A 112,899-nucleotide genomic window follows, 5' to 3' on the forward strand; every position below is an offset into this window, starting at 1 on the left:
ATCTTCGCCAGGGCCGCGCTCGTCGGCGCCGGGGCGCTCGCACTGCTCGGCCCGCTCACCGCGGGGACCGCCTCCGCGTCCGCCGCCGGCGAGCAGGGCGGCGCCCGCATCATGGCCGCGCCGTACGCGGTCGTGCCCTACGAGACCGTCAACGTCCGCTACGGGCCGGGCACTTCCTACGGAATCCTCGCCACCGTTCCGGCGGGCCAGCCGCTCGGCGCCTACTGCTGGACCCGCGGCGAGCGCATCACCGACAACGGCTACTCCAACGACGTCTGGGTGAAGCTCCTCGAGGGCTACGTCAGCGCCGTGTACCTCAAGGGCAACGAGTACGGCGACCTGCCCGCCTCGGCGCGCTGCTGACCCGGACCATGACCACACCCGACCACACCATCGTCCTACGGGGGACAGACACATGAAGCGAATGATCAGCCGTACCGCCATGGGCCTCGCCGTGGCCGCGCTCGCCGTCGGCGGCCTCGCCACCACCGCCCAGGCGGCCCCGGCCGCCGCTGCCAACAACGGCGACCCGACCCTGACGGACGTCTACGTCTGGGCCACCGACGTCAACCTGCGCCAGCAGCCGACGTCCGAGTCCCCTCGTCTCGCGGTCCGTTCGCAGTGGTGGGCGGACGCCGTGTGCCAGACGCAGGGCCAGACCGTGCGCGACCCGGCCGTCGGCACCAACAACTGGTGGACGGCGGTCCAGGAGTTCGCAGGCAGTGACATCGCCTGGGTGAACAACCTGTACATCCGGGGCGGCCAGAAGATCGCCGGAGTCCCGGACTGCTGACGCGGCATGCGCCACAGGGGGCGGACCGGAGCACCGGCCGCCCCCTGTGGCGTGTGTGCGGCTCAGTACCAGCCGGTCACGGTCAGGTCGTGGCCGTCGCACGTGAGCAGGGCGCGTGAGACGCGGCCGTTGAGGTTGTTGCCCATCTGCGTGTAGGCGTACGTGATGCCGGAGTCGACGGTCTCGGAGACCCAGCCGTCGACCCGTCCCACGCCGCTGTCGGAACGCTGGAGTACGGCGGCGCAGCCGGGCCGGGAGTTCTCGATCCGGGCGAAGGAGCCGCACTTGTCGGAGTAGAAGTACTTCAGGGCCATGCCTTCGGCGTACTTGGTGGCCCCGATCTGCCGGAACGTGCCCGAGCAGTAGTTCGTGGTGGGGTACTGCCCCTCGTTCCCGTAGGCCCCGTAGTTGCCGCCCGAGTGCGGCGCGGCGTGGGCGGCGGTCGGGAGGAGCGCCATCACCGCGGCGGCGCCCCCGGCGGCCAGCAGTGTCCTGAGCGATCGGCGGCTCATGAGCCCCCTCTTTCATGTGTGTCGGCGGATGTTCTGGTCGTGCGCGGGCGGGCCGGCGATCCGGCCGGCGCATCGCTCACTGGGGTGACCGTACGGACGGTCACCAGGCCGGCGACACCTGACATTTATCAGGGTCGAACCCCCCGGTCGTCCCGTTTCAGAAAGGGCAACCATGCGTATGCTCCTGCGCGGCGCCGCCGCGCTCGCGACGCTCGTCACGGTCGCGTCGCTCACGGGCGGCGCGGCTGCGGTCCCCAGGCCGGGGACGTCCGCCCCGGTGGCACAGGCCGCCCGGATTCCGGACGGCGTCACCGCCGGGGTCGCGGTCTTCGACCGCCGGACGGGCACGTTCACCGAACAGGTCGACGAGAGCGCGCGTTTCCGTTCCGCCTCGGTCGTCAAACTGCTGCTTGCCCTGGACTTCCTGTGGGACCGTGGCCCCGCATACACGATCCCCGAGGCCGACCGGGCGCTGCTCGAGCCGATGCTGCGCAGCAGCGACGCCGATGCCGCGAACCACTACTGGGGTGAAGCAGGGCTGGTCCGGGGAGTACGCGAAGGGGGCGTGCGGCACCTCGGCAACGGCGGCCGAGGCGGAAACGGCAGCCGCTCCCGCCACCAGGGCCGCCGCTCCCGTGACCAGGGCCGCCGCGGCCGGCGTGGACCTCACCCGCCCGGCACTGCACACCACCGGCACGGTGGGCGCCGACGACCGCACGCCCGATCGTGGCCGTGCTGACGCTGCATCCGGTCGGCACGTCGTACGGGAAGGCGTACACCGACCTCGGCCGGCTGACCCGCTCGCTGAACGTGCCATGCGGGGTGCGGCCCGCGGGGACGTGGTTCGGCACCTGGGGCGAGTTCGTGAACGTCCGCAGGGGCCCGGCCACGAACGACGCCCCGGGTCACGCAACTCCCGGCCGGGGTCGAGGTGCTGGTGGGCTGCCAAGTCCGGGGCCGGGCTCGGGAGTTCAGCGCTCGTACTCGGCGAGGTAGCCCAGCACCTTGTCCACGTGCGGGCGTACCCGTGCGGGGACGCCGCCCTCCTCGATGACCGTGCGGTCGCTGGTGCGGTAGCCGGCCGCGACCAGCGCGGGCAGGTCCTTCTTCGGCAGTCCCGCCTGTTTGAAGCGCTGGTCGAGCCAGCACACGTACAGGCTCATGGTGGCGATCGCGTCCGGCGGCGACATGTGGTCCTTGTCGCCGTCCCCGTCGCCGTCCACCGCCCAGGCCCGGAACACCGACGGCGTCCACATGGCGATGCCGTACTCCTCGCTCTCCGGGCGGGCGGCGTTCACGTCGAAGCCGCTCTCGGCCTTGAGCAGCGCGGCGAGCAGGGCGGGGGTGATCTCCTCGTCGGTGCAGCGGTGGGCGGCGCGGGCGATGACGGGGCGCAGCGCCTCGGGTACGTCGGAGTCCTCCGGGATCTCACCGGGCACCGGGCGGTGCGCGCCGGTGACGGCGGCGGGGGCGCCGCCGTCGCGGTCGTCGTCCTGGGTGTCGCCGGCTCCGCCGAGGAGTGCCGTCCCGGCGACTGCGGCGGCGGTCAGGACGACGAGCCCGGCCGCCACGGCCGGCATCAGGCGTCGCGGGCGGCGGGGCGGAGGGCCGGTGAGGTCCTCGACGCGGGCGGCGACGTCACGGGCCGTGTGCGGGAGCCGGGTGGTGTGGTCGGGCGCCAGGCAGTCGGCGATCAGCCGCCGCAGGCCGTCGCCGAGGCCCGCGTCGAGCCGCAGGGGTGCGGTGCCGCGCGCGTAGGCCTGGGCGGCGAGGGAACGGGCCCGGGCCGTGGCGCCGGGGAAGGGGTGGAGCCCGCCGGTGAGCACCTGGTGGGCGAGGACGCCGAAGGCCCAGATGTCGGCGGTGGGCCGGACGACGGCGCCCTGGGTGCCGGTGCGCTGGGACCACCACTCGGGCGGCAGGTGGTCGAGGGTGCCGAGCGGCGGCAGATGGGCGTGGGTGCCGTCGAGTTCGGCGGCCAGCCCGAAGTCCGCCAGCCATACCTGTCCGGCCGGGCCCAGCAGGACGTTGGCCGGCTTGAGGTCGCCGTGCACCCAGCCGGCGTCGTGCATATGGGCGAGTCCGGCGGCGACTCCGCGCAGGACACGGTCGGCGCCGTCGATCGGCCGGCCGGTGGCGGCGGCGTCCAGGACGTCCTTCAGGCTGGCCTCGGCCCGGTCCATGACCAGTGCGAACGCACCGTCCAGGGTGGGCAGTTCCGGTGCCTCGACGGTGCACACGGCGTGGGTGCGCACGAGGTGGGGGTGGTCGGCCTCGGCGCTGAACCGGACCTCCCGCTCGACGAGTTCACCGAGCGCGGCGCGCTGCCCGGGCCCCAGGGCGCCGGTCGGGAGCACCTTCACGGCCGCGGGCGTGCCGTCGGCGACGGTACGGGCCTCGTACACGGTCCCCCAGCCGCCGGAGCCGATGACCGCGCCCACCTCCCAGCCGTCGATCCGGAACCCTTCCGGGAGGCGGGGCGGCCCGGGTATCTCCAGGTCGTCCGCCATGTCGTCCGGGACGTCGGGTCTCGTCATGCGCCTGCCTCCTGCGGCGTGAGGCGCCCGGCACCGCGGGACGGCAGCAGGCCGAGGTGTTCTTCGCGCACCAGGCCGAAGCGCAGGGCGACCGAGGCGAGCCGGGAGCGCTTGGCTCCGGTGCGGCCGCCGTCGCCTCCGGTCGCGGTCTCCTCGCCGACGTCCAGGCGCAGTTTGGCGAAGGCCAGGTAGTCGATGTGGTAGTTGACCGCGGAGCGGGTCAGGTCCCGGCAGGCCTCCAGCGGCCGCAGCCGCTCCACGATCTGCCCGACCCCGGGCAGCGCCGAATCGGAGGGGTCGCGCAGCCGGGGTTCGCACAGGGCCACCAGCACGAGGAAGTACTTCGACGTCGGGTCCAGGGCGAAGGGATGGACGGTCTGTTCCCCGCCGCCCGGCGCGGACTGCTCACCGAGGTAGGCGTGCTGGGGCGCGAACACCTTGAAGGTCGCGGTGCCGGACAGGGCGGGGAGCACGACGCGCGAGAACTCGAACGGCACGGGCGCGCCGAGCCGCCCCGGGGCGACGGTCAGGTACTCGCCGGCTCCCTCCAGGTTCTCCACCACGTACGACACGCTGCGGCTGAAGTTGGACAGCCGCCAGTAGTCCCCGGCCGCCTCCAACTGCCCGGCCCGGCGCGAGATCCCGGGATCGGTCAGCACGATGCGCAGTTCCGCGCCGCCGGGCGTGCCGCGGCCGAAGTCGGCGATGTCCCCGGGCCCCAGATGGATCAGGTCGGGCCGGCCCGTCTCGTCCGCGCCCCACTGCGCGGGCCCGGCCAACTGCACGATGATGGTTTCCACGCGGACTCCCCCGCTGCTGACGCCCCCGATTTGGTCGCCAGGATTGTACGGGCGGATTCCGCTTGCGCGGAGGCGGCAGGGCCCGCGTCAGCCGGCTGTTCCCGGCCGCCGTGCGACGAACACGAACTCCCGGCCCGGCCGGTCGGGCGCGTCGCGCACGTCCTCCACCGCGAAGCCCTGCGCGACGAGTTCCGCCTCGACCTCTTCCCGGTCGCGGAAACGCAGTGTCGAGTCCGACGTCAGCACCTGCCCGTCCGCGGCGAACACATAGGTCCACCGGAACGTCACCAGCGGCCCGCTCACGTCGAGCAGGTCGACCCAGGACTCGACGGCGCCGACGCCCGGGACGTCCGACACGGTGTGCGTGGCCTCGCGGTTCCACTCCTCCCAGGCGCGGCGGGCCGGGACCCGGGTCTCGAACACGAAACGGCCGCCGGGCCGCAGTGCCGCACGGGCCCCTCGCAGGGTCCTCTGCCAGTCCTCTGGATCGACGACCGCCTGTGCGGCGTTGCCCGTCATCGTCGCGAGGTCGGCGGCCAGGGGCGGGAGGGTCGTCGCGTCGCCGTGGATCCACCGCACCCGCTCGCCGCCCGGCTTGCCGCGGGCCACGTCCAGGGACGCTCCGGCGGGATCGACGCCGACGACGTCGACGCCGCGTTGCGCCAGCAGCAGCGCGAACACGCCCGTGCCGCAGCCGACGTCGAGCACCCGGCGCGCCCCGAACTCCTCCGCCATGCGCAGGTACGGTTCGAGATCGGCACGGTCGGGGTCGAGCGGGTCGTAGACCGCGGCGAGCCGCGGATGCCGGAAGCACTCGTCTGCCATGCGTCCGATGCTACGAACGACTCAGCCCAGGCAGATGACGAGCACGCACAGCTCCTTGTTGTTGGGGTCGGAGCCGGAGTCCGCGGGAGGCGTCGCGGCCGGAGTGGGGCTCGCCGTGGACGGGGTCGTCTCGGGGGACGCGGCCTGCTGCGAGTCCTTGCCGGTACCGGCTGCGGGCGGGGTCGTCTGCTGCTCGGTCACCGTCGACGTGGACTTGCCGGCGCCGCCGGTGACGGTGTCGACCGTGTCCGGGACCGTGGTCCTCGGCTGCGTCGTCTTCGGCAGCTCCCGGGGCGCTGCGGCCGCGTCCGTCCGCGGGTCCGCCGGCGTACTGCGGGGAGTGGCGGCCCGGGGCTGCTCGCGCTGCGAGGTGCGGCCGGCGTGCGGCGGAGTGGTGGGCGTGGCCGAGGACCGTGCGGTGTCGCTCAGGGTCGACGTCGGTTCGGTGTACGCCGGCGCCTGACCGTCGGCGCCGCCCATGGTCGTGTCCTCCGGCGCCGTGGCCGACTGCACGCCGTGCGTCGAGTCGCCCTTCATGGCGGCGACGGTGAGGCCGCCTCCGACGAGCGCGACGGCGGTCGCCACCACGGCCCGGCGCTGGTTCTTCTTCCAGCGGGCCATCTGACGACGCCGTGCCGCGCGCCCCTGCTGCGGGGCCTGGTAGCCGTCGGCTCCGGTGGTGGTCTGCGGGGCGTCATGTCCGTGGGACAAATCCGTGTCAGGGGTCTCGTGGCCGTCGGACGCGTTGGTGCCAGGGCTCTCGTGGCGGCCGCCGGACGATCCGGTGTACGCGAGGGGAAGCTCCCGCGTACCGGCGCGGTTCGTGTCCCACACGCTGCCGTCGTCCCACACGTTCCCGTCGAGCGATGCGCCGGAGGCGGCCGGATACTCCCATGCGGCCGGGCCGGTACGGCCGTCGGCGGCGGGGTCGATGTCCGGGGCGTAGGCGCCGCACCCCGGGCAGACCAAGGCGCCGTTGAGGTGCCTACGGCACGAGGAGCAGTAGTCCATGTGGTCTTCCCGATCTTGCTGTGTCGACGGCTCGCGGGCCGCGGCCTGGTCACGTTCGCACGTGGGATCGAGTCGTAACGCTAACGAGACTTTGGAAGGGGGATGTGCAGCACGTGTGACACCCCTGAGCAGATCCTCTGGAACTCGCGTGTGCCGTACGTGACACATGAGTAAACGCGGCGGGCACTGGGCATGCTCGCGCGCCCGCCGAGACAGGGCCTCGCCCTCAACTCACCGAATTTTCCTGCGAACTGACGCACAACCCTTTGGATGTCCGACGGGTCACATCATGCAGGAGCAACCACCTCGAAGAGTTGCAAGGGGGAAATATGCGATTCACCCGTTCCGTCCTGGCCGCGTCGGCCTTGGCGGCGCTGACCGTGGGGACCACGACCGCCCTGGCGTCACCCGCCTCCGCCGCGCCCAACACCACTCCGCAGAAGGTCTGCGGAAGCGCCTACAAGACCGTGAACTCGGCGGCCGTCGGCTCCCTGGGCACGGTCTACCTGACGTACAACTCCGCCAACGGAAAGAACTGCGTCACGACCATCCGCAACAACCCGGGCACCGCCGTCGACATGTCCGCCTGGATCTCCGTGCCCGACACCGACGAGTACGACGAGGACGCCGGGCGCTTCACGTCCTTCGCCGGACCGACCTACGTCTACGGCAAGGGCCACTGCGTCGACTGGGGCGGCAGCATCAACAACGTGTACGTGCAGGTGTTCGGCTCCAACTGCGGCGCTCTGAAGGAACACCGGGTCACGTTCACCCGCTGACCGGACCACCGTGAAACACCCCCCAGCCGGGCCATCACGCTCCCGCCGCCGTCGCGCGGGAGCCGTGGTGGCCCGGTGCCGCTTCACGGGGTCAGGGCCGAGCGGTCGTGGCCGTTCACGCCTCGCCGCGTACCTTCAGCACCGCCTTGTTGAGCACCCACAGCCCGATGCCGATGGCCACCAGCACGCCCGCCCGGATGTAGACGTCCACGGGCCGGTCGGACAACGGGCTGGCCAGGATCAGGGCGGTGACCGCACCGAGCACCGGCAGGGCGGTCGGCGTACGGAAGTGCTCGTGCTCGACGCGGTCCCGGCGCAGGACGAGGACGGCGATGTTGACGACGGCGAAGACGCACAGCAGCAGGAAGGCCGTGGTGTCGCCGAGGCCCTCGATCTCCCCGGTGGAGACCAGGCCGATGGCGAGGAGCGAGACGAAGACGATGCCGACGACGGGGGTGCGACGCCGGGGCAGCACCCGGCCCAGGGCACGCGGCAGGATGCGCTCGTTCGCCATGCCGTAGCAGAGGCGGGACGCCATCATGATGTTGATCAGTGCCGAGTTGGTGACCGCGAACAGCGCGATCAGGGCGAAGAGTTTGGGCGGGAAGTCGAGGCCGCCGGCCTTGACGACTTCGAGCAGCGGGCCGCTGGAGTCCTCCAGCACGCGGTAGTCGACGAGCAGCGAGGAGACCAGGGCGACCAGGACGTAGATGGTGCCGGTGACGGCGACGCCGGTGAAGATGGCGCGCGGGAAGGTCCGTACGGGATCCTTGGTCTCCTCGGCCATGTTGACGGAGTCCTCGAAGCCCACGAAGGCGAAGAAGCCGAGGGCCGTCGCCCCCAGGACGCTGGTCAGCAGTGCGTAACCGGTGCCCTCCGCCTGGAACTCACCGAGCCGGGAGGGTTCGCCGTCACCGGTCAGGACGGCCCAGGCGCCGATCGTGAGGACGACGAGCAGGCCGGTCAGTTCGACCACGGTGAGGACCACGTTGGTCTTCACGGATTCCGACACGCCCCGCAGGTTCAGCGCCGCCAGGGCGAGGATGAACAGGATCGCGATGAGCGTGGGCGGGAAGAAGTCCGTGAACTCGGACAGGTAGTCGCCGCTGAAGGCGCGGGCGGCCGCGCTCGCCGAGGACAGGCCCGAGCACATGACCATGAAGGCGACGATGAACGTCAGGAACGGGACCTGGAACGCCTTTTGGGTGTAGAGCGCGGCTCCGGCCGCCTTCGGGTACTTGCCGACGAGTTCGACGTACGAGGCGGCTGTCAGGATGGCGACGACGAATCCGATGACGAACGGCAGCCACAGCGCCCCGCCGACCTTGCCGGCGACCTGACCGGTGGTGGCGTAGATGCCGGTGCCGAGGATGTCACCGATCACGAACAGGATCAGCAGTCTGGGGCCGATGGCACGCCGCAGCGGGGTGTCGTCCCCGCTCTCCGGCGCGGCGGCTGCATCCCTTTCGGTTGCGGACACGAAAGCTCCCTGAGGCGTTCGACACGGACCGGAACACCGTCTCCCTGCCCGGAACACCGGGAGTGATGCCTCGGTGACCGGGCGGGGGTGCCGGGCCGGCCCCGCGATGAGTTCCGGCGGGGCCCGGAGTCTGTTCCGGTGAGCGTCGGACGACGTCGTACGACGCTGCCCGGCACCGGACACCACGGAGGACACCATGACGAACACACCCGACGACCCGACCACCGCGCTGCCCGGCTGCCCGCCCCTCGTCGACCCGGCCACCTGGCGAGCCGCCCGTGACGAGCTCCTGGTCCGCGAGAAGGCCCACACCCGCGAGGGCGACGCGATCGCCGCGGCCCGACGCCGGCTGCCCATGGTGGAGTTCGACGGGACGGTCGAGGTCGTCGGACCCGACGGCCCGGTCCCGTTCCTGGACCTGTTCCAGGGCCGCGACGAGCTCGTGGTCTACAAGCACATGTGGTACGACGGCGCGCCGCACCAGGGGCAGTGCGAGGGCTGCACCACCACGGCCTGGCATCTGAAGGACGCCGTCTACCTCAACGCCCGCGGAGTCTCGTTCGCCATCGTGACCTCGGGCCGTTGGGACGAGGTGGCCTCCTACGTCGCGTTCATGGGCTACACCCAGCCCTGGTACTCGGTGCGCGACGTGGACGCGCCGGTCGGCGAAGACATGGGGTACCTCACCTGCTTCCTGCGCGACGGCGACCGCACCTTCCTCACCTACTCCACGACGGGCCGTGGCAACGAGCGGGTCAACGGGTCCATGGGCCTGCTCGACATGACGCCCTACGGCCGCGGCGAGGCCTGGGAGGACACGCCCGAGGGCCGGCCGAAGGGGCGCGAGGCGTGCTGGTCCTGGCGCTCGGACGCGGACGGGAACGCCACCTGGGGCCCGACCAGCCGCCCCGTGCCGCAGTGGACCCGCCCCGGCGCGACGCCCGTGGAGACCCTCGGCCGGCAGGGCCACCACCACTGACGACTCACCCCGGGCCGCCCCGGGCCCGGTCGCGGAAGGCTGCCGGGGTCTCCCCGGCCCGCTGCCGGAAGAAGCGGGCGAAGGCCGTGGGGCCGGGGAAGCCGACGCGTTCGCCGACGGCGTTGGTGGGCAGGTCGGTGTGGACCAGCAGGCGCTTGGCCTCCAGCAGCACCCGGTCGTCGATCAGGCGCTTGGCGCCGGACCCGGTCACAGCCCGGGTCGCGCGCGTGAGGGTGCGCACGCTGTAGCCCAGCTGCCGGGCGTACTCCTCCACCCGGTGGCTGCGGGTGAAGTCACGCTCCACGGCCTGCCGGAAGCGCCGGTACGCCTCGCTGCCCGCCTCGTCGCCGTCCTGGGCGCCTCGCAGGTGGGCCAGGCGCAGCACGAGGACGGCGAGCAGATGCCGGACCACCTCGATGTGGACGTCCAGGGGCAGTTCGGCGAGACGGCGGTGCTCGCTCTCCAGCAGCTCCAGGACGCGCCGGAGGGCCTGCCGCTGCTCCTCGTCCCGGGGCACGAGCGGCTGCCGCGGGGCCGGCTGGTCGACACGGGCGACCTCGACCGTGGGGCTGCCGAGGAAGCCGGACGGGAAGAGCACGACGGTGCCCCGCGCTTCGGCGAGTTCGGTGCCGAACTGAAGGATCTGGCCGGGCCGTGCCCAGAGCCAGTCGCCACCGGACAACGTGTGGCCGGTGAAGTCCAGCGAGCACCGCAACGTACCGGAGCGCACCGTGATCAGGTGATGGAAGGCGGGGCGCAGGGGGGCGAAGGCGTCCACTCCATGTCCGTGCGCCCGGGCGAGCAGCCCGGCGAAGTCCAGCACCTCGACTCCCGGCGGGGCTCCGACGGAGGGCCGGAACGGGAGGTCGGTGACGTCGTCGTGTCCGTTTCTGTCCATGGTGTGTCGCCAGGATAGGGGCTTGAGCGTCGCATACGCACCTAGCGTGGAGTGGTCGGAGGTGAGCGGTGACCGAAAAATGACAGCTGCGCTGTGGTCACCGTCGTCGAATCGGTGCGAGGGAGCTGACCGCTGTGCGACTGATCGTGGGAATGACGGGCGCGACGGGTGCCGCCTTCGGCGTCCGGCTGCTGGAGAACCTGCGCGAGCTGCCCGGAGTGGAGACCCACCTGGTGCTCTCCCGCTGGGCGCGCACCACCATCGAGCTGGAGACCGGGCTCTCCGTCGCCGAGGTGAGCGCACTGGCCGACGTCACGCACCCGCCCGAGGACCAGGGCGCGACCATCTCCTCGGGGTCCTTCACGACCGACGGCATGGTGATCGTCCCCTGCTCGATGAAGACACTGGCCGGGATCCGGGCCGGTTACGCCGAGGGGCTGGTGGGCCGCGCCGCCGACGTGGTCCTCAAGGAACGCCGGAAGCTGGTCCTCGTCCCGCGGGAGACCCCGCTGAGCGAGATCCATCTGGAGAACATGCTCGCCCTGGCCCGGCTCGGCGTGCAGATGGTGCCGCCGATGCCCGCCTTCTACAACCACCCGGCCTCCGTCGACGACATCGTCGACCACATCACCGCCCGCGTCCTCGACCAGTTCGAGCTGCCCGCGCCCGCCGCCAGGCGCTGGGAGGGCATGCGCGCCGCCCGCTCCCTCAGGACCGCGGTCTGAACACCGCCCCTCCTCACCCCCTCCCGCGCCTCCGCAACCCCCACACCGCCGTAGACAAGGACATCTTCGCCATGGCCCATGACGACCTGCGTTCCTTCCTGGAGACCCTCGACAAGGAGGGACAGCTGCTGCACATCGCCGAGGAGGTGAACCCCGAGCCGGACATCGCCGCCGCCGCCAACGCCGCCCCTCGCCTGGGCGACGCGGCCCCGGCCCTGTACTTCGACAACGTGAGGGGCTTCACCGACGCCCGGATCGCGATGAACGTGCACGGCTCCTGGGCCAACCACGCGCTCGCCCTCGACCTGCCCAAGGAGACCGGCACCAAGGAGCAGGTCGAGGAGTTCATCCGCCGCTGGGCTGAGTTCCCCGTCGCCCCCGAACGGCGGGACGACCCGCCGTGGGCCCGGAACACCCAGGAGGGCGACGACGTCGACATCTTCCAGGTGCTCCCGCTGATCCGGCTCAACGACGGCGACGGCGGCTTCTACATCGACAAGGCCGCGGTCGTCTCCAAGGACCCCGAGGACCCGGAGCACTCCGGCAAGCAGAACGTCGGCATCTACCGCATCCAGGTCAAGGGCAAGCGCAAGCTCGCTCTGCAGCCGGTCCCCATGCACGACATCGCCCAGCATCTGCGCAAGGCCGAGGAGACCGGCGAGGACCTGCCCGTCGCCATCACCATCGGCAACGACCCCGTGATCTCCATCGTGGCGTCGACTCCGATGAAGTACGACGAGAACGAGTACGAGCTGGCCGGTGCGCTGCGCGGCGCCCCGGCGCCGATCGCCGAGGCCCCGCTGACCGGGCTGCCCGTGCCGTGGGGGTCGGAGGTCGTCATCGAGGGCGTGATCGAGGGCCGCAAGCGGGAGGTCGAAGGCCCCTTCGGCGAGTTCACCGGCCACTACTCCGGCGGCCGCAACATGACCGTCATCCGCATCGACCGGATCTCCTACCGCACGAACCCGATCTTCGAGCACCTCTACCTCGGCATGCCGTGGACCGAGGTCGACTACCTGATCGCCGCGAGCACCTGCGTGCCGCTGTACGAGCAGCTCAAGAAGGACTTCCCCGAGGTCCAGGCCGTCAACGCCATGTACACCCACGGGATGGTCGTCATCGTCTCGACGAAGAAGCGCTACGGCGGCTTCGCCAAGGCCGTCGGCACGCGCGTGCTCACCACCGCGCACGGCCTCGGCTATGCCGCCACCGTCATCGTGGTCGACGAAGATGTCGACCCCTTCAACCTTCCGCAGGTGATGTGGGCGCTGTCCACGAAGATGAACCCGTCCGGCGACCTGATCACCGTCCCCAACCTGCCCGTGCTGGAGCTGGCCCCGCAGGCGCAGTCCCCGGGCATCGTCGACAAGCTCGTCATCGACGCCACCACCCCCGTCGAGCCCGACCGCCGCGGCAACTACAGCACCCAGGTCCACGACCTGCCCGAGGCCGCCGAGTGGCTCACCCGGCTGCAGCGGCTCTCCGCCCACCGCTGACCACCGCCTGACCAACCCCCGGAAAGGACACCGGCCATGGTCGACCCGACCGCCACCGTCTGCCCCCGCTGCGCCCACCAGAGCGTCGACCTGGTCTTCAGCTCGCCCGTCCCGGGCGTCTGGGACGTGTTGCAGTGCCCGCAGTGCCTGTACATGTGGCGCACGAGCGAGCCCGACCGCCGCACCCGGCGCGACGCGTACCCCGAGCCGTTCCGGATGACCGCGGAGGACATCCGCAACGCTCCCGAGGTACCCGCCGTCCCACCGCTGAGGACGGCCTGAGCTCAGTTGGTGCGGTCGGACCAGCCCCGCGGGAGGTCTCCGGGGGCCGTGGAGATGACCGTGTCGTCGTCGGGGCCGACGTACTCGAAGAGCGTGATCTTGGCGAATTCCGGGACGACGTAGATCGGATAGGTCGGGCCTTCGTCGCGGTACTTGCGCATCTCGTCGAGGTGGTCGTTCTGGTAGACGACGGTGCGTTCGCCGTGTTCCTCCACCCAGTGCGGGAAGAAGATCACGCCGTGCAGGCGGCGCTTGCCGGGCATGACGTTGACGGAGACCGACGTACCGGTGGGCTCGTTCCAGGAGATCTTGTAGTGGTCGTCGTCCAGTTGGACGAGGTCGACCCGCTGATCCTTGACCCAGCGGCCGCCCACCATGCCGGAGTGGATCCGGTAGTCGATGGTGGTCGGGTTCTTCACGTACATCTCGTACTGCCAGCCGTTGGCATAGGTGTAGATGAAGCGGTGACCGACGATCCCGGAGAGCTCCTGCGCTGGGACAGGGTTCTCGACGGTGGTCACGTGTGCTCCGTTGCCGGCCATGGTGGTACCTCCTTGCTGCCGCGCGTGCCGATGCGGCGAACCGTACGAGTAGCCCCGTTCGCATAGGCTCAACATCGTTGCGGCGCGGAGGATTCGGGGAAGGCGGAGACATGAGGCGTGACGAGCTGATCCGGCCGGTGCCGGAGCTGTTACGGCGGCACGCCGAGGCGGCCGGGCAACGGGTCGCCTACTCAGACTCCTCGCGCAGCGTCACCTACGCCGAGCTGGAGCGGCGCACGCGCTCGCTGGCCGCGCACCTCACCCGGTCAGGGCTGCGGCGCGGCGACCGGGTCGCGATCTGTCTCGGCAACTGCGTGGAGATGGTCGAGAGTTGTCTCGCCGTCCTGCGGGCCGGGTTGGTCGGCGTCCCGCTCAACCCGCGGTCCTCCGACGTCGAGTTGGCCCATTTCCTCCAGGACAGCGGCGCCGCCTTCGTCATCACCGACGCCGCACACCTCGCACAACTGCGGCGCCTGGGACCGCCGTACGACGGCTTGCGCGCCCTGGTCACCGGGAGCGGACCGGTCCCGGACGGCGCCCGGTCGTTCCGGGACGCGGCCGAGAGCGGCGGGGACGCGGAGAGCCACGGAGGGTCAGAGATCGACACTCTCGGCCTCGACGATCCGGCCTGGATGCTCTACACCTCCGGCACCACGCACCGGCCCAAGGGCGTGCTCTCCACGCAGCGGGCCGCGCTGTGGTCCGTGGCCGCCTGCTACGCCCCGATCTTCGGTCTCTCGCCCGACGACCGGCTGCTCTGGCCGCTTCCACTGTTCCACAGCTTCAGCCACTCGCTGGCGATCCTGGGCGTGACGGCCGTGGGCGCGAGCGCCCGGATCGCCGGGGACCTGCTGCCGCCGGGCGGTCTGCGGCAGGAACTGCTCACCGCGCACGCCGGGCTCGGCGGGCCCTTCACCCTGCTGGCCGGTGTCCCCGCGACGTACCACCGGCTGCTCGACTCGGGCGGCGAGGCCCCGTCGGCGCTGCGGATGTGCCTCGTGGCCGGCGCCCCGAGTGGTCCTGCCCTGCGCGCGGCCGTGGAGGAGACCCTCGGGGCGCCGCTGCTGGACGCGTACGGCAGTACCGAGACCTGCGGCATGATCGCGGTGAACCGTCCCGAGGGGCCGAGGGTCGACGGTTCCTGCGGGCCGCCGGTTCCGGGCACGGACGTGCGCGTCGTCGATCCGCTCAGCGGCGAGGACGTCCCGGACGGGTCCGAGGGCGAGGTCTGGGTGCGGGGGCCGGGACTGATGAGCGGGTACCACGAGCAGCCCGAGGCGACGGCCGCCGCGCTGCGGGACGGCTGGTACCGCACGGGCGACCTCGGCCGCCGCGTCGAGCACGGCCATCTCCGGCTCACCGGCCGGGTCAGCGAGCTGATCATCCGCGGCGGCGAGAACATCCACCCGACGGAGATCGAGCAGGCGCTGTCGCAGTGCCCCGGCGTGTCCGAGGCCGTGGTCGTGGGAGTGCCGCACGAGGTGCTCGGCGAGGTGCCGGTCGCCTTCGTCGTACCGGGTCCGGACGGGTTCGACGCACGGCAGGTGCTCGCCGAGTGCCGGACCCGGCTGTCCGACTACAAGGTGCCGGCCGAGATCCGCCAGATCACCGCCGTCCCGCGTACCGCGTCCGGCAAGATCGCCCGGCACGAGCTGGTCGCCCCCGCTCCGGCCGCCCCGGCCGCGGCCGGCACCGCCCCCGCCGCCCTGCGTGAGCGGCTTGCACCCCTCTCGCGCGAGGACCGGGAGCGCGCGTTACGCGAAACGGTGCTCACCGAAACGGCCGAGGTCTGCCGGCGCGCACCGGGCGATCTGCCCGACGCGGACAGCCCCTTCACCGATCTGGGCATGACCTCCGTCGGCGTCGTCGAGCTGGTGGACCGGCTCGGCGCGCTGACCGGTCTGAGCCTGCCGTCGACACTGGTCTTCGACCACCCGACACCGGCCGAGGTGGCCCGGCACCTGGGCGAGGCGCTCTTCGAGGGCGGGCCGGTGGGGCACCCGCAGGCGTACGACGGACCGGGCCGGTCTCCCGAGGACGACGATCCCGTCGTGATCGTCGCCATGGGCTGTCGGTATCCCGGTGACGTCAACTCCCCCGAGGACCTGTGGGAGTTGGTGTCACAGGGGCGCGACGCCATCTCGGAGTTCCCGGCCGACCGCGGCTGGGACCTGGACGCCCTGTACGACCCCGATCCCGACCGGTTCGGCACGTCGTACACGCGACACGGCGGGTTCCTGCACCGGGCCGCGGAGTTCGACGCCGGACTGTTCGGGATCTCGCCGCGCGAGGCGCTCGCGATGGATCCGCAGCAGCGGCTGCTCCTGGAGACGTCCTGGGAGGTGTGGGAGCGGGCCGGGATCGACCCGGCGTCGGTGCGCGAGAGCGACACCGGTGTGTTCGTGGGCGTGATGTACGGCGACTACTCCGCCCGCTTCACGCGACCCCACGAGCTGGAGGCGCACCTGGGGCTGGGCTCGGCGGGCAGTGTGGCCTCCGGGCGGATCTCGTACGTGTACGGTCTGCGCGGTCCCACGATCACGGTCGACACCGCCTGCTCGTCCTCACTGGTGGCGCTGCACTGGGCGGCGCGTGCGCTGCGCTCGGGCGAGTGCTCGCTGGCGCTGGCCGGCGGGGTCACGGTGATGGCGACGCCCAAGCCGTTCCTCGCCTTCAGCCGGCAGCGCGGGCTGTCGCCGGACGGGCGCTGCAAGTCGTTCTCGGCGGCGGCCGACGGTACGGCCTGGGGCGAGGGCGTGGGACTCGTCCTGCTGGAGCGGTTGTCCGATGCGCGACGCAACGGCCATCCGGTCCTGGCCGTGCTCCGCGGCTCCGCCGTGAACTCCGACGGCGCGTCCAACGGGCTCGCCGCGCCCCACGGCCCGGCCCAGCGGCGGCTGATCACACGGGCGCTGACCGACGCGGGGCTGCGCGCCGGTGACGTGGACGCGGTGGAGGCCCACGGTACGGGCACCCGGCTGGGCGACCCCATCGAGGCGCAGGCCCTGCTGGCCACGTACGGACAGGGCCGCGAGCGGCCACTGTGGCTCGGGTCGGTGAAGTCCAACCTCGGGCACACGCAGGCGGCGGCCGGAGTCGCCGGCGTCATCAAGATGGTGCAGGCCATGCGGCACGGCGAACTGCCCCGGACCCTGCACGCCGACTCGCCCACACCGCACGTCGACTGGTCCGCCGGCCGCGTGGAACTGCTGACCGGGCCCCGGCCCTGGCCGGCCTCGGACCGGCCCCGGCGTGCGGGGGTCTCGGCCTTCGGGATCGGCGGGACCAACGCGCATGTGATTCTGGAAGAGGCGCCGGAGAAGCAGACGGCTGCCTCCCGGGAGACGGCCGCGACGTCGCCCGACCCCGGGCTGCTCTCCGCCGCCGTTCCGTGGCTGCTCTCCGCCGCCGACGAGACCGCCCTCCGCGCCCAGGCCCGACGGCTGGCGGCCGAGGCGGCTGACCGGCCGGGCCTGTCGCCCACCGACATCGCCCACTCGCTGGCGGTGTCGCGCTCCGCCCTCCCCCACCGCGCGTTCGTGCCGGCCGGTGACCGGGCCCGGATGCTGGACGCGCTGAACGCGCTCGCGCAGGGCCGGGACGCCCCGGGAGTCGTCCGAGGGCTGGCCGACCCGGAGATCCGTACCGCGTTCCTGTTCACCGGACAAGGCGCCCAGCGCCCTCGGATGGGCGCCGAACTGCGCGCCGTCTTCCCCGTCTTCGCCGACGCCTTCGACGAGGTCTGCCGGTACCTGGACGACCGTCTCCCCCAGCCGCTGAGCGCGGTGCTGTCCGCCGAGCCGGGCTCGCCGGAAGCGGCGCTGGTGGACCGTACGGACTTCACCCAGGCCGGACTGTTCGCCTTCGAGGTGGCGCTGTTCCGGTTGCTCGAGTCGTGGGGCGTTCGGGCCGACCGGCTTGTGGGCCACTCCGTCGGTGAGCTGACGGCCGCGCATGTCGCCGGCGTGCTCGATCTGCCCGATGCGGCAGAGCTCGTCGCCGCTCGCGGCCGGCTGATGCAGGCATTGCCCCACGGCGGCGGTGCGATGGTGGCGCTGGACGGGACCGAGGAGGAAGTCGGCACAGCGCTCGCGGAGTCAGGGGCGCGGGTGACAGTCGCGTCCGTCAACGGGCCCCGCTCGGTGGTGATCTCCGGGGAACGGGACGCGGTGCTCGCGGTCGCGGCCGGTTTCGAGGCCCGCGGCCGCAGGGCGGTACGGCTGCGGGTGAGTCACGCCTTCCACTCGCCCCTGGTGGAGCCGATGATCGACGAATTCCTGAGCGTGGCCCGGGCGCTGACCTTCCGACCGCCGCGCATTCCGATCGTCTCCACCGTGACGGGCCGGCTCGCCGAGCCCGCGGAACTGTGCTCGCCCGAGTACTGGGCGCGGCACGCCCGGCTGCCCGTGCGCTTCGCCGACGCCGTGCGCCTGCTCGCGGACGACGGCGTCTCTGCCTACCTGGAACTCGGTCCCGGGCCCGTACTCACCGCGGCGGCCACCGACTGTCTGACCGACGCGCCCACGAACGGCTCCGTCCTCGCCGTGGCCACCCGAGACGGTGCGTACGAACCGGAGACGCTCCTGTCGGCCCTGGCGCGGCTGCATGTGGCCGGGGCCGCTGTCGACTGGGCGGCGGTGTACGCGGGTACCGGCGCGCGCCGCGTGGATCTGCCGACGTACCCCTTCCAGCGGCAGCGTTACTGGCTGGACGCGCCGCGCCCGGCGGCGGCCGACGCCGGGGCCCTGCTGGGCCCGGCGTTCCCGGTGCCGGACACCGAGCGGACGGTGCTGACCGGACTGCTGTCCCTCGCGACTCACCCGTGGCTCGCGGACCATGTCGTCGCCGGGAGCGTCGTCGTGCCGGCGACGGTGTTCGTGGAGATGGCCCTGCGGGCGGGTGAGGAGGTGGGCTGCGGGGCTGTCGACGAGCTCGTATTGCTGTCGCCGCTCGCCCTGTCCGGTTCCGTGGGGGTGCGGGTCCAGGTCGTGGTGGGTGCGCGGGACGACGACTCGGGCCGGCGGCCGGTCGACGTCTACTCCCGGCCGGAAGAGCCGGAAGAGCCGGAGGCGTCCGCCGAGGGCGTCCCGTGGACCCGGAACGTCTCCGGGCAGCTGGGCCGGGTCCGTGCTCCGCAGGACGAGCCGACGCAGTGGCCGCCCCAAGACGCCGAGGCGGTGGACCTCACCGGCGCGTACGCCGCACTCGCCGACGCCGGGCTCGCCTACGGGCCTGCCTTCCAGGGGGTCGGCGCGGTCTGGCGGCGCGGCGACGACGTCTTCGCGGAGGTCCGGCTGCCCGCGTCGCACGCCTCGGAAGCGGGGCGCTTCGGACTCCACCCGGCGCTGTTCGACGCCGCGTTGCACGCGCCGCTGCTGGCCGCGTCCGCGGACACGAGCACGGTCCGGGTGCCGTTCGCGTGGAGCGGGGTCGGCCTGCACGCCTCGGGAGCCACGGAGTTGCGGGTCAGGGCGACGTCGATGGGCCCGGACACGGTTTCGCTGACCGTGGCCGACCCGTCCGGCCGGCTCGTGGCACGCGTGGACTCACTGACCACCAGGGAACTCCCGGCCGACCAGGCCGGGAGTTCGCTGTCCGACATGATGGACGGCCTTGCAGGCAGGGCTCTGCTGCGCCCTGAATGGGCCGTCCTCGACCTCTCCCCCGGCGGCTCCGGCGACGCCGATCAGCACGCGTGGGCCGTGCGCGGGCCCGACGAGCTGCACCTCGCCGAGTTCCTGCCCGGCGGAGCGGCTCCCGAAGTCGTCGCCGTCACGGCCATCGCCCGCGCGACCGGCTCAGATCCGCTGTCGGCCACGCACGAGTTGACCGGCCGAGTACTCAAGGCGCTCCAGGACTGGCAGGACGACCCGGGCACGGCGGGCGCCCGGCTGGTCGTGGTCACGCGGGACGCCACCGGGCCGGTGCCGGACCTGGCGGGTGCGACGGTGTGGGGACTGGTCCGCGCGGCGCAGTCGGAGCTGCCCGGTCGCGTCGTCCTGGTGGATGTCGACGGTCGGCCCGAGTCCCTGCGGATGCTGCCGTCGGCCGTCGCCGGCGGCGAGCCACAACTCCGGGTGCGGGACGGTCAGGTGACGGTTCCGCGACTGGTCCCGGCCGACGTCGCCTCGGGCGCGGAGGCCGCTGCCTTCGACACGCACGGCACGGTACTGATCACCGGAGGCACCGGCGCGCTGGGCGCGGAGCTGGCACGTCATCTGGTCGCCGAACACGGCGTACGGCATCTGCTGCTGACCGGACGCCGTGGGCCGCAGACACCCGGAGCAGCCGAACTGCGCGAGAGCCTGGCGGAACGGGGAGCTCGGGTCGATATCGTCGCCTGTGACGCGGCCGACCGCGCCGCGCTGGCCGAAGTGGTCAAGCGCTGCGACCCGCCGCTGACCGCTGTGGTGCACGCCGCCGGGGTGCTCGACGACGGCGTACTGGACTCGCTGACCCCCGAGCGGATGGCGGCCGTGCTGCGGCCGAAGGCCGACGCGGCCTGGAATCTGCACGAACTGACGCGGGACATGGGCCTTTCGGCGTTCGTGGTGTTCTCCTCCGTCTCCGGTCTGCTGGGCCGGGCGGGCCAGGGCAATTACGCGGCCGCGAACTCGTTCCTCGATGCCCTCGCCCACCGCCGCGCCGCCGAGGGACGTCCGGCGGTCTCGCTGGCGTGGGGCCCGTGGGAGCACAGCGGCGGCATGGCGGCGGGGCAGCGCCCACACGCACGTGAGGTGCTGATGCCGCTGTCCACCCAGCAGGGCCTGGCCCTGTTCGACGCCGCGCTGCGCTCGACGGAGCCGGTCCTGGCGCCGATCCTGCTGGACCGGGCGGCGCTCCGGTCCGGCGGGATCGAAGCGGGGCACCTGCCGGCGCCGTTGCGCGGACTCGTCCGGCAGAACCGGCCGCCCGCCGCGGCGACGGCCTCGGGCTCCCCCGGGTCGCCCGGACAGATGCTGGAGCCGGGAGCCTGGCGGAAGCGGCTGGCCCCGATACCTCCCGGCGAACGGGAGCCGGCGCTCGTGGAGTTGCTGCGGGACGACGTGGCCGCGGTGCTCGGCTACCCGCACGCCGACGCCCTCCCGGCCGGCAAGTCCCTCGCCGACCTGGGGTTCGACTCCCTCACCGCCGTGCAGATCCGCAACCGGCTGAGCATGGCGCTGAAGCTCCGGCTGTCGGCCGCGGTGGTGTTCGAACACCGCACGGCCGAGGAACTGGCACGCCACCTGCTCGGCCTGCTGGACGGCGAACCGGCCGCCGCAGCCGCCCCCGGAACCGCGGAAGCCGCCGACGCCGCAGGGGCCAAGGGGCCCGAGCGGCCCGCGTACACCCTCTCCTCGCTGTTCCGGACGGTCAGTGCCGCCGGACAACCGGTGGCGGCGATGCACCTGCTCGTCACCGCTTCCTGGGCGCTGCCCGCCTTCACGGCCGCCCAGGGCCGCGAGCACGCGCTGCCCCCGATCCGCCGCTCCCCCGGCCGCTCCGGTTCCGGAAGGCCGACGGTCGTCTACTTCCCGGCCTACCATCCGTCGCTCGCGTCGGACGGCGGGGACTTCCCCCGCTTCCACCGCTCTTTCCAGGGCGAGCTGGAGGTCCTGGAGTTCCCGCACCCCGGAATCGGCGCCGGTGCCGCAGTACCGCAAAACCGCGGCGCGCTGGCGCGTACGCAGGCCGAGAGCGTGCTGCGGCACGTCGGGGACGGGCCCTTCGTGGTCGTAGGACGGTCGGCGGGCGGGAACGTGGCGCACCTGGTGGCCCACGAGTTGGAGAACATGGGCCGGGCACCGGCCGGCCTGGTGCTGCTGGACACCTACCACATCACGCCGGACAACAGTGGCAAGGACTGGCTGCTGTCCCTGGCCGCCCCACCACCGCGGGACAGTCCGCGGCAGAACACCGGACAGCCCTTCTTCACCGGGGACGACGACAGCGCCCTGGCGGCGATCGGTGCCTACAACCGGATCTTCCTCGGCTGGGACCCCGAGCCGGTGGCCACGCCCACGCTCCTCGTACGCGCGCTGCGGCCCACGCCCGCCATGGCGGCCGCCGCCGACGCGGACGACTGGCGGACGACCTGGCCTGCGGCGCACGACGTCGTGGACGTCCCCGGCGACCATCTGACGATGATGCAGGAACACGCGGAGACGACCGCGACGGCGATCCGCACCTGGCTCGACGCACGAACGACCAAGGGGAGCCAGTGAGTTCGGCCAAGTCCACGCAGGACTTCGACGTCATCGTGGTCGGCGGCGGCCCGGCCGGGGCCACCGTCTCGACGGCCGTCGCCCTGCGCGGCCATCGCGTCCTCCTCCTCGAGAAGGAGACCTTCCCCCGGTACCAGATCGGCGAGTCCCTGCTGCCCTCCACCGTGCACGGCGTGTGCCGGATCCTCGGCGTCGAGGACGAGATGGCGCGTGCGGGCTTCAAGCCGAAGCGCGGCGGCACGTTCCGCTGGGGTCGCAACCGGGACCCCTGGCAGTTCTCCTTCGCCCTGTCGCCCCGGCTGGCCGACCCGACCTCGTTCGCCTACCAGGTCGAGCGGTCCCGGTTCGACGCGATCCTCCTGGACAACGCCCGCCGGGTCGGCGTCGACGTACGGGAGGGCTGCCGCGTGACCGGCGTGCTCGCCGGCGAAGGCGCGCAGGAGCGGGTCCGCGGGGTGCGCTGGACCGCGCCCGGCGGCGAGGTCCGCGAGGCCGACGCCCGGTACGTCGTGGACGCCTCCGGCAACGGCAGCAGGATCCACCCGCACGTCGGCGGGAAGCGGATCCACTCCGACTTCTTCCGCAACATCGCGGTGTTCGGCTACTTCGCCGGCGGCGCGCGGCTCCCGGCACCGAACGACGGCAACATCTTCTGCGCCGCCTTCGACGAGGGCTGGCTCTGGTACATCCCGCTCCGGGACGACCTGACCAGCGTCGGAGCCGTGGTCGCCCGCGAGAGCGCCGAGGCGATCCAGCGCGACCCGGCGGCCGCCTGGCGCCGCCTGATCGACGCCTGCCCGGAGGTACGCGGCTTCCTCGACGGCGTCCCGCAGGCCACACAGAGGCCCTACGACCAGGTCCGCGTCCGCAAGGACTGGTCGTACTGGAAGTCGCAGCTGTGGCGGCCCGGCATGGCACTGGTCGGGGACGCGGCGTGCTTCGTCGACCCGGTGCTGTCCAGCGGGGTCCACCTCGCGACCTACGGGGGGCTGCTCGCCGCCCGGTCCATCAACGGCTGCCTCGACGGGAACCCGGACGAGAACCGCCTGTTCGCCGAGTTCGAGGCCCGCTACCGGCACGAGTACGGCCTGTTCCACGAGTTCCTGGTCTCCTTCTACGACCTGCACCAGGACGAGCGGTCGTACTTCTGGAAGGCACGCAAGGTCACCAACGTCGGCACGACGGAACTCGAGGCGTTCGTCGAGCTGGTGGGCGGCCTGGCGTCCGGCGACGCGTCGCTCACCGGGGCCGGGCCGGCGGGCGAACGGCTGACCGCGGCCGCCGACGACTTCGAGCGAGCCGTGCGCCGCCTCCCCGACGCCGACGACCTGCGCAATCCCCTCTACGAGTCCGAGACCTTCCGGCAGGTGTTCCAGGAGGGGACCGTCCTCCAGGAGCGCGGCCTGTTCGGCGGCCCGTTGGAGCCCGAGGCACCGCTGCGCCCCGGCGGACTGGTGGCGTCGGAGGACGGTCTGACCTGGGTCGAAGCTGACGCGTAGGCTCCGCCGAACGAGCGACTTAGGCATATTTTTCCCGGTCTTGTTCCACCTATGAGCAGGGAACGCCGAATCAGCTCGACCAGCAGGAGAGCGCGCCCATGACCGGGACAGCCGACCCCCAGCAGAACTCGTCGCATGCCCTGCCCGACTGCGCGGCCGAGCCGATCGCCGGCATCGTGGCCGAATTCGTGGACAAGCGCATGGGGCAGCGGATCGCCCAGGGGCAGGAACCGGTGCTGCGCCCGGTCTTCGTCAAGTACCACGGCACCGCCCGGGGGGTGCTCACGGTCGCCCCTGACCTGCCGCCGGACCTGTGCATCGGCTTCCTCGGGGCCGCCCGGGACCAGCCGGGCGGTCTGACCGCCTGGGTCCGTTTCTCCAGCGACACCCTGCCGGACCGTCCGGACTTCCGCCGGACCCTCGGGATGGGCATCAAGCTGTTCGGCGTTCCCGGCCCGAAGCTGCTTCAGGACGAGGGCCGGGCGGACACCCAGGATCTCGTGCTCCAGAACCACGACGTGTTCTTCGTCGACACCGCCCGGGACATGTGCGAGTTCCAGCAGGACCCGATCGCGTACCAGAACGCGCACCCGGTGACCCGCGCCATTCTGCAGGCCATGCGCAAGCCCGAGGAGAGCGCGCTGACGGCCAGGTACTGGGGCGTGCTGCCGTACGCGTTCGGGCCCGACCGCCATGTGAAGTACGTGCTCGTCCCGGTCTCCTGCCCGCCCGGTGATCCGCAGGCGGTGCCCCCGGACGAGGACCCCTCCTTCTTCCGGGGCGACCTGCGGCACCGGCTGGCCGCGGGTGAGGCGGCCTTCGACCTGATGGTGCAGTTCCGCACGGACCCGGACCGGATGCCCCTGGACCGTGCCACCGTACGCTGGGAGGAATCGCTGAGCCCCCCGGTGCGCGTGGCGAGACTGACGCTGCATCAGCAGGACGTCCGGGCGCGCGGGCAGGACGCCTACGGCGAGAACCTGGCCTACAACCCCTGGCACTGCCTGGCCGAGCACCAGCCGGTCGGCAGCATCGCGGAGGCCCGCAAGGTCGTGTACCGGGCGTCGGCCGCACGGCGCCGCGACGCGAACGGCGTTCCGGTCGCGGAACCCGGTCCCGCACGGCCGCCGTCCGGCGAGCCCCACGGGCGTGACACCCGGATCGTGCGGGCCGCGATCCATCCCGCCATCGGTGTCGCACGGGTCGGGGACAGCGCGGAGGAGTTCTTCCTCGCGCCGGAGGTGGACGATCCTCCCCCACTGCCCGCCGGGTCGTACAAGGACGCGACCGGCGCCCTGAAGCGGCAGGCGGCACGCTTCCGTGTCTATGGCTACAACGCCGCCGGGGAGCCGGTCGCCGAGCTGACCGCGGACAACGCGGACATCCGGTGGACCGTGCACGTGGCCAACAAGAAGGCCGCCTGGTACCAGTTCCAGCTGGCCCTGGACATCCCCGAGGCGGCCGCCGCGCCCGCCAGTACGCCCCGCAATCCCAAGGTGCCCGCCGAGGAGCGTGGCCGGCTGGTCATCGACCCGGGTCCGCGCTCGATCCGCGGCCGGGACCGCGCGGGCCGGCCCGAGTACCGGTTCGACACGGGCTGCTTCCTCGGGAAGCCCGTTCACCTGGGTGAGGTGCGCACGGACGGCGCCGGCCGGCTGGTGTTCCTCGGCGGGCACGGCGTCTCGGCCTCGGTGGACCACGCTCAGGCCACGCACTTCGCCAACAACGACGGCTGGCACGACGACGTCTCCGACGGCCCGGTGACCGCGCGCGTGCGCGTCGACGGCCGCTCCGTGCCCGTCGAACCGGCCTGGGTGGTGGTGGCACCACCGAACTTCGCGCCGGAGCTGAAGTCCGTGCGCACGATGTACGACCTGATGCGCGACGTCTTCGTCTCCTGCGGAACTCTGCCGCCCCCGGAGAACGTTTCGTTCACCCGTGACGTCCTGCCGATCCTGCGGCGCCTGTGCGATCTGCAGTGGGTCAATCGCGGCATCGCCGCGCTGTTCGGGCACGGCGGCCGTGAGCATTTCCTGGCGCCGGGGCGGCTCGCCCGGCTGGCGGACCCCGGGCCCCGCAACGCGGAGCTGCGCCAGCAGGTCTGGGCCACGATGCGGGACCTCGACCGTGACGGGCTCTCGCCCGTGCCGTGGCCGCCGCTCTACGGCGACTCGATGAGCGTGCGGCCGGTCTCCGCACGGCAGCACCTGACGCTGTCGTCGTTGCAGTACCGGTCTCTGGCCCGGTGGGCCGCCGGGGACTTCGACTCCGACTATGACACTTCGGCGGTACCGCCCGCCGGCCTCGACGAGGTGCCACTGGCAGACCGGCCGGGCATGCTCGACCGCGCGGCCCTGTCGTTCTGTCTGGCCGACGCGTTCCACCCGGGGTGCGAGATGTCCTGGCCGATGCGACACAGCACGCTGTACTCGGCCCCCTTCCGGGTGCGGCACCGCGATCCCGGCATCCCCGAATCCGACTTCGGCCAGGTGCTGACTCCGCAGACGGCCCTCGGCGTCGACGGCCCGCTGTACGCGCAGGGCCCGGGCGACCTGACGCGGTGGATGGCGGTGCCCTGGCAGACCGACACCGCCCGCTGCCGCTCCGGTTACTACCTCGGGTACGGCCCGCGCTACGACCCCTACCTGCCCACCTTCTGGCCCGCGCGCGTGCCCAACCACGTCCTGACGGAGCAGGACTACGAGACGGCGGTCGACCCCGGCAGCCCGGCCGAGGAGCGGCGGGCCGCCTTCGAGCGCCGGGCCGTGTGGGACAGGTGGCTGCCCCCGGACCGCATCGAGCAGATGAACGCCATGGTCAAGGACTTCGGCAAACTGGGCCTCGTGGAACGGCGCACGGGGGCCGCCGACGACCCCGAGCTGCCCGCGACGATGTTCGTGGAGTCCGCGGTGGGCTTCCGTCCCGAGCAGCCTCCGCCCGCTCTGCGGAACCTGCGGTGCCTGCACGTGCCGGAGGCGGCGGACCCGGCACTGAACGGCGGCGCCCTGGCCGCGGCCCTCGCCCGGACGGACGTCCCCCACGAGCAGGTGATGGCAGGCTACTTCGAGAAGGTCGCGCGCTTCCCGGACGATCGGTGACCTACGAGGTGATCGTGGCCGGAGGCGGTCCTGCGGGTGCCGTCGCGGCCCTGGTACTGGCGCGGGCCGGGCGCCGTGTCCTGCTCGTCGACAAGAGCACGTGCGGTCCCGGGTCAGCCCCGTTCCGGATCGGGGAGACCCTGCCGCCCGCAGCCAGGCCGCTGCTGCACGATCTGGGCTTGTGGCCCGAGTTCGCGGCGGCCCCTCATCTGCGGTGCGTGGGGACCTACGCCTCCTGGGGCTCGGAGACGCTCCATGGCCACAGCCACCTCCACGACCCGCACGGACACGGCTGGCACCTCGACCGGACCCGGTTCGACGCGTTTCTGCGCAGGTCCGCGGAAGCCGCAGGTGCCGAGGTGCGCCGGGCCGAGGCCGTACCGCATCGCACGCACGCGGGCGACCGGCGCGTACTGATCCGCGCAGGGGGCCGGCTCGGCGAGGAGCGCTGCGAGTGGCTCGTGGACGCCACCGGCCGTCGCGCCGTGATCGGCCGCCGGCGGGGCCGGCGCCGCAAGCAGGACCGGCTCGTCGCCGCGTACGCCCTGTTCGGACGTCGACTGCCCGGTCATCGCAGCGAGGACACCGAGCTCCGCACGCTCGTCGAGGCGGTCCCCGGAGGCTGGTGGTACACGGCCAGGGTGCCGGCCGGACGACTGGTCGCACACCTCACCGACACCGACCTGACCGACTCCGCCCTGCGCACCGCCGAGGGATTCCTCGACGCGATCGGGGACACCCGCCACGTCCGCACCCGCCTCGACGGCTACCACCCGGCCTGTGCCCCGGTGCCACGCTGGACCGCGGCGTACGGGCTGCGCCTGGACCCGGCTGCGGGTCCCGGATGGATCGCCGCCGGAGACGCCGCCCTCGCCTTCGACCCGCTCTCCTCCCAGGGCATCCTCAACGCCCTGCACACCGGAGCCCGCGCCGGCCTGACCGTCGACCGGTGCCTGTCGGGGCGGCCTGCCGCCCTCGCGGACTACTCCCGGTTCCTGGAGCGGATCACGGACGCCTACGAGCGGCATCACGCCGAGACCTACGGCCAGGAACGGCGCTGGCCGGGGCACACGTTCTGGCAACGTCGGCAACACGCACACTGACGGCCCCCAGGGGTACGTCTGCAGTGGTGTCACCTGCCGGTGGCGGCCAGGGCGGCGGTGTACTGCTCGTCGGTGACGGGCTCCAGCCAGCTCGTGCCGTCGCCGCTCCCGTCGCCGACGACCATGGCGATGTGGGCCATGAGGGTGGTGTCCGTGGCGCCGTGCCAGTGCTCCTCGCCGGGCGGGCACTTGACGGTCTCGCCGGCGGTGATCCGCACCACGTCGCCGTCGCGGGTGCCGACCAGGCCGACGCCGTCGGTGACGTACAGGACCTGGCCCTTGGCGTGGGAGTGCCAGTTCGTCCGGGCACCGGGGGTGAAGCGCACCAGCGCGGACGCCAGGCGGGCCGGATCGGCGGGCGCCTCGATCATGTTCAGGTAGACCTCGCCCGTGAAGCGCTCGGCCGGGGCTGTGACGGTGGGGGTTTCCGTGATGTGTTCCACGACTGTTTTCCTTGCTCCGAAGAGGTGGCGGGGTGCGGGCGGGCCGGGCGGCTCGGGCGTCAGGAGGCGCGCTCGTCGGTGATCTTCTTCAGCTGGGTGACGGCGGTCATGGCGTTGGGCCAGCCGGCGTAGAAGGCCAGGTGCGTGATCGCCTCGGACAGCTCTTCCACCGTGAGCCCGTTCTCCAGCGCGACACCCAGGTGGTAGGGCAACTGCTCGCTGCGGTACAGCGCGGCCAGCACGCTCACCGTCACCAGGCTCCGGTCCCGCGGGGACAGCTCGGCGCGTTCCCACACGTCGCCGAAGAGCACGTCGTCGGTGACCTCGACGAGCTTCGGCGCGATCCGGGCCAGCTCCTGAGGTGCGGACTGCTTCGGCATCTCATGACTCCCTGTGATGACTTCGCGTACGTTCCGGTGGATCCACGGGATCCGCCGTCTTCGAGGAAACCGCAGGTCAGCTGGGTGGGGAAGGCACGGTCGTTCCAGGTACTGACAGGACCCCCCTCATCCGGGCCGGCCGTCCTAGCCTGGAACGCGTGAGTACCGAGAGCGACATCCGCGGGTTCCTCGCCTCCCGGCGCGCGAAGATCACCCCGCAGCAGGCCGGTCTGCCCGCCTACGGAGGCAACCGGCGCGTGCCGGGGCTGCGGCGTGAGGAGGTCGCGCTGCTCGCCGGGGTCAGCGTCGACTACTACGTCCGTCTGGAACGCGGTCACCTCGCCGGGGCGTCCGAGGAGGTCCTCGACGCCGTCGCGAACGCCCTGCGGCTGGATGACGCCGAGCGCGCCCACCTGTACGACCTGGCCCGCGCCGTCGCCAGACGTCCCGCCCGCCGCACGAACCGCGCCCGCGGCCCGCTGCCGGACAGTGTGCTGCGTGTCCTGGACTCCATGACGGACTCCCCGGCCTTCATCCGCAACGGCCGCCTGGACATCCTCGCCGTCAACCGTCTGGGGCGCGCGCTGTACGCGCCCCTGTTCGCCGATCACGGGGTTCAGACGGTCAACATCGCCCGCTTCCAGTTCCTGAACCCCGCGGGCAGGGACTTCTTCCCCGACTGGGAGGCGTCCCTGAACACCACGGTGTCCCTGCTGCGCACGGAGGCCGGACGGGCTCCCGGCGACACCGACCTGACCGGGCTGATCGGTGAACTCGTCACCCGCAGCGAGGAGTTCCGCACCGCCTGGGCCAAGCACAATGTGCGCCTGCACCACACCGGCCGCAAGGCCTTCCGTCATCCGGCCATCGGCGAGATCACCCTCGACTTCGACGCGATGGAGCTGCCCTCGCAGCCGGGCCTGACCCTGACCGCCTACTCCGCCGAGCCTGCCACCGAGGCCCACGACGCGCTGCAACTGCTGGCCGCGTGGGCGTCCACCGAGGACGCGTCCGCCGCCGCCGACCGCGGCTGAACAGCGTCCTCGGCCGCAGTCCTTCGTTCACCGTCTTTCGCGGCCCCTACGTCAACGAAGAACTCGTGGGTGAGGCGCTCGCGCCGGTGCGCGACCGGGTCGTCATCGCCACCAGGTTCAGCTGGCGCATCGAGGACGGCACACCGGTCGGACTCGGCAGCCGGCCCGAACAGATCGAGCGGGTCGCCGACGCCTCGAGGGCGACATCCGCGCCGGCATCCCGCGGTTCGAGCAGGACAACCTCGCCGCCGACCGGGCTCTGGTCGACCACGTCGCCACGCTCGCGCGGGCCAGGAACGCCACGTCCGGGCAGGTCGCCCTGTCCTGGCTCCTCGCCCGGCGGCCCTGGATCGCTCCGATCCCCGGCGACCGCTACAACGACCAGCACATGCGCCTCGTCGGCAAGTGAAGTCCCGGCGGCGGCCTACCGTCTGGACTTTCGTGATGTAGGTTTCCCGGCGTCGGACGGCAACGGAATCGTCGCGCGGGAGGCGCCCACCCATGAACACGCCGCCATGGCCCCCTGGAGCGGAGCGGACTGACGGATCAGCCGTCCGGATCGGCGCTCTCGTTCCGCTGACCCGGCCCGGCTGGGTCGAGGCCGGCCGGCACCTGCTCGCCGGGCTCGAGCTGGCCGTGGGTGAGGTCAATGACGCGGGCGGGATCGCCGGAAGGCCCCTCGAACTGGTGGTCCGGGACACCGCGGCCGATCCGCAGAGGGCCGCGGCGGCCGTGGACGAGTTGGCCGGCCTGGGCGTGGCCGCGCTGGCCGGGGAGTATCACAGCGTCGTCGCCCGCGCCGCTGCCGCCAGGGCGGACGCGCTCGGGCTGCCGTTCCTCTGCTCGTCAGCGGTTCTCGACGCGCTCACCGAACAGCCGACGCAATGGGTCGCGCGTCTCTCCCCGCCGCAGTCCCGCGGCTGGCAGTTCTACGCGGACTTCCTCCTCGCTGCGGGCCACAGCCGCATCGCCGTAGCCACCCAGCCGAGTGTCTACTGGGCGTCCGGAACCCGCATTCTGCGGGACTACCTCACTCCGCGCGGCGGCACCGTCATCGAGCTCGACATGAGCACGCTCACCCCCACGGCCGTCTGCGACGAGCTCGTCGGTCATCGCGCGACGGCCCTCCTCCTGCTGGTCGGCCACCCCGAGCCGGCCGTGCCGATCGTCCAGTCCGTCCGCCGCGACCAGCGCCTCGCCGAGGTGACGATCGGTGCCCCGGCCGGGCAGCCGGAGTTCGCGGAATGGGCGACGTTGCTGGGCGACGACGGCGCCGCGGTCCCGTTCCTGCGCTACCGGCCCGAGCGCCTCGGGCCGGTCGGCACACGAGTCGAGACGACCCTCCGCGAACGCCTGGCCGCAGCGCCCTCCTTCGTGGCCTTCGAGGGCTACGACACGATCGCCGTCCTCGCCGACCTGCTGCGTACGCACGGCACGGACCGGGCACGCACGGCCGCGTCCTGGCCACGCGTGAACGTGGCAGGCACCCGCGGTCAGATCCGGTTCTCGCGCGTACCAGGCATCGATGTGTGGCAATGGGCCGTGCCACCGATCCAAGTCGTGGACCGAGACCCGGCGAATCCCGATCGCTTCCGGATCCGCCACGCCGGTTGAGCCTCCGCGCGCCTGTGCAACACCACTCGCGCCTCGGGGCAGAGGCTTGGCAGCGGGTACGAGGCCGCCTACGCAGGAGTCATGGATGGTTGGGTCGTTTTCATCATCGTCGTCGGTGTCCTCTGGTCGATCTGTGAGTACGCTCGGCCCCTCCCTCCCGACGCGTGCCTCAACTGCCGAGGCAGGGGGAGGACGCTGACTCGGGAGTACTCCGTGATGAAGGGCGGTTACAGGTCGGAATGGGTGTGGTGCCGTAGCTGTCGGGGCTCGGGGAGGACGCGGTAGCGTCGACGCCGTGCAGCCCTCACCCACCACGCTCAGCCTCTGGCGTCACCAGCTCGGTGAAGTGCCCGCGTCGGTCTGGCGACGAACCGAACTGGAGGTGCTGATTCTGGCGGACAACGGGCTCACCGATCTGCCCTCCGAGATCGGGCTACTGCGCCGGCTCACGACCCTGGACCTCGGCCACAACAAGCTCACCTCGGTTCCAGACGCTCTCGGCGACCTGACCGAACTCAGCGGCTGCCTCTATCTGCACGACAACCGCCTGTCCCAACTGCCTGACACTCTGGGGAACCTGACACGGCTGCGCTATCTCAATGTCGGGGAGAACCCTCTCACCGCCTTGCCCGAAACCATCGACCGCATGGCGGAGCTGGTCGAACTCCGGGCCCAGCACAGCCTGTTGACTACATTGCCCGCCGGTATCGGGTCCCTGCGCAAGCTGCGCGAACTCTGGCTCCGGGGGAACAAGCTGACCAGTCTGCCGGCCTCGGTCGCCGAACTGGGCGAGCTACGGCACCTGGACCTGCGGGAGAACGCGCTCGACGAGGTGCCGGAGCCCCTGACGTGCCTGCCCCGGCTCCGTCAGCTCGACCTGCGCGGCAACCGCATCGTCCGGCTGCCGGACCGGGTCGCCCGGATGCCCGCGCTGGAGAAGCTGGATCTGCGCTGGAACCCCTGCACGCCCTCCCCGGCTTTGCTCGCCGAGCTGGAGCGGCGCGGCTGCGTGGTCCTGTTGTGAATCGCCTCAGGCTTCGTCCGCCCTGGTCAGGGCTTCAGTGATCATGCGGGTGGCGAAGTCGCAGTCGTCGGTGAGTCGGTTGATGTGCTCCGCGAGCAGGAAGGCAGTGGCTTCCAGGGGGTTCATCTCGTCCATGGTCCAGTCTCCGTACTGCTTGCGCCACAGGCTGGGGCTCAGGCCGGTCCCTGCCGCGACGAGCAGGCCGGCCATGGTGGGGATGGCTTCGGGACGGACGCTCCTGGGCATCATGCGCATCGTGGCCACGAGGTTGGGCACCACGCACTCGATGACGTCCTTGCCGTGCTCCTCGTAGGCCATCCGCAGCCACTGCATGAACATGTAGATCAGCGTGCACGCGCCGTCCAGGATGTCGTCGACCCCGCGCGGGCCCAAGGAGGCGGCGAACTGGTCGGTCAGCGCCTGTTGCTCGGCGTCGGTCTGGGACCTGCCGTCGTGGATGGCCTTGAGCCGAGAGTCGATCATCATGAGTGCCGCGCCCACGTCTCCGGCGGGAGCGTGTTCGGGGCCGCAGGGCGATGACACAGTTTCCTCCTCGGTTGACCGAGAGCAGCGCGGCGTGTTCGTACAGTAGCCCGCCGAGGGTGGAGGGGTCCGGCGAAACCCGGTGACGGGCCGCCGGTGTCGGTGTCAGGAGTCGCGTGGGGCCACCAGTCCGGATTCGTAGGCGAGGACCACGAGTTGGGCCCGGTCCCGGGCGTGGAGCTTGGTCATGGCCCGGTTGATGTGGGTCTTCGCGGTGAGCGGGCTGATCACCAGACGGTCGGCGATCTCGTCGTTGGACAGGCCCCGCGCGACCAGGGCGACGGCTTCGCGTTCGCGGCCGGTCAGCTCCTCCAGCGCCGTGCCGGCGTGGGTGGGGAGCGGCTGGGTGACGTACCGGTTGATCAGCTTGCGGGTGATCGAGGGGGCGAGCAGGGCGTCGCCGCGTGCCGCGACGCGTACGGCGTGCAGGAAGTCCTCCGGCACGATGTCCTTGACCAGGAATCCGGCAGCGCCGGCGCGTAGCGCGTCGAACACGTACTCGTCGAGGCCGTAGTTGGTCAGGATGACGACGTGCACCCCGGCCAGGGACGGGTCCGCGGCGATGCGCCGGGTCGCCTCGATGCCGTCGACGACGGGCATCTGGATGTCGATGAGCGCGACATCGGGCAGGTGCTCTCCGGCGAGTTCCAGGCCCTCGGCGCCGTCGGCGGCCTCCGCCACCACCTCGATGTCGTCCTCCAGGTCGAGGAGTGCGCGGAATCCGCTGCGGATGAGCGGCTGGTCGTCGACGAGCAGGACTCGGATCATGACGCCCCGTCCAGGGGGAGTTCGGCCTGGACGGTGAAGCCGCCCTCGCCGCGCGGCTCCGCCCGCAGCCGGCCACCGAGGGCCGTGACGCGCTCGCGCATGCCCTGCAGCCCGACGCCGGGCCTCGGTGCGACGGCCGGTGTGGCCTTGCCGTCGTCGTCGATGCGCAGGGCGAGGGCGTCCGGGCGGCAGTCGATGCGGACCGAGGCCGTGCCGGCGTCGGCGTGCCGGGCGATGTTGGTCAGCGACTCCTGAACGATCCGGTAGACGGTCCGGCCCACCGCGGCCGGCACGTCGTGCCGCCGCCCCTCGATCGTCAGGGTCGCCTTCAGGCCGGTTCTGCCGGCTCGTTCCACCAGTTCGGGTACGTCGTCGAGGCCGCGCGGCGGGGCCGTGTCGTCGTCGCGCAGCGCTTCCAGTGTCACGCGCAGTTCCCGGGCCGCCTCGCGTCCGGCCTCCTGGATCGCCAGCAGCGCCTCCGACACCTCTTCGCCTCGTCTGCGGGCCACGTGGACGGCCACGTCGGCCTGCACCTTGATGACCGAGATCTGATGGGTCAGCGAATCGTGCAGTTCCCGCGCGATGCGCAGCCGTTCCTCGTCGGCGCGGCGCCGGGCGGTCTCCTCCCGGGTGCGCTCGGCCTCGTCCGCCCGCCGCTCGGCCTGCCGCAGCGCCTCCCCGGCGGCCCCGGCCGCGATCAGCCAGGCGATTTCGAGGGCGCCCCGGGCCCGCGCGAACGCCTCGCCCGTGTCGTGGAGGCCGGAGGCGAGAGCCGCGAGCGGGAGAGCGGCCAGCACGGTCAGGCTCGCCGCGACGGTGGCGACCCGGTGTCCCGCCCGTACGGCGGCGTACACCGCGAACAGGTAGGCGACGAGGGGGACATCGAAGCCGGTCGCCTGATACGCCACCGCGCACAGCCCGGTGACGGCCAGGACGGCGACCGGAGCCCGGCGGCGCGCGGCCAGGGCCAGCCCGCCGGCCGACAGGAGCGCGTACCCGAGCAGGTCCCGGTCCGTCGCGGAGGGTTGCCCGGACACTCCCGTGACCAGCAGCGCCGCCGCCACACCCACGGCGATGACCCAGTCTCCGACAAGGGCCCGGACGCCGGCCTCACCTGCACTCATGCGCGCACCCTAACCGGCTGCCGCACCCGGCGAGTCCGCTTCGTGGACGAGTGGCTTGCTACCGCGGACGCAGTACCTGTGTGCCTTCTGCGGCTTCCGCGGTAGGCCGGTGGGGCGTCGGCGGTAGTGCGAAGTGTCCGCGCCCGCCGGACGACCGGGGCTCGGGCCGGCGGACATGCTCGAACGACATCCAGTCACGGGAAGAGAAGGAGCATCTCGATGTCCGCTCGCCACCTGTTCGCCGCCGGTGTCCACGACTTCGGTCTCGGGCGCCTCGGAGCCACCACGGGCGCGCTGCTGGGGCTGGCCGGCCTCGTCCTCGCCGGGCTGGCCCTGGCCCGCCCGGCCGGCCGTCTCGGCTCCGTCAACCCATCTCTCGTGGCCAGGGCGGCCATGGTCGCGGGACTGATCGGCATGGCCCTCGGCGGGCTGGTCGCGGCCACCGCCGACGGTGGTCTCGGCACCGGCAACGGGCTGGGCGGGTCCTATGTGGCGATGCTGGTGGGGCTGATCGCCACGGCCCTCGGCCGGCTGGTCCTGACCCGCTCGCGCCGCACCGGCTGACCGGAGCGGATGCGAGCACACCGCGCTTCAGGACTGCAGCCCGGTCAGGGAGAGGAACTCGGCGCGTGAGCGGGCGTCGTGGCGGAGTGTGCCGAGGAGGGTGGAGGTGAGCGTGCTGGAGCCCGTGGCCTGGACGCCGCGCAGGGTCATGCAGCTGTGCTCGGCTTCGATCACGACGCCGACGCCCTTGGGTTCGAGATGGGCCTGGAGCCAGTCGGCGACCTGCTTGGTCAGGCGTTCCTGGACCTGGGGCCGGCAGGCGAAGTGCTCGACCACGCGGGCCAGTTTGGACAGGCCGAGGATGCGATGGCCGGGGAGATAGCCGACGTGGGCGGTGCCGGTGAAGGGCAGCAGATGGTGCTCGCACACCGAGCGCACCGGGATGCTGCGGGCCAGCACGAGTTCGTCGTAGCCCTCGTCGTTGGGGAAGGTCGTCAGGTCGAAGGGGCGGGGGCTGAACAGTTCGGCGTAGGCGCGGGCCATGCGGCCGGGGGTGCCGCGCAGGCTTTCGGTGCCGGTGTCGATGCCGAGCGCGGCGAGGAAGTCTGCGGCGGCGCGTTCGGCTTCGGCCAGGTCTATGCCGTCGGTGTCGTGCACGACGCGCAGCGGGCCGGCGGTGGATGGCGGTGTCTGCGGGCGGGGGATGCTCGCGGAGGGGGCGGGCAGGTCGGCGGTGCGCGACGGGTGGGCGTTGATCGATCCGGCGAGATCCATGACGTACCTCTCGGGTGAGGGGAAAAGGGGATGGCGGGCGGCGAGTGGTGGGTCAGGGACTCGCGGTCGCGGGCGGGGAGGAAGCCGGCTCCAGACGGACACAGCAGTGGCCGGGGCTGGGCGCCAGGCATGCGTGGCGGCTGCTGTCCTGGAGCCCTTCGAGGACGCCCCGGAGCAGGTGGAGGTTCATGCCGCACACCGTCTGGGTGTGTTCGCGGGCGAGCGCGTGGAAGGGGCAGTTGCCCAGGACGATGGCGTCGCCGTCGTGGCGGGGCTCGAACCCGTACCGCTCCAGAAGCTCGAACACGTCCGGGCCGCCCTGCCCGGCGAGCCGGGCGCCGAGGTGGTGGGCCTTTCGGTGCAGGACGGCGCGGACCGGTTCGCCCGTGGCCTCGGATTCCTCCAGGGCCTGGGCGAGGAGCCGTCCGGCCAGCTCGTAGTTCCGCTCGGGCAGGCTGACGGTGACCTGCTTGGCGGAGCGCTTGTAGAGCTTGGCCGGCCGGCCCGCTCCCGGGCCGGTGCGGCCGCTGCGCCGTTCGTAGACGACATCGAGGAGTGCTTCGCCGGCCAGGCGGTCGAGGTGGAAGGCGGCGGTCTGGCGCGCCAGGCCGAGGGCGGCGGCGGCTTCGTCGCGGCTGACGGGTCCCGGCTGGCGCACGACGTGGTCGTACAGCCGCCGGCGGGTCGGCTCGTCCAGGGCGGCGACGGCGGATACGTCGGGGTGGGGTGCTTCTTTCGGGTGGTCCACGAACACCAGTGTAAAACCCACAGGCATTGACTAAAGAAACCGCCCGCGCTTCTATTGGTGATGAGAGTTGTCGATAGAAGGAACGGTGCGTCATGACGTCCACAACCCACCCCTCCCCGTCCGTCGCGTCCCGGCGGACCGCACTCGGCGACCCCGGCTACCAGGCGTTCGTCATCCTGCGCGTCGGGTTCACGGTGGCGCCGATCCTGTTCGGGCTGGACAAGTTCGCCAACCTGCTCGTGGACTGGCCCACCTACCTCGCGCCGTGGATCAACGACATCGTCCCTGGCAGCGCCCAGGCAGCCATGTACGCCGTGGGTGTCATCGAGATCGTCGCCGGTCTCGCCGTCGCTCTCGCCCCGCGCTTCGGGGGCTGGCTGGTGGCCGGCTGGCTGGCCGGCATCATCGTCAACCTGCTGACCATCCCGGGGTACTACGACGTCGCGCTGCGCGACTTCGGTCTCCTGCTCGGCGCGGTCGCCCTCGCCCGGCTCGCCCAGCGCTACCACGGCGAGCGGCAGCCGCACTGACACGGCGCCGCGGATGGACGAGGGAAGGCGGGTGAGCGGCAAGCGGCTCACCCGCCTCACCGCATCTCCGGTCCCCCGGCCGGGTCAGGTGCGGCGGGACGGCTGTCGGGGCGGGCGGCGACGGTGGAGCCGGACCGCGACGGGGGCGGCGGTGAGGACGGAGGAGTACGTACCCACCACGAGGCCGATGAGCAGGGCCAGGGCGAAGTCGGTGAGGGAAGACCCGCCGAGCACGGCGAGGGCCGTGAGGATGAACGCGGCGCCCATGCCCGTGTTCACGGTCCGGGGCAAGGTCTGCACGATGGCCTGGTCGGTGATGCCGGGCAGCGAGGTCCCGGGAGTCCTGCGGGCGAGTTCCCTGACGCGGTCGAAGAGGACCACGGAGTCGTTGACCGAGTACCCGATGACGGTGAGCAGGGCCGCCAGGAACACGCCGTCGACGGGCTTGCCGAGCCAGGCGAAGACGCCGACGAGGATCACCACGTCGTGGGCGAGGGCGACGACCGCCGCCGTGCCGAACACCCACCGGAAGCGTGCCGCGAGGTAGACGAACTGGGCGCCCAGAGCCACGGCGAGCGCGATCAGGGCACCCTGGCGCAGCTCCTCGCCCAGGCTGGGGCCGACCAGTTCGTCGCGGACCTTGTCCGCCCGGCCCGCGAGGTCGCGCACGGCACCGGTGACCTCGGTCTCCTCGGCGTTGGTCAGCGGATCGGTGCGCACGGTCAGGCCCGTTTCGCCGGACGACTGGACGACGGCCCGGGGGAACCCGGCGTCGGCGAGGGCGGTGCGGACCCGGTCGGGGTCGACGGGGCCGGTGGTGGCGTACTCGATCAGGCGGCCGCCGGTGAACTCCACACCGAGGTCGATGCCGCGCACCGCGATGCCCGAGCCGGCCAGGACCAGAGCGGCGGCCGACACGGCCAGCCAGCGGTGGGGCCGGCGCATCAGCCGGGGGTTGCGGCGGGTGAGACGGTCGCGGACCGCGCCGGTGGTGGCGACGCCGGTGAGCCGGGGGCGGCGGCGCACCCGGGGACGGCTCACGGCCATCTCGGCGAGCGCGCGGGTGATCACCAGGGCGCTGAACATGGAGGCGAGCACACCGATGCCCAGGGTGACGCCGAAGCCCCGCACCGGTCCGGAGGCGAGGAAGAACAGCAGTGCGGCCGCGATCAGCGTGGTGATGTTGGAGTCGGCGATCGCGCTGAAGGCGTTGCGGAACCCGGCCGACAGTGCCGAGCGCGTACTGGGCCGGCGGCGGGCCGCGTACTCCTCGCGTGCCCGTTCGAAGACCAGCACGTTGGCGTCCACGGCCATGCCGATCGCCAGGACGAAACCGGCCAGACCCGGCAGGGTGAGGGTGGCGCCGAGCACGGCCAGGGCGGCGTAGGAGACGAGGCCATAGCAGACCAGGCCGACAGCGGCCAGCACGCCCATCAGCCGGTAGACGCCGATGATGAAAAGTGAGGTCAGCGCGGTGCCGATGACCGCCGCCCAGGCGCTCGCGGTGATGGCCTGCGCCCCGAGGGTCGGGCCGACGGTGCGCTGCTCGACGGTCTCGACGGGCACGGGCAGGGCACCGCCGTTGACGAGCAGGGAGAGTTCGCGGGCCTCCTCCGGGCCGAAGGAGCCCGTGATCTGTGTGGCACCGTCGCGGATGCCGGTGCGGCAGGCGACGGACGGGTCGACCTGCGGCGAGGAGATGACCTTGTCGTCGAGGACGATGGCCACCCGCCGCGCCGGGTCGCCCGCCGGGTGGCAGGCGGCCTCGCCGGTCAGCCGGGCCCAGCCGGCGCGGCCGTCACCCTCGAAGTCGACCGTGACGTGCCACCCGGCTCCGCCCTGCTGGTCGAAACGGGCGGCGGCCTCCTTGACGTCCTCGCCGGTCAGGGCCGCGGCCCCGAGGCGCAGCGGCGTACCGGCCTCGTCGGGCAGGACGTGTTCCCGGGGCCGCTTCGGCAGCGGCCGGGAGGCCTCGTCGGTGCGGTCGGCAGTGCCGAGCACCGGGTGGAAGGTGAGCTGCGCGGTACGGCCGAGGACGTCGGCCGCCCGCTTCGGGTCCTGCACACCGGGCAGTTCGACGATGATCCGGTTCTCGCCGGAGCGGACGAGGGTGGGTTCGGCGACGCCGAGCCCGTCGATGCGGCCGCGCAGCACCTCCAGGGTGCGGTCGGTGGCCTCAGGGCCGGCGTCGGTGGTTGGCGTGGAGCGGGTCTGCAGCACGAGCTGCGTCCCGCCGCGCAGGTCCAGTCCGAGGCGGACCGGCACGGTGACGGCGATGTACAGGGAGAGGGCGATCACGGCGAGGGCGAGCAGCGCCCTCACGCGCACGGAACGGTTCAAGGGGGCCTCCGGCAGGCGCGCCACAGCCACGCGGGCGTGGCGGGCCCGGGGTAGCTGTCGAGGAGCGGGAAAGTGGGTGTCAGATGCCGGAGGTCGCAGGGGGCGCCCGCCCGCGGTCACCGGGCGCGTGAAGGGCCGAGGAGGGGGTGTGCACGGCCGGTTCAGGGAGCCGTGCGGCACTGTCGGCGGGGGTGACGTCAGTGCCGGGGGCGCGGGCGGCGAGGTGCCCGCGCGGGGCGGGAAGCTCGCCGTACGGCTCCTGGCGGGGTGCCGCCCGGACGGCGCGGACGGTGCCGCATCCGTCGTCGGCACGCGGACCGCCCGCCCACACCGTGCCGCACGCGTCGCCGACGCACGGATCGTTGACGCAGACGGTGCCGCATCCGTCATCGGCACACGGACCGCCCGCCCACACCGTGCCGCACACGTCGCCGACGCACGGACCGTGCGGCCCGTCCCGGCCGGCCGCTGCCACCGTGCCGACCACGGGCTCGCCCGAGGTGCCGGGCGGCGGGCCGGCGATGCCGAGCGCGGCCAGCAGGACCAGGACGACGGCCGCCAGGATCGCGATGCGGGGCCGGGCGCTGCCGGTGCCGGGGGCGGTGCGCGCCGTGCGGTGCATGCACCGTCCCCCTTTCCAGAACGTGGTGCGCGGCTCGGGCCGCGGTTCAGGCTTCGATCAGGCCGGCGCGGATGGCGTACCGCGTCAGTTCCAGGCGGTCGCGCAGGCCGAGTTTCTGGAGCAGGTTGGCGCGGTGCCGCTGGACGGTCTTGATGCTGATGAACAGCAGGTCGGCGATCTCCTTGGACGAGTGCCCCTCGGCCACCAGCTTGAGGACCTCTTCCTCGCGGGGGGTGAGGATCTGGTCGGGCGTCTCCTCACCGTGGCGGGCCCGGTCGAGGTAGTTGCGGATCAGGGCGGTGACCGCGCCCGGATACAGGAAGGGCTCGTCGCGCATCGCGGCCCGGCAGGCGGCGACCAGGTCCCGGTCGGCGACGGACTTCAGGACGTACCCGTTCGCGCCGGCCTTCAGGGCCTGGAAGAAGTACTGCTCGTTGTCGTGCATCGTCAGCATCATGATCCGCAGGCCCGGCTTGAGGGCGGCCAGTTCACGGGCGGCCTGGAGGCCGGTCAGACGCGGCATGGCGATGTCCAGCACGGCCAGGTCGACCTCGCAGGTGCGGGCCATCTCGATGGCCTCGGCGCCGTCCCCGGCCTCGGCGACCACTTCGAGGTCCGGTTCCCGGTCGAGGATGAGCCGCACCCCCCGGCGCACCAGCGCATGGTCGTCGGCGAGCAGGATGCGGATCGTGCTCGCTCCCGTCGTGGTGGTCGTGGTCGCTTCGGACATGGTCAGGGCTGCTTCCTGGATACGGGAGCGGTGAGCTGGACCCGGGTGCCGGTGTCGGGTGCCGGGGTGATCTCGAGACTGCCGCCGATGAGCAGGGCCCGCTCGCGCATGCCGCGGATGCCGGCGCCTTCTCGGGGGGCCTCGATGCCGCAGCCGTCGTCGGTGACGGCCAGCACGACGTGGTCGTCGGTGTGGCGCAGGGCGACGCTGACCTGTGTGGCGTCCGCGTGCCGGGCGACGTTGGTCATCGACTCCTGGGCGACGCGGTAAAGGACCAGTTCCGTCTCCGGCCCCAGGGCCGGCAGATCGGCATCGAAACGGCGGGTGACCTGCAACCCGGTGTGGGTGGCGAAGTCCTCGGTGAGCGAGATCAGCGCGCTGACCAGGCCCAGGTCGTCCAGCACTCCGGGCCGCAGCCGGCGGGCCAGGCGGCGCACCTCGTCCAGGCTTTCCCGGGTGATCTCCTGCACGTCGTGCAACTGCTCGCGCAGCGGCTGCGGTGCCTCGTCCGAGGCGCGCTTGAGCTCCAGCAGGATCGCGGTCATGCTCTGGCCGACCTCGTCGTGGAGTTCCTGCGCGATACGGCGCCGTTCGGCCTCCTGGGCCAGCAGGGCCCGGGCACTGCTGGTGGCCCTTTCGTGCTCCAGCCGCTCCAGCATCGCGTTGAACGTACGGATCACCTCGGTGATCTCGCCGCCGCCGGAAGCGGGCAGGCGCTGGCCGGGACGCAGCAGGTCCACGGTGGTCATCAGCTTCGTGAGCCGGCCCAGTGGGGCCAGGCCGAGCCGGAGCAGCGCGGCGTTGGCGACCAGCATGACGACCAGACCCCCCACGAGGATGATCGCCTCGGTGAGCAGAACGGGCACGGAGACGGTCACCGGGGCCAACAGCAGCAGAGCCGTGGCCGTGCCCAGCACCACGGCGTTGAGGGCGAAGATCCGCCAGAACAAGGACACCGGCCCTCCGCCTCTCTTCACCTGAATGAGCCTCCGGCCAGCCTGCCCGGTCCCGAGTACCCCGTCGATGGGGTCCGGCCCCCATTTCCCCCGGCCCGCACCATGCATGGCGCCGCCGTATGGATCCCCCGCCCCGGCGTAAATGGGCCCCGCGCCCGATAGGTATCCGCCGGCGGCCCGGCCAGGGTGGGAGACACCCGAACCACCCAGGCATGTCGCCCATGCCGCCGAGAAAAGGACCGGCCATGTCGCTCGATGTCACCCGGGCAGAGCCCCACCTCCACGACGCCCGTCAGCGCCTGGAACACGCCCGCACCTCGCGGCTGGCGCAGTTGCAGGCCCTCGACGAGACCGGGCCCAGCGCGGACGACGACCACCTGCTGGCCGTCCAGAAGACCGCGATGGAGCAGGTCCTCAAAGAGATCGAGGACGCTTTCGCCCGCATCGAGGACGGCACTTACGGAACCTGCCTGGGCTGCGCCAAACCCGTCCCCGCGGAACGTCTGGAGATCCTCCCCTACACGCGCTACTGCGTCACCTGCCGGCGCCGCGCCGCCTGACGGCCTGACCGCCTGACCGCCTCACCGACGCCCGTTTCCGACCTCCTACGCCCTGCCTCAAAAGGGGTGACGTGGTGACCCACCAAACCATCGGCGAGAACACGACCCACCTGTCGGCCGACGACCTCGCCGCGCTGCGCGAGAACCTGCACGAGCAGCGCTTGTTCCGCCAAGAGCAACTGCGTCAGCTCGCCGGACCCGCCACGTCCCGCGCCGAGGACCGGCTCCAGCGGCAGGCCGCCGCGCAGGTGGAGGTCCGCATCAAGCTCGCCGCGTCCGCCCGTATGGTCCTCGCCGACGTCGAAGCGGCCCTCACCCGCATGCAGGAGGGCTCTTACGGCACCTGCCACCTGTGCCGGCGCCCCATCGACCGGCAGCGGCTGATGATCGTGCCGCAGGCCCGCTACTGCGCCCGCTGCCAGCAGGTCAAGGAGGCCATCCCATGACGGGCGCACACCACCTGCCCGACACCGTCGCCCGGCACCGCCCCTGGCCGCTGTGCCGGCACTGCTGCGGCATCGCCCTGGACATGGGCAGCGCCCGCACCCGGGCCTGGACCGCCGGCAGCGGCGTGGTCGTCGACGTGCCCACCGTGCCCTTCCCCGGCACCGGCGCGGCGTACCCCGTCCAACGCGGCGCCATCATGGACACCCTGGGCTGTGCCCGCATGCTGCAGCGCCCGCTCGGCCGGCGCTGACGCTGCGGTCAGAGGCTGAAGACCCGACGCGCGTTGCCGCACAGGAACAGCTCGGTGGTTTCCTCGTCCAAGTCGAGAGCGTCGAGGTGTTCCAGCGCCTGCCCGGGGGTGATCATGGGGTAGTTCGTACCGAACAGCACATTCCTGCGGCCCCGGCCGCGCAGGTAGTCGACCATCTCGCGGGGGTACCGGCGGGCGGTGTAGGCGCTGGTGTCGATGTAGACGTTGGCGTGCTTGTCGGCCACCGCGATCATCTCGGTGGTCCACGGGTAGCCGATGTGCCCGCACACGATGTTCAGTTCGGGGAAGTCGAGTGCGACCTGGTCGATGTAGGGGATGGGACGGCCGGTCTCGGACGGCCGGAGGGGGCCGGTGTGGCCGACCTGGGTGCAGAACGGGATGCCGAGGTCCACACAGGCGGCGTACAGCGGGTAGTACAACCGGTCGGTGGGCGGTAGCTGCCACAGCCAGGGCACGATCCGCAGGGCCACGAAGCCGAGTTCCTCCACAGCGCGGCGCAGTTCCCGCACGGCCTGGACCGGCCGCGTAAGATCCGCGCCTGCCACCCCGCGCAGCCGTCCGTCGGACTGGGCGACGAACTCGGCCACCTCGTCGTTGCTGATCAACGGCCCCTGAGGCCCGTACCAAGCCGCCGACAGCCCGATCTCGACATCGGCCGCCGCCATCGCGGCCACCGTGGTCTCCACCGGCAACGGCTCCTTGAGCAATCCCTGCCCCGTCCACCGGCGCAACGGCTCGAACATCTCGTGATTGGAGTGGCGAAGCGTGGGGTGCTGCATCCACACATCGATGACCGGCACAGGCTCTCCCTGTCTCTCCCGGCCCCGCCGACCGCACTGGACCGTAAGCGGCTAAGCAATCGCTTACCGCGACCCTAGGCGCTACAACACCCTTCACGCATCACGGGTGCGGAAGATTCGGTTGAGATGGTGCTCCAGGACCGCTGTGGCGGACTCCGGAGTGCGCTGGCCGACGAGGATGCCGGTGCCGAGGCCCGCGGACATGGCGAGCAGGCCGGCCGCCTCCAACCGCGCGTCCACACCGGGCTCGAGGAGCGCTGACTCCTGCGCCTGCCGGAGGAGTTCGGCCAGGGCGTCTTCGGCGGCATCAGGGTTCTTGATGAAGGGCTGGGCCGCGAGCGCCCGGTCGTTCACGGACAGAACCGCGTATGACGTGTAGAGGTGGTGGAAGGTGCGGCTTTCGTCATCCGTCGGCAGCGCCGCCATCAGCAGCGCCTCGACCATCGCGCGCGGACCAGGACTGTCCCCGGCGGCCTGCACCCGGGCGGAGACCCGCTCCCCGAACCTCTCCGCCAGATGCTCGAGCCCGAAGAGCAGCAACTTCTCCTTGGTCTGGAAGTAGTACTGCACCAGCCGCAGCGACACGCCGGCCTCCGCTGCCACATCGCGCATTCCGACGGCATGCAGCCCACGTCGTCCGGCGACCCGGACGAGCGCCTCGGCGATCTCGGTGCGCCGTTCTGCGTGGTCCACGCGCTTGGGCATCGGCCGGTTCTCCGCTCGTCGTTCGTGCAGTGCCCCCCGGGCCACTGTGGCCCCCTGGGGAGCTTTTGATGATACGACCGTACCAAGTTCATGGTACGGTCGTATCACAAAACAGCGAAGAGCCGGAGGTGGCCATGCCCGAGACCGCTGCCCGCACCCAGGCCGATGTCGGCCGCTACGTGAGCGACGCCTGGCGGGAGCGCTACTTCGCGGCCTGCGACGCGGTGTACGCACTGGGAGCGGCCGCGCTGGCGGAGGAGGACGTCGAGACGTCCTTCGCCACGACGCGCGTCTACCGCTACGGCCCCGCGAGCGAGGCGGCCCGATCCCGCACCCCCGTCGTCCTGGTGCACGGGGCGGGCTCCTGCTCCGCCATGTGGTATTCGAACACCCCAGCCCTCAGCGCGGACCGCCCGGTGTACGCGATCGACACCCCGGGGGATCCCGGCCGCAGCGTGCAGCGCGAGCCGATCCACCACCCCGAACACGCCGCGCAGTGGCTGGACGAGACACTCGACGGACTCGGCCTCGACCGCGTACACCTCGTGGGCACCTCCTACGGCGGATGGCTCGCCCTGAACCAAGCGCACCGCAGGCCCGGTCGCCTCGCCTCGGTGACGCTGCTCGACCCCGGCGGCCTGGAGAAGGTGGGGCTGCGCTTCTTCGTCTGGATCTTCGCCGGTTTCTTCGCGACCTTCGCGCCCAAGGCGTTCCGCCCGCGGCTGGCGGCCTGGATGGAGCAGCCGGTCCTCGTCATGCCGGAGCTGCGCACGATGATCAGGACGGCCGTACGCGCCTACCGCATACGCCGCCCGGCGCCGCTCCCCCTCTCCGAGGAGGAGCTGTCCACCATCCGGACCCCGCTCTACCTGGCGCTCGGCAAGCGAAGCCTCCTCGTGCACCCGCAGCGGCAGGCGGAGCGCGTCCCGCGCCTCATCCGCGGCGCCCGAGCCGAGATCATCTCCAACACGGGCCACGGGCCGCAGATCGACCACGCGGAGGAGATCAACCGCAGGATGCTGACATTCATGGCCTCCGTCGACTGACCACGCCATCCGCTCTGCCCCGGCGCCGCCGACCTCGTCTCTGTCCCTGCCCCTGAGGGGACGGCTCCACGGTGCAGTGGTCAACTGAAGACGAGCCCGACGTCCTTGTCCAAGCAGAACCTCATGACGGCGACCGGCTGGCGGACGTCATCGATGCGCGTGGTGCCAGCGCGGTGGAGACGCTGCTCCACGGGCGGTCTCCGCCGGGCCGGGCGTTTTCGCCGGTCACGCCGGGGGACTCGCCGTGTGTGGTCGCGTATGGAGCGGAGCAGCGGGTACGCGTTCCCGCGCTTCGGGCCGGCTGGCTGAGGCAGACGTTCGTCCACTGGGCCTACCCGCCGGACGCGGTCCAGGCGCTGCTGCCCGAGGAACTGGTGGCGGACGAGTACGAGGGGGCGGCCTGGGTGGGGCTCACGCCCTTCGTGATGGCGGATGTGCGTCCTCCCGCGGTGCCCGCCCTGGTGCCCGGGCTCCCGACGTTCGCGGAGACCAACCTGCGGACCTTCGTTCGGCGCCGGGACGGGACGGACGGGCTGTGGTTCCTGTCCATCGAGGTGGCCTGCCCGCTGATGTCGGCGGCCCGGGCCGTCGGCGCGCCGTACCACCCGGGCACGCTGAGCGTTTCCCTCGCCGGGGACGCCGTTTCGTACGCCGGGTCCAGGTGGGTCGGCGAGGCCTCCTACCGCCTGGTGGTCCGGCCCGGCGACCCGATCACGCCCACGGAGCGGGACGTGTGGCTGACCTCGCGCTGGCGGGCGTACACCCGTCGGTTCGGCATGCTCTGGGAGACGCCGGTCGAACACGAGCCCTGGCCGCTGGCGGACGCCGCCGTCGACGTGCTCGAGGAGACGCTGACCGCTGCGGCAGGCCTGCCCGCGCCCACCGCCGAGCCCCTGGTGCACTTCTCGGCAGGGGTTGGGCACGTGCGGCTGGGGATGTCGAGGCCGCGTGTCCCGATGCCGGGCCGGTCCGGGGAGTAGCACCGTGAGCCGCACGCGCAGCACCCGCGGAAGGCGCTCGCAGCTGCGCTTCGACGGCTGGATCGCGGGCGTGGGCACCTCCTCCGGGACGCGCGTCGTGCTGGGGCACTGGCAGCGGTCGCCGTTCGGGCCGTTCAGCGACGTGATGATCGAGCGGGCGGACGGGGAACGGCTGCTGCTCGCCCCCTCGCGCCGGACGGCGGACTTCGTCGGTGGCATCTACAGCTTCGACGAGGTGCGTGTCGTGCCGGTCGACGTGAGTGTCGAGGACGACACCTGGACGGTCACCGCGGGGCCGCTCGAACTGCGCTTCACTGTCGGCCGGCGACGGCCGGCGGGCTTCCTCCTGCGGTCCGTACCCGGCGCAGTCGCCGCCCGCCCGGCCTGGGCCGCCCTGACGAACGGGCCGGCCCACCTGCTGCCGACCCACGTGCGAACCCGCGGCCGTGCCGGCGCGCGACACCGCGAGTGGTACGGCGTACGGGACATGCGGCCGGTCGGCGCGGTGTCCGCGGTCTTCGAGGGCCGCGACCTCGGAGTCATGGCACCGGTCGAACCACCCGTGCGCTTCGGGTTCGGTTCGGTGCCCCGGAAACCCTCCCTCACGCGGGTCACGGCGACGGTGGAGCCGGACCGGAGTGCACCTAGTGCCAGTCGCTGATCCGGACGTCGTCGGGTGCCGGCCTGCCTTGTCCGGTCTCCACGAAGTCCTTGAGGCTCATCAGGAAGGTCGCCCACTTCGTGCTGCAGTGGTGCATGAATTCGACCGGCTCACGCCAGCCCTCGTGCTTGAACAGGACGATCGTGTACTCGTCGCGCCGGCTGAGGCTCCAGTCGATCTCGGTCCCGATCCACTCCGCCGGGCCGTCCGTGACGCGCCACCGCACCCGGCCGGCGGGGTCGAGCTCCAGGATCTCCATGTCGAAACCGCCGACGTCGCCGAAGCGGAACGCCAGCCGGCCGCCGGCCTCGCTCTTGCCGGTGGTGTCGGTCGTCCACCAGCCGGCGATGCCCTCGGGCGTTGCGATGGCCCGGTAGACGTCGTCCAGCGGCGCGACAGCGCCGACACGATGCAGGATGTCGGGCATCTTCATTCTCCTTCGGTGTGGTCGCGGCTGCGTTCGATCGCCTCCGCGATGTGCTTGATCCGGCGCAGCCGGGCGTCCCAGGACGTGCCGACCGCGGCCAGTTGCGCCGCCGCGCGGGCGAGTTGCGCCTCGTCGACCCGGTAGCGCCGCTCGCGCCCGGCCGGTTCCGCACGGACCAGCCCGACCCGGTCGAGGACGGCGAGGTGTTTGGACACGGCCTGCCGGGTGAGGGGCAGGTCCGCGCTGAGCGAGGTGGCCGTTCCGGCTCCGGCAGCGAGGAGCAGGTCGATCAGCGTGCGCCGGGTGGGGTCACCGATCGCCGACCACAGCTCGTCGTCGACCGGCGTGCTCATGCGGCCGACACCACCCGCGCGATGTACGCGTCCAGCCGGGGGATGTAGTGGTCCCAACCGCTCACGTGATCGCGGTACTGCTCCTCGAGAACGGCGATCTCCCAGCCCATCTCGCGGAACCCGGTCTCGGTCATCCGCACCCGGGTCCCCTGCTCGGTCGGCAGCAGGTCGAAGGTGACCAGCAACGAGTCCCCGCCACGTTCGGCGTCGGTGTAGCACCACCTGAACGAGAACCGCGACGGCGGATCGACCTCGACGACGGTGAGCGCGACGGTCATCGTCTCGCCGGTCGTCTCGTCCCGCCAGAAGAGCTCACCGGGCGCGCCGGGGACGGACTTGAACCGCGCATCGTCCGGCCACCACTCCCGCATGTGCTCCGGCCTGCTGACGACCTCGAAGACCACCTCCGGTGACGCGTCGACGTGAATCTCGCGCTCGATGCTGCCGTATTCCATGCCCGAAGCCTTTCGCAACCTTTAGTTGCGTATCAGCGTACGGCAGCGGGTGGCCACGCGCAACATTTGGTTGCGCATGCCTCGACGCCGTCGTCAGCCGTCGGCGGCGCCCGTGCGCGGCTGCCGGTAGGGCCGCAGCGCGCGGCGCGCTATGGCGAACCGGTGCGTCTCCGACGGGCCGTCGTAGATGCGGAACGGCCGCACCTCCCGGAACAGGCGGGCCAGCGGGGCGTCGGCGGCCGAGATGCCGAACGCTCCGCAGATCTGCACCGCGCGGTCGACGACGCGGTTCACCGCCTCCGCCACGAAGGTCTTGGACACCGAGGTGAGCTGCGAGGCGGCGGCGGAACCGGTGTCCAGCTCCCAGGCCGTGCGCAGGATCAGGGCGCGGCTCGCCTCGATGTCGATCTCGGAGTCGGCCAGCATCTGCTGGACCATGCCGAGGTCCCCCAGCGCCGAGCCGAACGCCATCCGGCTCCCCGCCCGCTCCAGCGCCACGTCCTGGGCACGGCGGGCGGCCCCCAGCCAGCGCATGCAGTGCGTCATCCGGGCGGGACCGAGCCGGACCTGAGCGCCCTCGAAGCCGCCGTCCACCGCGCCGAGCACCTGCTCCTCCCCCACCACGCATTCGTCGAAGGCGATCTCGCTGTGGCCTGCGAAGAGCGACTCGTCCAGCGTCTCGATGGTCCGGACGAGGCGCATGCCCGGGTTGTCGGCGTCGACCAGGAACATGGTGGCGCCGCCCGGGTCGCCGGGGCTGCCGGAGGTGCGGGCCATGACGATGGCGAAGCCGGCTCCCTCGGCTCCGGTGATGAACCACTTGCGCCCGTCGATGCGCCAGCCGCCGGGGACCCGGGCGGCGGTGGTCCGCAGGGAGCGGGGATCGGCGCCGGCGCCGGGAGCCGGTTCGGTCATGGCGAAGCAGGACCGTGTTTCCCCCGCGGTGAGCGGACGCAGATACCTCTGCTGCTGCTCTTCGGTGGCCACCTTCTCCAGCAGGTGCATGTTGCCCTCGTCCGGAGCCGCGCAGTTCAGCGCCAGCGGTCCGAGCAGGGAGTAGCCCGCCGCTTCGAACACCACCGCCTGCCCGCGCAGGTCGAGCCCGTGTCCGCCCCAGCGCGTCGGCACGTGCGGAGCGAAGACACCCGCGTCACGGGCGGCCTTCTGCAGGGTCTCCCGCAGGGCCTCGGGGGCGTCGTGCACGGACCCGCCGCACTCCCGCTCGGCCGGAATGGCCACCTCGCGCACGAACTCGGTCGTAGCCGAGGCGAGTTGAGTGACAGTCGGATCGACATCGAACTGGATGGGCACGGGGCCTCCCGCCGACGGGCGTACGGGCACCGGCTCCCGTCGCGTTCTAGAAACTGTATAGCGTCTTCAGTATCTTGCCTGGAAGTACCGGAGCCGGGAAGCACCCGGCAACGGGAAGACGACAGGAGAAGCGCCCATGAGCCTCGCCGTGAGCACCGAGCCGGTCCGGATCGTCCGCCACCCCGACCGGGTCGTCGAGCTGAGACTCGACGACCCGGGGCGGGGCAACGCCCTGGATCTGAGGACGGCCGAGGCACTGCGGGACACCGCGCGCGAGGTGGCCGCGGACCCGGGCGGCGCCGTGCTGCTGCGGGCGGCGGGCGGCAGCTTCTGCGTGGGCGGTGACCTGCGCGCCTTCGCCGGGCGCGGCACCGGGACCGGCGCCTACGTCCATGCCGTGGCGAGCGCCGCGCACGCGGCGGTACAGGCCTTGTACGAGCTGCCGGTGCCGGTGGTGACCGCCGTGCGCGGCGCGGCCGCGGGCGGCGGGGTCGGCCTGGCGCTGGTGGGCGACATCGTCCTGGCGGCGCGGTCCGCGCGGTTCCGGCTGGCGTACACGGCGATCGGGCTGACGCCGGACTGCGGGGCCTCGTGGTTCCTGCCACGCCTGGTGGGCCCCCGCAGGGCGGCGGACCTGATCCTCACCAACCGGGTCCTGACCGGGGACGACGCCGAACGATGGGGCCTGGTCTCCCGCTCCGTGGAGGGCGAGGAACTGGACGTCGCGGCGCACCGCACCGCGGCCGGCCTGGCCGCCGGCGCCGGTGACGCGCTGCGCGCCGCGAAGGGCCTGCTGCGCGCCGGAACAGGCGACGAACTCGGCCGCCACCTCGCCGAGGAGGCGCGACTGATCGCCGCCCTGGCGGACGGCCAGGAGGCGCGGGACCGCATGGCGGCGTTCCTCACCGCCCGGGATCGCGCGAAGGCGGGCGACAGCCGGGCCGAGGCCGGCGCGCCGGAAAGTGTTTCTTGAGTCCCTCTTCACTAACAGGCTTGTCGGGGCGTAACCTCCGGGCAACACAGATCCGAGGAACCGGTCACCACAGAGCCGGGGAAAAGGTGTGGCGATGCAATCTGCTGCCGTGGGCCTTCCGGACGCTCCCGACGAGCATCTCGGCGAAGCCGTCGTCGACCTCGTCCTGCGGGGCATGTGGCGCGGTCGGCCGGAGTCCGAGCACCGTCCGCTGGTCGACGCCGGGCTGGCGATGGTGAAGGGACCGGTGGTGCTGCCGACCGAGCGGGCCAAGGCCGCCGCCGCGCGGATCCTGCGGGTTCCCGCCGGCTCCGAGCAGGAGGAACGGATCACCGCTGCGTACGAGGCGTTCCTGCCGGTCAACCGGAAGATCCGCGACGTGTGCACGGCATGGCAGTGCCGCCCCGACGGCACCGCGAACGACCACTCCGACGACGCCTACGACGCCGAGGTGCGCGAGTCGCTGGAAGACGTGCACGAGGCCATCCAGCCCGTGCTGCGCAGACTGGAGCGGGTGCTCGCGGGCAGCGGCCGGTACCTCACGGATTTGGAGGACGCCCTCGACCGCTTCGACGACGGCGCGGTGGAGTGGCTGGCCTCGCCGCTGTGCGACTCGTACCACACCGTGTGGATGCGGCTGCACCAGGAACTGCTGCTCGTGCTGGGGATCAGCCGGGCCGAGGACGAGGCCCGGGAAGAGGAACTGGTCACGAGGAGCCGGGGGTGAGCGTCGCCGACCGCGCAGCGGGCCCCCTCGCAGCACAATCCGGCGCTCTTCTCGAGCCCTCCGAAGCCCCCGGCCGGGTCCTGGTGCCCTATGGGCAGGGCAGGAGCCGGGGCCTCGACGCCGGCGAACTCGGCGCGCACGGCGCGGCGATGGACCGGCTGGTGGCCCTCGGGCTGCCGGTCGTGCCGGGGCTCACCGTGCCCGCGGGCGCCTCCGCGTCACTGGGCGAACCCGACACCGCCGAGGCCGCCGTCGGTCTCGTCGAACAGCTCGCGGGGCGGCGGATCGGCGACACGGGACGGCCGCTGCTGCTGCGTCTGTCGGCGAGCGCGCCGACCGAGATCGCGGGACTGCCGCCCGACCTGGCCTGTCTCGGCGTGACCTCGGGCAACGCCGACGACCTGTGTGCCGTCATCGGGCGCGCGGAGGCCCTGTACGAGGTATGGGCCGCCACTGTACGAATGATCGCCGAGTACGCCCTCGGCGTGTCCGGTGCGGAGCTCGACGACGCCCTCCTGGACACGCCCGAGCCGCGGGCGCGGGTGGAAGCACTGCTGTCCCTGGTGGCGCGGCACGGATCCCGGCCCTTCCCGGACGACCCGGCGCAGCAGCTCGCGCTGGCGGCCCGCGCCCTCCTCGCCAGGTGGGACTCGCCGCGGGCGCGGAGGTCCCGCCGGGCCCAGCGGCTCCCCGCCGGTCTGAGCCTCGCCCTGCACGTGCAGGCGCTGCGCATCGGCCCGGCGGACCACTCGGGCTACGGCACGGCGGTCAGCCGCGATCCGGAGACCGGGCGGCTCTCCCCCCAGGGCTCCTTCTTCCGGGGAGTGCGCCGCAGCGCTCCGCCGCCGCACACCGGTGAACCGCTGGACCGGCTCGCGGGCGGGACCGCCCTGCTGGAGCACTCCCTGCTCACCCTGGAGCGTCACCTGCAGGCGCCGGTGTCGGTCGACTTCGAGGTGCGCGACGACGAGATCTCCCTGCTCGCCGCCTCGGCGCAGCTCCGCCCGCCACTGAGGGCGGCGGTGTGTCTGGCCGCCGACCTGGCCCGGGACGGGGCGCTCGGCCGCGAGGCCGCCGTACGCCGGATCACCCCCGCGCAGGTGCAGGAGCTGCTGCACCCCCAGCTGCGGCTGACCGGCGGGGAGGACCTCCTGGTGCGGGGGCTGCCCGCGTCCCCGGGGGCGGCGACCGGAGCGGTCGTGCTGTCCAGTGAACGTGCCCTCGAACTGGCCGCGGACGGTACGCGGGTCGTGCTCGTGGCCGCCGAGACGACCCCGGCGGACGTTCCCGGGATGCTGGCCTCCGCCGCCGTGCTGACCGGCAGCGGAGGCATCGCCTCGCACGCCGCCGTGGTGGCGCGGGGGGCCGGCAAGCCCGCGGTGTGCGGCGCCGAGGGGCTGCGCGTGGACCCGGCCGCCGGGACGGTCCGCTTCGGGGAGCGGGTGCTGCGCGAGGGCGACCCGGTCTCGCTGGACGGCCGTACCGGCGCCGTCTACGCGGGGACCTTGAGCGTCAGTGTCGCCGGGCCGCCGCCCGAGCTGTCCACCCTGCTGGAGTGGGGGGACGGCGTGCGCCGGCTGGGCGTGCGGGTCAACGCCGACACCGCCGCCGAGGTCGACACCGCCCTCGCCCTGGGCGCCGAGGGTGTCGGACTGTGCCGTACGGAGCACCAGTTCCTCGGCGAGCGGCTGCCGCTGATCCGCCGGGTGATCCTGGCCGCCGACCCGACCGCCCGCGACCAAGCCCTGGTGGCGCTGGAGCGCGCGCAGCACGAGGACTTCCGCGCGCTGCTGGCCGCTGTCGGGAACCGCCCGGTGACCGTGCGCCTGCTGGACGCCCCGCTGCACGAGTTCCTGCCCGCCCCCGGGCAGGCCCTGGACGCGGGCGAGGAGCAGCGGGCCGCCGCACTGCGCGAAGCGAACCCGATGCTCGGACTGCGCGGGGTGCGGCTGGCACTGCTGCACGAGAGGCTCTACCCGGCGCAGGCCGAGGCGCTCTTCACCGCCTGGGCCGATGTCGCCGCCACCGGAGTGCGGCCGGAACTGGAGGTGATGATCCCGCTCGTCAGCCTGCCGGAGGAACTCGCCGCCGCGGCCGCGTACGTGCGCGGTGCCGCCGACGCGGTCGCCGCCCGTACCGGGGTGGCGGTCCCGTACCGGCTCGGCACGATGATCGAGACCCCGCGGGCCGCGCTGCTGGCCGGCGAACTCGCCGAGCACGCCGAGTTCTTCTCCTTCGGCACCAACGACCTCACTCAGCTCACCTACGGGTTCTCCCGGGACGACGTGGAGCGCCAGGTGCTCGCCTCATACCAGGAGCGCGGGTTCCTGACCGCCAGCCCGTTCGCCCGGCTCGACCCGCACGGGGTGGGCGCGCTCGTCGCCCTGGCGGCCGAACGGGCACGGAGCGTACGGCCCGGCATCAAGCTCGGCGTGTGCGGTGAGCACGGCGGGGACCCGGAGTCGATCGCCTTCTGCGACGACGTCGGCCTCGACTACGTCTCCTGTTCCGCGCACCGCGTACCGGTGGCCCGCATGGCCGCCGCGCACAGTGCCCTGCGGCAGCGGCAGGACGAAAGCGGGAGCGCACGATGACGAGCACCACGACAGAGGGCACCGCCCTGTCGGACACCGAGCTGGACGACCTGCGCGAGACCGTGCGGTCGGTGTGCGCCGACGCCGGCGGCACCGCCGCGGTACGCCGGCTGTCCGAGGAAGCCCCCGGCATCGACGCCGAGTTGTGGGACACCCTCGGCCGGCAGGTCGGCCTCGCGGCCCTCGGTCTGCCCGAGTCGGCAGGAGGTATCGGCGGCCTCGCCGAGATCACCGCCGTCTGCGAGGAGCTGGGCAGGACGCTGGCACCGGTACCGCTGCTGTCCTCCACCGTGCTGGCCGGGCAGGTGCTGGCCGGCTGCGGTACGGCCGACAAGGCGCTGGCCGAGCTCGCCGAGGGGACCGTGCATGCCCTGGCGGTGGCCGCGCCCGACGGGGTGTGGCGGCCCGGCGCCGTGCCGGTGGCCGTCTCCCGGCAGGGTGGTGTCCCGCTGCTGGACGGCACCGCGCCGTTCGTCCTCGACGGTGCCGACGCCGAGGCGCTGGTGGTGGCCGCGGCCGGGCCCGAGGGCGTGGACCTCTTCCTGGCCGACCCGCGCGAACCTGGCGTCACAGTGCGCCGCGTGCCCACGCTGGACCTGAGCCGGGGACAGGCGGTGGTCACCTTCTCCGGGGCCCGGGCCAGGGCGCTGACCGCCGGCGGCGAGGGAGCGGACGTCGTCTCCCGCGCCCTGGACGTGGCGCTCATCGCCCTGGCCGCCGAGCAACTCGGCGGTGCGCAGGCCGCGTTGGACATGACGGTGGCCCATGTACGCGACCGCACCCAGTTCGGCAGGGCGATCGGCGGCTTCCAGGCGGTCAAGCACGCCTGCGCCGACATGCTGCTCCAGGTCGAGGCCGCACGGTCGGCCGTGGTGCGCGCGGTCCTGGCGGACGGCTCACCGGGGGCGCTGGCCGAAGCGGCGGCGGTGGCGCAGACGTGGTGCGGCGAGGCGTTCGTCTCCGTCGCCGCCGAGTGCGTGCAGTTCCACGGTGGGATGGGCTTCACCTGGGAGCACGACGCCCACCTGTACTTCCGGCGGGCCCAGTCGGACGCGGTCCTGCTGGGCGGCGCCGCACACCATCGGGAACGGCTGGCCGGGCTGCTGGGCTGGTGACGTGGAAGGCGGGACGGCATGGCCACCAGACTCATCGACGAGTCCCTGTTCGAGAGCGGGGCGTTCGGCGGAGGTTCCGACGCCGGGGATCCACCGCGTCTCGTGGGCGCCCGCTGCTCCGCCTGCGGCACCGTCGTCTTCCCCCGGCAGGACTCCTGCCCCAGGTGTCCGGACGGGGTGATGTCCGCTCGGGTGCTGCCGGTGAGCGGGCGGGTGTGGTCGTGGACGCTCCAGGCGTTCCCGCCGAAACCGCCGTACCGGCCGCCGTCCGGCGGCCACCGGGCCTACCACGTGGGCTATGTGGACCTCGGCGAGGTGCTGGTCGAAGCGCGGCTGGCGGTGCCCCGCGCGGAGATCCGGATCGGTCTGCCGGTCCGGCTCACCACGGTGACGGCGTACCAGGACGAGGACGGGACCGAGGTGCTGACCTTCGCGTTCGCACCGGACCGGGACGGCGGACGATGAGGCGGGCCGACGACGTCTATGTCGTGGGCTGCGGGATGCATCCCTTCGGCCGCGACGAGAGCGTCACCGGGATGGACATGGCCGAGCGTGCGATACGCGAGGCGCTGGCCGACGCCGGTGTCGCCTGGGAGGACATCGGCTACGCGGCCGGCGGCTCCGACGTGTCCGGCAAGCCCGACACCCTGGTGGGCCGGCTGGGCCTGACCGGAGTGCCGTTCGTCAACGTGCAGAACGGCTGCGCGACCGGCGCCTCCACCGTGCTCACGGTGGCCAACGCCCTGCGTGCGGGCGAGGCCTCCCTGGGACTGGCCGTGGGGTTCGACAAACACGAGCGGGGCGCGTTCCACGTCTCCGCCGCCCGCTACGGTCTGGGCGACTGGTACGCCGAGACCGGCATGATGCTCACCACCCAGTTCTTCGCCCTCAAGACCCGGCGGTACCTGTACGAACACGGGATCTCGGAGCGGGCGCTGGCGATGGTGGCGGCACGGGCCTTCCGCAACGGCTCGCACCACCCCCTGGCCTGGCGGCGCAAGCCGCTGACGGAGCGGGAGATCCTTGACTCCGCCGAGGTCAGTCCCCCGCTCACCCAGTACATGTTCTGTTCGCCCGGACAAGGCGCGGCCGCGCTGGTGCTGGCGCTCGGCGACCGCGCGTTCGACCTGTGCGAACGGCCGGTCAGGCTCGCGTCGCTGGCCTTCAGGACCCGGCGGTTCGGTTCGTTCGAGGTGTTCTCGCCCTGGCTGCCGCCGGGACCGCACCGCAGCCCCAGCGTGGACGCCGCTGAGGCGGTCTTCCGCACGGCGGGGCTGCGTCCCGCGGACGTGCAGGTGGCCCAGTTGCAGGACACCGACAGCGGCTCGGAGCTGATCCACCTGGCGGAGACCGGGCTGTGCGGCCACGGCGAGCAGGAGGCGCTGCTGGCCGCCGGGGACACCGATGCCGCGGGCCGGATACCGGTCAACACCGACGGCGGATGTCTGGCCGGCGGGGAGCCCGTCGGCGCCTCGGGGCTGCGGCAGTTCCACGAGGTCGTACGGCAGTTGCAGGGCCGGGCGCCGGGTCTGCAGGTGCCCGGCGCTCCCCGGGTGGGCTTCACCCATGTCTACGGGGCGCCCGGGATCAGCGCCTGCTCGGTCCTCACGGTGTGAAAGGGGCGGACACCGCCATGCAGCACGACGGCAGAACCGCACTCGTCACGGGCGGGGCCCGGGGAATCGGTCTGGAGATCGGCCGGCAGCTCTCGGACCGGGGGCTGCGTGTCCTGGTCGCGGCGCGAAAACCGGAGGCCGCCGAGGAGGCGTGCCGTGCCATCGGCCCGGCGGCGGTGCCGCTGGCCCTGGACGTGACCTCCGCGCGGAGCGTCACCGAAGCGGTCCGGGAAGCGAAAGAACTGACCGGCGGGATCGACGTGCTGGTGAACAACGCCGGGGTGTCGCTGGACGGGGATCTGCGGCCCCCTTACGTCGACGAGGACATCCTGCGCGCCACGCTGGACACCAACTTCACCGGCGCCTGGCGGGTGGCGCAGGCCGTCGTCCCGGGCATGGTGAAGGCCGGCTACGGGCGGGTCGTGAACGTCACCAGCTCGTACGGCTCACTGGCGCTGATGGACTCCGGCCGGCATCCCGCCTACCGGATCTCCAAGACGGCGCTCAACGCCCTGACCCGCATGCTCGCCGCCGAGCTGTCCGGCACCGGCGTCCTGGTCAACGCCGCCGACCCCGGCTGGACCCGCAGCGGCATGGGCGGGCCCTCCGCCCCGCGCGGTCCGCGGGAGGGGGCGGACACCCCGGTCTGGCTGGCGACCCTGCCCGAGGGCGACGAGACGACCGGCGGGCTGTTCGCCGACCGCAGGCCACTGGCCTGGTGAACCGCCTCAGGTCCGTGATGTGGCCGGCTTGGCCGACTTCACAGATTTCGCCGCTTTCGCTGTTTTCGCAGGCTTCGCTGGTTTCTGCTCGGTGGCGACGATGCGCAGCGCCAGCTCCCTGACCGCCTCCAGCACGGAGCGGGAGGGCAGCTGGGACAGCGGTCCTCCCTCCGCCCGCAGCGCGGTGACGAGCATGGTCGTACTGATCAGGGTGCGGACCGCGAGCGCCTGTGACGCGTGCCGTACCTTCGCCGCCCGAGGGCTGCGGGTGGTGCCCTCGGGCAGATAGTCGTAGCCACGCTGGACGTGCCGCTGCTCGAACTCGTCCCGCAGCACCTTGACGCTGCCGTTGGCTGAGGCGACCTGCACCTGGTACAGGCGAGCCTCGTCCGGGTTCTGTTCCACCCAGTCCCACACGGCGTCGATGACGCGGATCAGCCCTTCCGCGTCACCCGGCTCGGACTCGGGACGGGCCGCCTCCACGACCGCGTTCAGCTGGTCGAACACGCGCCGCATGGCGAGTTCGAGCAGCTCTTCCTTGCCGTCGAAGTGGTAGTAGACGGCCGTGGGCACCACCTGGGCCTCGTCCGCGATGTCCTGGATGCTGGTCTCCGCGAAGCCGTTGCGGCCGAACACCCGCACGGCGGCGGTGATGATGTGCTGCCGCCGCGAGGGTCGGTGGGCGGGCTGCTTGCCGTTCTTCGTGCTGGCCATCATGCTCCCTGCCGGCTGCCGTGACCCCGCGTCCGCGGGCCCTGTGTACTGACCATGCTATCCAGTAACTCCAACCGGCCGGCGGAGTAATTCCTGCTGCGCGTGGGCTTACGGGACACTCGCCGCCCGGCATACTTGACATCATGACGACCTCCGGAACCCGCGCCGCTCACCGTCCGTCGCGCAAGCAGTGGGTGATCGAAGCAGCCACCGAGCTGTTCGCCACCCAGCCGCCGGACGAGGTGACGGTGGCCGACATCGCCGCTCGCGCGGAGATGACCTCGGCAGCGGTCTACTACCACTTCTCCTCCAAGGACCAGGTCCTGGCAGAGGGGATGCGGGCGTTCACCACCGCACTGCGCGAGCAGTTGCAGGCGCTCACCGAGGCACACGAGCCCGGCTCGGACATCGGCGCGGCGGTCACCACGCTGCTGTCCTGGCTGGGCGAACACCGTTCCGCCGCCACCGTGTTCTTCGTGTCGTCGGCCGGCATGAGCCAGGAAGCGGAGGCCCTGCGCCAGGAGAGCCGCAGCGAGTTGCTGGACGAGCTGGTGCGGCTGATCCGCAAGGCCCGCGCGTCCGTCTCCGACGCGGAGGCGGCGGTGATCGGCCTGGGCCTGCTGGCTCTGCTGGAGACCGCGGCGATCTCACAGGTCCGGGGCGACGACGTCTACCGGTCGCTGGGGCACCGCTCGTTCGTCCGTGAGGTCGGCGCTCTCGCGGAGCGGATCGCCGACCCGGCCACATAGAGCGCCGATCACAGCAGCAGCCGTAGGGGCCTGCGCAGCAAGTCACCGACCGTGCGCAGATATTCGGCCGCGGGCGCCCCGTCGACGGCACGGTGGTCGAAGGTGAGGCTCAGGGTGAGCACCCGCGTCCGCAGCGGCCGGTCGTCCTCCCACTCGACGCCGTCCCTGAGCCTGCCCACCCCGAGGATCGCGACATTGCCGGGGTTGATCACCGGGGTGAAGAAGTCGACGCCGTACCCGCCGAGCGAAGTGACGGTGAAGGTGGCCCCTTCCAGCTGTGCGGGGGAGATGCGCCCCTCGCGCGCGGCCTGGGCCAGGGCCTTGGACCGGCGGGCGATCTCGGGCAACGGCAGCTCCACAGCGTCCTCGATCACCGGGACCATGAGGCCGCCCGGAACGGCAACGGCGAAGCCCAGGTGGATGCCGGCGAGCAGATGGATGCCGTCCTCCCGCACCGTCGCGTTGAGCAGCGGGTGCTCGCGCAAGGCCAGGGCCGCGGCCTTCAGCAGGAAGTCGTTGAGGCTGGGCACCGGCAGATCGCTGTCGGCCCAGTCCTCCTTGAGCCGGCCCCGCAGGGACACCACGGCGTCCATCCGCACCTCGTAGCCGTGCGTCAGCTGTGCCATCTCCTGGAGGCTGGCGTGCATCCTGCGGGCGATGGTGCCGCGCATCCCGGTGAGCGGGAGGACGTCGCCGGGCCGGGGGGCCGCGTCTCGGTGGGGAGGAGCCGCGTCGCGGTGGGGAGGGGTCGTGTCTCGGTGGGGAGGGGCCGCGGTGACGGCGTCGAGGTCGGAGCGGCGGATCCGGCCGCCCGGGCCGGTGCCGTTCACCTCGGAGAGGTCGATGCCCCGTTCCTTGGCCAGCTTGCGGACCAGCGGCGAGTAGGAGGTGCCACCCGGCGGAACCGGCTCGCCCAGGTCACCGAGGTCGCCGGGGAGGGCCGCGAGGAACTCCTCCACGTCCTCGGAGACGATCCGTCCGCCGGGTCCCGTACCGCGTACGGCGGTGAGGTCGACGTCGGCAGCGGTGGCGACCCGTCGGGCGTTCGGTGAGGACAGGAGCCGGCCGGCGGTGCCGTTGGCGGAGGACACCGCGGGCGCAACGCCGGTGTCGGTGCCGTTGAGCGCGGGCGGAGAAGCACTCGCACCGGCCCCGGGCCCGGCGGGCATCGGCGCACCCGCCGGGCCCGGTGGCTGTTCACCCTCGGCCAGCAGCCAGCCGATGAGGGACCCCGTGGGGACGGTGACGCCCGCCGGGACCACCGGGTGGAACAGTCCCCCGGCCTCCGCCTCGACGTCCACGTCGACCTTGTCGGTGGCCAGCCTCAGCAGCGCGTCGCCCTCCGCGACGGCCGCGCCGACCGGCACGAGCCATTCGTCGATCGTGCCTTCCTGCATGGTCAGACCGATCTTCGGCAGCAGAACCTCGACCGCCATGTCGGTCACGACCTTTCGAGGAGGCGCCGGCAGCCCTGGGCGATGCGGGCGCGATCGGGCACGTACGCCTTCTCCAGGACCGGGGAGAAGGGCACCGGGGAGAAGGGCGCGCCGATGCGCAGGACCGGCGCGTCCAGGTAGTCGAAGACCGCGTCCTGGATCTGGGCGGCTATCTCCGCGCCGAGCCCGCCGAACGTGACGGCCTCGTGCACCACGAGTACCCGGTTGGTGCGGCGGACGGAGGCGAACATCGTCTCGGTGTCCAGCGGCTGCACGCTGCGGGGGTCGATCACCTCGATCTCCACACCCTCGGCGGCGAGTTCGTCTGCCGCCGCGAGGGCCTCCCCCACCATGCGGCCCAGGGCGATCACCGTGACGTCGGAGCCGTGCCGTGCGGTGTGCGCCTGGCCCAGCGGAATGCCGTAGATCTCCTCGGGCACCTCGCTGGTGCTGCCGAGCAGGACCTTGTTGAGCATGATGACGACCGGGTTGTCGTCCCGGATGGCCGAGACGGTCAGCCCCTTGGCGGTGTACGCGTCGCTGGGCATGACCACCTTGAGGCCGGGCACGTGGGCCAGCCAGGCCTCCAGGCTCTGGCTGTGCTGGGCGGCGGCGCCGAGGCCCGCGCCGGAGGCGGTGGTGATGGTGAGCGGCACGGACAGCGCGCCGCCGAACATGTACTTCATCTTCGCCGCCTGGTTGACGATCTGGTCGAGGCAAACGCCGATGAAGTCCATGAACATCAGGTCGACGACGGGTCGCAGGCCCCGGGCGGCGGCTCCCACGCCGAGGCCGACCAGGGCGGCTTCGGAGATCGGGGTGTCGATCATGCGGCGGGGGCCGAACTCGTCGAGCAGGTTGTCGAACATGCGGAAGACGCCGCCGTATCCGGCCACGTCCTCGCCCGCGACGAAGACGTTCTCGTCCTCGCGCATGGCCTGGGCGAGTCCCTCGTTGAAGGCCTTGACGTAGGACAGCTTGCGGGGGGCGGCGACCGGAGTGACGGCCGGTGCCTCGGTGGTGGTGGTCATGGCGGTCATCCCGAGTAGACGTTGAGCAGCAGGTCGGCGGGGTCGGGCAGCGGGCTCGCCTCGGCGTACGCGATGGCGTCGGCGATCTCGTCGCGCGTGCGCTGCCATACGTCGTCCAGCTCCGCACGGGTCGCGGTGCCGTCGGCGACGGCCCGGACCTCCAGCAGGTCGATGGGGTCGCGGGCCTTCCACTCGGCGACCTCCTCGTCCGAGCGGTAGGGGTGACGCAGGCCCTTGACTCCCTGGTGATCGAAGTAGCGGTAGGTCTTGGCCTCGATCATCATCGGGCCCGCGCCGGCCCGGGCCCGTTCCACGGCTTCGGCGGCGGCCCGGTGGACGGCGACCGCGTCCATGCCGTCGACGATCACGCTGGGCATGCCGTAGGCGGCGGCGCGGTCGGCGACATCGGTGAGCAGCATGTGCCCGGACTGCGGGGTGAACTCCGCGTAGCCGTTGTTCTCGCAGACGAAGACCACGGGCAGGCCGAGGATCGCGGCCATGTTGGCGCCCTCGTGCCAGGCGCCGATGTTGGTGGCGCCGTCGCCGAAGAAGGTCACGGCGACGTTGTCCTCGCCCTTGTACCGGGCGGCGAAGGCGGCGCCCACGGCGATCGGGACGCCCGCTCCGACGATGCCGTTGGCGCCGAGCATGCCGCGGGTGAGGTCGTTGATGTGCATGCTGCCGCCGCGGCCGAGGCAGGCGCCGGTGACCCGGCCGTACAGCTCGGCGTACATCTCGCGGAAGCCGACGCCCTTGGCCACTGCGTGCCCGTGGCCGCGGTGGGTGGAGGTGATCTGGTCGTCGTCGCGCAGGGCAGCCATCACGCCGGCGGCGACGGCTTCCTGGCCGACATACAGGTGCAGGAAGCCGGGCAGTTTGCCGGCCTCCATGAGCTTTCCCGCCTCAGTCTCGAACAATCGGATGCGCACCATGCGCTCGTGCAGATCCTTGATGACCTGCGCGCTGACCTGCGGGGATTTCTTCGACGCCGTTGGCGCTCGTTGAGCCATCGTCCGCCCCTTCGTCCGAGAGAGGTTGCCAAGCAATCGGACTTACTTGTGCCGGTCTACAGTAACCAGCAGGGGCACCTTACTGAACGGTGTCTCTAATTACTATGGCCTGAGCCGGGGTCGTCGGCGCGCACGTCCACCAACTCCACGACATTGCCCTCCGGATCGGTCCAGAAGCTGATCCGCCGACCACGAGCCCGGACGACGACCGGGTCCGACAGAGGCCGGGCACCTGCGGCCCGCAGCGCCTCCACGACCGGGCCCATGTCGTCGAAGTGGAAGGTGAGATACGACAGGCCCGGACGCCCGGCCGGCAAGGCGGCTGCCCCCTCCGGCACCGCCGCCGACCGGGGAAGGATCAACTTCACACACCCCCCGGAGGGCACCCGCAGCCACGCGACCACCAGCTCGCCGCCGAGCCCGGCCGGGCCGCCGACGGACTCCGGTACGCCCGAGCGGCGCTCGGCGCGGCAGCCGAGCACGTCGCAGTAGAAGCGCTCCATCAGCTCCAGGTCCCGCACCACCACGCCCACCTCGAACGGCAGGGTCATGACCATCACACCCACCCCCACGGGACACCGAGCGGCCACTTCGCCACTTTCTATTGACAGACAACACTAAGTCCTGTTGTCGTTTCGGACACAGCCCAGCTGTCGCACTCAGAAGCCCTTCACCGGCTCGCGGCTGGGAGGATTGTGAGGACACCGTGGTCCAGTCCAGTTCGGTCCCCTTGGCGCCTTCGGCCCCCTCTGCCCCCGAATACGCGTCGGCCCCCGAATACGCGTCGTGGATCAGCCAGGACCGGTCCACCGACGCCGCGTCCCTGACGATGCGGCGGGAGGCCGCCGAACTCGTCGAGCGCGTGATGACGCACTACCGCGACAACACGACGCACGAAGCGGACGGCCAGTGGACGGAACCCGTCGCCAACTACCTCGACGCCGACCGCTGGCGGCGCGAGACGGACGCCGTCCACCGCAGCGTCCCCCTGCCGCTCGCCATGTCCTGCGAGCTTCCCGGGCCGAACACCTACAAGGCGATCGACGTGCTCGGCATCCCCGTGCTGATCACCCGTGACCGTCAGGGCACCGTGCACGCGATGATCAACGCCTGCCGGCACCGGGGGGCCAAGCTCCTCGAACCCGGCTGCGGGGTGTCGAAGCGGCTCACCTGCCCGTACCACTCCTGGTCGTACGACCTCGCCGGGGAGCTGCGGGGCGTGTACGCGGAGAAGACCTTCGGCGAGGTGCCGCGCGAGGGCCGCAGCCTGGTCAGGCTCCCGGCCGGGGAGCGCGCGGGGATCGTCTTCGTCTCGCTGGACCCGGCGGCCGAGCCCGACCTGGACGCCTGGCTGGGCGACCTCCAGCCCCTGCTGGAGGGCCTCCGGCTGGCGGAGTGCCACCACTACGCCACCAGCGAGCTGACCAGTCCCAACTGGAAGGTCACCCTCGACGGGTACCTGGAGACGTACCACTTCGCCTCGCTGCACCCGAAGACGGTGTTCGAGACGAACCTCTCGAACATGATGGCCCACGACACCTGGGGCCCCCACCAGCGCATCGCACCGGCCCTGCGCCCGATCGCGCAGGCGGTCGAGCTGCCGCCGGACCAGCGGGACCCCGGGGACTGCGTCGGGCCCATCTACTGGCTCTTCCCGGGCCTCGCGATCGCGGGCGGCTGGCGCCAGAAGATCGCCGTCTCCCTGGTGCTCCCCCGGACGGCCACCGAGTCGGTGACCCAGCAGATCATCCTGCTGCGGGACCCGGCGGTCACCGAGGAGGAGCGCCAGGCCGCCGACCGGTTCGGCGCGTGGTTCCACGAGGTGGTCCGCGACGAGGACTACGCGACCACCTACGGAGTCCAGCAGGGCCTGAAGGCCCTCGACGGGACCGACTTCGTCTTCGGACGCAACGAGCCCGGACTCCAGCACTTCCACCGCACCATCCATCAGCACCTGGACAGTGGCGCCACAGCAGCCCCCAGAGCCGCCAGGTGAGCAACCAACAACACTCGCGGGAGAACACCATGGTGGCTACGGGCAGCCTCGACGGACGCGTCGCGGTGATCACGGGCAGCACGCGCAGCATCGGCCGCGCCATCGCCGAGGCCTTCCTGGCCGACGGCGCCACGGTCGTCGTCAGCGGCCGCAGCGAGGTCAAGGGCAAGCAGGCCCTGGAGGAGATGGACGCCGGAAACCGGGCCGTCTTCCACCCCTGCGACGCCAACAGCCAGGAGGACATCGAGGGCCTCGCCGACTTCGCCGCCGAGCGCTTCGGCAGGCTCGACATCTGGGTCAACAACGTCGGCGGCAGCTCCGGCTTCGCCCCGATCCACCAGCTCAGCGACGAAGCCTGGCACAACGCCCTCAACCTGAACGTCAACGGCTACTTCTACGGCACCCGCCGGGCCCTGCCGAAGATGCTGGAGGGCGGCTGGGGCCGCATCATCAACATCTCCTCGGTGGAGGGCAAGCAGGCCAACAAGCCCGCGATCAGCCACTACATCACCAACAAGCACGCCATCCACGGCCTGACCAAGGCGACCGCCTTCGAGTACGGCACCCAGGGCATCACCTGCAACGCCATCTGCCCCGGCGCCGTCGACACCGACCTCATGCGGGCCGCGGGTCCCGCCGCTGCGGAGGCCGAGGGCATCTCCTACGAGGACTGGCTGGGCCGCTTCGCCGAGCACGCCGCCACCAAGAAGATCACCACGGTGGAGCAGATCGCGGCGGTCGCCTCGCTGCTCGCGAGCGAGGCGGGGGCGGGTATCACCGGCACGCTGATCAGCGTCGACGGCGGAACAGCGCAGTGGTAGGCGCGGGTACGGACAGCGGGAGACCTCGGTCATGAAGAGCTGGATCACGGACTGGCAGCGCAGTGAGCGGCTGCCGCACTACACCCGGGCCAACGCGGGCGAGACCCTGCCGGACCCCGCCAGCCCGCTGGGCTGGACCCTGGTCTGGGGACGGGGCCTGCAGGGCTGGCGTCGCGGCTTCGTCGGGTTCGGCATCTACCGCGAGGAGGAGGTGGCCGGCCCCCGGCCGCCGTTCGTCGGCATGTTCGGCGGCCACTTCTACCTGAACCTGTCCCACATGCGGCTGTTCGGCATCCGCATGGGTCAGACGGCGGACCAGATCGACGCCGCCTTCGTCGGACAGCGCTCCGACACGCCGGTGTACCTGGCGCACCCGGACGATCAGGACGAGGAACTGACCGCCAAGGCGGGCGCCACGCTCCAGCGGATGCTCGGCCAGACCTCCTTCCCGGAGGCCGACGCCGACCGGGAACGGCTGCGCGCCCTGCGCCGTTCGCGACCCGACCTGACGAGGCTGTCCGACGCCGAACTGGTGGCGCACGCACGGTCGTTGCTGGAGGAGGTGGAGACGACCTTCCAGCGGCACGTCGAGTCGTCGCTGCCCGCGTCCGTCGGGCCGGCGATCCTCGGCCCGCTGTGCGCGAGCGTGGACCGCCCCGGCGCCATGCTCGACCTGATCGGCGGTCTCGGCGACGTCGACTCCGCCTCCCCGTCGACCGGGCTGTGGACACTGTCCCGTCAGGTGGCGGCCTCGGCCGAACTGAGCGCGCTCTTCGACCAGGGTCCGGCCGCGGTGGAGCAGGCACTCGACGCCGCTACCGGCGATGTGAAGACGTTCCGTGACTCCTTCGAGGAGTTCCTCGCGGAGTCCGGCGACCGCGGTCCCAACGAGTGGGACATCCACGCGCTGTCGTGGGAGGCGTCGCCCGTCCAGGCGCTGGCCCTGGTCGACCGGATCCGGCACAGCCCCGACGACGACTCCCCGGCCGCCCGGCGCATCCGGCTGACCGAGGGGCGCGAGCGGACGGCGCGGGAGATCCGGGACCTGCTGCCCGAGGACGTACGGCCCATGTTCGACGCCGGCATGCACGCCTCCCAGGTGTGGATCCCGGCCCGCGAGCGCACCAAGGCGAACTGCGTCACCGTCGTCAACGAGATCCGCATGACCGTACGGGAGCTCGGCCGCCGCGGCGTCGCGGCGGGGCTCTTCGCCCGGCCCGAGGACGTGATGATGCTGCTGGACACCGAACTCGACGACTATGTCGCCGCCCCGCAGTCCTTCGGCCCGGTGATCGCGCGGCGGCTCGAGGAGTACGCGGGTCTGCACGAGCTGGAACCGCCGTTCTTCGTCGCCGACGACGCGCAGACCGAGATCGACACCTGGCCGCGCCGCGCCGAGGAGCGGACCGAGGCGGCCGTCGAGGGCGATGTGCTCGGTGGTGTGGGCGGCAGCCACGGCACGTACACCGGCAGGGTGCGGGTGGTCACCGACCCGGCTTCGTGCGAGGCACTGGAACCCGGCGAGGTGCTGGTGGCACCGATCACGGACGCGGCCTGGACCCCGCTCTTCCTGGTCGCCGGCGCGGCCGTCGTGGACGTGGGCGCGCTCAACAGCCACGCCGTTGTGGTCTGCCGTGAGCTGGGCATCCCGGCCGTCATCTCCGTCGAGGGCGGAACGCGACGGCTGCGGGACGGCATGGTGATCACGGTCGACGGTGAGCGGGGCACGGTCACCGTCGACAGTGTTCCCGCGCCGCTCGGCATCTGAGAACTCCGCGGGCCCGTCGCTTCCCTGCACCGGAGCGACGGGCCCGCGGGCACGACCTCGAAAGGACCACCATGGCTGAGGAAGTCATCGTCTCCGGCTGGATGGACTACGAACCCGGCGACCGCCACACCATGCTGGCGGCCCTCGTCGAGCTGGGCCGGCGTACCCGCGAGGAGGAACCCGGCTGTCTGGACTACGCGATGACCGCCGATCCCACCGACGAGCGGCGTATCCGGGTGTACGAGCACTGGACCTCGCGGCAGGCCCTCGACGAGCACTTCGTCACCCCGCACATCAAGGACTTCCGGACGGCCGTCGCGGGGCTGACCCGGGTCGGGGTCTCGCTGACGGCCCACACCGTCGCCGCGTCACATCCCATGCGCTGAAACGGCGCCCCGGCCGGGGCGCCGTTTCCAGCAGTCTCAGCGGGAACCGTCCAGCCGCACCAGCATCTTGCCGACGTTGCCGCCACCCAGCAGGGACAGCAGCGCCCCCGCGGCGTTCTCCAGGCCGTCCACCACCGTCTCGCGGGCGGTGATCCGGCCCTCGGCGAGCCAGCCCGCGACCCGCTGCTCGAACTCCGGCCGCAGATCCTCGTGGTCGCGGACGATGAAGCCGGACAGCGTCAGCCGCTTGAGGACCGCCTGGATCAACTGGTTGATGTCCACGGTCCGTCCCGCGCCGCCGAACTGCGACATCATGCCGCACAGGGCGACCCGGCCACCGGTGCGCAGCGCGTGAAGAGCGGCGGCGAGCTGCTCACCGCCGACGTTGTCGAAGTAGACGTCGATGCCGTCGGGTGCCAGCCGCGCCAGCGCGTCGCGCACCGGCTCGGCACGGTAGTCCGCGGCCGCGTCGTAGCCGAACTCCTTCACCAGCAGGGCGCACTTGTCCGGGCCTCCGGCGGTCCCGATGACGCGGTCCGCGCCCAGCAGACGGGCGAACTGGCCGGCGGCGGTGCCGACGGCGCCGGCCGCCGCGGACACGAAGACGGTGTCGCCCGGACACAGTCGCGCGATACGGGTCAGGCCGACGTACGCGGTGAACCCGGTCTGGCCGAGCAGACCCAGCCAGGTGGGCAGCGGCGCGAGTCCCGGGTCGATGCGGCCGGCGCCGTCGACGGCCGCCGCGTCGAGCACCGCCCGCTCCCGCCAGCCGAGCTGATGACGTACGTACGTGCCGGGCGGCAGCGAGGCACAGCGGCTCTCCTCCACGACACCGAGGGCGCGGCCGTCGAGCGGCGAGCCCGGGGTGAAGTTGTGCGTGTAGTGCTTCTCGGTGGTCGACAGCCGCCCGCGCATGGACGGGTCGACGCTCATGTAGAGGTTGCGGACGAGCAGCTGTCCCTCCCCCACGGGCGGCAGCGGGCGCTCCTCGACGGCGAAGTCGCCGGGGAGCGGTTCTCCGTCGGGTCGGCGCACCAGGCAGACCACCCGGGTGGTACGGGGCGTCATGGGGGGTCACTCTTCCGGCTGCCGGGTGGCACGCCGCTGGGCGAGGCGGCCGACCCAGCCGGCCATCTGGAGGTCGGCGTGGCGCAGTTCGCCCGACTGCCACCGGGCCTGGAAGTCGAAGACGCCCTGCACCCCTGTCCTGGGATCGGTCACCTCGACCAGTCCGTCCTCGGTGAGCCGGTACACATGGCCGGTCAGCGGGTGGATCACTTGCTTGGACATAGGGCCTCACTCCTGCACTCGGCGGCGTACGCCGCGCTTGGTCACGGTCACCGGGCCCTCGACCCGGAGCCGGCAGGCGAGCCGGGTCAGGCCGTCCACCGGTCTGCGCAGGGCCTCGATGCCCTCGCGTTCCAGCGGGCCCACGGGGGAACAGTTCTCGGCGCCCTCGTCGACCTGAACGAAGCAGGTGCGGCAGGTGCCCTTGCCGCCGCAGAGGGTGGGCCAGCGGTAGCCGAGCCGCCGGGCGGCGGTGAACACGTCCTCGCCGTCGAGGACTTCGAGCTCGACGCCGGAGGGTCTGACCGCGACCCGGTGGGTCACCTGCTCATCCACTGGTCGAGCGTCTGGTTGAAGTGGCGGATGCGGCTCTCCTGGTAGTTCGCCAGCGTGATGCCCGGCTTGCGCATCGCCTTCAGGCCCTGCTGGACGTAGGGCAGGTTCTCGCAGTCCTGGTCGAAGACGGGCCCGAGCACGCCGAGTTCGGGGATGTCGGCGAAGAGCGTGTCCTCGGGCACCCAGCGGATCTTCGCCGGGGGCGGCGTCTCGCCGGGCTGCTTCGGGGACGACATGAAGATGATCTCGGCGGTGCAGGAGTCGGGGTCGAGGCCGTTGGGCCGGAACCGGTAGATGATGTTCGACTTGGCGCCGCCCCAGGGGTTGAAATTGGGGAACAGCAAGTAGTTGATGGCGTCCAGCAGCTCGGTGTCGGGTGTTTCCGAGAAGTCCTGCTGCGAGGTGGCCGCCAGTTGTTCGCGCATCCGCGCGGCGAGGACCTGGCGGGCGGTGCCGCCGGGCGGTATCGCCGGCAGTTCGTCGCCCTCCTGCATCACCAGGTCACGGCCCTGGGCGGCGGCGTAGAAGGAACGCGAGTCGTAGAAGGTCTCCAGGACGTCCTCCTCCGTGACCGAGTCCACCACGTGCGGGCTGGGCGCGCCCTGGATGTTGATCATCCGGTTCCAGTTCGGCTGGTCCGCCATGACGTCGTACTGCGAGTTGGCGTCGGCGAGCCACGTCAGCATCTGCGGATGGGTGGCGATCACATGGAAGGACTCGATGAACGCGTCCTGCGCGATCTTCCAGTTACAGGGCAGCACCTTGGCGATGTGCAGCGACTTGTAGCGGTTCTCCAACGGCCAGATGTAGTAGTCGTCGAAGGTGCCGCGGTAACTGTCGAAGGACTCGGCGTACGGGTCCATGTTGATGAAGACGAAGCCGCGCCAGGTGGCCACCTGGGCCTCGGGGAGGGCGAACTTCTCCGGGGTGACGTGCGGGAAGTCCCAGGCGCAGGGCGGGGTCTGCATCGTGCCGTCGAGGTTCCAGGTGAAGCCGTGGAACGAGCAGCGGAACTCGCTGACGTTGCCGCCGCCGGTGCGCAGTTTGCGGCCGCGGTGCAGACAGACGTTGACGTAGGCGCGGATCTCGTCGGGGGCCGTGCGCACGACGATGAGGGAGTCGTCGCCGATCTCGTAGACCTCGTGGTCGCCGACCTCGGGGATCTCGCTCTCCAGGCAGGCGAACTGCCAGACGCGCCGCCAGAGCTGCCGCATCTCGCGTTCGGCCCACTCGCGGGAGGTGAAACGGGCGGTGTCGATGTCCTCGCTGCCGAGGTAGTCGTTCCGCTCGTACCTCAGGGCGGGGGGAACGGGGCGGCTGTCCTGGTCGAGGTAGTCCTGGACGCTGGGCCCGGGGCACCGTGCCGTGGCCGGCTCCGACGTTTCGTCCATCATCTCTCCTCCGGCAGAAACTTTAGATTGAGTGTAGTTACCGCTGGCGGTCGGGAGCAATACTCACGCCGGTGAACGAGCTCCACACCTTCCGAGGTCACCGCCCTTTCACACCGCTGTTCCGGAATTTATCGCGGCAGCCCTCTCCCCAAGCCCACCGGGCCATGTCACACTCCGACCCACTTGAGGCTGTAGTGCCTCATAAGTTTCTCCGTCACACCACGGGAGTGCTCAACGATGAGTTCCAGACCCCGTCGCGCGGTCCGCCGCGCCCTGACCGCGACCCTCCCCGTCACCGCCTTGCTCGCCCTCGCGGCATGCGGCACCGGGACCACTCCGGCCGCCGACTCGACGCAGGCGGGGGCGCCCGGCTCCCCCGGCCTGACGGCGGCCCGCGCCGCCCTGGCGAAGTACTCCGAACGACCGGCCACGATCTCCGTGACCCAGCCTGTGGGCAAGGCGATCCCCAAGGGCAAGAAGATCGACTTCATCCTCTGCGGCGTCCAGTCCTGCAAGGACCTCGCCGACTTCTTCACCGAGGCCGCGAAGGAACTCGGCTGGCAGGTGAAGCAGATCGCCACCCAGGGCACCCCGGAGTCCGTACAGGCCGCCTACGAGCAGGCCGTACGCGACAAGCCGGACGCCGTCGTCGCCTCCGGTTTCCCCCGTGCCGTCTACGCCAAGCAGCTGGCACAGCTGAAGGCGGCCGGCATCCCCGTCATCCAGTCGAACGCCGACGACGTGACGGGCGACGGCATCTCCCTGCTGAAGAACGGGCCGAAGGACGTCGGCGTCCAGGGCGAGATGCTCGCGTCATGGGTGGTGTCGAACAGCGGCGCCAAGGCGGACACCGTCTACTTCGATCTTCCGGCCTACACGATCCTCAAGCCCGTCAAGGACTCCTTCGCGGCCAAGTACAAGAAATGGTGCGACGGTTGCGCGCTCGACAACGTCGACGTGCCGATCACCGCGGTGGGCAAGGACATGCCGGACCGCGTGGTGTCGTACCTCCGGTCGCACCCGAAGGTGACCCATGTCGTCTTCTCCCTGGGTCTGCTCAACGTGGGTGTGCCGGCCGCGCTGAAGACCGCCGGGATCACCGGCAAGCACATCGTCGTCAACGTCGGTGACGCGCAGAACTACCAGTACATCCAGAGTGGTCTCACCGACGGCGCGATGGCGCTGAACTCGCACGAGACGGCCTGGCTCCAGGCCGACGCGCTGGCCCGGCACTTCACCGGCCAGTCCATGGCCGTGGGCCAGAAGGCGGCGCTGCCCAACATGCTCGTCACCAAGGACAACCTGCCTTCGGCCGACGGCGACTTCCCGATCGTCGAGGACTACGAGAAGCAGTTCAAGGCGCTGTGGGGACTGAGTTGACCGGGCCGGTACTTCGGGTGGCCGGGCTGTCCAAGAGATTCGGCGGCACGCAGGCGCTGACGGACGTCGAGCTCGAGGTCATGCCCGGCGAGATCCACGCCCTGATCGGGCCCAACGGCTCCGGCAAGTCGACCCTCATCAAGATCCTCGCCGGCTACCACCACGCGGAGCCGGGTGCCGTGGCCGAACTCGATGGCGAGCCCTTCGGCCTCGGCCAGGTCGAGGCCTCCCGCCACGACCGGCTCCGCTTCGTCCACCAGGAGCTGGGGCTGGTGGGCGAGTTGAGCGCCACCGACAACCTCGCGCTCAGCCATGGCTTCGCCCGCACGGCCTTCGGCAACATCCGCTGGCGGGAGATGGAGCGGCGGACGAGCGCCCTCGTCGAACGGTTCGGCCTCGGCATCGACGTGCGCCGGCCGCTGGCGGCGGCGACCCCCGTCCAGCGCACGGTGGTGGCCATCGCCGCCGCGCTGCAGGGCTGGGAGGGCCGCCGCGGGGTCCTGGTGCTCGACGAGCCCACCGCGGTACTGCCGCCCGGCGAGGTGGCCCGCCTCTTCGACATCGTGCGGGAGGTCCGCGACGCCGGCGCCGGTGTCCTGTACGTCTCGCACCGGATGGACGAGATCTTCGCTCTCGCCGACCGGGTCACCGTGATCCGCGGCGGGCGCCGGATCGCCACCCGCCCGGTCGCCGAACTCACACCGCGCCTGCTGGCGGAGCTGATGGCGGGCGAGGACATGGAGACCACCCACCGTCCGGCACCCCGCACCGGTCCCACCAACCCCGTGCTGGAGGTCCGCGACCTGTGGGCCGGGCCGCTGCGGGGAGTCGGCTTCGACCTGGCCGGGGGCGAGCGCCTGGGCATCACCGGTCTGGTCGGCTCCGGCCACGAGATCGTGCCGTACGCGGTGTGCGGGGCCCATGCCGGGCAGGTGAGCGGCAGGCTCCGGCTGCCGGAACGCTCCGAGTGGTGGACCGAGGCGCGTGACGCAAGCGGCCTGGGTCTTCCCCTGGTCCCGGCGGACCGGGCGGGCGAGGGAGTGATCGGCGACTTCTCGGTCGGCGAGAACCTCACCCTGCCGCTCCTGGACCGGCTGCGCTCCCGGTCCGGGCGGCTGCGCCGACGCCGCGAGTCCGACCTGGCGCAGGACTGGATCCGGCGGGTCGGAGTGCGTACGGCCGGACACGGAGCGCGGATCGCCACGCTGAGCGGCGGCAACCAGCAGAAGGTCGTCATGGCCCGCTGCCTGGCCGGGCGGCCGCCGGTGCTGGCGCTGTGCGAACCCACGGCGGGCGTGGACATCGCCACCCGTCTGCAGCTCTACGACCTGATAGAGCGCCAGGCCGACGAGGGCATGGGCGTCATCGTGTCCTCCTCCGACACGCAGGACCTGCTCGCACTGTGCACCCGTGTCCTCGTGGTGCGGGACGGCCGGATCGCACGGGAGATCAGCGGCCGGGACATCACCGAGCCCGCGCTCGTGCACGCCATGGAAGGAACCGAGTGACATGACGTCCACCCCGACCCGGGCGGCGGAGCTCCCGCCGTCCGCACCGGAGAGATCCGCGGTGTACGTACCGGGGACATGGGCCCGACGGGCGGCGGCCGCCCTCTCGTTCCGCAACATCGGCGCCGTGTACGTGTGGCTGGTCATCGTCGTGCTCTTCACCGTCTGGGCGCCCGACACGTTCCCGACCACCATCACGGTCAAGCAGGTACTGAACGGCAACGCCGTGGCGGGCCTGGTCGCACTCAGCGTCGTACCACCGCTGGCCGCACGCGTCTTCGACCTCTCCATCGCCTTCACCATGTCGCTCACCAGCGTGCTGACCGCCCACTTCATGGTCTCCGCCGGGCTCGGGCCCGGCACGGCCATCGCCCTGGCGATGACCGCCGCACTGCTGGTCGGGGTCGTCAACGGCATCGTGGTGGTGGTCCTGCGCGTCGACTCGTTCATCGCCACCCTGGCCACCGGTGCGCTGATCCAGTCCCTGATCACCATGGTCACCAACGACAGCTCGATCACCGGTGTGCGGCTGCTCGCCGAGCCGTTCGCGAGCATCGCCCAGCTGGAGGCCGGCGGCGTCACCCTGCCGGTGCTGTATCTGCTGCTCGCCGCCCTCGCCATCTGGTTCCTGCTGGAACACACCGCCACCGGGCGCCGGTTGTACGCCACCGGTTTCAACGCCGACGCGGCCCGGCTGCAAGGGGTGCGCACCGACCGGCTGCGCTTTCTGACCCTGGTGGCCTCCGCGCTGCTGTCCGGTTTCGCCGGTGTCGTGTTCACGGCCTCGGTCGGCTCCGGATCCCCGACCGCGGGCACCCCTTATCTGCTGTCGGCCTACGCCGCCGCGTTCGTCGGGGCGACCCAGTTGCGCGCGGGCCGCTTCAACGCCTGGGGCACGGTCCTCGCGGTCCTCCTGCTCGGCACCGGCATCACGGGCCTCGGCCTCGCGACCAGCGCGCAGTGGGCCGCCAGCCTGTTCACCGGCTCGGTCCTCATCGTGGCGCTTGTCCTCACGGGTGGCCGGATCGCCCTGCCCGCAGTCCTGCGCCGCCGGGCGAGAACCCGGCCGGACCCGTCCACCAGCAAGGAGATCCGATGATGAAGGCACTTCAGTACCGGCGGGTGGGGCACGCCCCCGAGGTCGTGGACGTACCGAAGCCCGAACCCGGCCCGGGCCAGGTGCTGCTGAAGGTGACGGCGGCCGGGCTCTGCCACTCCGATCTGGCGGTGATGGGCTGGCCCGAGGAGCAGTTCCCCTACGCCCTGCCGATGACACTCGGCCACGAGGGCGTCGGCACGGTGGCGGCGCTGGGCGCCGGTGTCACCGCCGTGACGGAGGGCGAGGCGGTGGCGGTGTACGGCCCGTGGGGCTGCGGGCGCTGCCATCAGTGCGCCGAGGGCAAGGAGAACTGCTGTCCGCACGCCGCCGGGCTCGGCATCCTGCCGCCGGGGCTCGGCTCACCCGGTGCCCTGGCGGAGTACGTGCTGGTGGACTCGCCCCGGCACCTGGTGCCCCTGAACGGACTCGACCCCCTCCAGGCGGCACCCCTCACGGACGCCGGGCTGACCCCGTACCACGCGATCCGCGGATCCCTGCCGAAGCTGCTGCCCGGCAGCACGGCGGTGGTGATCGGCGTCGGGGGTCTGGGGCATCTCGCCGTACAACTACTGCGCGCGCTGACCCCGGCCCGGGTGGTCGCCCTCGACGTGAGCAAGGAGAAGCTGGAGCTGGCGCGCGAAGTCGGCGCGCACGAGACGCTCCTCTCCGACGGCGAGGCGGCCGCGCGGATCCGCTCACTCACCGGCGGTACGGGAGCGGAGGTCGTCCTGGACTTCGTCCCGGATCCGCTCACTCACCGGCGGTACGGGAGCGGAGGTCGTCCTGGACTTCGTCGGAGCCGAGGCGACGCTGGCGGTCGCCGCCGCGTCGGTGGCGGTGGCGGGCGACGTCACCGTCGTCGGCCTCGGCGGGGGCACGCTGCCCGTCGGCTTCGGGGGCGGGTTGCCGTTCGAGGTGTCGGCCTCCTTCCCCTACTGGGGCAGCCGGACGGAGCTCATGGAGGTCCTTGAGCTCGCACGCCAGGGTCTCGTGTCGTCCCACGTCGAGACCTTCACACTGGAACAGGCGCCCGAGGCGTACGAGCGCCTGCACGCCGGGGAGATCGACGGCCGCGCGGTGGTACTGCCGCACGCCTCGTCGCCTCACGCGCTGTAAGGACTGCTTGCCGTCGCCTTCCGCCAGTGCATGGACGTCAGGCGGACGGCGAAGTACACCGCGGCCACGGCAGCGGCCAGGTCCAGGACGTCCGCTGCCATGTACTGCATCACCGCGGCCCGAATCTCCGTGAGGGTCTCTGCGCTCTCGTATCGCGACGAGGCGTACAGGCCGTACAGCGAGCTGGAAACGAGCAGGCCCCACCACAGGTTCACGGGCCAGATCCCTGCCCGGTACGGCTCCCCGTCGGCGGGCAGGGGTGACGCGGCACCCCACATGTCGACGGCGATGCGGTACGGCAGCCAGAAGTTCGCCAGTGGGATGAGCCAGCCCCCGATGGCCCAGCCCTGGCCCTTGCGGAATCGATCGGGTGCCAGCAGCCCGGTGTTACGGCGCGTCCAGTAGAACCAGGCGATGAAGAGGACCGCGCAGGGCAGGAACACGATGCCCTGAACGTTGCCGGCTGTCTGGTACAGCGAGTACGCGGCGTCCAGCCGTTGCTGGGGAGCGGCGGCGAATCCCTGGTCCTCGTCGATGAGCAGGTAGATCCGGGCTCCGGCGAAGAGGGCGAGGATGTCGCTCAGGGCGACGATCGCGAGCGACACCGACGCCGCTGCCAGCAGGCCGCGCACCGAGCGTGGTGTTCCGTTCGGCAGCATGCGACGCGGACGGAGTTCATGGGATGCAGACATGACGGTGGCCCCCCACGGGCGGAGAAGGAAAAGGCCCGCGAAAGAGCGCGCGCGCAGGCACGGTACGCCTGATGCGAGGCCCCGTCCATGACAATCCGCAGGTCGGACACCCACTCCACGGCCCCCGCTTCACCGAGCCGGGCTTCGCCCGCCCACCGTCCGTTCCACACAGCGCCGGAGCACGGTCAGGAACTCCGGTGTCTCCCAGGGCCCCACGTCCACGCGCCCGGTGTCGTCGACGCCGAGGTCCTGCACGTCGTAGCGGCCCCGGCAGTGGCCCAGCGTGAAGTAGCAGACCTCGCCGCGGCCGTGCCGCTTGAGGTACAGCACCGGCCGGGGCGCACGGTCGAGGGCCGCCGTGTCGCCCTCGGCGAAACCGCGGCACGGCCCCGTGTACTCGGCGTGCAGCAGCACCTCCAGCTCGCCGTGCAGCTCGCACACGTACAGCTCGTCGGTGACCGTGAACGGTCCGATCCCGGCGACCAGCGGGTGGTCGGGCCGGGTCACCAGCACCTCGTACGGCTCGATCGGCGGGTGGGCCAGGAACTGGCTGCCGAGCACCTCGGCCACTTCCCCGAGGAGCCGCGGAGTGGTGAACACCCGCGAGCCGCCACCCAGCGACGGCTCGATCACCGCATTGGTGCCGTGCAGGGCGAGCCAGCGCCCGCCCCGCTCGACGAACCGTGCCAGCGCGGCCCGTTGCGCCGGGCAGGGCCGGACGTCGCAGGTGTAGGTGACCAGCAGGTCCGCCTCGTCGAGGGCGGCCAGGCAGTCGTAGTCCTGGTACACCGTGGTGCGCACCCGGGGATGCTCGGCGAGCAGTTCCAGCAGCCGCAGCCGCGCGTGGTCGAAGTCGTGCCACCGGCCGCCGCAGACCAGCACGGCGTCCAGGCGGCCGGCCGGGCCACCCACGGCTCAATACTGGACGCGGGTGAGCAGCCCGCCGTCCACCACGAGGTTGACCCCGACGCAGAAGGAGCCGGTCCGCCCGAGCAGGAACGCCACCGCCGCGGCCACGTCCTCCGCGGTGCCGTAGCGGCCGATCGGCAGCTTGGCGAGGACCTCCTCGTACACCTCCGGGCGGCTGGTGCGGATGGTCTCCCAGGCGCCGCCGGGGAAGTCGATCGGGCCGGGCGAGACGGTGTTGACGCGGATGCCCTTCGGTGCGAGGGAGTGCGCGAGGGCCGAGGCGTGCTGGACGACGGCCGCTTTGAGCGCGGAGTAGGAGTTCGCTCCGGCCGGGCGCGCGGTGTCGGAGGCGTTGGTGGTGCCGATGGCCACGACGGCGGCCCGGTCGGAGGCCTCCAGGTGCGGAAGTGCCGCCTCTACGAGTCCCGCGAACGGGATCAGGTCGCCGCGCAGGCTGGCTTCCCAGGACTCGGGGCCCTTCACGTTGCCCGCCGACACGTTGGACACCAGCAGGTCCAGGCCGCCGAGTTCACCGGCCGCCCGCTCCACGAAGCCCGCGAGGGCGGCGGGGTCGGTGACGTCGACCGGTTCCGCGAACACCGTGGCCCCCTCGCCGCGCAGTTCGGCGGCGGCCTTGGCCAGCCCTTCCTCGCCCCGGGCGCACAGCGCCAGCGCGCAGCCCTCCGCGGCGAGGGTTCCGGCGATCGCCCGGCCGATGCCCCGGCTCGCGCCGGTCACCAGCGCCTTCGCGCCTGTCAGTCCCAGATCCATCGATGTCACTCCTTTGTGATTGCCGGAACGGTCCCGGTAGCTCGGTTGCCGAGAAGTGCTTCAGTTGCCGGGAAGCTGCGAGAACGGCGCCCGGTCCGCCCGTGGCTCCGGCGGCAGCTTGAGCACCCGTTCGCCGATGAGGTTGCGCTGGATCTGGTCGGTGCCGCCGGCCAGCCGGTAGCCGGGGGCACCGAGCAGGTGCTGTGTCCAGGCGAAGGTGCCCGGTTCCCCGGTGTCGGCGCTGATCCGCGCCCCCATCAGCTCGGCGGCGACCTGTCCCGTGCGGGTGAGCAGGTCGGAGGCCATGAGCTTGGTCAACGACGCCTCAGGGCCTGGCCGTCCGCCGGACGCGCTCGTCCTGGCGACGCGGTCCACGGTGGCCGCGCGCAGGGCGGCCCGCACGTACAGGTCGGCGAGCCGCTGGCGGACCAGCGGGTCCGAGGTGCGGTCGAGGGAGCGGGCGAGCGCGAGCACGTCCGCAAAGGTGCCGCCCTTGCGGCGGTTGCCGCTGCCGGAGGCGGTCCGTTCGAAGGCGAGGGTGGTGGTGGCGACCTCCCAGCCCTGGCCCGGCCGCCCGATCCGGAGCCGGTCCGGGACGCGTACGCCGCTGAGGAACACCTCGTTGAACGAGGCGCCGCCGCTCATCTGCCGGATGGGGCGCACCTCCACGCCCGGGGCGTCCATCGGGACCAGGAAGGCGGTGATGCCGGCCTGTTTGACGACGTCCGGGTCGGTGCGGGCGAGCAGCAGGCCGTAGTCGGCGAACTGGGCGCCCGAGGTCCACACTTTCTGGCCGTCGATCACCCACTCGCCTCCGTCGGCCTGCCGGGCGCGGGTGCGCAGGGCGGCGAGGTCGGACCCGGCACCCGGCTCGCTGAAGAGCTGGCAGGCCAGCAGGTCGGTGCGCAGGAACGCGCGTGCGTGGTCGTGGAGTTGCTCGGCCGTCCCGAACAGGGAGACGGCCATCGCGACCAGGCGCACGGTGACGCTGATCAGCTCGGTGGAGGGCGGCACCTCGAAGGCGGACTCCTCCTCGGCGAAGGCGGCCACGTGAGCGGCGGTCAGTCCCGCGCCGCCCCTGTCCACGGGGAGGGTCAGCGCCTGGTAGCCGGCGTCGAAGCGGGCCCGCTGGTAGGCGCGGCAGCGCTCCAGCAGCAGGCGTTCCTCGTCCTCGGGGAGGTTGTGGAACACGGCGAGATCGGCGTCTTCTCCGGCGGACTCCGGCGTCCGCGCCGGTTCGAGCACGCCGGCCAGCCACTGCCGTACCTGCGTGCGCCATGCGTCCGGATCGGGCTGGGGCATGACTCCTCCTCGGACAGTTACCAGACGAAAGCTTCAGTAACGGTGGCGGCAAAGTGTGTTTGCCAGACCCCTTGAACATGCGGGAACGCCTCCGCTCGGGATCAGAGTGTTCCGTACTTTCTTGATAAACGCTACAGTCACCGCATCACCTCTCCCCTCGAACCGGGAGAGGGCCGATGAGCCGCCGGAGGAGCCATGTCGCTGCTGCCACTCGACCGTCGCGCCCAGGAGACACCCGACGAGCCCGCCCTGGTGGACGACCTGGGCGTGCTGTCCTGGTCCGGCCTCGCCGACCGGGTGGCGCGGGCGGCGGCGCGGCTGCTGGAGTTCGCGCCCGGGCCCGACGACCGGATCGCCGTCCTCGGTGACAACGCGATCCCGACTCTGGTGGCCCATCTGGCCGGCCTGCGCGCCGGGGTCGGGACCGTGGCCACGTCCCGGAACCTCACCTCGGGCGAACTCGTCGACCAGATCATCGACGCGGGCGTGACCGCGATCGTCACCGGTCCCGCCGGGGCGGGTGCCGCCCTGGACGCGGCCCGGGAACTGGGCCTGCCGCTGGTCATGCACGGAACGCCGGCCGCAGGGCACGCCTTCGACTGGGACCTGTGGCTGGCGGCCGCACCGGCCGGACGTGCCGTCCCGGCGGACCGGCCCGCCCGGCCTCCGCTCGTCTACACCTCGGGCACCACCGGACGGGCGCGCGGCACCGAGGTGCGCTGGGTGAGCGGCCCGGTCACCGACAGCGCCGCCTACCTCACCGCGATGTCCGCCCGGCCCGGATTCCCGCCGGGGCCGCACCTGGTGTGCGGCCCGCTCCAGCACAACGCGCCGCTGACCTCGCTGCGGCACCTGGCGGCCGGTCAGCCGGTGGTCGTCCTCGGCAGGTACGACGGGGAGACGTTCCTCAGCCGGGTGCAAAGGTGGCGGGTCTCCTCGACGGTGATGGTGCCCACCCACTTCCAGCGGCTGCTCGCCCTCCCGGAGGAGGTCCGCGCCCGGTACGACGTCTCCAGCCTGCGGCAGGTGTCCCACACCGGCTCGGCGTGTCCGCCGGACGTGAAGCGAGCCATGATCGAGTGGTTCGGTCCGGTGCTGACCGAGTCGTACGGCGCCAGCGAGGCGGGCACCGTGGCCCGCATCAGCAGCGCCGAGTGGCTGGCGCACCCGGGCTCGGTCGGGCGCGTCCGGGCCCCGTTCGAGGTCCTGGTCACCGACGACGACGGCCGGCCACTGCCGCCCGGCGAACGCGGACTGCTGGCCTTCCGGGCACCCGACGACCAGGGCGTCCGCTACCACGCGGACCCGGACAAGACCAGGTCCGCCTATCTCTCCCCCGGCGTCTTCACGCTCGGCGACATCGGCTACGTCGACGCGGACGGCTACATCTTCATCACCGACCGGGCCGCGGACGTGGTGGTCTCCGGCGGCGTGAACCTGTACCCGGCCGAGAGCGAGGCGGTCCTGCGCCGGCACCCGGCGGTCGCCGAGGTCGCGGTCGTCGGCGTGCCCGACCCGGACTTCGGCGAGTCCCTGCGGGCGCTGGTCGTGGTGGCGGCGGAGGAGCCGCCGGCCGATGAGCTGGACCGGTTCTGCCGCGAGCACCTCGCCGCCCACAAGTGCCCGAAGTCCTACGAGTTCGTCCCCGAGCTGCTGCGCAACGCCATGGGCAAGCTCGACAAGCGTGCGATGCGCCGCCCGTACTGGCACTCCGAACGAACCATCGCCGGCTGAGCCGGGCTCCCCCAGTAAGGACCACCCATGACCGAACTCCTCCTCATCCGGCACGGCCTCCCCCTGGCGGGCGTGTTCGACCCCGGGCTGTCGCCGGAGGGCACCGCACAGGCCGAGCGCCTCGCCGCCTGGCTCGTGCACGAGGACGTCGACGCCCTGTACTCCAGCCCGTACCGGCGTGCCCGCGAGACCGTGGCACCCCTGGAACGCCTCACCGGCATGACCGCCACCGTCCTCGACGACCTGCGCGAGTGGGACACCGACGTGACTCAGCCCTACATGCCACCCGAGCAGATCGGCGCGGACGACCCCCGGGCGGCGGCACTCGCCGAGGGGCGCTACGAGGACTTCGTGCCCGAACTGGACTGGGACGCCTTCCGCGCCCGTGCCGGGCGGGCCATGGACACCATCCTCGACGCCCATCCCGGCGGGCGCGTCGCGGTCGTGTGCCACGGCGGCATCACCAACACCTATCTGGCGACGGTGCTCGGCCTGCCCACGATGTTCTGGTTCCACCCCGACTACACGTCCGTCAGCCGGGTGCGGCGCATGCCCGGCGGCCGGATCGTCCTGCACTCGGTGAACGAGACGGCCCACATGGTCGCCGAACGTGCCGTCGACGCGGTCGCCTGACCCGCCCCACACCCCAGGAGGTCCCGGCATGCCCGGATCCGTCATCGTCGCCGGAGCAAGGACGCCCATCGGCAGGCTGGCGGGTGCCCTGAGCACCGTGTCCGCGGTCGACCTCGGCGCCCACGCCATCGGCGCGGCACTGGCCGCCGCCCGTCTGGACCCGGCAGCCGTGGAAGCCGTCGTCATGGGTCATGTCGTGCAGGCCGGGGCCGGCCCGAACTCGGCACGGCAGGCCGCGATCGGCGCCGGCATTCCGTTCTCCGTGCCCGCGAGCACCGTCAACAAGCTCTGCCTGTCGGGTCTGCACGCCATCGCCCTGGCCGACCTCATGATCACCTCCGGCCGCCACGAGGTGGTCGTCGCCGGTGGCATGGAGTCCATGTCGGACGCCCCGCACCTGCTGCGCGGGGCGCGCACCGGCTGGAAGTACGGCTCCGCCGCGGCGGAGGACGCCCTCGACCGCGACGCCCTGGTCTGCGCCTTCGACGGCGTCTCCATGGGCGCGGCCACCGAGCGCTACCAGCGGCCGTACGCCCTGACCCGCGAAGAGCAGGACGAGTACAGCGCACTGTCCCATCAACGGGCCGCCCACGCCCAGGAGTCGGGCGCATTGGCCGAGGAGATCGCCCCCGTCACCGTGGCGGGACGCCGGGGCGAGACGGTGGTGGACACCGACGAGGGCGTACGGCCGGGAAGCACCGCCGAGAGCCTGGGACGCCTGAGGCCGGCCTTCTCCGGCGCCGGCACCATCACCGCGGGCAACTCCTCACAGCTCTCCGACGGCGCCGCGGCCGTCGTCGTGATGAGCGCGGAACGCGCCCGGTTCGAGGGCCTGACACCACTCGCCGAGATCGGTGCCTACGGCACGGTCGCGGGCCCCGACCCCTCACTGCTCGTCCAGCCGGCCGGCGCGGTCCGCGACGCCCTGTCCCGGGACGGCCGACTGAAGGCCGCCGACCTGGACCTGTTCGAGATCAACGAGGCGTTCGCCGGAGTGGCCCTGGCCTCCGTACGGGAGTTGGACACCCCTCTCGACAAGGTGAACGTCAACGGCGGAGCGATCGCGCTCGGGCACCCGGTCGGCATGACCGGAGCCCGGCTGGTACTGACTCTCGCGGCCGAACTGCGGCGGCGCGGAGGCGGCAGCGGAGCGGCGGCCCTGTGCGGGGGCGGCGGCCAGGGCGACGCGCTGTTGCTGCACGTGCCGACCCAGGACTGAACCCGGAGCCGAACCATCATGAACGTCCAGCTGACCTCGGTCGACACGACCCTTGTCGTGGCGGCCCGTACCCTCGCCGCCGACGGCGTCGTCTCCCTCACCCTGCGCCGCCCCGACGGCGGGATGCTTCCCGCCTGGACGCCGGGCGCCCACGTCGACGTACTTCTGAACGGTGACGAGGGGGGTCTGATCCGCCAGTACTCCCTGTGCGGAGACCCGGCCGCGCGCGACCTATGGCAGATCGCCGTGCTGCGCGAGCCGCAGGGTCGCGGCGGCTCCGCGTACGTCCACGATCACCTGCGCGAAGGCGCTGCCGTGCGGGTCCGCGGACCGCGGAACAACTTTCCGCTGCGGCCCGCCGCACGCCACCTGTTCATCGCCGGCGGCGTCGGCATCACGCCCATCCTCCCGATGGTGGAGGCCGCCGAGGCCGCGGGGGCCGACTGGCGTCTGCTGTACGGCGGGCGCAGCCGGACCTCCATGGCGTTCCTGGACCGCCTCGCCCCGCACGGGGACCGGGTGCTCGTCCGTCCGCAGGACGAGTACGGCCTGCTGGACCTCGCGACCCATCTGGGCGTGCCCGAGGAAGGCACGCTGGTGCATGCCTGCGGTCCCGAGCCCCTGCTCCAGGCGGTGCAGGAACACTGCAGGGCCTGGCCTCCCGGCACGCTGGGCGTCGAACGGTTCGCCCCGGTACGGACGGCCGAGACCGGCCCGGCAGGGGCCTTCGAGGTGCAGCTCGCACGATCCGGGCTCACCCTCACCGTGCCGGCGGACCGCTCGATCCTCGAAACCGTGGAGCAGGCCGGTGTCGCGGTCGACTTCTCCTGCCGGGAAGGCACGTGCGGCACCTGCGAGACGGACGTACTCGACGGCAAGCCGGACCACCGCGACTCGCTGCTGACCGAGGACGAGCGAGCCTCCGGCGACACCATGCTCATCTGCGTCTCCCGCTCGTGCGGGACTCGCCTCGTCCTCGACCTGTGACGGCGATCACTCCCAACAATTTACTAGGACGTCCTAGTATCTCTTCTGTCAGCAGTACCCCCGCCCTGTCCGGGAAGGCCCCCCATGAGCGATCTGCACCGGCCCGTGCACCCTGTCCGCCTGGTCACGGCTTCGGCTCTGTTCGACGGGCACGACGCGTCGATCAACATCATGCGGCGCATCTTCCAGTCCCAGGGCGCCGAGGTGATCCACCTGGGACACAACCGGTCGGTGCGGGAGGTCGTGGACGCCGCTCTGGAGGAGGACGCCCACGGAGTCGCCGTCTCGTCCTACCAGGGCGGGCACGTGGAGTACTTCGAGTACCTGGTCGAGTCGCTGCGCGAGCGGGGAGCCGACCACATCCGTGTGGTGGGCGGCGGAGGCGGCGTCATCGTCCCCGAGGAGATAGCCCGGCTGCGCGGCAGCGGGGTGACCATCTTCTCGCCCGAGGACGGGCAGCGGATGGGCCTGGCCGGGATGGTCAACTCGGTGGTCCAGGACTGCGACTTCGACCTCTGGGACGGCAAGCCGGCCGACGCGTCCGCCGTGCTGGCCGGTGACCGGTTCGCGATCGCCCGCGCCATCACCGGCGCGGAACTGGGCAAGCTGCCCCCGGATCTCCTGGAGCGGCTGCGGGCCGCCGCCGCGGCACGGGTCATGCCGGTGCTCGGCATCACCGGCACGGGCGGCTCGGGCAAGTCGTCGCTGACGGACGAGCTGGTACGTCGCTTCCGCCTCGACCAGCAGGACAAGCTGCGGATCGCCGTGATCGCGGTCGACCCGACCCGCCGCCGCGGCGGCGGGGCACTGCTCGGTGACCGGATCCGCATGAACTCCCTGGACGGGAGCCGGGTCTTCTTCCGCAGCCTGGCCACCCGTGGCAGTCGCGAGCTGCCCGAGCACCTGACCGACGTCATCGACGTGGTCAAGGCCGCCGGGTTCGACCTGGTGATCGTGGAGACGCCGGGCATCGGCCAGGGCGACGCGGCGATCGTGCCGTTCGTCGACACCTCGCTGTATGTGATGACACCGGAATTCGGTGCCGCCTCGCAGCTGGAGAAGATCGACATGCTCGACTTCGCCGACGTCGTGGCGATCAACAAGTTCGAGCGGCGCGGCGCGCAGGACGCGCTGCGCGACGTCGGCCGCCAACTGGTCCGCAACCGTGAGGCGTTCGGCATGCGGCCCGAGGACATGCCGGTGTACGGCACATCGGCGGCGACGTTCAACGACGACGGTGTCACCGCGCTCTACCAGCACCTGAAGACGGGCCTGGCCGAGAAGGGCCTGCCGCTGTCCGAGGGCGCGCTGGCACCGGTCGCGGTACGCCACTCCTCCGGCATCCGGCAGGTGGTCCCCGCAGCCCGGGTGCGCTACCTCTCCGAGATCACCGACACGGTCCGCGCGTACCACGCCGAGACCACGCGCCTGGCCGAGGCGGCCAGGAGAGTGCAGCGCCTGGAGGCGGTCAGGGACGAGCTCGTCGAGGCCGGCACCGACGCCGCGAACGTGCAGTCGCTCCTCGACGACGCCCGCAGGCAGCTCCCGCACCAGATCACGGAGCAGATAGGGAACTGGCCCGCCGTCATCGCCTCCTACGCCGGGGACGAGCAGGTGGTGAAGGTCCGGGACAGGGAGATCCGCACCAAGCTGACCCGGGAGTCCCTGTCCGGCAACAAGGTCCCGCGCGTCGCCCTGCCCCGCTTCACCGACCACGGGGAGCTGGTGCGGTTCTGGCGCGGGGAGAACCTGCCCGGCTACTTCCCCTTCACAGCCGGGGTGTTCCCCTTCAAGCGCGACGGCGAGGACCCGGCGCGGATGTTCGCCGGTGAGGGCGATCCGTTCCGCACGAACCGGCGCTTCAAGCTGCTCTCCGAGGGCCAGCCGGCCACCCGCCTGTCCACCGCCTTCGACTCGGTCACGCTCTACGGCCGCGACCCGGACGAACGCCCCGACATCTACGGCAAGGTCGGCACCTCCGGGGTGTCGGTGGCAACGCTCGCGGACATGAAGGCCCTCTACGACGGCTTCGACCTGACCGCACCCACGACCTCGGTCTCCATGACCATCAACGGACCCGCGCCGACGATCCTGGCGTTCTTCCTGAACACCGCGATAGACCAGCAGACGGACCGGTTCCGAGCCGCCGAAGGCCGTGACCCGTCGCCCGAGGAGGCGGCCGAGCTGCGGGCCCACGCGCTCGCGAGCGTACGCGGCACGGTGCAGGCCGACATCCTCAAGGAGGACCAGGGCCAGAACACCTGCCTGTTCTCCACCGAGTTCTCCCTGCGGATGATGGCCGACATCCAGGAGTGGTTCATCGCCCACAAGGTCCGCAACTTCTATTCCGTGTCCATCTCCGGCTACCACATCGCCGAAGCCGGCGCGAACCCCATCAGCCAGCTCGCCTTCACCCTCGCCAACGGCTTCACCTACGTCGAGGCCTACCTCGCCCGGGGCATGCACGTCGACGACTTCGCCCCCAACCTGTCGTTCTTCTTCTCCAACGGCATGGACCCCGAGTACTCCGTCCTCGGCCGGGTCGCCCGCCGCATCTGGGCCGTCGCGATGAAGGAGAAGTACGGGGCGGGCGAACGCAGTCAGAAGCTGAAGTACCACGTCCAGACCTCCGGACGCTCCCTGCACGCCCAGGAGATGGACTTCAACGACATCCGCACCACCCTCCAGGCCCTCACGGCCATCTACGACAACGCGAACTCGCTGCACACCAACGCCTACGACGAGGCCGTCACCACCCCGTCCGAGGAGTCGGTGCGGCGGGCGCTGGCGATCCAGCTCGTCATCAACCGCGAGTGGGGCCTGGCCATGAACGAGAACCCCCTCCAGGGGTCGTTCATCATCGACGAACTCACGGACCTGGTGGAGGAGGCCGTCCTCCAGGAGTTCGAGCGGATCAGCGAGCGCGGCGGCGTACTGGGCGCGATGGAGACCGGCTACCAGCGGGGCCGCATCCAGGACGAGTCGATGCTGTACGAGCAGCGCAAGCACGACGGCACCCTGCCCATCATCGGCGTCAACACCTTCCTCCGCCCCGGGGGCGACAGCCGGCCTCAGGAGCTGGAACTCGCCCGGGCCACCGAGGAGGAGAAGCAGTCCCAGCTGGAGCGCGTGCGGGACTTCCACGCCGGCCACCGCGACCGGGCCCACGACGCCCTGGCCGCTCTCAAGAACGCGGCGACGAGCGGCGACAACGTCTTCACCGTCCTCATGGACGCCACCCGGGTCTGCTCGCTCCAGCAGATCACCGAGGCCTTCTTCGAGGTGGGCGGCCAGTACCGCCGCAACGTCTGACCCAGCCCCGTAGCCGCGGAAACCAACCCGCAGCTACTCAGCAGATAGGACCTCAGATGGATCCCGTCACCCGTCTCGGCGTTGTCGGTTGCGGCCTCATGGGCTCCGGCATCGCAGAAGTCGCGGCCCGCAGCGGCATCGACGTCCGAGTCGCCGAGGCCACGCCGGACGCGCTGGAGGCAGGCCGCCGCCGGCTCACCGCCTCGCTCGACCGAGGCGTACGGCGCGGCAAGCTCAGCGAGGAGCAGCGGGACCAGGCCCTCGCGAGGCTTTCCTTCACCCACGACCTCAGCGACCTGGCCGACCGCCAGTTCGTCGTCGAGGCGGTTGCCGAGAACCGCGACATCAAGACGGATGTCCTGCGCACCCTGGACAAGGCGGTCGAAGACCCCACGGCGGTCCTGGCCACCAACACCTCATCGATCCCCATCGTCGATCTCGCCGTCGTCACCGAGCGGCCCGCGCAGGTCATCGGCATGCATTTCTTCAACCCCGTGCCCGTGCAGCAGCTGGTGGAGCTCATTCCCGCCCTCACCACCAGCGCGGACACCGTGCGGCGCACCCGCGGCTTCGCCGAGCAGCTGGGCAAACAGGCCATCCAGGCGCCCGACCGCTCCGGCTTCGTCGTCAACGCCCTCCTCGTGCCCTACCTGCTCAGCGCGGTACGGATGGTGGAGTCGGGCTCCGCTCGGCCGGAGGACATCGACCGGGGTATGGAACTCGGATGCGCCCATCCCATGGGGCCGTTGCGCCTCCTCGACCTCATCGGCCTCGACACCGCCCAGGCCGTGGCCGAGTCGATGTACGAGGAGTTCAAGGAGCCGCTGTACGCACCGCCCGCCCTCCTGCGCCGCATGGTCGCCGCAGGCCACCTCGGCCGCAAGAGCGGCCGGGGCTTCCACACTTACGACGCCTGAACGACGCCCTGCCATGGCCCGTGCCTTCAGGCCCGGCAGGTCACCAGTTCCCTTCGTCGTCCCACTGCAGCGAGAACAGCAGCGGAACGGGTAGACGCGTCGGCATGGCTGAAGTGGTACAGGCTGGACTGTGGGGGCTGGTGGCGGGCTCGGCGCTGCTGCTCGGTGCCGCGCTGGGGTACGGGCTGCGGGTGCCGCAGAAGGTGATCGCGATCGTGATGGCCTTCGGGGCCGGAGTGCTGCTCTCAGCGGTGTCCTTCGAGCTGGTCGGGGAGGCGTACGAGCAGGCGGGGCTTGCTCCCGCTGCCGTCGGCACCCTCGTCGGTGCCTTGGCCTACACCGGGGGCAACGTGTGGCTGGCCCGCCGGGGTGCGCGCCACCGCAAGCGCTCCGGTCGCGATCAGGCGAAGGCGCAGCCGTCGGAGACCGAGCAGGGCGGATCCGGGACGGCGCTCGCGCTCGGCGCCCTGCTCGACGGTGTGCCGGAGTCCGCAGTCATCGGCGTCAGCCTGCTCGACGGCGGCGCGGTCAGCCTCGTGACCGTGGCCGCGGTGTTCATCAGCAACGTTCCCGAGGGACTGTCCAGTTCGGCGGGGATGAAGAAGGCCGGCCGAACCAAGGGGTACGTCTTCGGCGTCTGGGCGGCGATCGCCGCGGCCGGCACGGTGTCGGCCGTCCTCGGTTACACGGTGGTCGGTTCCTTCTCCCCCACCGTGATCGCCGCGGTGACCGCAGTGGCGGCCGGGGCGATCCTCGCCATGATCGCCGACACGATGATCCCCGAGGCGTTCGACGACGCCCACCTGGCCATTGGACTGATCACCGTCAGCGGCTTCCTCGTCTCCTTCGCCCTCTCCCACGCCTGACGCCGGTTTCAGGGCACTGAAAGCACCCTGAAACCGCGCTGAATGCGCCCTGCCGCAACCTCTGCGGCATGACGACACCGACATCCCGCTCACTTGCCATCGCGGCCAAGGGGCTGTGCAAGGCGTACGGAGACAAGACGGTCCTCGACGGCATCGACCTGGCGGTGCCGACCGGCACCGTCTTCTCCCTCCTCGGCCCGAACGGCGCCGGCAAGACCACCGCTGTCAAGATCCTCTCCACTCTCATCACCGCCGACGCCGGCGAACTGCACGTCGGCGGCCACGACCTGGCCACCGCGCCGCAGGCGGTGCGGGCCGCGATCGGAGTCACCGGGCAGTTCTCCGCCGTCGACGGCCTGATCACCGGCGAGGAGAACATGCTCCTCATGGCGGACCTGCACCACCTCTCCCGCGGCGAGGGCCGCCGTACCACCGCCGAACTGCTGGAGCGCTTCGACCTCGTGGAGGCCGCGAAGAAGCCGGTCTCCACGTACTCGGGCGGCATGAAGCGCCGCCTCGACATCGCCATGACGCTGGTCGGCGATCCGCGGATCATCTTCCTAGACGAGCCGACCACGGGCCTCGACCCGCGCTCCCGGCACAACATGTGGCAGATCATCCGCGAGTTGGTCTCCGGCGGCGTCACCGTCTTCCTCACCACCCAGTATCTGGAAGAGGCCGACGAGCTCGCCGACCGCATCGCGGTGCTGAGCGACGGCAAGCTCGCCGCCGAGGGAACCGCCGACGAGCTGAAGCGGATCGTTCCGGGCGGGCATGTGCGGCTGCGGTTCACCGACCCGGCCGCGTACCGGTCCGCCGCCGTCGCCCTGCGCGAGGCCACCGGGGACGACGAGGCGCTGTCGCTGCAGATCCCCAGCGACGGCAGCCAGCGCGAGCTGCGGGCCATCCTCGACTGGCTGGACTCGGCCGGCGTCGAGGCGGACCAGCTGACCGTGCACACCCCCGACCTCGACGACGTGTTCTTCGCCCTGACCGGCGGCACCAAGGTCCCCAACCAGTCCAAGGAGAACGTCCGATGAGTGCCCTCTCCCTCGCCGTACGCGACTCGAACACCATGCTGCGCCGCAACCTGCTGCACGCACGGCGCTACCCGTCCATGACCCTGAACCTGCTGCTCACGCCGATCATGCTGCTGTTGCTCTTCGTCTACGTCTTCGGAGGCGTGATGAGCGCGGGCATCGGTGGCGGCGGCGCGGACCGCTCCGACTACATCGCCTATCTCGTCCCGGGTCTGCTGATCATGACCATCGGCTCCACCGTGATCGGGGCCGCGATCTCCGTCTCCATGGACATGACCGAGGGCCTCATCGCCCGCTTCCGTACGATGGCGGTCTACCGCGGATCCGTACTCGTCGGGCACGTCGTCGGCAGCGTGCTGCAGGTGCTCGCCAGTCTGGTCCTCGTCGGTGCCATCGCCGTGGCCATCGGCTTCAGGTCCAGGGACGCCACGGCCCTGGAGTGGCTGGCGGCGTTCGGACTGATCGCGCTGTTCACCCTGGCGCTCACCTGGATCGCGGTCGGGATGGGCATGGCCAGCCCGAACCCCGAGGCGGCCAGCAACATGGCGACGCCGCTGATCCTCCTCCCGCTCATCTCGAGCGCCTTCGTCCCCATCGACGCGATCCCGGGCTGGTTCCAGCCGATCGCCGAGTACCAGCCGTTCACGCCGGCCATCGAGACCCTGCGCGGCCTGCTGCTCGGCACCGAGATCGGCAACAACGGGTGGATCGCGATCGCCTGGTGTGTCGGCCTGACCGCACTCGGCTACCGCTGGTCGACGTCGCTGTTCAACCGCGACCCGAAGTAACCGGCATGACAGCGCGGGCCGCCTCCCGCAACTCGTCCCGCCCCAGGGCGGCGTACTCCGACACCGCGTCGGCGTAGGCCGCCCGGTCGGCGTCCTGGGCCGCCTTCCGGGCGCGGTCCGCCGACATCGTCGGCTGGAAATCGCGCAGCACCCGCAGCCGTTCGGCCAGCGCGATCATCCGTACGGCACCGGCGTCGCCGGAGGCGAGCCCCGCCATACCGAGGGCGTGCAGCACTGTCCCGATCACGGGGAGTTCCATGGGAGAGCCGGTCGGACCGGAGAGCAGGGTCCGCAGCCCCCTCCGCAGCCGGTCGACCGGCTCCGGGACCAGTTCGAGACGGCCGGCGTGCGCGTGCGCCGTCACCGCCACCGCCAGGGTCTGCAGCACCCACCGGTCGAAGAAGGGGTCGCCGCCGGGCATCGAGTCGGCTGCGGCCAGCGGCTGCACGGCACTGCGCCACAAGCCGAGCCCGACCTCCGTCAGTCCGCGCGCGAGCGCGATCTCGGCGCGTCCGAGGAGGTCCATGCTGTAGTCCTCCTGCTGCGTGGTGTTGGCGCCCTGTGCCTGCCGCAGCCAGTACTCGGCCTCGTCGGGGTCGCCGCGCTGCAGGCAGGCGAGGACGAGGCCCCAGCGGACGCCGATGAGGTCGTGCTCGTCGCCGAGCCGAGGCAGCGCCCGGAGCGCCGCCCTGAGGTGCCCGTACGCCTCCTCGCCCCGCTCCGTCTGCAAGCACAGCTCGCTCAGCCGGGCGTGGCCCATGACCTGGAGGAACGGGTTGTCGACCGGCGTCAGTGCGGCGATGATCCGCCGAGCCGAGGCGCGCGCACGGTCGATGTCGTGCTCCGACTCCCAGACGTAGGTGGCGACGCACTCCGCGATGCCGGCGAGCAGCGGCTGCTCGCTCTCGCAGAGCCGGTGCAGCACTTCGTAGTCGGGCGGCAGCATCTCCGGGATCGCGCCCAGCACCACCGCGACGGCCCGCAGCAGCGTGTCCGGTGGGGCCGGGGGCAGCCGACGGAGCGTGACGAGCTGGCGTACGACGTGCGGGCCGTAGCCCATGAACAGACTCGCCGTGCACAACACCGCGGCTGCGCGGGCGACTTCGACGTGTTCGGGCTCGGGATGGTAGTGCGACAGCGGCCGGCCGGTGTCCGCGGCGAGGGCGGTGAGGCGGGGGTAGTTGGAGCCGGTGGACCACAGGGCGGCGAGGACGGCGGTGAGGGCGGCCGTGGTGGGGCCGTCCGTACGGGCCAAGGCGTGCCGCAGGGCCAGCACGAGGTTGTCCTGCTCGGCCCTGACCCGCTCCCAGGCGGTCAGCGGTTCGGAGCGGAAGAGCCAGTCGTGGTACGCGACCCCGAAGTCCCGCGCCCAGGCGAGGAACCGGCTGACGGCCTCCTCTTCCTCGCCCGCCTCGGCACGCCGGGCCGCGCTGAACTCCCGCACGGTCTCCAGCATCCTGAACCGCGCGCCGGCCGGGGTGTCGCCGACGGTGAGCAGCGACTGATCGGCCAGCTGCTCCAGCAGGAACAGCGCCTCCTCGCCCAGCACCCGCTCCGCCGCCTCGCCCGAGAAGCCACCGGGGAAGACGGACAGCATGCGCATCGCCGCCCTGGCCTCGTCGTCGAGCAGGTTCCAGCTCCACCCCACGACCGCGTGCAGTGTGCGGTGGCGCTCCGGAACGTCCCGTGCCCCGCCGCGCAGCAGCGCGAACCGGTCGCCGAGGCGGCGGGCGATCTCCGGCACCGACATGACCCGCACCCGCGCCGCGGCCAACTCCACGGCGAGCGGCAGCCCGTCGAGGTGGCGGCACAGCTCGGACACTTCGTCCGGCGGCAGTTCCACGCCGGGCCGGGCTGCCCGGGCCCGCTGCGTGAACAGCTCGGCCGAGGTGTCCGGACGGAGTTCCGGCAGCGCGTACACCGCTTCCGACGTGAGGCCCAACGGGGCCCGGCTGGTGGCCAGCACCCGCAGGTCCTCGGAGGACGAGAGCAGGGCCTGTACGAGGTCGGCGGCGCCCCGGATGACCTGCTCGCAGTTGTCGAGGACCAGCAGAGCGGGCCCGGAGCCGAGCACGCCGAGGATGCCGGACACCGGGTCGGCCGAGGCGTGGCCGCTCACGACGCCGGGCCGCCTCTCGCCCGCGCCGAGCGCGGAGGCCACCTCCGCGGCCACGTCCTCGTCCACCGTGACGCCGGCGAGCGGCACGAAGTACACTACGCGTTGCTCGGCCCGGCGGCTGACGGCGTGGGCGAGCCGGGTCTTGCCGAGGCCGCCGGGGCCGACGACGTTGACGGCGCGGGAGGCGCTCAGCAGCCGCTGCACCGCCGCGATGTCCTCGTCCCGGCCGAGGAGCGGGTTCGGCTCGTGCGGCACGCCGTGCCGGACCACAGGTGCCTCGCCGCGCAGCAGTTCCCGCTGTACGGCCTTGAGCGCGGCGCCTGGATCCGTGCCCAACTCGTCGCGGAGTTCCCGGCGGTAGGCCTCGTACCGCATCAGCGCGGTGGACGGACCCGCCGTCGCCGCCTCGCAGCGCAGCAGCTCGACGAGCACCTCCTCGTCGCGCGGATGCTCCGCAGCGGCCACGGCCAGCGGCCCGGCCGCCTCCGCGTGCCGTCCGAGGCGGGCGAGCGCGAGCGCCCGCGCGCGTAGGAGAGTGCCGCGGACGGGGGCGCGCTCGGTGCGCAGGGCGGCTACAGGGTCGTCGGTGTCGTACGCCTCGTCAGGAGTGCCCTCCCACAGTGCGAGCCCGGCCTCGGCCGCGGCCAGCGATCCCGCGTGGTCCCCGGCCCTGGCCCGTTCCGCGCCGGCAGCGGCGTGCAGCAGCAGCGCGGAGCTGTCGACCTGGTCCTCGGCGAGGGTGAGCCGGTATCCGGCCGGCGTGCCGGCGATGGCATCGGCGCCCAGCTGCGCCCGCGCCCTGGACACGAGGACCTGCACCGCTTTCGCCGGCCGCTCCGGCAACTCGTCCGGCCACAACCCCGCCACCAGGCGCTCGGTGCTGCAGCCCGTGCGCAAGTCGCCGGCGAGCAGCGCGAGGAGGCCGCGGAGCCGGGGGGCGGTGATCTCCTGTCCGCGATGGGCGACACGCGGCAGGAGGGTCAGGTCGGTGGTCACGCGTGCAGGTTAGCCAAGGTGCCCGCCACCGCCATCCGGATCATCTCGGAGGTCGAGGCCAACTCGCGTCCTCCTTGGCACTGGTCGCGCATCAGTTCAGCCACACCACACAAGGAACACGCCATCCTTGAGGCCACCGATTGCATGCGGGGCGAGCTCCGGGCTGGACTTGATGTCCTGGACACGCTTCGCATACGTGACGCCCCAAAAGGGCGGCGGCAGTCCCTTGGCCATGTCCCACGAGGACGTGCGCTGTGAGCCACGCCTGATGTGCAGGCGCTGACGTGACAACGGCTGCTTTCACGCGTTGTCAGGGCACGAAGCCACCCGTGCCGGCCTTCAACGGCGCAGGCCCCACCTACGCACCGGTACCGCAGGAAGACTAGGAAAATCTCCCCCCATGCCTGACGCTGTCACGAGTCAGTTCGCGAGAACCGAACGCTGTTTGCGCCTCTCGATCGCACCGGAGGTTGCTGCCCGCTACCCGGAGTGCCACACCGCCGTCGTCGTGGCCCTCGGCCTGGACAACTCCGGATCGTGGCCGGAGACGGAATCGGAACTGACCGAGCTGGAAGCCGAGGTGAGAGCCGGTCGACGGCAGATGCCCGGTGAGGACCATCCGGCCATTGCCGCCTGGCACGACCTGCTCCGCAGTTTCGGGACCAACCCGCGGCGGATGCGGCCGAGCGTCGATGCGCTGGGGCGGCGACTGGCCAAGTCCGGAAGGCTGCCGCGGATTTCACCTCTCGTCGACACCTGCAACCTCGTCTCATTGCGTTACACGCTGCCCACCGGCGGCTACGACCTGAATCACATCCGATATGGCTTCACCCTGCGGCAAGCGCGGCCGGGTGATGAGCACATTCCTCTCGGGCAGCCCGAGGAACGCGAGAGGCCCGTGCCCGGCGAGATCGTGTACGCCGATGGCCATCAGGTGCTGACGCGCCATTGGAATCACCGGGACGCCGACAACACCAAGGTCACGGAGAACACTGTCGATGCCGTGCTGTTTCTGGAAGGGATTTCGCCCGTGATCGCCCCGGACGTACTGGAAGAGGCCCAACGGGAGCTCGCGGACCGCGTGGCTCCTCATGCCTCGTCCGTCACGCTCCACACCTTCGACCCGGCACAGGAAACGACGGTGACCTGGGTGCCGACGCGCTGATCCGTGGATGCCTACTTCGCCGGGATGCTACTCGGCCTCGCCATGATCACGCCCATCGGGCCGCAGAACATCTTCCTCATCAACCAGGGCTTCACCTTCGGCGTACCACGGGTGTTCGTGGCGGTCGTGGCCGCCGGGGTCTGCGACACCGTCCTCATCTCTCTTGGCGGTGCCGGGACCTCAGCGGTGCTCAACCGCGTCCCCGGGATCAAGTCCTTCCTCCTGGCCGCCGGCGTGGTGTTCCTGACGTACCTGGCGGTGAAGTCGTTCCGGTCGCGCCCAGAGGACTTCGACCAGTCCACACCGCCCGAGATGCGTTGGCGCCGTGTCGTTGCGCAATGCACCTCGGTCACCGTCTTCAACCCCCACGCTGTCCTGGACGTGGTCGGCATCCTCGGTGTGGCCATCGCTGCCCAGGCTCCGGATCACCGCCCGATCTTCGCCGCGGGGACGGTCAGTGCCTCCTGGCTCTGGTTCACCCTCCTCGCTCTCGGCGCTTCGACGCTGAGACGCTGGCTGACGCCTCAGCGGCGGGTGTGGATCGACCGTGGATCCGGCACTCTCATGCTCGTTTTCGCCGCCCTCTTCCTGGGTGAACTCCTCCGCTCATGATTCGTCCTTCTACGCGGCCGCGCTCGCCCCTGTAAGCGTCGCGGCCGGCTCTCCCTGCCCCGCACTCGAAGGGAATCGCGTCATGCTCAAGATCGGCTTAGTACAGCAGAGCGCCTGGGATCTGCCCATCGACTCCATGCCACTGGCTGCCGGCTACATGAAGGCGGTACTGGACGCCGACCCGGACCTCGGGCCCGAGACCGATGTACGCATCCACAACCTGCGCGGCGGCTGGTCCATCACGCAGATGGCTCGCATGATCTTCGGTGACGGCGACATACCCGATGTCCTCGCCTTCTCCGTGCTCGGCTGGAACTACCGCAACTTCGCCTGCCTCGCCGAACTCCACAAACAGCTCAAGCCGGACGGCGTGACCGTCTTCGGCGGTAACCATGTCAGCAACCAGGGCCAGAAGGTGTTCCGCGAGTGCCCGTCCGTCGACGTCGTCGTCAACGGTGAAGGTGAGCTGACCTTCCGGGACCTGACCGCCGCCCTCCTCGCCGACCGTCGTGAACCGCCCCTTGCCGACATCGCCGGCCTGTCCTTCCGCTCTCCGGAGGACGGTGGTTGTGTCACGACCGGCGAGCGCGAGCGGATCGACGATCTGGACGTCATTCCGTCACCGTTCCTCACCGGAGCGATACCGCTCCTCGACCGCGATGGGCATTTCCCCTATGAGTTCGCTCTCCTGGAGACGAACCGCGGTTGCCCCTACAAGTGCTCCTTCTGCTACTGGGGTGGCGCCACCGGTCAACGCGTGCGCTCCTTCTCACGTGAGCGGCTCGCCGCCGAACTGGACATGTTCGGCTATCACGAGGTGCCCACGGTCTTCCTGTGCGACGCCAACTTCGGCATGCTGCAGGCCGACGAGGAGTTCACCGAGGACCTCCTCCGCATGAACGAGAAGTACGGCTTCCCCATCGCGCTGGAAGCCAACTGGGCCAAGAACAAGTCAGAGCGATTCCACCGCATCGTTCGTACGCTCAAGGAACGCGGATTCAAGAGTTCGTTCACCTTGGCCCTGCAGACGCTCTCCGATCAGGCGCTGACCGACATGCGGCGCCGCAACATGAAGCTCAACCAGTGGGAGGAACTCACCGACTGGCTGGCCGAGGAGGAGATGGAGGCGTTCGTCGAACTCATCTGGGGCGCCCCCGGCGAAACGACCGAGTCCTTCTTCCAGGGCTACGACAAGCTGGCGGAGAAGGTTCCCAGGATCGCCGTCTATCCGCTGTTGCTCCTGCCGAACACCGACTACAGCGAACAGCGTGACATCCACGGCTTCGTCACCGTCCGCGGGCAGTCCGACGACTTCGAGTACGTCCTCGCGAACCGTACCTCCACCTTCGACGAGAACCTCCGCATGCAGCGCTTCATGTACCTGGCGCGGATCCTCGGGGAGAACCAGTACTTCAAGCGGCTGTGGCACCCGGCACGGCGGCTCGCCGGGATGACCCAGTCGCAGGTCATCCACAGTCTGCTGGACTGGATCGACGCGTCGGACCATCCCTCGGTCGCCGCCTTCCGCGACAGCTTCCCGGTCATCGCCGAATCACCGGCCGTCGCCTCCGGTCATCGCATGCTGTACAGCGACCCTCTGCTGGACCGGGAGATCGAGCGGTGGTGGTCGCAGTCGATCGTGCCGAGGTTCCCGGAGGACTGGAGGGACGCGGGAACGCAGATGTACGCCTTCGAACGCTGGAGCCGTCCCGTCTACCAGCCCCCAGGCACCGAGCGGCCCGACGGCTGGACCGAGGCCGACGGCGAGTACATCAGCGAGGAGGTCTCCTTCTCCTACCCGATGGCAGAGCTGCTCGACCGGATCGCGGCCGGGGACCTCACCTCGCCGGATGCGGAGGAGGCGGTCTACGTGTTTCGTGGCATGAGCGGCTTCTACCAGCACTTGGACAACCACGAGACCGGCGCCCACTACTTCACCCGCGCCGAACGCCTGGTACACGCCTGACCAGAGCACACCGCGGGGCTCCGTCGTCTCACGCGCTCTCACAGCCTCAGCTGAACACCTCTTGGAACCCCTACGTACTAAGGACATCCGTAGATGACAGCCAGGGGACGACGGAAGTCGACGGGCCCGCGACACAGGGCGCCGGCGACGATGGTCGAGGCGGAGGGCAGCAATGGGAAGTCCGGCCCTGAACTGGACGCTGGCGGCGGTCGCCGCATTCGTGGCCGTCGTGAGCACGGCGCGGCTGGCCGCCGCCGGCAGCAGAGAGGCCCGGTTCGCGGCCGGAGGCGATCTCGTCATGGCCGGCGGCATGGCCGCGATGTTCCTGCCCATGACGGCGGTCGGCTTCGGGGACCACAGCCTGTGGTGGGTGACGGTGTTCAGCGCCGTCGGCCTGGGTGGCGTGGCCCTGTCCGTACGCCATGTTCGGCTGCACGGCTGGCGACACGGCCGCCGCTGGGCGCATCACATCATCGGCAGCGCCGCCATGGTGATCATGACGCTCGCCATGCCGGGTTCCGACTCCGCGCCGGTCCTCGCGTTGGGCGGGCACTCGATGGCCGGCATGGCTCATGGGCACGGGCACGCGTCCGACACCGCGGGGACGGCGGGCATGGCCGGGATGCAGGGCATGGACCACTCCTCGGGGATGGCCGGTCACGACATGACGGCCGGCGCCGCCCACAGCTCCGCGTCGGGAGACTCCGCTGCTGTGTGGCGTGCCGTCCTGCTCGCCCTCGCCGTGTACTTCCTGCTCTCGATCGTCGCGGCCGTGTGGGCACGGCTCCGTGGCACCGACCGGCCGGCGGGTGCGGGCCGCGCCGTGGGCAAGGGCCGCTGGGCGCGGCGGCTCCTCGCCCTGCCCGACGCGATCGTGGTGTTCGCCGCGTCCTTGGCCATCTCCGTCTGGGACAGGGCACGGCCGGGAGGCGACAAGCGCCGGGCCCACGCGGCAGCGGGCCAACGGAGCCGCCGTCGCCCGCCGGGTACGTCACCGAGCGCGGCGCTGCTGGCCCACATCGGCATGGGCGGCACGATGTGCGCCATGCTCGTCATGATGGCCGCCTGACGGCTCGTCGCGGATCAGTGACCGCCGGTCGACGTGACCGCGAGGCGCTTCTTGAACGTCCTGCCGCCGTCCTTCGACTCGAACACCCCGGCTTGAGTGGCGGCAAGGACATGCTCGGCGCCGACGGCGGTGAGTGCCTGTGGCCGGCCGCCCGGCACGGTGGAGACCTTCTTCCATGTGGTGCCGCCGTCCGTGCTGCGGTTGAGGCCGCCGGAGGTGTCGATGCCGTAGAGGCCGTCCTTCGCGGTCCAGGTGAGGAAAGCCATCACCGGCTCCTTGCCCGGGGCGAAGGTCTTTCCGCCGTCGCTGCTGCGGGCGACTCCTTCGGCGGTGGTGGCCAGGACGACGCGGGGGTCGGTGGGGCTGACCGCTATGTCCAGAGCTTCCAGCCGGGCCCCCTCCCTCCAGGAGACGCCGTCCTTGGTCGTGCGCACCAGGCCGTTGGTGGAGTCGTAGCCGTAGACGGTGCCGTGGGCGGATTCCAGGGCGTGGAAGTCGGACTCGCCGGACAGGGACAGTGCTTCCCAGGTCTCGCCCGCGTCGGTGCTCCTGATGAGCCCCTTGTTGCCGCCGGAGGTCGGGTGGCCGCTGGCGTAGAACGTCTTGTCGCCGGCCACGGTGAAGCCCATGAAGTCGTCCTTGCTGTCGCCCACCAGCTGAGGCTCTCCCTTGGCGTCGGGGGTGTAGACGCCTTCGTGGGTGGCGACGTAGAGGTGCTGGTCGGCGGGGTCGAGACCGAGACCGTGGATGTGGCTCACGGTCGTCCCGGGGGCAGCGGACGAGCCGTTCGAGTCCGCGCTGTCTCCGTTGCCGGAGCATGCGGCCAGTGTGAGGGCGAGAGCCAGGGCAGTGGCTGCCACGGTGGCAGGGCGCTTGTTCATGATTCCTCGGGGGCGTACTGGTGCACTGGAGCGGCGACCGCCGATCACGGTCCTGCCGGCACGGGGAGGTGACCGCCCGGGCTCCTCGGGTGCGCCCCTCGGAGCCCTGAGCGGTCAGTGGGTGATGCGGATCAGAGCCGGTCGAGGATCTTCTCGAACTTCTCGACCTCGGCGGACTGGGTCTTCACGACGTCGGCGGCGAGCTTCTTGGCCGTGGCGTTGCGGCCGTTCTTCTGCTCGTCCTCCGCCATGGTGATCGCGCCCTTGTGGTGCTCGATCATCATCTCCGCGAACATCCGGTCGAACTCGGTGCCCTTGGCAGCCTCGAGCTTCTTCATGTCCGCGTCGGACATCATTCCCGACATCCCGGACCCGTGGTCCATGCCGCCGGACCCGTGATCCATGCCGGGCATGCTCTCCCCGGCGGACACCGGCTTGCCCCAGCCCTTCAGCCAGGACTTCATGGTCTGGATCTCGGGGTCCTGGGCCTTTTCGATCTCCGCGGCCAGGGTCTTGATCTCCGCGTCGGAGGCGCGGCCGTCCGCGAGCTCGGACATCTCCAGCGCCTGCTGGTGGTGCGGGATCATCATCTGCGCGAACATGACGTCCGCGTCGTTGGACGCGCCGGGCGCCGGGTTCTCACCCGTCGCCCGGGTGGGCGAGGCGGAGGCGGAGGCGGAGTTGCCGCTCCCGTGGTCCATGCCCTCCATGTCGTTCCCACCGCAGGCGGCGAGCAGCAGCCCGCCCGCTGTGACGGCGCCCACCACCGCGAGACGGCGACTCAGGCGGCGGTTGAGGGCGTGCTTGTAGGCAGTCATGTGCGGAATACCTCTTGTCGTCGGTTCTGTCTGTGCGGAATACGCGTCTGCGCGGGCAGCGCTGAATGGGCCGCGCGACGGTTCGGCCTATATCCGCAGAACTGACAACTCGGAGAGGAGCGGTCTCGGCGGCGGAGTTACGGGGCGCGCCAAGGCCATCGATCGAGCGAGAAGGGCAGTCAGCCGCTCTTGCCGGCGGACCACCAGCGCATGGAGAAACAGCCCGAGCAGCCCCGCGGTGAGAACCGCCAAGCACACGGACATCGGGTCCATGCCGCCCGGGAGTTCGTGCACCGGCGACTTGGCGGCCGATGCCGCTGTCCCGTGCTCGGCCGCCACCTGCGGCTCGGCCGAGGGCTCAGAGGCTGCGCCCTTCTGGGCCATGCCGTCCTGGTGCGCACCTGCGGCAGCAGGGATCGCGCCGCTCATGCCGTGCCCGGAGGAACCTTCTGGGTGGCCCATCGTGTGCATGGCGAACACGCCCAAGGTGAGCATGACGACCAGCAGGAGGTACCCGAAGGCCCCACCTGCGCGCAGCCGCCCGCTCATGCTCAAGCCTGCCCTCCGTACTCGACCTACCGGGGATACTACTAAGTCGCTTGGCACTGCGCGGCAGGACCGGGCGGAGGCCGCCCAGTACGACAACGTGGCAACGCCTGCCTCGGCACCGCCATCGCCCGTTCTCAGACCCGTCGCCGGCCGGAGGCAGTCGGCCCGAGGGCGAGGACGACAAGGATCACGAAGGCGGCGACGGCGGTGAGCGTGCGGGCGTTGTTGAACAGCTCCCAGCGGCGCAGGATCTCCGCATGGTCGGCCGGCGGAGCGGTGGCTGCCCACTGCTTGATACGGCCGTTGATCGGGACGTTCCCGAACCGGGTGATCAGGAAAGACGCCAGGGTCAGGGTGCACGCCACACCTGCGAGGGCGCGGGCCCGGGCGCGGGTCAGCACGGCAAGGGTGAGGGAACTGCGAGACCGCCATCGCGCCCTGCACGGTGATCCCGTTCACCCTCATCAACTCGGTGTGGAAATCGAGCCGCATTCCGATGGGCACGGAGTTGAACGTGGGGACGAGGTTGGCGGCGCCGTAGCCGAACGCGCCGGCGAGCAGACCGGTGGACAGCAGGGAGAGTCCCTGAATGAGCCGGACCCGCGTGGGCTGTGGTGGACGGGTGCACGGAGGGGCGAGTTCGGGTCGGGCGGGCATCAGGCTTGCCCGCCCGCATCGGCCGGTGCCGGGGTGAGGGCTCGGGTGAGCTGGTGGGCCCGGCGCATGCGTCCGTCGTCGGTGAACTCCCCGAGGAGGTGCACCTCGGTTGCGGTGGCGCCGCCCTTGCGCATCCGCGCGTGGATCGTGAGCCTGGCGGCGATCCGGTTACCGTCCGCGATGGCTTCGTGCACCTCGAACCGCCAGCCGACCACGTTCTTGCGCACCGGTCGCAGATGGGCGAGGAGCCGGTTGTGTTCGAGTCGGATCCCGTCGCTGATCTGAACGATGTCCGGCGTGAAGTGGCGGGCCATCACCGATTCCGGTGTGTCCCCCCGGACCGTGGACTCGGTGAGAGAGGTGAAGAAGTCCGAGATGAACCGCTCAGGCGCGGTGTTGGCGAAGGGCTCCATGACGCTCCGATCTGGTCAGGACGGCGGGGGCGGGGAAGGGCAGGACGGAGAGGCCACAGTCCGATCACAATCTTTGACAGGCTTGTAAGGTATAAGCTTCTCGATAACTTAGACAAGGCTGTAAGAGATGACTTCCTCGGGAGAACCACGCCGTCGGCGCCGCGCCGATGCCGAGCGCAGCAGAGCCGCCATCCTCGACGCGGCGGTCCGCCTGTTGCGACAGCGCCCGGATGCGGGCATGGAGGCCATCGCCGCGGCGGCGGGGGTGACTCGGCAGACGGTCTACGCCCATTTCTCGTCGCGCGACGTACTCCTCGTGGCCGCCGTCGACCGAATCAGCGAGGACGCCGTCGCCGCGATGGACGCCGCCGCACTCGATGAAGGACCGGCCAGAGCCGCGCTTCTGAGGTTTCTCGACGCCTCCTGGCGGTCGTTCGAGGACAACGCGCCGCTGCTCCAAGCGGCTCCGACCGGCATGCCGGGGGGCGGGGAGCGGGCACGCCACGAGCCTGTCACCGAGCGGCTGGCCCGTCTCGTCGAACGGGGTCAGCGGGCAGGTGAGTTCGCACCGGGGCTGCCTCCGCGCTGGCTGGTGGCCATGACGGTCGCCCTGGGACATGCGGCGGGAGACGAGGTCGGTTCCGGCCGCATGACGACCACCGAGGCCGAGACCGCGCTCCGCACGACCGTCCTCCGGGTCCTCGGCGCCGCGGAAGGACGACCCGACTCACATGATCGGCCAGACAGGGCTTAGCGCCTCCGAGCAGCGTCCAGGCCGATCGCTTCTGTGCAGGCGGTCAGGGCGCGAGCGGACCGCCCAGTGCGTCGAGGACGGTCCCTCCGAGCAGTCCCAGAACGACGGATCCGGCCGCCGCACCGTAGGCGATCACAGCGGCCGTCCGTGACGTCGTACGGGAGTCACCCGCGGGTCCGCGTGTGAGGAACGCCGGGGCGATCCAGCGCAGGTAGTAGAAGAGGGAGGCCACGGTGTTGACCGCCGCGACGACGGCCAGCCAGGCGTAGTCGCCGTCGAAGGCCGCGCTGAAGGCTTCCAGTTTGCCGAGGAACACGGCGGTCGGGGGCGTGCCCACCAGGCCCAGCAGGCAGACGACGAGCGAGGCCAGCAGGGCTGGGTGCGCCCGTGCCAGGCCCCGGTAGTCGTCGATGGTGTGCGCTCCGGGGAGTGCACAGACGACAGCGAAGGCCCCGAGGTTGGTCAGGGCGTACCCGGCCAGGTAGTACAGCAGCGCCTCCTGGTCGAGGTCCGTGCGTCCGGCGACGGCCACGGGGAGCAGGAGATAGCCGACCTGGCTGATGGTGGAGTACGCGAGCAGCCGTTTGACGTCCTGTTGGAAGAAGGCCGCCAGGTTGCCCAGGGTCATGGAGGCGACCGAGAGCACCGCCACCAGGCCGGCCCAGGGCAGGTCGGCGTCCGCCAGCGGCACCACGCCGAGCCGGTAGAGGGCCGCCAGGGCGCCGATCTTCGGGATGGTGGTGAGGAAGGCGGCCACCGGGGCCGAGCTGCCCTGGACGGCGTCCGGCACCCAGAAGTGGCCGGGCACGCCTCCGGCCTTGAACAGGACACCGGCGAGCAGGGCGAGCGTGCCGACCGCGACCAGTCCGGCCGGCGCCAGGGCGAGCTCGGAGCGGAGCACGGGGTAGGCCGTCGCCCGGCCCGCGGCGAGCAGCACGGTGATGCCCGCGAGCATCAGGACACCGAGGAGCGCGCCGACGACGTAGTACTTCAAGGCCGCCTCGGTGCCGGGGCCGTCCTTGCGGAACCCGGCGAGCGCGTAGCCGGGCACGCCGGCCAGCAGGTAGCCGGCGGCGAGGAGCAGCAGGTCCTGGGCTCCGGCCAGGACGAGCGCGCCCACGGCGGCGAGCTGGAGGAGGACGTAGAACTCGGTCTCGCGCGGGTCGCCGTACCGGCGCGGCATGGCGAGCGCGAGGACGAGCAGGGTGCCGCCCAGGATGACGATCCTGCTGGTGGCCGTGAGCGGATCGATGGCGAAGGACGCACCGAAGGCCGTCTCCACCGGGCCGGCCGAGGCGATGGCGGCGGCCACGATCCCGCCGGTGCAGGCCGCGCCCGCCAGGGCCCCGGTCAGCCACTGGCGGCGGCGCGGCAGCCAGGCCCCGAGCAGCAGCCCGAGCACGGCGGAGGCGGCGAGCAGCACCTCGGGCAGGAGGTCGAGGGGGTTCTCGTTCATCCCGGTCATCTCGTTCATCGCGCGAGCAGCTCCAGCACGGTGCGCGAGGCGGGTTCGATGACGTCGAGGACGAACCGGGGAGCGAGGCCGAGGACGACTCCCAGGGCCAGCAGAGGGACGATCGCGAGCCCTTCGTGGCGGCGGATGTCGGGGAACGGCCGGTCGGCACCGGGCGCGGCGGCGGGCAGCCGCAGCGGCCCGAGGAAGATCTGTTGCAGTGCGCGCAGGAACAGGCCCGCGGTGAGCAGGATGCCGAGCACGGCAAGGCCGGTGGCGACCGGCTCGGGCCCGAGGCTCCCGGTGAGGATCTGGAACTCGGCGATGAAGCCGGAGAAGCCCGGCAGCCCGAGCGAGGCGAAGGCGGCGACGCCGGTCAGCGCGGCGAAGACGGGCGCCCGCCCGGCGACACCCGAGTACGCGGACATCTCGTACGTCCGCCCGCGCTCGTACAGCACGCCGGACAGCAGGAACAGCGCGCCGGTCAGCAGGCCGTGGCTGACCATCTGGAAGACCGAGCCGGTGACGGCGAGGCGGCGGGCCTCCTCCTGGCCGGCGCCGACGACCCCGGCCGCGCCGATCGCCAGGACGATGTAGCCCATGTGGTTCACGGAGGTGTAGGCGACCATCCGCTTGAAGTCGGTCTGGGCGAGGGCGACCAGTGCTCCGTACAGCACGGAGACCACGCCGACGACGACGAAGACGAGCGCGTGGTCGCGCCAGGCGTCTGGCAGGACGGGTATGGCGATGCGCAGGAAGCCGTACGTGCCCATCTTCAGCAGCACGCCGGCGAGGATCGCCGACCCGGCGGCGGGGGCGTCGGTGTGGGCCGGGGGCAGCCAGGTGTGGAAGGGCACGGTGGGGGTCTTCACCGCCAGCCCGACGGCGATGGCGAGGAGGACCAGGGCGCCGTAAGCGGAGCGTCCGGCGAGGGGGTTGGCAGTCGTGAGTTCGACGATGTCGAAGGTGTGCGGGTCGGCGGCCAGATAGAGGCCGATGAAGCCGAGCAGCAGGGCGAGGGAGCCGATGAAGGTGTAGAGGAAGAACTTCAGCGCGGCGCGGGCGGCGCCCTTGTGTCCCCACCCGGCGATGACGAAGTACATCGCCACGATGGACAGGTCGAAGAAGACGAAGAAAAGGATCAGGTCGAGGGCCACGAACAGGCCGAGGCACGTCGTCTGCAGGAAGAGGAACAGCGCCGCGAACTCCCTGACCCGCCGGGTCTCGCGCCACGCGTAGAGCGCGCAGGCGAGGAACAGTACGCAGGTGACGGCCACCAGCGGCAGGGACAGTCCGTCGACGCCGACGTGGTAGCTGATGCCGGCGCTGGGGATCCAGCGGGCACGCGTCTCGTACTGGATGCCGCCGTCGGCCCGGTATCCCGCCCAGACCATCACCGTCAGGGCCAGTTCGGCGGCGGTGGTCGCGACCCAGGCCGTCGGGAACAGGGGGCGGGGCGCGCTGCGCGGCAGGCACAGCAGGAGGGCCGCCACGGCGGTCGGGAGCAGGACGATGGCCGTGAGCACGGCGGTCACCTCACGAGGACGAGGACGACGGCGAGGACGGTGAAGGCGGCGACCGCCTGGGCGAGGTACTGGTGCAGTTGGCCGGTCTGCGGTCGGCGCGCCCAACGGCCGAGCGCGCGGGCGCCGCCGGCCACGCTCTCCACGGTGCCGTCGACGAGCCGTTCCGCCTGGGCGTTGGTCCATCGGGCCAGCCGGACCGAGCCGCGGGCGGTGCCTTCGGCGGCGCGGTCCAGCACCCGGTCGTCGAAGACGGCGAGCGCGTCGGCGAGGCGCAGGACCGGGTGCACGCTGAGCGTGCGCGCGGCGGTCTCCAGGCCAAGCCAATCCGACGCCAGGGCGGTGATCCGGCCGGGCAGGGCGAGGAGTTGCGGACCGCGGATCCAGACCGCGGCCGAGACGGCCACCGCGAGCGCGCCGGACAGGGCGAACTCCCATGTGTGTGGGGCCGGTTGTGGCGCGCCGCCGAGCACCCGCTCCACCGCGTCCCGTACGGGCGGGAAGGACGTGACGGTCAGCGCGACGCAGGCGACGGCGAGTGTCGCGAGCGGCAGCCGGGCGGCATTGGGCAGCGATTGCGGCTGCGGCTGCGGCTGCGGCTGCTCACGGTCGTCCGATACGGCAACGGGCTGCCAGACGAACCACAGGGCCTTCGCGCTGTAGACCGCCGAGATCACCGCACCGGCCAACCCGACCACGTACAGCGCCGCGTTGTCCTCGAGGGCGCCCGCGAGGACTACGTCCTTGGCCGCCCACAGGGACAGCGGCGGCACCCCCGCCAGAGCCAGGGCCGCGACGGTGAAGGTGACCCCGGCCGTACGGTGGCGCCGGGCCGCACCGCCCAGGGCGGGCAGCGCCTTGGCGCCGAGGGACGTCAGCCAGGCGCCCGCGACGAGGAAGGCGAGGCTCTTCGCGGCGGCATGGGCGATCAGCTGCAGAGTTCCGCCGGTGACCGCGCCGGCCCCGGCGGCGAGCACCATGAAGCCGATCTGGGCACAGGTCGATGCGGCGAGCAGTTGCTTGAGGTCGGTCTGCGCCACGGCGACCAGGCCGAGCAGCACCGCCGTCACCGCACCCGTCCACGCCACCACCTGTCCGCCCCAACCGGACTGCGCGAGCAGCGGTTCCAACCGGAGCAGCAGATACGCCCCGGCCACGACCATGGTCGCCGAGTGCAGCAGGGCGGAGACCGGGCTGGGTCCCTGCATGGCCCTGGACAGCCAGAAGCTGAACGGCAGCTGGGCCGACTTGCCGAACGCGGCCGCGATGACACCGGCCGTGATGACCGCGGACCAGGCGCCGGTCGCGTCCGCGAGGTCGTCGAGGGCGAGGGAACCGGCCTGCCCGCTCGCCAGCGCCGCTCCGGCGGCGAGGTAGAGGCCGAGGTCGGCGGCGCGGGTGGTGAGGAAGGCCGTGTCGGCGGCAGCGCCGCGCTCGGGGTCGCGCCACCAGTAGCCGATCAGCGCCCAGGAGGTGGCGCCCATGACCTCCCACGCCATCAGCAGGACCGGAAGCGTGGTCGCGGTGACCGTGGTCAGCATCGCGCCGCCGAACAGCAGCATCAGCCCGAAGAAGCGGGCGCGTGCCTCGCCGGGTCCGATGTCCGCGACGCTGAACAGGAGGACGGCCGCGGTCACCGCCGTGACGGTCACGACCATGAAGCCCGACAACCCGTCGACCGCGAGCCCGGCGGGAAGCCCTTCGAGCAGCGGGGCCTCGACCCGCGGGTGCCCGAACGCCACGGCGACGGCGATGCCGAGCGCGGCGACGGCCGTGCCGACTGCGACACCAGGGGCGTACCGCTCCGCCGGGCGGCCTGCGACCGCGAGCAGTGTCCCCACGGTCAGCGGCAGCGCGACGAGCGCCCACAGCAGCGCGCTCACTCCTTCAGCTCCGCCGCCATGTCGGTCATGTCGACCTCACGAGCCCGGAAGAGCGCCGTGACCACGGCGAACCCGATGGCCATCTCCACCGCCATCACGGTGACCGCGAGGACCACCAGCACCTGCCCGTCGGCAGCGGCCGGGGCGATGTAGTGCCAGACGGCGGCGGCGCCGACGATGATGCCGCCCAGCATCAGTTCGAGCCCCATCATGAGCATCACGATCGACTGCTGGGTGAGCGCGCCGAACAGGCCGATACTGAACAGCGCGGCGGCGAGCAGCAGGAACAGCTCCAGGCTCATCGGCCCGTCCCTCCCCGTACCGGGTCGTCGGCCCTGCGCGCTTTCAAGTCGTCGCCGAAGCGGTCGTAGCGGCCCCGGCGGGTGGCCAGGACGACGGTCGCGACGATGGTGGCGAACAGGGCGAGCCCCAGGGTCATCATGGTGAGCATCTGAGGCCCCATCAGCGACAGGCCCAGATCCATGGTGGGATCGTCCGGCGGCCTGCCGCGCCGGGACGGCCACGGGGCGAGCAGGATCCCCGCGGCGAGTACGGCGAAGACCACCGCGCAGATCGCGGCCGCGCCCTGCTTGTTGTGGAGCATGGTCATGGGCATGAGCCCGGCCGGATTCATCATGTACATCACCATGAACACGGCCATGATGGCCATCTCGATGGTCATCATCAGCACGATCACGACCCCGAGGTAGTCCAGCCCGAGCAGCAGCACCTCGCCGCCCACGCACAGCAGCGAGGTCAGCAGCGCGTACGTGGCCCGGGCCATGGAGTCGAACCGGAACACCATGACGCCACCGGCCACCGCCAGCAGGGCCAGCACCCAGAAGATCACGTCGTCGAGCAGGGCCCTCACCTCCTCATCGGTTCAGGACGACGACGGCCACGAACAGCGCCTGAAGCAGCGTCAGCGGCACCAGCACCATCCACGCCAACTCCATGTACCGCTCCATCCGCAGCGTGGGCAGCAGCCGGCGCCCGGCGACCAGCAGCGCCAGCACCGCCGCCGTCTTCAGCAACGTCCACGCCCAGCCCGGCAGCAGCGGTCCGTGCCCTCCGCCGAGGAACAGCGGCACGCTGAAGCCGGCGGTCACCACGAGCAGCAGCCACCGCCCGCCCAGGAACACCAGCCGGTCCACACCCGCCAGCTCGGCGGCGGCCCCACCGGCCGTGTCCCGCGCCAGCGGATGCTCGAACGGCCCCCAGAACGCCATCGCGAGCGCGCTCAGCAGATAGACGACGAACGCGGCCGGCATCCACACCGCGAACCACAGTCCGTCCTGGGCCGCGACCACGTCCCCGACCCGCAGGGACTCGGCGCCGAGGGCGGCGGTGGTGATCGCGAACATGTGCGGAAGTTCGTACGCCAGCCCCTGCGCGAGGAACCGGTACCCGCCGATCAGTGACAGCGCCGAGTTCGCTCCCCAGCCCGCGAGCCATACCGCCGCCCAGGCCAGGGCCTCCATCGCGTTGAACCACACGATGCCGACGGACGGATCGCTCACGGCACGCGAGCCCCACGGCAGTACGGCACCCGCGAGCACGGCGGCCACCGGGACCAGCACCACGCCCAGCCTTCCGAGCAGCCGGTCGGCGGCCGTCGTACGGCGTGGCTGCTGAACGAGCAGCCGCAGGGCCTCGCGCAACGGGGCCGTCGCCCGCAGCCCGGCCTCCCGGAGACTCCCGGCGGGACCACGCTCGGCCGACCCGGACAGCACCGCGTCGAACCCGGCGGTGACCACGGCGGCCACGGCCAGGGCGGCGGGAAGGACGACGGCCGCCCACAGGGGCGCTGCGTCAGGCATGGGCCGCTCCGGGCACGGGCGCGAGGGTGAGTTCGTCGAGGTCGGGGTCCAGGCTGGCCACGATGATCCGTGCGCAGGCGAACTCGGCACCGGTCAGGAGTTCGGCGAGGACGTCGAGCAACGCCTGCGACGGCGGCTGCGGCCCGTCCAGCCGGCCACGTGGCCCGGTCCGGTCGTCCGGCGCCAACGGCCGTGTGTCGTCGAGCCCTTCGAGGCCGCGCTCGGCCTCGTTCAGCCACATCAGCAGCCGGTCGTACGCGTCCCCGTCCGCGGCGAGCGCCGGTCCGGTCACTCCGGCCGCCCGCGCCCTGTCCGCCGGCAACTCCCCCAGTCCGGCGATCGACCAGCGCAGGGCCCTGGACCGCCCGACTCTGCGCACCGTCCTGCGCAGAGCGCCGCCGATCCCCTCGCGCGACGCCCCCGACAGCAGCTCGTCCCGCAGCCGACGGCACCGCACGGCGATGTCGTCCCAGCCGACGACGGCGAGGAGCCGTCCCGCACTGTCCAGATGCGCGGCACAGCGTCGGCGTACCGCGTCTCCCCTGGTGACCTCCTCGCCGTGGGCGGCCCGCAGCCACGGCTCGTCCCAGAACGGCGGTCGAGGGCCGGACGCCACGGGGAGGTGGTCCACCTCGACGTCCTGTACGACGTCTCCTTGCAGGGTGAGACGGAGAACGAGCCCCGCCGGCCAGTCGCTCAGCCCGGGACCGAAGGGCACGTGAAGCTGGTCGAGCCGCAACTCGTCCCGGTCGTCCCCCCGTTCGGCCATCGGCAGGCCTGCCACTTCCATGGCGTGCATGTCATGACCCGAGTGATCCATATGGCCGCCATGCCCTTGGTGATCCGTATGGTCCATGTGCGCCGCATGGTCGGCGGGTTGGTGGGGTCCGTGCCCCTCGTGCTCGCCGTGCTCATGGTCGCCATGCTCGCCCGCCTGGGCCTCGGACCGGTCGTCCACATGTCCGCCGCGCGGAGTCACCGCTCTGTCGGTCAGGTCCCCGCGCGCCATGCCGAGGGCGTGTGCGACCTGCCCGCTCTCCCCCACCACGATGCGCACGGCGGGCTCCGGCATCGACCGCTCCATGCGGTCCAGCCACTCCGCGTGCTCCGGCGCCGGGACGCCGCAGACGACCAGCAGATCCGCGGCGGCTGGAGCGCCGACGACGGGCCACCCCCGCCGCCGTACCTCCGCCTCGGCCTCCAGCCGGAGTTCCGTCGCTCCGGGCAGCGCGACCGTGAGCACCGCCGGGCGGTTCATCGCCGTACGCCGCACGAGGCCCCTCAGGTCCACCTCAGAGCCCCCTCGCGCCAGGCGTACGCCACCGCCGCGAACAGGATGCCGAGGAAGAGGAACATCTCCACGACGGCCGTGGTGCCCACCTCCGAGACGACCTTCACCCACGGATACATGAAGAGCATCTCCATGTCGAAGGCCAGAAAGATCATGGTGACCGGGTACCAGCGCACATGGAACCGGGACACGGCGTGCTCGCCGGGCTCGAGGCCTCCGGCGAAGGGGCCGCTTTCGAGGGGAGCCCGCGCCGCCGCCAGCCACAGGCCCAGCCCGTACAGGCCGGCCAGCCCGGCCCCGACCACACCGAGGAGGACCAGCATCGGCTGCCATGCGTCCATCCCACCCGACCTCCCTGCTCGGCGTCCTACCGCTCATGGTGCGCGACCGGCTGGTCCGGGCCCTGGAGGCGGGGCCCGGACCATCGGGAACAATCCTGTCCAGAATTCGAGTTACCCCTTACGAGCGGTCCCCGTCAGTGCACGTGCGGGCCGCCCGTCGACTGTGGTTTGCCGCGCGGTACGAGGCCCAGGGCGACAACGGCGCCGGCAGCGGCTGCCACAGCACACACGGTGAACGCGTCGGCGAAGCCACCCACCGCGCCCTGCTCGAAGCCGGAGGCCGCGATGGTCGAGACGACGGCGACGCCGATCGAACCACCTACCTCGTGGAAGGTGTTGACGACCCCGGAGGCGAGCCCCGCCTCCCGGTGCTCCACCATGGCCAGGGCGGTGGTCGTGGCGGTGACGAATACCGCGCCGATGCCGAGGGAGGCGATCACGAAGCCCGGCAGGAGCCCGGCGTACACGCTGCCGGTCTCCGACAGCCGGGTCAGCGGGATGGTTCCGGCGGCCGCGACGGCCATGCCGACGACGGCCGTCGGGCGGCTGCCGATCCGGCCGACGAGCCGGGACCCGAGGTGGGCGCCGATGCCGGTGGCCACGGCGACCGGGAGGAACACCAGCCCGGTACTCAACGGGCTGAACCCGCGGATGTGCTGCAAGTAGACGGATCCCAGGAAGAAGAACGCGATCAGCAACGCCGTGGCGACCAGCATCAGGAAGGCCCCGGCGAGCACCGGCCGCCGGGTGAACATCCGCAGGTCCATCAGCGGGGCCCGGCTCGCCCGTTCGACTGCCGCGAAGGCCGCGTACGCGAGCACGGCACCGGCCAGCGGCAGCAGGGTCGAGGCGTCCGCCCAGCCGGTGTCCCCCGCCTTGACCAAGCCGTAGATCAGGGCAGCGGTGCCCGCGGTGACGAGCAGCGCGCCCGGGATGTCGAGCCGTGCGGGTTGCGGAGCACGGGCCGGTACGAAGGCGGGCAGGGCGACCAGCAGGAGCAGCCCGACCGGCACGTTGATGTAGAACACCCACTCCCAGCCGGGCCCGTCGGTCAGGGCCCCGCCGAGCAGCACACCGGCCGCGGAGCCGGTGCCCCCGATCGCGGCCCAGACACCGAGTGCCTTGTTGCGTTCGGCGCCGTGGAAGGTGGTGGTGACGATGGACAGCGCGGCCGGGGACAGCAGGGCCGCGCCGACGCCCTGACCGATCCGGCCGCCGAGCAACATCGGCGCGTTCCCGGCCAGACCGGTGATCAGTGACGCGGCGCTGAAGAGGACGAGGCCGGCGAGCAGGGTACGGCGGGCGCCGAGGGCGTCGGCGAGCCGGCCGCCGAGCAGCATCAGCCCGCCGAAGCAGAGGGTGTAGGCGGTGACGACCCAGGTCAGCGTTTCCCGGCCGAGGTCGAGATCGACCGCCATGTCGGGGAGGGCGACGTTCACGACGGTGACGTCGAGGATCAGCATGAACTGGGCGAGGCAGATCAGGGCGAGCGCTCCCCAGCGGCGTGGGTCGGCGGGCGGGTGGTGGTCGTGTTCGGCGGCGTGCGGCGCACCGGCTGCGGAATGGGTCATGACGAGTCCTTCTGGTCCGTGGTTCCGGTCGTGTCGCGCAGCGGGACGGCGCGAGGAGTAGAGCGAGGAGCACACCCGCCGCGGGGACACCGGCGCACGGCGACGTTCACCCCCTACTTGAACCATACTGTTCAGTTCACATGAACTCAACCGTTCAGTTCAGGTGGGGCAGAGTCGGTTCATGGGCGCCCAAGGTGACCGCTCTGCGCAACCGAGCAAGGCCGACCGACGGTCCCCGCCCCGCAGGTGGCGATCATCCAGTTCTACGGGCTCCCGGCCTTCCCCCACATGGTCTTCAGTACTACGGCATGCATATCGACGAAGACCTGACGGACCGTCTCATCACCACTCCCGCGC

At 71.7% G+C, this 112,899-nt stretch carries 104 protein-coding genes and 3 pseudogenes (1 of these 107 running past the window's edge); 53 read left to right on the forward strand and 54 right to left on the reverse strand.

The annotated features are described in order from the left end of the window. Positions 1–363, forward strand: the 3' portion of a protein-coding gene (locus tag MQE23_RS05020) for an SH3 domain-containing protein (RefSeq protein WP_020275996.1). It extends 12 nt beyond the left edge of the window; the window shows 363 of its 375 coding nt (coding positions 13–375); its start codon lies beyond the left edge, outside the window; the stop codon is at positions 361–363. 52 nt (positions 364–415) lie between these two features. Further along, positions 416–793 carry a hypothetical protein gene (locus MQE23_RS05025; RefSeq protein WP_020275997.1) on the forward strand — a complete coding sequence of 126 codons (378 nt, stop codon included), beginning with the start codon at positions 416–418 and terminating at the stop codon, positions 791–793. Positions 794–855: 62 nt separating this feature from the next. Here the strand turns inward: MQE23_RS05025 and MQE23_RS05030 are convergent, their stop codons facing one another. Then, positions 856–1,305 (reverse strand): hypothetical protein, encoded by a 450-nt coding sequence (locus MQE23_RS05030; protein ID WP_020275998.1) that lies wholly within the window; start codon positions 1,303–1,305, stop codon positions 856–858. A gap of 172 nt (positions 1,306–1,477) precedes the next feature. Between MQE23_RS05030 and MQE23_RS05035 the strand changes: the two are divergent. After that, positions 1,478–2,263, forward strand: a pseudogene (locus tag MQE23_RS05035) (hypothetical protein); the annotation flags it as partial. A 13-nt stretch (positions 2,264–2,276) separates the two neighbouring features. On the opposite strand, the gene MQE23_RS05040 reads toward MQE23_RS05035, so the two are convergent. The 4 genes from MQE23_RS05040 to MQE23_RS05055 all read right to left on the reverse strand — a co-directional run bounded on the left by MQE23_RS05040 (position 2,277) and on the right by MQE23_RS05055 (position 6,478). Further along, positions 2,277–3,842 (reverse strand): serine/threonine-protein kinase, encoded by a 1,566-nt coding sequence (locus MQE23_RS05040; RefSeq protein WP_243378375.1) that lies wholly within the window; start codon positions 3,840–3,842, stop codon positions 2,277–2,279. Continuing rightward, the gene (locus tag MQE23_RS05045) at positions 3,839–4,642 is read right to left on the reverse strand and encodes a serine/threonine protein kinase (protein ID WP_243378376.1); all 804 of its coding nucleotides are present in this window, start codon (positions 4,640–4,642) and stop codon (positions 3,839–3,841) included. Before MQE23_RS05045 ends, MQE23_RS05040 begins: the two co-directional genes overlap by 4 nt. Before the next feature lie 87 nt (positions 4,643–4,729). Continuing rightward, positions 4,730–5,467 (reverse strand): class I SAM-dependent methyltransferase, encoded by a 738-nt coding sequence (locus MQE23_RS05050; RefSeq protein WP_243378377.1) that lies wholly within the window; start codon positions 5,465–5,467, stop codon positions 4,730–4,732. Between the two features lie 21 nt (positions 5,468–5,488). Further along, positions 5,489–6,478 carry a hypothetical protein gene (locus MQE23_RS05055; RefSeq protein WP_243378378.1) on the reverse strand — a complete coding sequence of 330 codons (990 nt, stop codon included), beginning with the start codon at positions 6,476–6,478 and terminating at the stop codon, positions 5,489–5,491. 329 nt (positions 6,479–6,807) lie between these two features. On the opposite strand from MQE23_RS05055, the gene MQE23_RS05060 reads away from it, so the two are divergent. Continuing rightward, entirely contained in the window at positions 6,808–7,257 is a 450-nt protein-coding gene (locus MQE23_RS05060) for a hypothetical protein (RefSeq protein ID WP_020276004.1), read from the forward strand. Between the two features lie 115 nt (positions 7,258–7,372). Here the strand turns inward: MQE23_RS05060 and MQE23_RS05065 are convergent, their stop codons facing one another. After that, positions 7,373–8,737 carry an APC family permease gene (locus tag MQE23_RS05065; protein WP_243378379.1) on the reverse strand — a complete coding sequence of 455 codons (1,365 nt, stop codon included), beginning with the start codon at positions 8,735–8,737 and terminating at the stop codon, positions 7,373–7,375. A 196-nt stretch (positions 8,738–8,933) separates the two neighbouring features. On the opposite strand from MQE23_RS05065, the gene MQE23_RS05070 reads away from it, so the two are divergent. Continuing rightward, positions 8,934–9,716 (forward strand): DUF899 family protein, encoded by a 783-nt coding sequence (locus tag MQE23_RS05070; RefSeq protein ID WP_243378380.1) that lies wholly within the window; start codon positions 8,934–8,936, stop codon positions 9,714–9,716. Between the two features lie 4 nt (positions 9,717–9,720). Here the strand turns inward: MQE23_RS05070 and MQE23_RS05075 are convergent, their stop codons facing one another. After that, positions 9,721–10,614 (reverse strand): AraC family transcriptional regulator, encoded by an 894-nt coding sequence (locus MQE23_RS05075; protein ID WP_243378381.1) that lies wholly within the window; start codon positions 10,612–10,614, stop codon positions 9,721–9,723. 134 nt (positions 10,615–10,748) lie between these two features. On the opposite strand from MQE23_RS05075, the gene MQE23_RS05080 reads away from it, so the two are divergent. The 3 genes from MQE23_RS05080 to MQE23_RS05090 all read left to right on the forward strand — a co-directional run bounded on the left by MQE23_RS05080 (position 10,749) and on the right by MQE23_RS05090 (position 13,117). Further along, positions 10,749–11,339, forward strand: coding sequence for a non-oxidative hydroxyarylic acid decarboxylases subunit B (locus MQE23_RS05080; protein ID WP_279345128.1), 591 nt, complete (start codon positions 10,749–10,751; stop codon positions 11,337–11,339). Between the two features lie 71 nt (positions 11,340–11,410). Beyond that, positions 11,411–12,835, forward strand: a complete 1,425-nt coding sequence (locus MQE23_RS05085) for a non-oxidative hydroxyarylic acid decarboxylases subunit C (RefSeq protein WP_243378382.1) — start codon at positions 11,411–11,413, stop codon at positions 12,833–12,835. Between the two features lie 36 nt (positions 12,836–12,871). Further along, positions 12,872–13,117, forward strand: a complete 246-nt coding sequence (locus tag MQE23_RS05090) for a non-oxidative hydroxyarylic acid decarboxylases subunit D (protein WP_243378383.1) — start codon at positions 12,872–12,874, stop codon at positions 13,115–13,117. A gap of 2 nt (positions 13,118–13,119) precedes the next feature. Here the strand turns inward: MQE23_RS05090 and MQE23_RS05095 are convergent, their stop codons facing one another. Further along, positions 13,120–13,659 (reverse strand): phenolic acid decarboxylase, encoded by a 540-nt coding sequence (locus MQE23_RS05095; protein WP_037672381.1) that lies wholly within the window; start codon positions 13,657–13,659, stop codon positions 13,120–13,122. 110 nt (positions 13,660–13,769) lie between these two features. Between MQE23_RS05095 and MQE23_RS05100 the strand changes: the two genes are divergently transcribed. The 4 genes from MQE23_RS05100 to MQE23_RS05115 all read left to right on the forward strand — a co-directional run bounded on the left by MQE23_RS05100 (position 13,770) and on the right by MQE23_RS05115 (position 27,566). Next, entirely contained in the window at positions 13,770–21,866 is an 8,097-nt protein-coding gene (locus tag MQE23_RS05100) for a type I polyketide synthase (RefSeq protein ID WP_243378384.1), read from the forward strand. After that, the gene (locus MQE23_RS05105; RefSeq protein WP_243378385.1) at positions 21,863–23,365 is read left to right on the forward strand and encodes a tryptophan 7-halogenase; all 1,503 of its coding nucleotides are present in this window, start codon (positions 21,863–21,865) and stop codon (positions 23,363–23,365) included. The genes MQE23_RS05100 and MQE23_RS05105 overlap by 4 nt, the downstream gene beginning before the upstream one ends. 98 nt (positions 23,366–23,463) lie before the next feature. Beyond that, positions 23,464–26,463, forward strand: coding sequence for a LodA/GoxA family CTQ-dependent oxidase (locus tag MQE23_RS05110; RefSeq protein ID WP_243378386.1), 3,000 nt, complete (start codon positions 23,464–23,466; stop codon positions 26,461–26,463). Further along, a complete protein-coding gene (locus tag MQE23_RS05115) occupies positions 26,460–27,566 on the forward strand; it encodes a tryptophan 7-halogenase (protein WP_243378387.1) in 1,107 nt (368 codons plus the stop codon). Before MQE23_RS05110 ends, MQE23_RS05115 begins: the two co-directional genes overlap by 4 nt. Before the next feature lie 29 nt (positions 27,567–27,595). Here MQE23_RS05115 and MQE23_RS05120 read toward each other — a convergent pair whose 3' ends face one another. Further along, on the reverse strand, positions 27,596–28,009 hold the full coding sequence (locus MQE23_RS05120; protein ID WP_020270969.1) for a cupin domain-containing protein: 414 nt from the start codon (positions 28,007–28,009) through the stop codon (positions 27,596–27,598). A 59-nt stretch (positions 28,010–28,068) separates the two neighbouring features. Continuing rightward, positions 28,069–28,389 carry a carboxymuconolactone decarboxylase family protein gene (locus MQE23_RS05125; RefSeq protein ID WP_020270970.1) on the reverse strand — a complete coding sequence of 107 codons (321 nt, stop codon included), beginning with the start codon at positions 28,387–28,389 and terminating at the stop codon, positions 28,069–28,071. Positions 28,390–28,547: 158 nt separating this feature from the next. Here MQE23_RS05125 and MQE23_RS05130 point away from each other — a divergent pair, with 158 nt between their 5' ends. Further along, positions 28,548–29,423, forward strand: coding sequence for a helix-turn-helix transcriptional regulator (locus MQE23_RS05130; protein WP_243378388.1), 876 nt, complete (start codon positions 28,548–28,550; stop codon positions 29,421–29,423). A gap of 46 nt (positions 29,424–29,469) precedes the next feature. On the opposite strand, the gene MQE23_RS05135 is transcribed toward MQE23_RS05130, so the two are convergent. After that, positions 29,470–29,694, reverse strand: coding sequence for a hypothetical protein (locus MQE23_RS05135; RefSeq protein WP_243378389.1), 225 nt, complete (start codon positions 29,692–29,694; stop codon positions 29,470–29,472). 230 nt (positions 29,695–29,924) lie between these two features. On the opposite strand from MQE23_RS05135, the gene MQE23_RS05140 reads away from it, so the two are divergent. Then, positions 29,925–31,037 (forward strand): ABC transporter substrate-binding protein, encoded by a 1,113-nt coding sequence (locus MQE23_RS05140; protein WP_020270972.1) that lies wholly within the window; start codon positions 29,925–29,927, stop codon positions 31,035–31,037. A 295-nt stretch (positions 31,038–31,332) separates the two neighbouring features. Continuing rightward, positions 31,333–32,061, forward strand: coding sequence for a leucine-rich repeat domain-containing protein (locus tag MQE23_RS05145; RefSeq protein WP_020270973.1), 729 nt, complete (start codon positions 31,333–31,335; stop codon positions 32,059–32,061). 6 nt (positions 32,062–32,067) lie between these two features. Here MQE23_RS05145 and MQE23_RS05150 read toward each other — a convergent pair whose 3' ends face one another. The 3 genes from MQE23_RS05150 to MQE23_RS05160 all read right to left on the reverse strand — a co-directional run bounded on the left by MQE23_RS05150 (position 32,068) and on the right by MQE23_RS05160 (position 34,496). Further along, positions 32,068–32,604, reverse strand: coding sequence for a hypothetical protein (locus MQE23_RS05150; RefSeq protein WP_037667777.1), 537 nt, complete (start codon positions 32,602–32,604; stop codon positions 32,068–32,070). Between the two features lie 105 nt (positions 32,605–32,709). After that, complete coding sequence (locus MQE23_RS05155) at positions 32,710–33,372, reverse strand: response regulator transcription factor (protein ID WP_020270975.1); 663 nt, start codon at positions 33,370–33,372, stop codon at positions 32,710–32,712. After that, positions 33,369–34,496, reverse strand: a complete 1,128-nt coding sequence (locus MQE23_RS05160; protein WP_243378390.1) for a histidine kinase — start codon at positions 34,494–34,496, stop codon at positions 33,369–33,371. Before MQE23_RS05160 ends, MQE23_RS05155 begins: the two co-directional genes overlap by 4 nt. Positions 34,497–34,715: 219 nt before the next feature. Here MQE23_RS05160 and MQE23_RS05165 point away from each other — a divergent pair, with 219 nt between their 5' ends. Beyond that, positions 34,716–35,060 (forward strand): DUF6223 family protein, encoded by a 345-nt coding sequence (locus tag MQE23_RS05165; RefSeq protein WP_020270977.1) that lies wholly within the window; start codon positions 34,716–34,718, stop codon positions 35,058–35,060. A 27-nt stretch (positions 35,061–35,087) separates the two neighbouring features. Here the strand turns inward: MQE23_RS05165 and folE are convergent, their stop codons facing one another. Then, the gene (gene folE, locus MQE23_RS05170; RefSeq protein WP_020270978.1) at positions 35,088–35,774 is read right to left on the reverse strand and encodes a GTP cyclohydrolase I FolE; all 687 of its coding nucleotides are present in this window, start codon (positions 35,772–35,774) and stop codon (positions 35,088–35,090) included. Positions 35,775–35,826: 52 nt separating this feature from the next. Next, complete coding sequence (locus MQE23_RS05175; RefSeq protein WP_020270979.1) at positions 35,827–36,528, reverse strand: helix-turn-helix domain-containing protein; 702 nt, start codon at positions 36,526–36,528, stop codon at positions 35,827–35,829. An 86-nt stretch (positions 36,529–36,614) separates the two neighbouring features. Between MQE23_RS05175 and MQE23_RS05180 the strand changes: the two genes are divergently transcribed. Beyond that, positions 36,615–37,052 carry a hypothetical protein gene (locus tag MQE23_RS05180; protein ID WP_243378391.1) on the forward strand — a complete coding sequence of 146 codons (438 nt, stop codon included), beginning with the start codon at positions 36,615–36,617 and terminating at the stop codon, positions 37,050–37,052. 84 nt (positions 37,053–37,136) lie between these two features. Here the strand turns inward: MQE23_RS05180 and secD are convergent, their stop codons facing one another. The 4 genes from secD to MQE23_RS05200 form a co-directional block, all read right to left on the reverse strand. Beyond that, positions 37,137–39,392 carry a protein translocase subunit SecD gene (secD, locus tag MQE23_RS05185; protein ID WP_243378392.1) on the reverse strand — a complete coding sequence of 752 codons (2,256 nt, stop codon included), beginning with the start codon at positions 39,390–39,392 and terminating at the stop codon, positions 37,137–37,139. 79 nt (positions 39,393–39,471) lie between these two features. Next, on the reverse strand, positions 39,472–40,014 hold the full coding sequence (locus MQE23_RS05190; protein ID WP_243378393.1) for a hypothetical protein: 543 nt from the start codon (positions 40,012–40,014) through the stop codon (positions 39,472–39,474). Positions 40,015–40,060: 46 nt separating this feature from the next. Next, a complete protein-coding gene (locus tag MQE23_RS05195) occupies positions 40,061–40,744 on the reverse strand; it encodes a response regulator transcription factor (protein ID WP_020276967.1) in 684 nt (227 codons plus the stop codon). Between the two features lie 2 nt (positions 40,745–40,746). Continuing rightward, positions 40,747–41,700: a HAMP domain-containing sensor histidine kinase gene (locus MQE23_RS05200; RefSeq protein ID WP_243378394.1), complete on the reverse strand. Its 954-nt coding sequence runs from the start codon at positions 41,698–41,700 to the stop codon at positions 40,747–40,749. A gap of 245 nt (positions 41,701–41,945) precedes the next feature. On the opposite strand from MQE23_RS05200, the gene MQE23_RS05205 reads away from it, so the two are divergent. The 3 genes and pseudogenes from MQE23_RS05205 to MQE23_RS05215 all read left to right on the forward strand — a co-directional run. Then, on the forward strand, positions 41,946–42,260 hold the full coding sequence (locus MQE23_RS05205) for a TraR/DksA C4-type zinc finger protein (RefSeq protein ID WP_020276969.1): 315 nt from the start codon (positions 41,946–41,948) through the stop codon (positions 42,258–42,260). A gap of 71 nt (positions 42,261–42,331) precedes the next feature. Next, positions 42,332–42,706, forward strand: a complete 375-nt coding sequence (locus MQE23_RS05210) for a TraR/DksA C4-type zinc finger protein (protein ID WP_020276970.1) — start codon at positions 42,332–42,334, stop codon at positions 42,704–42,706. Further along, positions 42,703–42,954 (forward strand): annotated as a pseudogene (locus tag MQE23_RS05215) (hypothetical protein); the annotation flags it as partial. The gene MQE23_RS05210 and the pseudogene MQE23_RS05215, both read left to right, overlap by 4 nt. 11 nt (positions 42,955–42,965) lie before the next feature. Here MQE23_RS05215 and MQE23_RS05220 read toward each other — a convergent pair. Together MQE23_RS05220 and MQE23_RS05225 are read right to left on the reverse strand one after the other, a co-directional pair. Continuing rightward, positions 42,966–43,664 (reverse strand): amidohydrolase family protein, encoded by a 699-nt coding sequence (locus MQE23_RS05220; protein WP_243378395.1) that lies wholly within the window; start codon positions 43,662–43,664, stop codon positions 42,966–42,968. Between the two features lie 207 nt (positions 43,665–43,871). After that, positions 43,872–44,483, reverse strand: coding sequence for a TetR family transcriptional regulator C-terminal domain-containing protein (locus MQE23_RS05225; RefSeq protein WP_020276973.1), 612 nt, complete (start codon positions 44,481–44,483; stop codon positions 43,872–43,874). A gap of 134 nt (positions 44,484–44,617) precedes the next feature. Between MQE23_RS05225 and MQE23_RS05230 the strand changes: the two genes are divergently transcribed. From MQE23_RS05230 to MQE23_RS05240, 3 genes are all read left to right on the forward strand, one after another. Continuing rightward, positions 44,618–45,529: an alpha/beta fold hydrolase gene (locus MQE23_RS05230; RefSeq protein ID WP_243378396.1), complete on the forward strand. Its 912-nt coding sequence runs from the start codon at positions 44,618–44,620 to the stop codon at positions 45,527–45,529. A gap of 248 nt (positions 45,530–45,777) precedes the next feature. Beyond that, entirely contained in the window at positions 45,778–46,509 is a 732-nt protein-coding gene (locus MQE23_RS05235; protein WP_020276975.1) for a DUF2071 domain-containing protein, read from the forward strand. A 4-nt stretch (positions 46,510–46,513) separates the two neighbouring features. Next, a complete protein-coding gene (locus MQE23_RS05240; RefSeq protein ID WP_243378397.1) occupies positions 46,514–47,170 on the forward strand; it encodes a hypothetical protein in 657 nt (218 codons plus the stop codon). On the opposite strand, the gene MQE23_RS05245 is transcribed toward MQE23_RS05240, so the two are convergent. The 4 genes from MQE23_RS05245 to MQE23_RS05260 form a co-directional block, all read right to left on the reverse strand. After that, complete coding sequence (locus MQE23_RS05245) at positions 47,154–47,597, reverse strand: SRPBCC domain-containing protein (protein WP_037673599.1); 444 nt, start codon at positions 47,595–47,597, stop codon at positions 47,154–47,156. The two genes, MQE23_RS05240 and MQE23_RS05245, sit on opposite strands and share 17 nt — an antisense overlap. A 2-nt stretch (positions 47,598–47,599) precedes the next feature. Beyond that, positions 47,600–47,950, reverse strand: a complete 351-nt coding sequence (locus tag MQE23_RS05250; protein WP_020276978.1) for a metalloregulator ArsR/SmtB family transcription factor — start codon at positions 47,948–47,950, stop codon at positions 47,600–47,602. Further along, a complete protein-coding gene (locus MQE23_RS05255; protein ID WP_020276979.1) occupies positions 47,947–48,405 on the reverse strand; it encodes an SRPBCC domain-containing protein in 459 nt (152 codons plus the stop codon). The genes MQE23_RS05250 and MQE23_RS05255 overlap by 4 nt, the downstream gene beginning before the upstream one ends. Positions 48,406–48,498: 93 nt before the next feature. Further along, on the reverse strand, positions 48,499–49,716 hold the full coding sequence (locus MQE23_RS05260; protein WP_243378398.1) for an acyl-CoA dehydrogenase family protein: 1,218 nt from the start codon (positions 49,714–49,716) through the stop codon (positions 48,499–48,501). A gap of 136 nt (positions 49,717–49,852) precedes the next feature. Between MQE23_RS05260 and MQE23_RS05265 the strand changes: the two genes are divergently transcribed. The 7 genes from MQE23_RS05265 to MQE23_RS05295 all read left to right on the forward strand — a co-directional run bounded on the left by MQE23_RS05265 (position 49,853) and on the right by MQE23_RS05295 (position 57,463). Next, entirely contained in the window at positions 49,853–50,689 is an 837-nt protein-coding gene (locus tag MQE23_RS05265; RefSeq protein ID WP_243378399.1) for an enoyl-CoA hydratase/isomerase family protein, read from the forward strand. Between the two features lie 94 nt (positions 50,690–50,783). Next, positions 50,784–51,416: a hypothetical protein gene (locus MQE23_RS05270; protein ID WP_243378400.1), complete on the forward strand. Its 633-nt coding sequence runs from the start codon at positions 50,784–50,786 to the stop codon at positions 51,414–51,416. Beyond that, positions 51,413–54,010, forward strand: a complete 2,598-nt coding sequence (locus MQE23_RS05275; protein WP_243378401.1) for a putative PEP-binding protein — start codon at positions 51,413–51,415, stop codon at positions 54,008–54,010. The genes MQE23_RS05270 and MQE23_RS05275 overlap by 4 nt, the downstream gene beginning before the upstream one ends. Next, entirely contained in the window at positions 54,007–55,125 is a 1,119-nt protein-coding gene (locus MQE23_RS05280; protein WP_020275533.1) for an acyl-CoA dehydrogenase family protein, read from the forward strand. Before MQE23_RS05275 ends, MQE23_RS05280 begins: the two co-directional genes overlap by 4 nt. A gap of 18 nt (positions 55,126–55,143) precedes the next feature. Next, positions 55,144–55,590: a zinc ribbon domain-containing protein gene (locus MQE23_RS05285; RefSeq protein ID WP_020275534.1), complete on the forward strand. Its 447-nt coding sequence runs from the start codon at positions 55,144–55,146 to the stop codon at positions 55,588–55,590. Next, positions 55,587–56,741: a thiolase family protein gene (locus MQE23_RS05290; protein WP_020275535.1), complete on the forward strand. Its 1,155-nt coding sequence runs from the start codon at positions 55,587–55,589 to the stop codon at positions 56,739–56,741. The genes MQE23_RS05285 and MQE23_RS05290 overlap by 4 nt, the downstream gene beginning before the upstream one ends. A gap of 17 nt (positions 56,742–56,758) precedes the next feature. After that, positions 56,759–57,463, forward strand: coding sequence for an SDR family NAD(P)-dependent oxidoreductase (locus MQE23_RS05295; RefSeq protein ID WP_243378402.1), 705 nt, complete (start codon positions 56,759–56,761; stop codon positions 57,461–57,463). Between the two features lie 6 nt (positions 57,464–57,469). On the opposite strand, the gene MQE23_RS05300 is transcribed toward MQE23_RS05295, so the two are convergent. Further along, positions 57,470–58,177: a TetR/AcrR family transcriptional regulator gene (locus MQE23_RS05300; RefSeq protein ID WP_243378403.1), complete on the reverse strand. Its 708-nt coding sequence runs from the start codon at positions 58,175–58,177 to the stop codon at positions 57,470–57,472. Positions 58,178–58,320: 143 nt separating this feature from the next. On the opposite strand from MQE23_RS05300, the gene MQE23_RS05305 reads away from it, so the two are divergent. Beyond that, on the forward strand, positions 58,321–58,926 hold the full coding sequence (locus MQE23_RS05305; protein WP_020275537.1) for a TetR/AcrR family transcriptional regulator: 606 nt from the start codon (positions 58,321–58,323) through the stop codon (positions 58,924–58,926). A gap of 8 nt (positions 58,927–58,934) precedes the next feature. Here MQE23_RS05305 and MQE23_RS05310 read toward each other — a convergent pair whose 3' ends face one another. The 4 genes from MQE23_RS05310 to MQE23_RS05325 form a co-directional block, all read right to left on the reverse strand. Continuing rightward, positions 58,935–60,362, reverse strand: a complete 1,428-nt coding sequence (locus tag MQE23_RS05310) for a 2-oxo acid dehydrogenase subunit E2 (protein ID WP_243378404.1) — start codon at positions 60,360–60,362, stop codon at positions 58,935–58,937. Positions 60,363–60,367: 5 nt separating this feature from the next. After that, positions 60,368–61,393, reverse strand: coding sequence for an alpha-ketoacid dehydrogenase subunit beta (locus MQE23_RS05315; protein ID WP_037671946.1), 1,026 nt, complete (start codon positions 61,391–61,393; stop codon positions 60,368–60,370). A gap of 5 nt (positions 61,394–61,398) precedes the next feature. Then, positions 61,399–62,403: a thiamine pyrophosphate-dependent dehydrogenase E1 component subunit alpha gene (locus MQE23_RS05320; RefSeq protein ID WP_020275541.1), complete on the reverse strand. Its 1,005-nt coding sequence runs from the start codon at positions 62,401–62,403 to the stop codon at positions 61,399–61,401. A gap of 95 nt (positions 62,404–62,498) precedes the next feature. Continuing rightward, the gene (locus tag MQE23_RS05325) at positions 62,499–62,954 is read right to left on the reverse strand and encodes a VOC family protein (RefSeq protein WP_243378405.1); all 456 of its coding nucleotides are present in this window, start codon (positions 62,952–62,954) and stop codon (positions 62,499–62,501) included. A 155-nt stretch (positions 62,955–63,109) separates the two neighbouring features. Between MQE23_RS05325 and MQE23_RS05330 the strand changes: the two genes are divergently transcribed. From MQE23_RS05330 to MQE23_RS05345, 4 genes are all read left to right on the forward strand, one after another. Then, positions 63,110–64,399, forward strand: a complete 1,290-nt coding sequence (locus MQE23_RS05330; RefSeq protein ID WP_037671947.1) for an aromatic ring-hydroxylating dioxygenase subunit alpha — start codon at positions 63,110–63,112, stop codon at positions 64,397–64,399. After that, positions 64,396–65,220, forward strand: a complete 825-nt coding sequence (locus tag MQE23_RS05335) for an SDR family NAD(P)-dependent oxidoreductase (protein ID WP_243378406.1) — start codon at positions 64,396–64,398, stop codon at positions 65,218–65,220. Before MQE23_RS05330 ends, MQE23_RS05335 begins: the two co-directional genes overlap by 4 nt. A gap of 31 nt (positions 65,221–65,251) precedes the next feature. Beyond that, the gene (locus MQE23_RS05340; protein WP_243378407.1) at positions 65,252–66,988 is read left to right on the forward strand and encodes a PEP-utilizing enzyme; all 1,737 of its coding nucleotides are present in this window, start codon (positions 65,252–65,254) and stop codon (positions 66,986–66,988) included. Positions 66,989–67,059: 71 nt separating this feature from the next. Continuing rightward, positions 67,060–67,374 carry a putative quinol monooxygenase gene (locus tag MQE23_RS05345; protein WP_243378408.1) on the forward strand — a complete coding sequence of 105 codons (315 nt, stop codon included), beginning with the start codon at positions 67,060–67,062 and terminating at the stop codon, positions 67,372–67,374. Positions 67,375–67,410: 36 nt separating this feature from the next. Here MQE23_RS05345 and MQE23_RS05350 read toward each other — a convergent pair whose 3' ends face one another. The 4 genes from MQE23_RS05350 to MQE23_RS05365 are packed head-to-tail and all read right to left on the reverse strand — an operon-like array spanning position 67,411 to position 70,388. Continuing rightward, positions 67,411–68,442, reverse strand: coding sequence for an NADP-dependent oxidoreductase (locus MQE23_RS05350; protein ID WP_243378409.1), 1,032 nt, complete (start codon positions 68,440–68,442; stop codon positions 67,411–67,413). A 6-nt stretch (positions 68,443–68,448) separates the two neighbouring features. Further along, the gene (locus MQE23_RS05355; RefSeq protein ID WP_020275549.1) at positions 68,449–68,664 is read right to left on the reverse strand and encodes a hypothetical protein; all 216 of its coding nucleotides are present in this window, start codon (positions 68,662–68,664) and stop codon (positions 68,449–68,451) included. 6 nt (positions 68,665–68,670) lie between these two features. Then, positions 68,671–68,997, reverse strand: a complete 327-nt coding sequence (locus MQE23_RS05360) for a 2Fe-2S iron-sulfur cluster binding domain-containing protein (RefSeq protein ID WP_243378410.1) — start codon at positions 68,995–68,997, stop codon at positions 68,671–68,673. Further along, the gene (locus MQE23_RS05365; protein ID WP_243378411.1) at positions 68,982–70,388 is read right to left on the reverse strand and encodes an aromatic ring-hydroxylating dioxygenase subunit alpha; all 1,407 of its coding nucleotides are present in this window, start codon (positions 70,386–70,388) and stop codon (positions 68,982–68,984) included. Before MQE23_RS05365 ends, MQE23_RS05360 begins: the two co-directional genes overlap by 16 nt. Positions 70,389–70,625: 237 nt before the next feature. Here MQE23_RS05365 and MQE23_RS05370 point away from each other — a divergent pair, with 237 nt between their 5' ends. From MQE23_RS05370 to MQE23_RS05385, 4 genes and pseudogenes are all read left to right on the forward strand, one after another. Then, the gene (locus MQE23_RS05370) at positions 70,626–71,768 is read left to right on the forward strand and encodes a substrate-binding domain-containing protein (protein ID WP_020275551.1); all 1,143 of its coding nucleotides are present in this window, start codon (positions 70,626–70,628) and stop codon (positions 71,766–71,768) included. Further along, a complete protein-coding gene (locus MQE23_RS05375; protein ID WP_243378412.1) occupies positions 71,753–73,276 on the forward strand; it encodes a sugar ABC transporter ATP-binding protein in 1,524 nt (507 codons plus the stop codon). The genes MQE23_RS05370 and MQE23_RS05375 overlap by 16 nt, the downstream gene beginning before the upstream one ends. Position 73,277: 1 nt before the next feature. Continuing rightward, positions 73,278–74,375 carry an ABC transporter permease gene (locus MQE23_RS05380; protein ID WP_243378413.1) on the forward strand — a complete coding sequence of 366 codons (1,098 nt, stop codon included), beginning with the start codon at positions 73,278–73,280 and terminating at the stop codon, positions 74,373–74,375. Next, positions 74,375–75,491, forward strand: a pseudogene (locus tag MQE23_RS05385) (NAD(P)-dependent alcohol dehydrogenase). The gene MQE23_RS05380 and the pseudogene MQE23_RS05385 overlap by 1 nt, the downstream one beginning before the upstream one ends. Here MQE23_RS05385 and MQE23_RS05390 read toward each other — a convergent pair. The 4 genes from MQE23_RS05390 to MQE23_RS05405 form a co-directional block, all read right to left on the reverse strand. Beyond that, positions 75,479–76,183: a DUF4328 domain-containing protein gene (locus MQE23_RS05390; protein WP_243378414.1), complete on the reverse strand. Its 705-nt coding sequence runs from the start codon at positions 76,181–76,183 to the stop codon at positions 75,479–75,481. The pseudogene MQE23_RS05385 and the gene MQE23_RS05390 overlap by 13 nt on opposite strands. Before the next feature lie 129 nt (positions 76,184–76,312). Further along, positions 76,313–77,095: a ThuA domain-containing protein gene (locus MQE23_RS05395; RefSeq protein ID WP_020275556.1), complete on the reverse strand. Its 783-nt coding sequence runs from the start codon at positions 77,093–77,095 to the stop codon at positions 76,313–76,315. Positions 77,096–77,098: 3 nt separating this feature from the next. Continuing rightward, complete coding sequence (locus tag MQE23_RS05400) at positions 77,099–77,863, reverse strand: SDR family oxidoreductase (RefSeq protein WP_086847906.1); 765 nt, start codon at positions 77,861–77,863, stop codon at positions 77,099–77,101. A 60-nt stretch (positions 77,864–77,923) separates the two neighbouring features. After that, a complete protein-coding gene (locus MQE23_RS05405; RefSeq protein WP_020275558.1) occupies positions 77,924–79,165 on the reverse strand; it encodes an acyl-CoA dehydrogenase family protein in 1,242 nt (413 codons plus the stop codon). Positions 79,166–79,360: 195 nt separating this feature from the next. Between MQE23_RS05405 and MQE23_RS05410 the strand changes: the two genes are divergently transcribed. From MQE23_RS05410 to MQE23_RS05450, 9 genes are all read left to right on the forward strand, one after another. Further along, complete coding sequence (locus MQE23_RS05410; RefSeq protein ID WP_243378415.1) at positions 79,361–80,899, forward strand: AMP-binding protein; 1,539 nt, start codon at positions 79,361–79,363, stop codon at positions 80,897–80,899. Positions 80,900–80,926: 27 nt separating this feature from the next. Further along, a complete protein-coding gene (locus tag MQE23_RS05415) occupies positions 80,927–81,532 on the forward strand; it encodes a histidine phosphatase family protein (protein ID WP_020275561.1) in 606 nt (201 codons plus the stop codon). Between the two features lie 28 nt (positions 81,533–81,560). After that, entirely contained in the window at positions 81,561–82,751 is a 1,191-nt protein-coding gene (locus MQE23_RS05420; protein WP_020275562.1) for an acetyl-CoA C-acyltransferase, read from the forward strand. 18 nt (positions 82,752–82,769) lie between these two features. Further along, complete coding sequence (locus MQE23_RS05425; RefSeq protein ID WP_243378416.1) at positions 82,770–83,738, forward strand: PDR/VanB family oxidoreductase; 969 nt, start codon at positions 82,770–82,772, stop codon at positions 83,736–83,738. An 84-nt stretch (positions 83,739–83,822) separates the two neighbouring features. Then, positions 83,823–87,050: a fused isobutyryl-CoA mutase/GTPase IcmF gene (icmF, locus tag MQE23_RS05430; RefSeq protein ID WP_243378417.1), complete on the forward strand. Its 3,228-nt coding sequence runs from the start codon at positions 83,823–83,825 to the stop codon at positions 87,048–87,050. A 56-nt stretch (positions 87,051–87,106) separates the two neighbouring features. Further along, positions 87,107–87,967: a 3-hydroxybutyryl-CoA dehydrogenase gene (locus tag MQE23_RS05435; RefSeq protein WP_037671955.1), complete on the forward strand. Its 861-nt coding sequence runs from the start codon at positions 87,107–87,109 to the stop codon at positions 87,965–87,967. A gap of 104 nt (positions 87,968–88,071) precedes the next feature. Further along, positions 88,072–88,833 (forward strand): ZIP family zinc transporter, encoded by a 762-nt coding sequence (locus MQE23_RS05440; RefSeq protein ID WP_243378418.1) that lies wholly within the window; start codon positions 88,072–88,074, stop codon positions 88,831–88,833. Between the two features lie 68 nt (positions 88,834–88,901). Next, entirely contained in the window at positions 88,902–89,873 is a 972-nt protein-coding gene (locus MQE23_RS05445) for an ATP-binding cassette domain-containing protein (protein ID WP_020275567.1), read from the forward strand. Continuing rightward, positions 89,870–90,661, forward strand: coding sequence for an ABC transporter permease (locus MQE23_RS05450; RefSeq protein WP_020275568.1), 792 nt, complete (start codon positions 89,870–89,872; stop codon positions 90,659–90,661). Before MQE23_RS05445 ends, MQE23_RS05450 begins: the two co-directional genes overlap by 4 nt. On the opposite strand, the gene MQE23_RS05455 is transcribed toward MQE23_RS05450, so the two are convergent. Beyond that, positions 90,642–93,776, reverse strand: coding sequence for a BTAD domain-containing putative transcriptional regulator (locus tag MQE23_RS05455; RefSeq protein ID WP_243378419.1), 3,135 nt, complete (start codon positions 93,774–93,776; stop codon positions 90,642–90,644). The genes MQE23_RS05450 and MQE23_RS05455 overlap by 20 nt on opposite strands. 400 nt (positions 93,777–94,176) lie before the next feature. Here MQE23_RS05455 and MQE23_RS05460 point away from each other — a divergent pair, with 400 nt between their 5' ends. The 4 genes from MQE23_RS05460 (at position 94,177) to MQE23_RS05475 (ending at position 98,588) form a co-directional block, all read left to right on the forward strand. After that, positions 94,177–94,941 (forward strand): phenylalanine--tRNA ligase beta subunit-related protein, encoded by a 765-nt coding sequence (locus MQE23_RS05460; RefSeq protein WP_243378420.1) that lies wholly within the window; start codon positions 94,177–94,179, stop codon positions 94,939–94,941. A 3-nt stretch (positions 94,942–94,944) separates the two neighbouring features. Continuing rightward, positions 94,945–95,553 (forward strand): LysE family transporter, encoded by a 609-nt coding sequence (locus tag MQE23_RS05465; RefSeq protein WP_020275571.1) that lies wholly within the window; start codon positions 94,945–94,947, stop codon positions 95,551–95,553. Positions 95,554–95,635: 82 nt separating this feature from the next. Next, positions 95,636–97,519, forward strand: a complete 1,884-nt coding sequence (locus tag MQE23_RS05470; protein WP_243378421.1) for a KedN5 family methylcobalamin-dependent radical SAM C-methyltransferase — start codon at positions 95,636–95,638, stop codon at positions 97,517–97,519. A 172-nt stretch (positions 97,520–97,691) separates the two neighbouring features. After that, a complete protein-coding gene (locus tag MQE23_RS05475) occupies positions 97,692–98,588 on the forward strand; it encodes a DUF5134 domain-containing protein (RefSeq protein WP_243378422.1) in 897 nt (298 codons plus the stop codon). A 14-nt stretch (positions 98,589–98,602) separates the two neighbouring features. Here the strand turns inward: MQE23_RS05475 and MQE23_RS05480 are convergent, their stop codons facing one another. The 5 genes from MQE23_RS05480 to MQE23_RS05500 all read right to left on the reverse strand — a co-directional run bounded on the left by MQE23_RS05480 (position 98,603) and on the right by MQE23_RS05500 (position 101,906). Next, positions 98,603–99,469, reverse strand: coding sequence for a F510_1955 family glycosylhydrolase (locus MQE23_RS05480; protein ID WP_243378423.1), 867 nt, complete (start codon positions 99,467–99,469; stop codon positions 98,603–98,605). A gap of 131 nt (positions 99,470–99,600) precedes the next feature. Then, positions 99,601–100,287, reverse strand: a complete 687-nt coding sequence (locus MQE23_RS05485) for a DUF305 domain-containing protein (protein WP_243378424.1) — start codon at positions 100,285–100,287, stop codon at positions 99,601–99,603. A gap of 87 nt (positions 100,288–100,374) precedes the next feature. Next, positions 100,375–100,836 carry a hypothetical protein gene (locus MQE23_RS05490; protein ID WP_020275578.1) on the reverse strand — a complete coding sequence of 154 codons (462 nt, stop codon included), beginning with the start codon at positions 100,834–100,836 and terminating at the stop codon, positions 100,375–100,377. A gap of 134 nt (positions 100,837–100,970) precedes the next feature. After that, entirely contained in the window at positions 100,971–101,237 is a 267-nt protein-coding gene (locus tag MQE23_RS05495) for a DUF1772 domain-containing protein (protein ID WP_020275579.1), read from the reverse strand. A 255-nt stretch (positions 101,238–101,492) separates the two neighbouring features. Then, complete coding sequence (locus MQE23_RS05500; protein ID WP_243378425.1) at positions 101,493–101,906, reverse strand: nuclear transport factor 2 family protein; 414 nt, start codon at positions 101,904–101,906, stop codon at positions 101,493–101,495. A 127-nt stretch (positions 101,907–102,033) separates the two neighbouring features. On the opposite strand from MQE23_RS05500, the gene MQE23_RS05505 reads away from it, so the two are divergent. Then, the gene (locus MQE23_RS05505) at positions 102,034–102,660 is read left to right on the forward strand and encodes a TetR/AcrR family transcriptional regulator (protein ID WP_037671962.1); all 627 of its coding nucleotides are present in this window, start codon (positions 102,034–102,036) and stop codon (positions 102,658–102,660) included. A 43-nt stretch (positions 102,661–102,703) separates the two neighbouring features. Here MQE23_RS05505 and MQE23_RS05510 read toward each other — a convergent pair whose 3' ends face one another. The 9 genes from MQE23_RS05510 to MQE23_RS05550 all read right to left on the reverse strand — a co-directional run bounded on the left by MQE23_RS05510 (position 102,704) and on the right by MQE23_RS05550 (position 112,542). Continuing rightward, entirely contained in the window at positions 102,704–104,125 is a 1,422-nt protein-coding gene (locus MQE23_RS05510; protein ID WP_037671977.1) for an NADH-quinone oxidoreductase subunit N, read from the reverse strand. A 5-nt stretch (positions 104,126–104,130) separates the two neighbouring features. Continuing rightward, positions 104,131–105,639: an NADH-quinone oxidoreductase subunit M gene (locus MQE23_RS05515; RefSeq protein WP_243378426.1), complete on the reverse strand. Its 1,509-nt coding sequence runs from the start codon at positions 105,637–105,639 to the stop codon at positions 104,131–104,133. Between the two features lie 5 nt (positions 105,640–105,644). After that, a complete protein-coding gene (locus MQE23_RS05520; protein ID WP_243378427.1) occupies positions 105,645–107,519 on the reverse strand; it encodes a proton-conducting transporter membrane subunit in 1,875 nt (624 codons plus the stop codon). Next, positions 107,516–107,821 (reverse strand): NADH-quinone oxidoreductase subunit NuoK, encoded by a 306-nt coding sequence (gene nuoK / locus MQE23_RS05525; protein ID WP_020275585.1) that lies wholly within the window; start codon positions 107,819–107,821, stop codon positions 107,516–107,518. Before nuoK ends, MQE23_RS05520 begins: the two co-directional genes overlap by 4 nt. Further along, on the reverse strand, positions 107,818–108,381 hold the full coding sequence (locus tag MQE23_RS05530; protein ID WP_243382506.1) for an NADH-quinone oxidoreductase subunit J: 564 nt from the start codon (positions 108,379–108,381) through the stop codon (positions 107,818–107,820). Before MQE23_RS05530 ends, nuoK begins: the two co-directional genes overlap by 4 nt. Positions 108,382–108,394: 13 nt before the next feature. Further along, complete coding sequence (locus tag MQE23_RS05535) at positions 108,395–109,339, reverse strand: NADH-quinone oxidoreductase subunit H (protein WP_020275587.1); 945 nt, start codon at positions 109,337–109,339, stop codon at positions 108,395–108,397. Then, positions 109,332–110,630 (reverse strand): hypothetical protein, encoded by a 1,299-nt coding sequence (locus MQE23_RS05540; protein ID WP_243378428.1) that lies wholly within the window; start codon positions 110,628–110,630, stop codon positions 109,332–109,334. The genes MQE23_RS05535 and MQE23_RS05540 overlap by 8 nt, the downstream gene beginning before the upstream one ends. After that, positions 110,621–110,971 (reverse strand): NADH-quinone oxidoreductase subunit A, encoded by a 351-nt coding sequence (locus MQE23_RS05545; protein ID WP_020275589.1) that lies wholly within the window; start codon positions 110,969–110,971, stop codon positions 110,621–110,623. The genes MQE23_RS05540 and MQE23_RS05545 overlap by 10 nt, the downstream gene beginning before the upstream one ends. 134 nt (positions 110,972–111,105) lie before the next feature. After that, positions 111,106–112,542, reverse strand: coding sequence for an MFS transporter (locus tag MQE23_RS05550; protein WP_243378429.1), 1,437 nt, complete (start codon positions 112,540–112,542; stop codon positions 111,106–111,108). Between the last annotated feature and the right edge of the window lie 357 nt (positions 112,543–112,899).

Origin of the sequence: Streptomyces sp. HP-A2021, assembly GCF_022807935.1 — a bacterium.
GTDB classification, from domain to species: domain Bacteria; phylum Actinomycetota; class Actinomycetes; order Streptomycetales; family Streptomycetaceae; genus Streptomyces; species Streptomyces afghaniensis.

Bases quoted from the DNA above. Each gene is read 5' to 3' on its own strand.
- MQE23_RS05510 (WP_037671977.1), bottom strand. From the start codon at position 104,125: ATGACCGGGATGAACGAGAACCCCCTCGACCTCCTGCCCGAGGTGCTG.
- MQE23_RS05410 (WP_243378415.1), top strand. From the start codon at position 79,361: ATGTCGCTGCTGCCACTCGACCGTCGCGCCCAGGAGACACCCGACGAG.
- MQE23_RS05100 (WP_243378384.1), top strand. From the start codon at position 13,770: ATGAGGCGTGACGAGCTGATCCGGCCGGTGCCGGAGCTGTTACGGCGG.
- MQE23_RS05485 (WP_243378424.1), bottom strand. From the start codon at position 100,287: ATGACTGCCTACAAGCACGCCCTCAACCGCCGCCTGAGTCGCCGTCTC.
- MQE23_RS05205 (WP_020276969.1), top strand. From the start codon at position 41,946: ATGTCGCTCGATGTCACCCGGGCAGAGCCCCACCTCCACGACGCCCGT.
- MQE23_RS05445 (WP_020275567.1), top strand. From the start codon at position 88,902: ATGACGACACCGACATCCCGCTCACTTGCCATCGCGGCCAAGGGGCTG.
- MQE23_RS05450 (WP_020275568.1), top strand. From the start codon at position 89,870: ATGAGTGCCCTCTCCCTCGCCGTACGCGACTCGAACACCATGCTGCGC.
- MQE23_RS05305 (WP_020275537.1), top strand. From the start codon at position 58,321: ATGACGACCTCCGGAACCCGCGCCGCTCACCGTCCGTCGCGCAAGCAG.
- MQE23_RS05095 (WP_037672381.1), bottom strand. From the start codon at position 13,659: ATGGCCGGCAACGGAGCACACGTGACCACCGTCGAGAACCCTGTCCCA.
- MQE23_RS05355 (WP_020275549.1), bottom strand. From the start codon at position 68,664: ATGTCCAAGCAAGTGATCCACCCGCTGACCGGCCATGTGTACCGGCTC.
- MQE23_RS05085 (WP_243378382.1), top strand. From the start codon at position 11,411: ATGGCCCATGACGACCTGCGTTCCTTCCTGGAGACCCTCGACAAGGAG.
- MQE23_RS05350 (WP_243378409.1), bottom strand. From the start codon at position 68,442: ATGACGCCCCGTACCACCCGGGTGGTCTGCCTGGTGCGCCGACCCGAC.
- MQE23_RS05415 (WP_020275561.1), top strand. From the start codon at position 80,927: ATGACCGAACTCCTCCTCATCCGGCACGGCCTCCCCCTGGCGGGCGTG.
- MQE23_RS05470 (WP_243378421.1), top strand. From the start codon at position 95,636: ATGCTCAAGATCGGCTTAGTACAGCAGAGCGCCTGGGATCTGCCCATC.
- MQE23_RS05230 (WP_243378396.1), top strand. From the start codon at position 44,618: ATGCCCGAGACCGCTGCCCGCACCCAGGCCGATGTCGGCCGCTACGTG.
- folE (WP_020270978.1), bottom strand. From the start codon at position 35,774: ATGGATCTCGCCGGATCGATCAACGCCCACCCGTCGCGCACCGCCGAC.
- MQE23_RS05300 (WP_243378403.1), bottom strand. From the start codon at position 58,177: ATGGCCAGCACGAAGAACGGCAAGCAGCCCGCCCACCGACCCTCGCGG.
- MQE23_RS05195 (WP_020276967.1), bottom strand. From the start codon at position 40,744: ATGTCCGAAGCGACCACGACCACCACGACGGGAGCGAGCACGATCCGC.
- MQE23_RS05320 (WP_020275541.1), bottom strand. From the start codon at position 62,403: ATGGCTCAACGAGCGCCAACGGCGTCGAAGAAATCCCCGCAGGTCAGC.
- MQE23_RS05055 (WP_243378378.1), bottom strand. From the start codon at position 6,478: ATGGACTACTGCTCCTCGTGCCGTAGGCACCTCAACGGCGCCTTGGTC.
- MQE23_RS05425 (WP_243378416.1), top strand. From the start codon at position 82,770: ATGAACGTCCAGCTGACCTCGGTCGACACGACCCTTGTCGTGGCGGCC.
- MQE23_RS05140 (WP_020270972.1), top strand. From the start codon at position 29,925: ATGAACACGCCGCCATGGCCCCCTGGAGCGGAGCGGACTGACGGATCA.
- MQE23_RS05070 (WP_243378380.1), top strand. From the start codon at position 8,934: ATGACGAACACACCCGACGACCCGACCACCGCGCTGCCCGGCTGCCCG.
- nuoK (WP_020275585.1), bottom strand. From the start codon at position 107,821: ATGAGCCTGGAGCTGTTCCTGCTGCTCGCCGCCGCGCTGTTCAGTATC.
- MQE23_RS05440 (WP_243378418.1), top strand. From the start codon at position 88,072: ATGGCTGAAGTGGTACAGGCTGGACTGTGGGGGCTGGTGGCGGGCTCG.
- MQE23_RS05225 (WP_020276973.1), bottom strand. From the start codon at position 44,483: ATGCCCAAGCGCGTGGACCACGCAGAACGGCGCACCGAGATCGCCGAG.
- MQE23_RS05380 (WP_243378413.1), top strand. From the start codon at position 73,278: ATGACGTCCACCCCGACCCGGGCGGCGGAGCTCCCGCCGTCCGCACCG.
- MQE23_RS05255 (WP_020276979.1), bottom strand. From the start codon at position 48,405: ATGGAATACGGCAGCATCGAGCGCGAGATTCACGTCGACGCGTCACCG.
- MQE23_RS05180 (WP_243378391.1), top strand. From the start codon at position 36,615: ATGACGTCCACAACCCACCCCTCCCCGTCCGTCGCGTCCCGGCGGACC.
- MQE23_RS05420 (WP_020275562.1), top strand. From the start codon at position 81,561: ATGCCCGGATCCGTCATCGTCGCCGGAGCAAGGACGCCCATCGGCAGG.
- MQE23_RS05550 (WP_243378429.1), bottom strand. From the start codon at position 112,542: ATGACCCATTCCGCAGCCGGTGCGCCGCACGCCGCCGAACACGACCAC.
- MQE23_RS05480 (WP_243378423.1), bottom strand. From the start codon at position 99,469: ATGAACAAGCGCCCTGCCACCGTGGCAGCCACTGCCCTGGCTCTCGCC.
- MQE23_RS05390 (WP_243378414.1), bottom strand. From the start codon at position 76,183: ATGTCTGCATCCCATGAACTCCGTCCGCGTCGCATGCTGCCGAACGGA.
- MQE23_RS05310 (WP_243378404.1), bottom strand. From the start codon at position 60,362: ATGGCGGTCGAGGTTCTGCTGCCGAAGATCGGTCTGACCATGCAGGAA.
- MQE23_RS05265 (WP_243378399.1), top strand. From the start codon at position 49,853: ATGAGCCTCGCCGTGAGCACCGAGCCGGTCCGGATCGTCCGCCACCCC.
- MQE23_RS05325 (WP_243378405.1), bottom strand. From the start codon at position 62,954: ATGACCCTGCCGTTCGAGGTGGGCGTGGTGGTGCGGGACCTGGAGCTG.
- MQE23_RS05155 (WP_020270975.1), bottom strand. From the start codon at position 33,372: ATGATCCGAGTCCTGCTCGTCGACGACCAGCCGCTCATCCGCAGCGGA.
- MQE23_RS05400 (WP_086847906.1), bottom strand. From the start codon at position 77,863: ATGGATCTGGGACTGACAGGCGCGAAGGCGCTGGTGACCGGCGCGAGC.
- MQE23_RS05535 (WP_020275587.1), bottom strand. From the start codon at position 109,339: ATGCCTGACGCAGCGCCCCTGTGGGCGGCCGTCGTCCTTCCCGCCGCC.
- MQE23_RS05285 (WP_020275534.1), top strand. From the start codon at position 55,144: ATGGCCACCAGACTCATCGACGAGTCCCTGTTCGAGAGCGGGGCGTTC.
- MQE23_RS05250 (WP_020276978.1), bottom strand. From the start codon at position 47,950: ATGAGCACGCCGGTCGACGACGAGCTGTGGTCGGCGATCGGTGACCCC.
- MQE23_RS05280 (WP_020275533.1), top strand. From the start codon at position 54,007: ATGACGAGCACCACGACAGAGGGCACCGCCCTGTCGGACACCGAGCTG.
- MQE23_RS05365 (WP_243378411.1), bottom strand. From the start codon at position 70,388: ATGGACGAAACGTCGGAGCCGGCCACGGCACGGTGCCCCGGGCCCAGC.
- MQE23_RS05245 (WP_037673599.1), bottom strand. From the start codon at position 47,597: ATGCCCGACATCCTGCATCGTGTCGGCGCTGTCGCGCCGCTGGACGAC.
- MQE23_RS05290 (WP_020275535.1), top strand. From the start codon at position 55,587: ATGAGGCGGGCCGACGACGTCTATGTCGTGGGCTGCGGGATGCATCCC.
- MQE23_RS05345 (WP_243378408.1), top strand. From the start codon at position 67,060: ATGGCTGAGGAAGTCATCGTCTCCGGCTGGATGGACTACGAACCCGGC.
- MQE23_RS05475 (WP_243378422.1), top strand. From the start codon at position 97,692: ATGGGAAGTCCGGCCCTGAACTGGACGCTGGCGGCGGTCGCCGCATTC.
- MQE23_RS05075 (WP_243378381.1), bottom strand. From the start codon at position 10,614: ATGGACAGAAACGGACACGACGACGTCACCGACCTCCCGTTCCGGCCC.
- MQE23_RS05125 (WP_020270970.1), bottom strand. From the start codon at position 28,389: ATGCCGAAGCAGTCCGCACCTCAGGAGCTGGCCCGGATCGCGCCGAAG.
- MQE23_RS05505 (WP_037671962.1), top strand. From the start codon at position 102,034: ATGACTTCCTCGGGAGAACCACGCCGTCGGCGCCGCGCCGATGCCGAG.
- MQE23_RS05460 (WP_243378420.1), top strand. From the start codon at position 94,177: ATGCCTGACGCTGTCACGAGTCAGTTCGCGAGAACCGAACGCTGTTTG.
- MQE23_RS05040 (WP_243378375.1), bottom strand. From the start codon at position 3,842: ATGACGAGACCCGACGTCCCGGACGACATGGCGGACGACCTGGAGATA.
- MQE23_RS05190 (WP_243378393.1), bottom strand. From the start codon at position 40,014: ATGCACCGCACGGCGCGCACCGCCCCCGGCACCGGCAGCGCCCGGCCC.
- MQE23_RS05370 (WP_020275551.1), top strand. From the start codon at position 70,626: ATGAGTTCCAGACCCCGTCGCGCGGTCCGCCGCGCCCTGACCGCGACC.
- MQE23_RS05030 (WP_020275998.1), bottom strand. From the start codon at position 1,305: ATGAGCCGCCGATCGCTCAGGACACTGCTGGCCGCCGGGGGCGCCGCC.
- MQE23_RS05060 (WP_020276004.1), top strand. From the start codon at position 6,808: ATGCGATTCACCCGTTCCGTCCTGGCCGCGTCGGCCTTGGCGGCGCTG.
- MQE23_RS05160 (WP_243378390.1), bottom strand. From the start codon at position 34,496: ATGAGTGCAGGTGAGGCCGGCGTCCGGGCCCTTGTCGGAGACTGGGTC.
- MQE23_RS05165 (WP_020270977.1), top strand. From the start codon at position 34,716: ATGTCCGCTCGCCACCTGTTCGCCGCCGGTGTCCACGACTTCGGTCTC.
- MQE23_RS05500 (WP_243378425.1), bottom strand. From the start codon at position 101,906: ATGGAGCCCTTCGCCAACACCGCGCCTGAGCGGTTCATCTCGGACTTC.
- icmF (WP_243378417.1), top strand. From the start codon at position 83,823: ATGAGCGATCTGCACCGGCCCGTGCACCCTGTCCGCCTGGTCACGGCT.
- MQE23_RS05050 (WP_243378377.1), bottom strand. From the start codon at position 5,467: ATGGCAGACGAGTGCTTCCGGCATCCGCGGCTCGCCGCGGTCTACGAC.
- MQE23_RS05490 (WP_020275578.1), bottom strand. From the start codon at position 100,836: ATGAGCGGGCGGCTGCGCGCAGGTGGGGCCTTCGGGTACCTCCTGCTG.
- MQE23_RS05025 (WP_020275997.1), top strand. From the start codon at position 416: ATGAAGCGAATGATCAGCCGTACCGCCATGGGCCTCGCCGTGGCCGCG.
- MQE23_RS05295 (WP_243378402.1), top strand. From the start codon at position 56,759: ATGCAGCACGACGGCAGAACCGCACTCGTCACGGGCGGGGCCCGGGGA.
- MQE23_RS05090 (WP_243378383.1), top strand. From the start codon at position 12,872: ATGGTCGACCCGACCGCCACCGTCTGCCCCCGCTGCGCCCACCAGAGC.
- MQE23_RS05340 (WP_243378407.1), top strand. From the start codon at position 65,252: ATGAAGAGCTGGATCACGGACTGGCAGCGCAGTGAGCGGCTGCCGCAC.
- MQE23_RS05110 (WP_243378386.1), top strand. From the start codon at position 23,464: ATGACCGGGACAGCCGACCCCCAGCAGAACTCGTCGCATGCCCTGCCC.
- MQE23_RS05315 (WP_037671946.1), bottom strand. From the start codon at position 61,393: ATGACCACCACCACCGAGGCACCGGCCGTCACTCCGGTCGCCGCCCCC.
- MQE23_RS05435 (WP_037671955.1), top strand. From the start codon at position 87,107: ATGGATCCCGTCACCCGTCTCGGCGTTGTCGGTTGCGGCCTCATGGGC.
- MQE23_RS05545 (WP_020275589.1), bottom strand. From the start codon at position 110,971: ATGGACGCATGGCAGCCGATGCTGGTCCTCCTCGGTGTGGTCGGGGCC.
- MQE23_RS05270 (WP_243378400.1), top strand. From the start codon at position 50,784: ATGCAATCTGCTGCCGTGGGCCTTCCGGACGCTCCCGACGAGCATCTC.
- MQE23_RS05405 (WP_020275558.1), bottom strand. From the start codon at position 79,165: ATGCCCCAGCCCGATCCGGACGCATGGCGCACGCAGGTACGGCAGTGG.